This is a genomic window from Curvibacter gracilis ATCC BAA-807 (assembly GCF_000518645.1).
Lineage (GTDB): Bacteria > Pseudomonadota > Gammaproteobacteria > Burkholderiales > Burkholderiaceae_C > Curvibacter > Curvibacter gracilis.
In genome coordinates, this window is the sequence record NZ_KI912466.1 from 478,686 (window position 1) to 592,562 (window position 113,877).

The window sequence follows — 113,877 nt, forward strand, 5'->3', positions numbered from 1 at the left end:
CAGGCGCAGGCAGTTGGCCAGCAAAGGATGCATTTTAGAAACGTTCTTGATCAGCACGCCGAGGGACCGCATGCCTTCGAAGGTTTTGCCCGCGTCGGGCACCCGCACCAGGATCATGTTGGCATCGCTGTCCCAGGCCCGCACGCCGGGCAAGGCACGCAAGGCCGACAGCAACAGGCCGCGCTCGCGGCGCAACGTGGCCGCCTGCTCGGCAAAGACCTCGGCATGCTCCAGCGCGAACAGGGCGCACTCGCAGTTGAGCACGCTGATGTTGTAGGGCGGCCGAACCTTGTCGATTTCCGCGATCAGCTCGGAGCGCCCCAGCATGTAACCCAGGCGGATGCCGGCCAGCCCGAACTTGCTCAGGGTGCGCATCAGCAGCACGTGGGCGTTGGCCTCGGGGTGGGCCACGATCTCGCTGAGCCAGCTGTGGCTGGCAAACGGTTGGTAGGCCTCGTCCATGACCACCAGGCCGCCCTGCTCACCCACCGCAGCAATCAGCCGACGGATGGTTTCAGCGCTCCAGAGGTTGGCCGTGGGGTTGTTGGGGTAGGCCAGGTAGGTGATGGCCGGTCGGTGCTCGGCAATGGCTGCCAGCATGGCGGCTTCATCGAGTTCGAAATCGGCCGTCAGCGGCACGCCGACAAAACGCAGGCCCTGCAACTGGGCGCTCATGGCGTACATGACGAAGCCCGGCAAGGGCGCCAGGATGGTCGCCCCCGGCACGTCACAGGCCAGCGCCAGCAGTGAGATCAGTTCGTCCGAGCCGTTGCCCAGCATCAGGGCGTGCCCCTCGGGCAGGCCCACGTGGCGGGCCAGCGCGTCCTTGAGGTCGTTCACGCGCTCGCCCGGGTACCGGTTGATGGCCAGGCTGCCCAGGCGCTGCCCCAGGGCGGCCTGCAGCGGCGCGGGCAGGCTGAAGGGGTTCTCCATGGCATCCAGCTTGAGCTGACCGCGCGCGTCCTGCACCGCATAGGCATGCATGGACTGCACGTCCTGACGGATGTTGGACAGGGCGCGAACGAGGGTGGGCGTGGTGGCAGTCATGGGGTCAGGCTCGGGGGGTTTTGAGGCGCATCTCGGCGGCCTGGGCGTGGGCCTGCAGACCTTCGCCATAGGCCAGCTCGGCCGCGATCAGGCCCAGGGTCTGGGCACCGGCTTCGCTCACCTCGATCAGGCTGCTGCGCTTCTGGAAGTCATACACGCCCAGCGGCGAGCTGAAGCGTGCCGTGCCACTGGTGGGCAGCACGTGGTTCGGCCCGGCGCAGTAGTCGCCCAGCGACTCGCTGGTGAAGGCGCCCAGGAAGATCGCACCAGCATGCTTGAGCAAGGGCTCCCAGCGGTGCGGGTCGTTGCTGGAGACCTCCAGGTGCTCGGGCGCGATGCGGTTGCTGATGGCGCAGGCCTCTTCCATGCTGCGGGTCTGGATCAGGGCGCCCCGGTCGCTCAGCGACTTGGCAATGATCGCGGCCCGCGGCATGGTGGGCAGCAGGCGATCGATCTCGCGCTGCACCGCCTCGATGTAGGAGGCGTCAGGGCACAGCAGGATGCCTTGCGCCAACTCGTCGTGCTCGGCCTGGCTGAACAGGTCCATCGCCACCCAGTCGGCCGGCGTGCTGCCGTCGGCCAGCACCAGGATCTCGCTGGGACCGGCAATCATGTCGATGCCCACGGTGCCGAACACCCGCTTCTTGGCGCTGGCCACATAGGCATTGCCCGGGCCGGTGATCTTGTCGACCTTGGGCACCGTGGCCGTGCCGTAGGCCAGGGCTGCCACAGCCTGGGCGCCCCCGATGGTGAAGGCCCGGCTCACGCCGGCCACATAGGCGGCCGCCAGCACCAGGGGGTTCTTCTCGCCCTTGGGCGTGGGCACCACCATGATGATCTCGCCCACCCCGGCCACATGGGCCGGGATCGCATTCATCAACACGCTGGACGGGTAGGCGGCCTTGCCGCCGGGCACATAGATGCCCACGCGGTCCAGCGGCGTGACCTTCTGGCCCAGCAGGGTGCCATCCTCGTCACGGTAGCTCCAGCTCTCGCCCGAGGCCTTCTTCTGCGCCTCGTGGTAGCTGCGCACGCGACGTGCCGCCTGCTCCAGCGCCTGGCGCTGGACTTCGGGCAGGCCGTCGAAAGCGGCCTTCAGTTCAGCCTGGGTCAGCTCCAGGGCGGCCATGCTCGCCACACTCAGGCCGTCAAAGCGCTGGGTGTACTCGATCACGGCGGCATCCCCGCGCTGCTGCACGTCGGCCAGGATGTCGGCCACGCGCTGCTCGATGGCCGCGTCGGTGTCGGCAGACCAGTGCAAGCGGGCCTTGAAGTCGGCCTCGAAGGTGGCCGATTCGGTCGACAGGCGAAGGGGGGCGGCTTGCAGGGTCATGGCGAGGGGCTCCGGGACGAGGGGTTCTTCTTCAAGGGGTCAGTCGGCTTTCACGGCGCCGGCAAAGGCGTCGATGATGCGGCGGATGGGGGCTTGCTTGAGCTTGAGCGCGGCCTGGTTCACCACCAGACGCGAGCTGATGTCCATGATGCGCTCCACCTCCACCAGGTGGTTGGCCTTGAGCGTGCTGCCGGTGGACACCAGGTCGACGATGGCGTCGGCCAGGCCCGTTAGCGGTGCCAGCTCCATGCTGCCGTAGAGCTTGATCAGATCGACGTGCACGCCCTTGGTGGCAAAGAAATCACGGGCGATCGAGGTGTACTTGGTGGCCACACGCAGGCGCGAGCCCTGCTTGACGACGCCCGCGTAATCGAAATCGGCCCGCACGGCCACACTCATGCGGCAGCGCGCGATGCGCAGGTCCAGCGGCTGGTACAGGCCCTGGCCGCCATGCTCGATGAGGGTGTCCTTGCCGGTCACGCCCAGGTCGGCGCCACCGTACTCCACATAGGTGGGCACATCGGTGGCGCGCACCAGCACCACACGCACATCGGGCTGGTTGGTGGGCAAGATGAGCTTGCGCGATTTTTCGGGGTCTTCAGTGACCTCGATGCCGGCGGCTGCCAGCAGCGGCAGGGTTTCGTCAAAGATGCGGCCTTTGGAGAGGGCGAGCGTAATCATGTGTCTGGTCTTTCCCGGGGTCAGCGGATTCGTTCGATGTCGGCACCCAGGCCGCGCAATTTTTCTTCCATGCGATCGTAGCCACGGTCCAGGTGGTAGATGCGGTCCACCACGGTCTCGCCTTCGGCCACCAGGCCGGCGATCACCAGGCTGGCCGAGGCGCGCAGGTCGGTGGCCATGACCTGGGCGCCGGACAGGCGCGGCACGCCCTCGATGATCGCCAGCTTGCCATCGGTCTGGATGCGGGCGCCCAGGCGGACCAGTTCGTCCACGTGCATGAAGCGGTTCTCAAAAATCGTCTCGGTCACCGTCGACACACCGCCCGAGACGCAGTTGAGCGCCATGAACTGGGCCTGCATGTCGGTCGGAAAGCCTGGGTATTCGGTGGTGCGAAAGCTCTGCGCCTTGCAGTAGCTGGCGGCCGGTCCGGGGGCCTGGATGCGGATGCCACCCTCGTGTGCCGTGACCGTGGCCCCGGCCTGGATCAGCTTCTCGATCACTGCCTCGAGGTGTTCGGCCCGGCCATGGCGCAGGAACACGTCGCCGCCCGTGGCCGCCACGGCGCACAAAAACGTACCGGCCTCGATGCGATCGGCCACCACCGCATGGCGTGCGCCGTGCAGGCGCGGCACGCCCTGGATGGTGATGCGGCTGCTGCCGTGGCCTTCGATGCGGGCGCCCATGGCGATCAGCATCTCGGCCAGGTCCTGGATTTCGGGCTCCTGGGCGGCGTTTTCAAGCACCGTCTCCCCGTCGGCCAGGCTGGCGGCCATGAGGAAGTTCTCGGTGCCGGTGACGGTCACCATGTCGGTGGTGATGCGAGCGCCCTTCAGCCGGGTCTGCCCCGCAGGCAGGCTGGCCACCATGTAGCCATGCTCGACCTGGATCTCGGCCCCCATGGCCTGCAGGCCCTTGATGTGCTGGTCCACCGGGCGCGAACCAATCGCGCAGCCGCCGGGCAAGGACACCCGGGCACGACCGAAACGGGCAAGCAAAGGGCCCAGTGCCAGCACCGAGGCTCGCATGGTCTTGACTAGTTCGTAAGGTGCCTCGGGCAGCGTGAGGGCGGAGGCATCCAGGCGCACGGTGCCCTCCTCGCCCTGCTCGGCCTGCACCCCCATGTGGCGGATCAGCTTGAGCATGGTGGCCACGTCCTGCAGGCGGGGCACGTTGTCCAGGGTGACAGGCTCCTCGGTCAGCAGGGCGGCACACAGCTCGGGCAGAGCCGCGTTCTTGGCGCCGGATACAAGGGCTTCACCATTCAGGGAACGGCCGCCACGGATGAGGAGTTTGTCCATCAGGGATTGAAAGGGTCAGAAGGCGTGAAGGTCGCTCCGGGGTGCCGGTGGCGGCAGCCGAGGCTCAACGCGGCTGGGCAGCCCACTCCGCGGGCGTGAAGGTCTTCATCGACAAGGCATGGACCTCATCAGTGCGTATTTTCTCACCGAGCGTGGCATACACCCGCTGATGGCGCTGGATCGCGCGCTTGCCCTCGAATTCGGCCGACACGATGGTGGCATACCAATGGCGGCCATCGCCCTCGACAACGAGGTGTTCACAGTTCAGGCCGGCGGCAATGAGGGTTTGAAGATCGTCAGAAGTCATGGTGCGGGGCAAATGGGTTGGAGACAACGACCCGGACGGCCCGAAGGCGCGGGTCGCCGGAACGCGGTTCAGCTGCGAATCTTGTAACCAGTGCGCAACAGGTGCAGCGCAATGCCACAAACGACCAGCCAAGCACTGCCCACCAGGGCCAGGCTGAGCCAGGGCGACACATCACTGACCCCGAAGAAGCCGTAACGGAAGCCGTCGATCATGTAGAAAAACGGGTTCAGGTGGCTGACCTGCTGCCAGAACGGCGGCAGCGAATGGATCGAATAGAACACGCCCGACAAAAAGGTCATGGGCATGATCACGAAGTTCTGGAAGGCCGCCATCTGATCGAACTTTTCGGCCCACAGGCCGGCGATCAGGCCCAGCGCACCCAGCATCGAGGCGCCAAGCGCCGCAAACACGAGGATCCAGCCCGGCGCCACAAAGCCCGGCACGGCAAACAGCGAGGTCACCACGAGCACGCCCAGCCCCACCACCAGGCCACGCACCATCGAGGAGCCGACATAAGCCACGAACCAGGCCCGGTGCGACAGCGGCGTGAGCAGCAGAAACACCAGGTTGCCCATGATCTTGCTCTGGATCAGCGAGGAAGAGCTGTTGGCAAAGGCATTCTGCAGCACGCTCATCATCACCAGCCCCGGGATCAGGAAGGCGGTGTACGACACCCCTTCATGCACCTGGACGCGCTCGTCGAGCACGTGCCCAAACACCATCAGGTACAGCACCGCCGTGAGCACCGGGGCGGCCACGGTCTGGAAACTGACCTTCCAGAAACGCAGCACTTCCTTGTAAAGCAGGGTTTGCCAGCCGTTCATGCTGCCACCTCTTGCCCGGCCTGGCGGCTGCCCGCCATGACGCTGATGAACACATCCTCCAGGTCGGCCTTGCGCACCTCGATGTCTTCGACCACGAGGCCCGACTCACGCACCAGGGCCAGGCTGCGTTCGATGTCGGCCGCATCGTGCACGGCCAGTTGGACGATGCGCCCGGTGACCCGGGCCTGCGCCTGCAAGGAGGCCGGCAGCTCGCCATCCACCTTGAAGCGCAGCACATTGCCCGAAGCACGGCTCAGCAGCTCCGAGGTGCGCTCCAGCGCCACCACCTGCCCCTGCTTGAGCATGGCCAGGCGTCCGCACAAGGCTTCAGCCTCGTCGAGGTAATGGGTGGTCAGCAGCACGGTGTGGCCCTGTTTGTTGAGACGGGCGATGAACTGCCACAGGGTCTGGCGCAATTCGACGTCGACCCCGGCCGTGGGCTCGTCGAGCACGATGATGGGGGGGCGGTGCACCAGAGCCTGGGCCACCAGCACACGGCGCTTCATGCCGCCTGAGAGTTGGCGCATGTTGGACTTGGCCTTGTCGGCCAACCCCAGGCTCTCCAGCAGCTCATCGATCCAGGCGTCGTTGTTCTTCACACCGAAATAGCCCGACTGGATCTTCAGCGACTCACGCACCGAGAAGAACGGATCAAACACCAGCTCCTGGGGCACGATGCCCAGGCGGCGCCGGGCTTCGGCGTAGTCGGCCTGCACGTCCGCCCCCTGTACCAGCACCCGGCCCGAGCTGGCACGCGCCAAGCCCGCCAGAATGCTGATCAAGGTGGTCTTGCCCGCGCCGTTGGGGCCGAGCAGGCCGAAGAATTCCCCTTCTTCGATGTCGAAGCTGACATCGTTCAAGGCCTGGAAGGGCCCGCGGGGGGTGGAGAAGGTCTTGGAGACCGATTGGAATGAGACTGCAGGCATGGAGACTTGGGATTTTAAGCCCTGGGCTCACAATGCCTTTTGGAGAGACCTGCGACCCCGACAGGACGCAGGGTCATGCCAGACCGGAATCAGGCTGCAGGCAGCAGCTCGCTGACGCCGTAAAGCTGGGCCAGGGTGGCCAGCCGGGGGTGCAATCCCTGCACCGCAAAGGTCTTGCCCAGGGCCAGCGCCTCGCGCCGGCAACCCAGCAGCACCGCCAACGCCGATGAATCGAACACCGTGGTGGCCGAGGCATCGGCCACCACCTGGGGCTCCGCATGCCGGCGCAAGGTCTGCACCAGCATGCCCAGGCAAGCGCCGGCCTGGGCGTGGGTCAATTCGGCAGGCAGGACCAGCACGATCAGCCCTTCTTGGCGTTGTTGGCCTTGTTGCGCTCGGTCAGCGTGGCGATCAGGCCGTCAATGCCCTTGGCATTGATTTCCTGGGCAAACTGACTGCGGTAGGTCTCGACCAGCCACACACCCATGACGTTGAGGTTGTAGATCTTCCAGCCAGCGCCCACGCCCGGGGTCTTCTCGAGGCGGTAATCAAGCTGGATCGGATCCCCCTTGCCACGCACCTCGCTGCGCACGACCACATCGGTGTCGTCAGCAGCAGCGCGCAGCGGCTTGATGGAGATGGTCTGGTCCGACACCTGGGCCAGCGCGCCCGAATAGGTGCGCACCAGCAGGGTCTTGAATTCTTCCTGCAGACGGGCCTTCTGATCGGCCGTGGCCTGGCGCCAGGCCGGCCCCACCGCAGCGGCCGTCATGCGCGGGAAGTTCACGTTGGGCATGATCTTGGTGTCGACCAGCGCGATCAGCTTGCCCGTGTCGCCGCCCTGGATGGCCTTGTCGGTCTTGATGGTGTCGAGCACGTCGGTGGACAGCTGCTTGATCAGCGCATCGGGCGCCTCGTCGGCCGCCAAGGCCGTCAGGGGAAGCGCGAGAGACAGGGCGCTGGCCGCAGCCATCAGCCATGCGCCAAGAGTACGTCGTTGCATAGAAATCCTTTCAAAGCGGCATCAGCCACGGGGTGATAACGGTTCAGACCTGGCGGCGGACGACAGACGGCCTGCTCGCCAGGTCAACCTCACGGAAGCGGTTCGGGCGGCAGCGCGCCATCGTCCTCGTCGGGACGGCCCCGGCCATGCAGGCGCTCGTTGTCGCGCAATTGCAGGTAGACGTCACGGGTGAAGGAATATTTGTCCAGCGCCGCTTCGTCGAGCACGCGGCTGGCCCCGAGCAGGTTGGAGCGGATCGACACCACACGCATGGCATACAGCGAGTTGCGGGTCGGCACGTGATCGATGTGGGTCACGACGTCGCCCTTCCAGATGATGGGTAGGGCCACGGTGTCACGCAGCGTGGACGGCCCCAGGATGGGCAGCACGATGTAGGGGCCGGTCGGCACACCGTAGCGCGCCAAGGTCTGACCGAAATCCTGCTTGTGCTGCTCGATCTGCATCTCGCTGGCGATGTCCAGCGTGCCACCCAGGCCGAAAATCGTGTTGAAGCCGAAACGCAAGGCCGTATCGGCCGAGCCTTTCAGGTCGAGCTGCAGCACGTTGTTGACGAAGGACCAGACCTCGCCGAGGTTGGAGAAGAAATTGTTCACGCCGGTGCGCACCAGCGAGGGCGTCACCTCGCGGTAGGCGGTGGCCACGGGCTTGAACACCGCACCATCCACCGCATCATTGAAGCGGGACATGTCGCGGTTGAAGGGCTCCAGCGGATCGCGCGGGTTTTTACCCGGGCCGGCAGCACAGCCGGCCAGCACAGCCAAGACCACCGCGGCCATGGCCAGGCGCAGCCATCCTCCGGCGCGGCTCAGATTCATGTTATTTCGATCGTCACTCATTTTTACTTTTTAGCTCCGTTGGCCGGGGTCGTGGGACCGTCTGCAGCCTTGCTGTACAGGAACTGGCTGATCAGGTTCTCCAGGACCACGGCCGATTGCGTTGTTCCGATCTTGTCGCCGGGGGCCAGGTTCTTCTCGTCGGCGCCCGCCTCGATACCGATGTATTGCTCACCCAGCAGGCCCGCCGTCAGGATCTTCAGCGAGCTGTCCTTGGGGAAGGCGTAGCGGTTTTCCAGGGCCAGGGCGACCTGGGCCTGGAAGGACTTGTCGTCGAAAACGATCGACTCCACACGCCCGACCACCACCCCGGCACTCTTGACCGCCGCCTTGGGCTTGAGCCCGCCGATATTGTCGAACTTCGCAGTGACCCTGTAGGTGGACTGGAAATTCAGGCTCAGCAGATTGGCCGACTGCAGGGCGAGAAACACCACTGCACCCAGACCCAGAAGCACAAACAGACCGACCCAGATATCATTTTTGGAGCGTTGCACAACACTCTCCTTTGCTACATCGAGGGACAGCCTGTCGGCCATCCCGGTTGAATCTCAAACACTGAACATCAGCGCGGTCAGGATGAAGTCCAGACCCAGCACGGCCAGCGACGCCACGACCACGGTGCGGGTGGTGGCGCGCGACACCCCTTCGGGTGTGGGCATGGCCTCAAAGCCTTGCAGCAAGGCCGTGAAGGTCACGGTGAAGCCGAACACCACGCTCTTGATCACGCCATTGCCCACATCGGACCACACATCGACCCCGCCCTGCATCTGGCTCCAGAACGAACCCGAGTCGACACCGATCAGGGGCACGGCAATCACCCACCCACCGATCACGCCCACCGCGCTGAACACGGCCGTGAGCAAGGGCAAGGTGATGACGCCCGCCCAGAAACGGGGCGCCAGGATGCGGCGCACCGGATCGACCGCCATCATCTCCATGGCACTGAGCTGCTCGCCCGCCTTCATCAGGCCGATCTCCGCCGTGAGCGAGGTGCCCGCGCGGCCCGCAAACAGCAAGGCGGTGACCACCGGGCCCAGCTCACGCACCAGAGAGAGCGTGACCAGTTGGCCCAAGGCTTCGGACGAACCATAGCGCTGCAGGATGTTGAAGCCCTGCAGCCCCAGCACAAAGCCGATGAACAGGCCCGAGACCGCGATGATGGCCAGCGAATAGTTGCCCAGGAAATGGATCTGGTCACGCACCAGGCTGAAGCGGCGCATGCAGGCACCGAAATCGAGCACCAGGCGGGCAAACAGACGGGCGCCGTGGCCGATCCCGGCCAGTTGCCGGCGCGTGGCCAGCCCGACATCGGAAGGATTGAACCAGCTCATGCCCTGCCCTCCTGGCCGGGGCCAAAGTCATCGGCCACGCTGGGGCCCGGGTAATGGAAGCGCACCGGGCCCTCGGGCAGGGCGTTGACGAACTGGTGCACCAGCGGATCCTCGCTGTGCCGCACCTCGTCGGGCGTGCCCTGGGCCACGATGCGGCCATTGGCCAGCACGATCACCTTGTCGGCGATGTGAAAGGTTTCGTCGAGGTCGTGCGAGACGATGATGCTGGTCAGGCCCATGGCGTCGTTGAGCTCGCGGATCAAACGCGCCGCCGTGCCCAGCGAGATCGGGTCCAAGCCCGCAAAGGGCTCGTCATACATGACCAGTTCGGGGTCGAGCACGATGGCCCGCGCCAGCGCCACGCGCCGGGCCATGCCGCCCGAGACTTCGCTGGGCATCAGGTCGCGGGCTCCGCGCAGGCCCACGGCATTGAGCTTCATCAGCACGATGTCGCGGATCAGGGCTTCGGGCATGTCGGTGTGCTCACGCAGCGGAAAGGCCACGTTGTCGAACACGCTGGAGTCGGTGAACAGCGCCCCGAACTGGAACAGCATGCCCATGCGGCGACGCACCTTGTACAGGCCCGCCAGATCCAGCTGGGCCACGTTCTGCCCATCGAAGCTCACCTCGCCTGCCTGAGGGCGTACCTGGCCGCCGATCAGGCGCAGCACGGTGGTCTTGCCACCACCGGAGGCGCCCATCAAGGCCGTGACCTTGCCGCGCGGAATCGTCAGCGAAACGCCGTCCAGGATGACCCGCTCCCCATACCCGAAGGTCAGGTCGCGCAATTCGACTAAAGAAGGGGTAGGTGTGGAAGACATGAAGCAAAAACGCCGGACGGTGCCCGGCTGTTCTGAATCATAAAGGATCCGGGTGAACACTTGGTCAAGCCCGGATTGACCCTCAGATACAACAACGCTCCCACCAGGGGAGCGTTGTTGTGCTACCCCGGTGCGACGGGGCCAGGCAAGGCCGGCGTTCAGCGCGGCAGATCGCTGAAGCCCATCAGGAACTCGTCCACGGCGCGGGCGGCCTGACGGCCTTCGCGGATGGCCCAGACCACCAGCGACTGGCCGCGTCGCATGTCGCCTGCGGCGAAGACCTTGGCCACGTTGGTGGCGTATCCACCGGTGAACTCGGTGCTGGCCTTGGCATTGCCACGGGCGTCCTTGTCGACACCGAAGCCGTCCAGGATGGTGGCCACCGGGTTCACAAAACCCATGGCGAGCAGCACCAGATCGGCCTTGTACTCTTTCTCGGTGCCCGGGATCTCGACCAGCTTGCCGTCCTTGAATTCGACATGCACGGTCTTCAGGCCGGTGACCTTGCCCTTTTCGCCGATGAACTCCTTGGTGGAGATGGCGAACTCGCGGGTGCAGCCTTCGTCGTGGCTGGAGCTGGTGCGCAGCTTCAGCGGCCAGTAAGGCCAGGTCAGCGGACGGTTTTCCACTTCGGGCGGCTGGGGCATGACCTCGAACTGGGTCACACTGGCCGCGCCATGGCGGTTGCTGGTGCCCACGCAGTCGCTGCCGGTGTCGCCGCCACCGATCACGATGACATGCTTGCCATCGGCGCGCAGCTGGCCCTTGAGCTTGTCGCCGGCATTGACCTTGTTCTGCTGGGGCAGGAATTCCATCGCGAAATGGATACCGTCCAGATCGCGGCCCGGCACCGGCAGATCGCGCGACTGCTCAGAGCCGCCCGTCAACAGCACGGCGTCGAAGTCTTTCTTGAGTTGCTCGGGGCTGATGGTTTCCTTGGCCCAATTGGTGACCTTGGAGCCTTCGGGCATCTTGCCCACCAGCACGCTGGTGCGGATGGTCACGCCTTCGGCCTCCAGCTGCTTGGCGCGGCGGTCGATGTGCGACTTCTCCATCTTGAAGTCAGGGATGCCGTAGCGCAGCAGGCCACCGATGCGGTCGTTCTTCTCGAACAGGGTCACGTCGTGACCGGCGCGGGCCAACTGCTGGGCCGCGGCCATGCCGGCCGGGCCGGAGCCCACGACCGCCACTTTCTTACCGGTCTTGTGCTTGGCCGGACGCGGCTGCACCCAACCCTCGGCCCAGGCGCGGTCGATGATCGCGTGCTCGATCGACTTGATGCCCACGGCGTCGTCGTTCACGTTCAGCGTGCAGGCCGCCTCGCAGGGGGCGGGGCAGATGCGGCCGGTGAACTCGGGGAAGTTGTTGGTGCTGTGCAGCACTTCGATGGCGTTTTGCCAATCGCCGCGGTACACGAGGTCGTTGAAGTCCGGAATGATGTTGTTGACCGGACAGCCGTTGTTGCAGAAGGGCGTGCCGCAATCCATGCAGCGCGCGCCTTGCACCTTGGCTTGCGACTCGTCCAGGCCGACGACGAATTCCTTGTAATGCTTCAGGCGCTCGGCAACGGGCTTGTAGCCCTCTTCGATGCGCTCAAATTCCATGAAGCCAGTGACTTTTCCCATGATGTCTGAGTCCTTGATTCGTTTGGTCGGTCGGATTACTTGGCTGCGGCGGCTTCTTTGGCCGAAGCCTTGGCCTTACCGGTGGCGGCAACCGCCTGCTTCTTGGCGTTGATCTCGCCCAGGGCGCGCTTGTATTCGGTCGGGAACACCTTCACGAACTTGGCGCGTGCTTCAGCCCAGTTGTCCAGCAGTTCGCGGGCGCGCTTGCTGCCGGTCCAACGGTGGTGGTCTTCCAGCAGCTTCTTGAGCTGGGCTTCGTCGGTCTGGTCGCGGTGCCAGATGGCGCGGTCGATGCTGGCCTCTTGCTCGGCCGCCGGCAACACCTTCTCGAGGGTCACCATGGCGGTGTTGCAACGGCTGGCAAAGCTGGCGTCGTCGTCATAGACGTAGGCGATGCCGCCGCTCATGCCGGCGGCAAAGTTGCGGCCGGTCTTGCCCAGCACGGCCACGGTGCCGCCGGTCATGTATTCGCAACCGTGGTCACCGGTGCCTTCAACCACCGCCGTGGCGCCCGACAGACGCACGGCAAAGCGCTCGCCGCCCACACCACTGAAGAAGGCCTCACCGCTGGTGGCACCGTACATGACGGTGTTGCCGACGATGATGTTGCGCGACGATTCACCGCGGAAGTCGATGCTGGGTCGCACCACCACGCGGCCACCCGACAAGCCCTTGCCGGTGTAGTCGTTGGCGTCACCGATCAGGTACATGGTGATGCCGCGGGCCAGGAAGGCGCCGAAGGACTGACCACCCGTGCCTTCGAGCTGGATGCGGATGGTGTCGTCCGGCAGACCCTCGGGGTGCACCTTGGTCAGGGCCCCCGACAGCATGGCGCCGACCGAGCGGTTCACGTTGCGGGCCACTTCGATGAACTGGACCTTCTCGCCCTTGTCGATGGCGGCGCGCGACTTGGCGATCAGCACGTTGTCGAGCGCCTTGTCCAGGCCGTGGTCCTGGTTTTCGATGTGGAAGCGCGACACTTCCGGACCCACCTGGGGCACGGCGAACAGGCGGCTGAAATCCAGACCCTGGGCCTTCCAGTGCTCGATGCCCTTCTTCATGTCGAGCAGATCGACACGGCCGACCATGTCGTCAAACTTGCGGATGCCCAGCTGGGCCATGATCTGACGCACTTCCTCGGCGATGAAGAAGAAGTAGTTCACCACGTGCTCGGGCTTGCCCGAGAACTTGGCACGCAGCACCGGGTCTTGCGTGGCCACGCCCACCGGGCAGGTGTTCAGGTGGCACTTGCGCATCATGATGCAGCCCTCGACCACCAGCGGTGCGGTGGCGAAGCCGAACTCGTCGGCGCCCAGCAGTGCGCCGATGGCGACGTCACGGCCGGTCTTCATCTGGCCGTCGGCCTGCACGCGGATGCGGCTGCGCAGGCGGTTCAGCACCAGGGTCTGCTGGGTTTCGGCCAGGCCGATTTCCCACGGGCCGCCGGCGTGCTTGATCGACGACCAGGGCGAGGCACCGGTGCCGCCGTCATGGCCGGCGATCACCACGTGGTCGCTCTTGCACTTGGCCACGCCTGCGGCGATGGTGCCCACACCCACTTCGGACACCAGCTTGACGCTGATGCTGGAGTGCGGCGCCACGTTCTTCAGGTCGTGGATCAGCTGGGCCAAATCTTCGATCGAGTAGATGTCGTGGTGCGGCGGGGGCGAGATCAGGCCCACACCGGGCACCGAGTAACGCAGCTTGCCGATGTACTCGGACACCTTGCCACCGGGCAGCTGACCGCCTTCACCGGGCTTGGCACCCTGGGCCATCTTGATCTGGATCTGGTCGGCCGACGACAGGTATTCGGCGGTGACACCGAAGCGGCCCGAGGCCACCTGCTTGATCTTGGAGCGCAGCGAGTCGCCCGGCTGCAGCGGCAGATCGACCTCGACCTGCGATTCGCCGATCACGCTCTTGAGCGTGGCGCCCTGGGCAATCGGGATGCCCTTGAGTTCCTGGCGGTAGCGGGCCGGGTCCTCACCGCCTTCACCGGTGTTGCTCTTGCCGCCGATGCGGTTCATGGCCACGGCCAGGGTGGCGTGGGCTTCGGTGGAGATCGAACCCAGCGACATGGCGCCGGTGGCGAAGCGCTTGACGATTTCCTTGGCCGGCTCGACCTCTTCCAGCGGAATGGCCTTGCTCGGATCGACCTTGAACTCGAACAGGCCGCGCAGGGTCATGTGGCGACGCGACTGGTCGTTGATGAGCTGGGCGTATTCCTTGTAGGTGTTCCAGTTGTTGGCGCGGGTGCTGTGCTGCAGCTTGGCAATCGCGTCAGGGGTCCACATGTGCTCTTCACCACGGGCACGCCAGGCGTACTCGCCGCCGGCGTCCAGCATGGTGGCCAGCACGGGGTCGTCACCGAAGGCGGCCTTGTGCATGCGGATGGCTTCTTCGGCGATTTCGAACACGCCGATGCCTTCGACGCGGGTGGCCGTGCCGGTGAAGTACTTGTTGATGGTCTCGCTGTTCAGGCCGATGGCCTCGAACAACTGGGCACCGCAGTAGCTCATGTACGTGCTCACGCCCATCTTGGACATGATCTTGGACAGGCCCTTGCCGATCGCCTTGATGTAGTTGTAGATCGCCTTGTCGGCCGACAGGTCGCCCGGCAGATCCTTGTGGATGGCCTGCAGGGTTTCCATGGCCAGGTAGGGGTGCACGGCTTCGGCGCCGTAGCCCGCGAGCACGGCGAAGTGGTGCACTTCGCGGGCGGTGCCGGTCTCCACCACCAGGCCGGCGGTGGTGCGCAGGCCCTCGCGCACCAGGTGCTGGTGGATGGCCGACAGGGCCAGCAGCGCGGGGATGGCCACCTGGGTGGCGCTGATGGCGCGGTCGCTGATGATCAGGATGTTGTGGCCGCTCTTGATGGCGTCCACCGCTTCGGCGCACAGCGAGGCCAGCTTGGCTTCCACGCCTTCACGGCCCCACACCACGGGGTAGGTGATGTCGAGGGTGTAGCTGCGGAACTTGCCCTGGGTGGTCTTCTCGATGCTGCGCAGCTTGGCCATGTCGGCAAAGTCGAGCACCGGCTGGCTCACTTCAAGGCGCATCGGCGGGTTGACCTGGTTGATGTCCAGCAGGTTGGGCTTGGGGCCGATGAAGGACACCAGCGACATCACGATGGCTTCGCGGATCGGGTCGATCGGCGGGTTGGTCACCTGCGCGAACAACTGCTTGAAGTAGTTGTACAGCGGCTTGTTCTTGCTCGACAGCACGGCCAGCGGGCTGTCATTGCCCATCGAGCCGATGCCCTCTTCGCCATTGGTGGCCATCGGGCTCATCAGGAACTTGATGTCTTCCTGGGTGGTGCCGAAGGCTTGCTGGCGGTCCAGCAGGTCGGCGCTGAAGGTTTCAACGCCGGCGGCCTGAGGCTCGGTCGATTCGGCAGAGCCCTGGGTGGCGGATTCGCCCGCCACCGGCGCGGCCACGTCGTCGAGGCGGATGCGCAGGTTCTCGATCCACTGCTTGTAGGGCTTGCTGTTGGCCAGACCGGCCTTGAGCTCTTCGTCGTCGATCATGCGGCCTTGTTCCAGATCGATCAGGAACATCTTGCCGGGCTGCAGACGCCACTTGCGCACGATCTTGTTCTCGGGCACGGGCAGCACGCCCGACTCGGAACCCATGATCACGAAGTCGTCATCGGTGATGCAGTAGCGCGAGGGGCGCAGGCCGTTGCGGTCCAGGGTGGCGCCGATCTGGCGTCCATCGGTGAACACGATGGAGGCCGGGCCGTCCCAGGGCTCGAGCATGGCAGCGTGGTACTCATAGAAGGCCTTGCGGCGCTCGTCCATGGTGGTGTGCTGCTCCCAGGGCTCGGGGATCATCATCATCACGGCCTGGCTGATCGGGTAGCCCGACATGGTCAGCAGTTCCAGGCAGTTGTCGAAGGTGGCGGTGTCGGACTGGCTGGCAAAGCTGATGGGGTACAGCTTTTGCAGGTCGGCGCCCAGCACCGGCGAGGACATCACGCCTTCGCGGGCCTTCATCCAGTTGTAGTTGCCCTTGACGGTGTTGATTTCACCGTTGTGCGCCACATAGCGGTACGGGTGGGCCAGCGGCCACTCGGGGAAGGTGTTGGTGGAGAAGCGTTGGTGCACCAGGCCCAGGGCCGAGACGCAGCGCTCGTCCTGCAGGTCCATGTAGTAGGTGCCCACCTGGTCGGCCAGCAGCAGGCCCTTGTAGACCACGGTGCGGCTGGACATGCTGGGAACGTAGTATTCCTTGCTGTGCTTGAGACCCAGGGCCTGGATGTTGGCGCTGGCGGTCTTGCGGATCACGTACAGCTTGCGCTCCAGGGCGTCCTGCACGATCACGTCGTTGCCGCGGCCGATGAAGACCTGGCGCAGCACGGGTTCTTTTTCGCGCACGGCGGGCGACATCGGCATGTCGCGGTTCACCGGCACATCGCGCCAGCCCAGCAACACCTGACCTTCGGCCTTGATGGCGCGCTCCATCTCCTGCTCGCAGGCCAGGCGGGAAGCGTGTTCCTTGGGCAGGAAGATCATGCCCACGCCGTATTCACCGGGCGGCGGCAGGGCCACGCCTTGCTTGGCCATTTCTTCGCGGTACAGGGCGTCTGGCAGCTGGATCAGGATGCCGGCGCCGTCGCCCATCAGCTTGTCGGCCCCCACGGCACCCCGGTGGTCGAGGTTCTCGAGGATTTTCAGACCCTGCTGAACGATGGCGTGGCTCTTGACGCCTTTGATATGGGCCACGAAACCGACGCCACAAGCGTCATGCTCGTTGGTCGCCGAATAGAGACCGTGTTGTTGGAGATGCTGAATCTCTGCAGCCTTCGTCATGGCATGTCCTGATCTGGGGGGCCAGTCGCTGGGCCTGCCTGCAAAGGCAGGGCCGGCGCGACCCGGGTTACACGATATTTCGCGGGGAAGCGAAGGATAGTGCAGTGCAATAAAAATGCCAAGAAAATTAAATTGGGGTCAGATACCAATTTAAAAATCAGACATTTCCCAATCAATTAATTGGGGACAGATTGAATACGTCAGGGCGCCGTCTTGCGCGGCCCCGGCGGGCGCCCTGCCGGCACCCGGGTCAGGCGACGCTCCGCCTGGGGCTGCAGCTTCTGAACAAAGGCCGCATCACCCAACACCCAACCATGCTGGGTGGCCTGGCCCAAAGCCTGCAGATCGGCTGCTGAAACCCCTTCAGCCACCTTGCCGGCATAGGCCGCCTCACGCGCAAAAGGTGTGTTGCCCAGTTGCCAGTAGACAGGATGGGCCACCAGGCGGCGATCGGCCTGGCGCCCAATGTGGTGCTGGTGGCTGGACCAGTCGTAGGCCTGGGGCTCGGCGACCAGGCCTTCGCGCACCGGCATGGTGTCCATGCTCACCATGCAGGGGATCAGGTAGCGCTCGGGTTGCAGCACGGTGGAACGGTAGCGCCCTTCCCACAGCGTGCCGCTGCGCCCATGGCGCAGGTTGAACTGGCGGGTGTATTTGCGCCCCACCGCCTGCATGAAGCGCGACAGGCTGTCGGCGGCGGCCGGGGTCAGCAGCAACTGCACGCCCTGCGGCAACAGCACCCAGGCATGCAGCGCCACCCCGCACTCGGGGGGCATAGGTGTTGAGCGCCTCCAGCCACTCACGTCGGTCCACGTCGTCGACAAACACCGCCTGGCCATTGTTGCCACGCAGCAGCACATGGTGCGGCAGGCCCGGGATGGACAGGCGAGGCAGGCGGGCCATGAGGGGGGCTCGCGCCGCTCAGGCGGGCAAGGGGTAACGGCTGGCCTGCAGGGCCTCCAGGCCGAACTCGGCCAGCAAGGCCTGCAGACGCTCGGCCGCGCTGCGCTTCTTCTGGCCGGTGTAGCGGGCCAGGATCAGCTCGTTCTTCATGCTGTGCTCCCAGCCCACCAGTTCAGTGACAGTGACCTGGTAGCCACAGGCCTCCAGGTACAGACAGCGCAACACATTGGTGATCTGGCTGCCCATTTCACGGGTGTGCAACGGGTGCCGCCACAGCTCGGCCAGTGGGGTGCGCGACAGGGACAAGGCCTTGCTCTCGCGCAGGCAACTGGCCACCTCGGCCTGGCAACAGGGCACCAGCACCATGAAGCGGGCCTTTTTCTGCAGCCCGAAGGCGATGGCGTCGTCGGTGGCCGTGTCGCAGGCATGCAAGGCGGTGACCACATCGATCTGCTCGGGCAGGCGCTGGTCGGTGGTGGCCTCGGCCACAGTGGTGTTGACGAAGGCCATGCGATCAAAACCCAGGCGCTGCGCCAGGTCCTGCGAGCGCTGCACCAGCTCGGCCCGGGTTTCCACCCCATAGATGTGCCCGCGCCCCAGCGCTTTGAAGTACAGGTCGTAGATGATGAAGCCCAGGTAGGACTTGCCGGCGCCGTGGTCCGCCAGCGTGGGGCCTTGCTCGGACGCGGGCAGCTCTTGCAGTAGCTTCTCGATGAACTGGAACAGGTGGTAGACCTGCTTGAGCTTGCGGCGCGAGTCCTGGTTCAGTCGCCCCTCACGGGTGAGGATGTGGAGCTCCTTGAGCAGCTCGATCGACTGCCCGGGCTTGAGCTCGGCCGCCAGCGCGGCATCGGCGTCCACCACCGGCTTGCCCCCCTTTTTCGGGCGGGAGGCGTTGGCGTTCGGGGGTTTTTGGGTCATGGGGTTTCCGGGCTGGCGCCCACATTCAGGGCGGCCCAGCCGTCGTGGCCGAGTTTTTCCAGGGTTTCAATGTTGCGTTCGTAAATCATTTCCGCCTCGGGGAAGACGGCCACCGCGCGGTCAATGCTGGCTTCACGCAACAGGTGCAAGGTGGGGTACGGCCCGCGGTTGGTGCAGTTGCTGATGTCGTCCGCCTGGGTGCCGGCAAACTGGAACAGCGGGTGGAAGCTGGCCACCTGCAGGATGCCATCAAGCTCCAGCGACTCCAGCACCTCGTCGGCCAGGGCACAAAAGTCGTTGAAATCGAGAAAATCGGCCAGTGCATTGGGCATGACCAGCAAGGTGGTGTCGCGCAGCTCGGGGTCGGCGTCGGCCAGGGCCTGCAGCTCGGTGGCCACCGTGGCCAGCAAGGCCTGCGCATCGGTGCTGAAGTCGACCACGTAGTGCACCTGGTTCTTCACATGCACCGATTTGGCAAACGGGCACAGGTTCAGGCCGATGACGGCCCGCTCCAGCCAGCGCCGGGTATCAGCCACCACCTGTTCACGGCGGGTTTCAAGGGAATTCATAAAAAGGCTCCGGCCTGGCCGACGATGAGGCGGGCCAGTTCGTCCAGCAGGACGCTGTTGATGCGTTGCACCGGGTGGCGCACCTGCGCCACCTCGAAGCCACGCAGGTTGGCGGCGCGGAAATGGACCTCGCCCGCCTCATGATCGGCCGTGGCGCGCACGCTGCCAAAGGCCTGGGTCTGGTAATCGAAACGCAGTGCCAGCAGGCTGCTCTTCTCGGGGTGGCGCACTTCGTGCCGCTCATGCCGGATCTGGCCCAGCGAGAGCCGGTGGGTGACCCGCTCCAGATCGGGTGGAAAGTTGACGCTGACCGAGGTGGCCAGGGGCTTGCCCTCGCGCGGGTTGATGATCCAGCCCAGGGACACGTGGTCGTACACCTCGCGGTTCATCCAGAACTTCTTGCGCGCATCGGAGCGGAAATCCATCAGGCACATCTCGGGCCAGGCCTGACGGTTGTCCAGCGACAGCGTGGGGCCCGGCGGCACGATCACATTGAGCTGCCGCGCCAATTCATTGAAGTAGCGCCAGATGGTCTCGCAGGCCTGCTCGGTTTGCGCGATGCGGCCGGCCAGATCCTGCTGCTGGGTGCTGCGCTGGCTTTGCAGGGCGTTGGCCTGGGATTTGAGTTGGTCGAGAAAACTCACCGTTTCACCGTGATAGGGCAGAGCCGACCATTTTAGGGTGCCGGCCCGCATGCAGGCGGCAATCCCGACTTCAGCGGCGCGGCCGCAAGCGACCCAGGCCCTGGGCCAGCGCGATACCGGCCAGCGAGCACAGGCCGGTGATCACCCAGGTCCACTGCCAGCCGCCCACCCGGGCCGCCAGCAGCCCGACCAGCGGGGGCGACAAAAACTGCCCCAGCGAGGAGCACTGCTGCATCCAGCCGACGGTGGTGGAGATCGTGTCGTCGTCGGGGGCATGGCGCACGGCCTGCGCAAACAAAGTGCCCGGGATGATGCCGCCGACCATCGAGAAGCACAGCACAGCCCCCATGCGCGCCGCCAAGCCCAGAGGCCAGACATCCTGGAACGCCAGCCAGGCCCCCAAGGCCATCACCGCGTAACCGAAGCTGAGCAGGCACGCCGGCGCCACGCCCCGGGCCTGCAGAGGCCCCGAGGCCAGGTTGCCCAGCATGTTGACCGCGGCCAGACCCGCCGTGACCCAAGCCACCGCCGACGGCGACCAACCCGCCTGATGCACGATGGAGGGCAGAAAACCGATCACGGCCAGCCATTGCCCCGAATACACCGCAAAAGCCCCCGCCACCAGCCAGGGCCCGGCACTGGTCCAGGTGCGGCGCAGGCGCGCGGCCAGTGCGGGCCATTTCAGGCCGGCACCCGCCAAGGGGTCTCGCGGGACCACAGCGAGCACCCACCCGGCCATGGCGCCGGTACAGGCTGCCGCCAGCCACCACCAGGCGGCCCAGCCCAGCGCCGGAATCAGCGCCGGCCCGAGCAACAAGGCCATGGCCGTGGCCCAGGGCATGTACGTCCCCCACACCCCCAACATCAAAGGCATGCGAGCCGGCTGCACCAGGCGCCGCACCAGAGCGGCGGCAGGCATGGTGGCCATCAGAAAACCAAAGCCCTCCAGCGCCCGCAAAGCCAGCAAGGCCTCGAAACCCGGGCCCAAAGGTCCCAGGGCGCTGGCCAGCGTGAGCACCAGCAGACCGGTCAGCATGCAGCGGCGCAGGCCCCATCCATCGGCAAACACCCCCATCACGGCGCCCAGCAGCATGCCCGCCCCCTGCACGGTGGACAGCAGCCAGCCCGCCTGGGCCAAGGACAGGCCCAGCGATTCGCGCAAGGTGGGCAAGGCCGGGGCCAGCTTGGCGACGTGCAGCGCCGCCGCCACGCCGGCCAGAATCACCACCCCAGCAGGCCCGGGCAGCCAAGACCGTGGCGCACTCATGAAAGCAGACGCTGGCCGGTCAGGCGTTCGTGCTCACGCAAGGCAAATCGGTCCGTCATGCCGGCGATGAAGTCGGCCACGGCCCGCGGCACGTCGGGGCGGCGGGCAAAGCGCTCGCGCATCTCGGCCGGGCGGGCCAGGTAGATGTCGAAGAGCTCGCGCACCACCTGCCGGGCCCGGCCCGTGGTCTCCATCACACTGGGGTGGCGGTACAGGTTCTTGAACAGAAACTGCTTGAGCTGGGTGGATTCGGCCCGCATGGCCGGTGTGAAGCACAGCAAGGGTGGCAGGTGCCGGACCGCATCGACGCTGGCCGGTGCGCTGTGGGCCAGGGCCGCACGGGTGGCGTCGATCACGTCATACACCTGCTGGCTCAGCATGCGCCGGATGGCCTCGTACAGCAGACGCCGCCCCGCCCCGGGCTCGGCCAGGGCCGGGAACTCGTCCAGCGTCTGCTGGCGGAAGCGCTCGAACAGCGGCACCGCCTGCAATTGATCGAGGGTGATCAGGCCCGAGCGCACGCCATCGTCGATGTCATGGGCGTTGTAGGCGATCTCGTCGGCCAGGTTGCACAACTGGGCTTCCAGGCTGGGCTGGGTGCGCTCCAGAAAGCGGTGCCCCACCCCTCCGGGCTCGCGCTGCTCGAGCTTGCGCGCATTGGCGGCCGAGCAATGCTTGAGAATGCCCTCACGGGTTTCGAAGCTGAGGTTCAGGCCGTTGTAGCGCGGGTAACGCTCTTCCAGCTCATCGACCACGCGCAGGCTCTGTAGGTTGTGCTCGAAGCCGGCCTCGGAATCCGGCCCGCCCTGGGCCCGCACGCACTCATCGAGCGCATCCTGCCCGGCGTGACCGAAGGGGGTGTGACCCAGGTCATGGGCCAGGGCGATCGCCTCCACCAGGTCTTCGTTCAGGCCCAGAGAACGCGCCACCGAACGCCCCAACTGGGCCACCTCCAGTGAGTGCGTCATGCGGGTGCGGAACAGGTCACCTTCGTGATTCAGAAACACCTGGGTCTTATAGACCAGGCGGCGAAAGGCGGTGGAGTGGACGATGCGGTCCCGGTCGCGCTGGAACTCAGAACGCGTCGGCGCCGGCACCTCGGGGTGCAGGCGCCCCCGGCTCTGGCTGGGGTGACAGGCAAACGGTGCCAGATAGGGTGCCAGGGCCTGATCCCCAGGCGCTGGCAGGCTCAGGGGCAGGGCCGACATGGCTCAGGCCACCGCGCAGCTGGCGTCGATCACTTCGCGCACCAGGGCGTCGGGGGCACCGCGCACCGTGGCCTGGCCTGGGCCGTCGATCAGCACGAACTTGATCTCTCCAGCCTCGGCCTTCTTGTCGACCCGCATCAGGGCCAGGTAACGCCCGGCGTTGTCGGCCACGTCCAGCACCGGCGCCACCACGGGCAGGCCGGCGGCGGCAATCAAGGTGGTCAGGCGGGCCACCCAGGCCGCATCCACCAGGCCCAGGCGTTGCGACAGGCGCGCCGCCATGACCATGCCGCAACCCACGGCCTCGCCGTGCAGCCATTCGCCATAACCCAGCCCCGCCTCGATCGCATGGCCAAAGGTGTGGCCGAAGTTGAGGATGGCGCGCAGGCCCGATTCGCGCTCGTCCACGCCCACCACATGGGCCTTGATCTCGCAGCTGCGGCGCACGGCATGGGCCAGCAGATCCACCTCGCGGCGGCGCAGGCCCGCCATGTGGGCCTCGATCCAGTCCAGGAAGGCGGTGTCGGCAATCGGGCCGTACTTGATGATCTCAGCCAGGCCGGCGCTGAGCTCACGCTCAGGCAATGTGGCCAGGGTGCCCAGGTCACAGATCACGCGCTGGGGCTGGTAGAACGCGCCGATCATGTTCTTGCCCAGGGGGTGGTTGATGGCGGTCTTTCCGCCCACGGATGAATCGACCTGCGCCAGCAAGGTGGTCGGCACCTGCACAAAGGGCACGCCGCGCATGTAGGCCGCTGCAGCAAAACCGGTCATGTCGCCCACCACGCCGCCGCCCAGTGCGTAGACCACCGTCTTGCGGTCGCAACCGTGGCCCAACAGGGCGTCGAAGACCAGGTTCAGGGTTTCCCAGGTCTTGAAGGCCTCACCATCGGGCAGCACCACCTCGTGCAGCTGGGCATGGCGCCCGGCCAAGGCCTGCTTCAGCTGGGCCAGGTACAGCGGCGCCACCGTGGTGTTGGTGACGATCAGGGCCGAGGTGCTGGCCGGCAGGCCTTCATAGGCATCCGCCTGGCCCAGCAGGCCGGAGCCGATCAGGATGTCGTAGCTGCGATCGCCCAGCTCAATCGAAATACGGGCGGCAGGTGCGGGCTGAGACGTCATCGGAATCCATCCAGGAAAAGTCGGTGAGAAGGCGATCAAAAAGGCCGAGAAACAGAGGCGGTCGGACGGCAACAAGCACGTTGAGCCCCCGCGCAGGCGGATGAACCATCCGCCATCCAGCCTCAGAGTTTAGGCGCTGCGGCGGAAACCCCAGGGGATGCGAGGTCGAGCTGCATCGAAATCATGTTGACCAAGGCGGCCACGCTGGGTCGCCCGGTCTCCACCACAAAGCCGGCCGCTTCGCGGTAAAGCGGGTCGCGCTCGGCATACAGCTCTTTGAGCTTGCGCAGCGGATCGGCCACCTGCAGCAGGGGGCGGGTGGTATCGTGGCGCAGGCGGCGGTAGATGTCTTCGGGGCTGGCGCGCAGGTAGATCACACAAGGCGCGGCACGCAGCAGCTCACGGTTGGCCGGGCGCAGCACGATGCCGCCCCCCGTCGAGACCACCCCATGCTCATTGGACAGGCACTCAGCCAGGGCCTGCTGCTCGCGCTCGCGAAAGGCCGCTTCGCCCTGGGCTTCGAAATACTCGCGGATCGAACACCCCAGCCGCGCCTCCAGCAAATGATCGGTGTCGAAAAAGGACACCCCCAGCCGCCGCGCCAGTTGGCGCCCGACAGTTGATTTGCCGGAGCCCGGCATGCCGATCAGGACACAAAGCATGAGTTTCGAAGTTGGCCCGGGCCCGCACCAGCGCAAGCCGCAAAAATGAAAACGCCTGGCAACCGAGGTTGCCAGGCGGTTGGATGCGCTGAGTTTAGACGGTTGGGAAACTCACACTGGTAACCACACCAGCTGGCGTCGTCACCGTCACCTTCAAAGAGCAGCCTGTTGCACCTGAAGTGGGAAGGGTCAAAGCAAAGGTGTAGGTCACCGTGAGATCTATGGCATAGATGGTGTCCAGCGTCTTCGCCAAAGAAAGAGACACGCCTGGTACCTTGGTAACAGTGTCAGGACAGGTCAATGCCGCACTCAATGCGCTACCAGAAGGCATCGCATTGCCTTTGTCATCCGAAACACGGATCACCATCTTGCTCGCGTCGCCGTACGTCGACGTCGATCCGCTGGTATTTGTCGCCGTCAGTTTCGCAACGTTGCCTGCCCAGTTCATGGCCACCCCCAAACGCACCCGAGTGGAGCTGCTCCAGACCCCATCACATGTATTGGCAATCTGGTAAGGCATCGGCGTTAAATTTGTCACAGCACAGGCCGACGTGCCAGTCATACCCCCAGCAATGGGTTGATCGGTTGCTGAGTTGTAAACGTAGTCTGATGGCTTCACACCAGAAACGATCGTCTTGGGCAGGAATGCCTGGCCCATGTCATAGAAAGCTTCGCCGCTGTCGTATTGGTTGTTGCCGTTGGCGTCCACAAAGTCCTCTTCGCCATCGAGATAGGCCAACACGGTGAAAAAGCCGTTGTCTGGCCTGGAGGCCCCCGACGTCCAAACAGCGGAACACTGTGATGCATTATTGACGATGGCGATCGTGCAGGTGCCTTGTACCTGACCATGCGAGGCAATCAGGTTCACGGTAGTACCTGCAGGGATCGGGTTACCCATGCGATCAGACAGTAGCACGGTCAAGGTCGCCTGGACACCTTGAATGATGGACGTACCACCTGCAGACGCTTCCACGCTCAAGACAGACGACGCAATCGAAGAACGCAACTGCGTTGGTCGACCATTGGTCACCGCCAACCCATAGGACGATGCCGAGATCAGGCTGTTCGACGCCAGGGTTGCAGTGACCAGAATGGGTGTTGGCAAAGTCCCAGACACCACACTGATGCTGACCTGCCCACCTTGGTCGGTGACCAGGGTTTGCGCACTGTTGGTGCTGATCCCGTTCACCAGGAAGGTGACACCCGCACTTATGGATTGCGCATTCAAGCTCAGCAGCAGAGATTGACCCGAAATACCGACACCCTGGCTGTTGCTCAGCTGGAAGGTCGCCGTCAGAAGCTTGTTGCCATTGCTGGCATTGCTCACCACGATGATGCCCGGGGTCGGGTTGGCCGTGGTGGCAGTCTGGGGAACAAAAGCCAAGGACGCGGCCACACTGGCCGACGCAACCTGGTAAGACACAGCCGACGAGGTGTAAGAGGTGCCATTGACAACCCCCGCCACCTGCACGCTGCCCGCGCCAGTCTTGGTTAGTGGCACGATCTGCACGGTGGCCACGCCGTTCGAGTCGGTCAGGGCGCTGGCGGGTGAAATAGTGGCCAGCGTGGAGTCGGTGGTGAACGTCACCACCAGATTGGAAATCGGGGCGCTGGTGGCATCGAGCACCGTGACCTTAGCCCTGTAGCTGCTGCCGGTGACAAAGGTGCGCGGCGTCGAAAGCGCCACGCCGGACGAGTCCGTCAGCGTCAAAGACAGCGTGGGTATGCCGGTCGCAGCCGACGGTGTGACCTGGTAGGTCGCCGCGGTTCCCGTGATGGTGCTTGCAGTCGTGGCGCCAGAGGCGGTGTAGGACATCGAGGCCCCTACCGAGCCCGCACCCGCCACCGACAAAGGCGTCATCTTGACACTGGCGACGCCGGTCGCATCCGTCAAGGCCGAGGTGGCCGCCAAGGTCACCAGGGTCGCATCGGTGCTGAAAGTGATCACCTGGTTGGCAATCGGCTTGCCCGAGGCATCCAGTGCCGTGGCCTGCGCAAAGTAGTACTGTCCAGCTTTGATGGTGTGCGGCGTGGCCAGCGCCACGCCAGACGAATCCGTGAGTGTGACCACCAAGGTGGCCGTGGTGGTCGAACCCGACGAACCACTGCTGGACGTGCCAGCACTGCCTCCGCCGCCGCCGCAAGCGGCCAGCAAGGACGCTGCCAGCAGCACAAAAAGATATTTCAAATATTTCACAAACATACCTCCATCCCCAAATCAACGGTTTGTCGCACGATCAGACACCATCTTCGGGGTGATGAACACCAGCATTTCCTGCTTATTGACGGACTTGGATTTGGTCTTGAACAGATTCCCCATCACCGGGATGTCTCCCAGCACCGGCACCTTGGCCTCACTGTCCGATTCGGTCAGTTCAAAAATGCCGCCAATGACCACCGTGCCGCCATTCTCAACCAGCACCTGGGTCTTGATGTGCTTGGTGTTGATGGCAATGCCTTGCGCCGTGGTCTCGCCCTTGCTGTCCTTGTTGATGTCGAGCTCGAGAATGATGTTGCCTTCGGGCGTGATCTGTGGGGTCACTTCCAGCTTGAGGTTGGCCTTGCGGAAGGCCACCGAGGTGGCGCCGCTGGAGGTCGCCTGTTGGTACGGGAATTCCGTCCCCTGCTCGATCAAAGCCTTGGTCTGATCGGCCGTGATCACGCGCGGGCTGGACACCACCTTGCCCTTGCCATCGGCCTCCAGGGCAGAGATTTCCAGGTTCAGGAACCGATTGGCCGCCGAGTTGAAGATCGACAGGGCAAAGGACGAAGCGCTGTAACCCCCCTGGCCGGCAGCTGGCAGGTTGACAAAGCTGGTATTGGTCGTGGTCATGACGTTCGAGCTTTCCGTGGTGGTGGACGACACCGCGTCGTACGACCCCCCAATGGCTACCCGATTGCCATTGCCGATCGAATAACCGGCATCGCCACCTCGCACGCCGCGCAAGTCGCTGCCACCCAAGCGCACGCCCAGAGAGCGGCCAAAGGTGTCGGACGCCTCAACGATGCGCGCTTCAATCAGCACCTGCCGCACCGGGATGTCCAGCTTGGACAACAGCTCCTGCACTTCATTGAGCTTCTTGGCAGTGTCGGTCACAAACAGTTGGTTGGTGCGCGGCTCAGCAATGACACTCCCGCGCTCGGACAGGAAACGGGTCACGCCGCCAACGGCGCCAGCCCCCACGGCCGTACCTCGCAACTGCACCACCATGTCGGCGGCGCGCGCGTAATTGAGCTGGAAAGACTGGGTGCGAAGTGGTTCCAGTCGCTCGATGGCCTGCAGCGCTTCCAGATCCTTCTTGGTGCGGGCATCGAGTTCATCCCGCGGCGCAATCCACAGCACATTGCCGGCCTTGCGCATGCCCAGCCCCTTGGAGTCCATGATGATCTGCAGCGCCTGATCCCATGGCACGTCCTTGAGACGCAAGGTCAGATTGCCCGACACGGTGTCGGAGGTGACGATGTTGAAGTTGGTGAAGTCGGCAATCACCTGCAGCAAGGAGCGGACATCGATGCTCTGGAAGTTGAGCGACAGTTTTTCGCCCGAGTAGACGGGCCCTTGCAGCAACTTGCTGGTGTCCACCTTCTTGAGACGCACCTCGACCACAAACTGGTCGTCGCTCTGATAAGCCGAATGCTCCCAATCGCCCTTGGGTTCGATCAGCACGCGCACGCGGTCGCCCACCTGGGTAGAGGTGATCAACTGCACTGGCGTGCCAAAGTCTGAAACGTCGATGCGCCGACGCAGGCCCTCGGGCAGTGAGGACTTCTGGAACTCAACCACCAGACCCTGGCCTTGAACCTTGAGGTCCACGCCTGTCTGGTTGTTGGGCAGACTCACCACCACGCGACCGGCACTGTCGGTGCCGCGGCGGAAGTCGATGTCTTTGAGTGGCAGCACGTCGTCATTGCGCGATTCGGCAAAGGCCGAAGAGACCGCGGCACTGGTGGTCGCATTGGCCACCACAGGCTCAAAGGTCACCAGCACCGACTTGCCCACCACCTGAGTGCTGTAGGCCTGATAGCGCTTCAGATTCAAGACCATGCGGGTGCGATCCGAGGCCTGGATCACGTTGACGGATTTGACGTTGCCCTGGGTGAACTCGACCACATTCTTCTGCAATGCACTCCCGACCACCGGCAGGTCGAGCGCGACACGGGCCGGCGACTGGATGCCAAACCCGTTCAGACGGAAATTCACGGTTTCAGAAAAATCAAACCGGACCACTTCCGCCCCTGAATGGGAAGAGACCGATATCGCCTTCAGGGTCTGAGTCTCCTGGGCCCTCACACCACCGACCGAGGCCACCAGGCCCAGAGAGAAAATCAGCCGAAGCGCCAACTTTATAAATTGATTCATTTTCATTTCCCCCGCTCCTGCAATTGCAGAGAGGCCGGTCGCTCGATCCAGTCACCCGAGGAGTCTTGAACCACCTCGCGCAGTTGAACTTCGGTCTCGGTGATTTTCATGATTCGGCCAAAATTCTGCCCCAGATAATTGCCGACCTTGACTTGGTATAGAAGATTGTCGATGCGCAGCAGTGCCACGGGCACGCCCCCTTTTTGCATGCTGCCCACCATGGCCATGGAATCCAGCGGCATCGCCTCCAACGGCTCCTTGCGCCTGGCCATTTCCGGCGCAATGATGGCCATATTGCCCGGCGAGGCTGAGTCACGCTTCAGTGCCTGGGTCAGTTTCTGGACATTGAACGGGTCCATGGCGTCCGCTCCCAGGTACTCCTGGGGAATGAATTTCTTCGGCTCGGAAATCGGCGTCACCTTGGGCCGGCTCTGGGCTCTTTGTTCTGCCATCCAGGTGCTGATTTCAGACTCGTTGGAGCCGCAGGCCGTCAAACCGACGGCCGCCAACATCAGCATGGGCCAGAGAGGTTGCAGGGAGCGGTTCATTTGCCCCCCTTGGCCTGGCGCTGGCTGGCCACTTCGTCCGGGTCCAGGTACCGGAACGTCCGGGCTGTGGCATCCATCACCAGGGCACCGTCCCTGCCAGGACTCAGTGTGAGGTTGTTCAGGGTGACGATGCGGGACAGGTGGGCCACATCCGACGCAAAGAAACCGATGTCATGGTATTTGCCCGTGACACGGATCGCGATCGGCAACTCGGCGTAGTACTCCTTCACCGCCATCTGGCCCGGGCGGAACAATTCGAACTGCAGGCTGCGCCCCAGCCCTGCCTGGTTGATATCCGACAACAAGGCCGACATCTCAGCCTTGCCGGGCAATTGCTTTTCCAATTGATTCACATACTGGAGAACCTGCTCCCGTTGCTTCTTCAGGGCATCCAGATTCACCGCCTTGGTCAGCTTGGCGCTGAAATCGGTTTTCAGTTTCTCCTCAGTCAAAACCTCTTGTTCAAGCTCAGCCTGGAAATCGGTCAACCACGCAAACCAGGCCACCACCACCACTGCGGCAGCCGCCAAAACAAAGGTCAGGTAACGCGGAAAGGCAGGCCAGGCCGAAGGGTCTTTGGGATCGAGGTCGGAAAACTGCGATTTGGCCTGCTCAAACAGTGCAGGAAAATCGATTGAGAGCTTGGTGTTGATCGCCATGGTGAGACTCACTTCTTTGCCGCCGCTTCCGCGGCCTTCTCAACATCAGAGGCACGCAGCAACTGGAATCTCATACCGAAATTGGCCACCCGGCGTTGGTCCCGAGGGCTCAGATTCACGGTCCCGGCCTGGATTTCCAGCAATTCAGGGCGAGCAAACCAAGTCGACCCCGAAGAGAAGTTTTTCAGCACTTCCGAGACCCGCTGATTGGATTGGGCCACCCCCTGAATCAGAATCGTCTGACCCTCCTGCCGCATGCTCGTCACATAAACCCCGTCAGGCAATTGTTTGACCAACTCATTCATGAGGTAGGTTTGGGCGTTGCGATCAGACTGCAGATCTTCCACGGCCTTCTGGCGCGCTTTCAAAGAGGCGATCTCGGCTTCAATATTCGAGATTTCCTTGATCTGAACCTCGAGGCCCTTGATCTCGGCCTTCAAGGTTTCGTTGCGCTCTCGCTGGTCGGTCAGGCTGGACTGGTAGACCAGATACACCATCGCCACGACCAAGGCCCCCAGCAACATCGAACCCACCAAGGCCACTTTGAAGGCCTCTTTGCGCTTGAGGCGAGCCTCTTCGCGGTGGGGCAGCAGGTTGATCAGGATCATGTCAAGAACCTCCGCATGGCCAGGCCGCATGCGGTGAGGTAGGCTGGAGCCTCACGCGCCATCTTCTTCAGGCGCACGGAATCCTGGATCTGCATGCCCTCGAAGGGATTGACCAGGCTGCAGGCGAAGGAGGTCTGCTGCGTCACAGCCTCTGCCAGGCCTGGCAGGGCCGCAGAACCACCCGCCAGCAGGATGTGATCCACGCGGTTGAAGGGGGTGCTGGTGAAGAAGAACTGGAGCGCACGACCGATTTCCTGCGCCACGCTCTCCACAAAGGGCCGCAGCACCGAGGACGCGTAATCGTCTGGCAATTCACCGGAGCGCTTTTTGGACTCCGCCTCTTCAGGCGAGAAACCGTACTGGCGCACGATCAACTGGGTCAGTTGCGCACCACCAAAAGCCTGATCGCGCTCGTACAGGACCTCGCTGTCCTTGAGCACCTGCAGGCTGGTGGTCATCGAACCGACCTCGAACAAAGCCACCATAAGGCCAGCGCCATGTCCAGGCAATTGCTCAATCAGACGGCCAGCCGCGAGGCGTGAAGCGAAGGACTCAACATCCAGCACGACCGGCTTGAGTCCGGCGGCTTCCGCCAGACCCTGGCGATCCTGCACCTTCTCCTTGCGCGATGCGGCAATCAAGACGTCGACATCGCCCTGCGAACTGAGGCTGGGGCCAATGACACAGAAATCGAGGCTGACCTCGTCAAGCGAAAACGGAATGTATTGATTGGCTTCGGATTCGACCTGAACTTCCAGTTCCTGGTCTGAGAGACCGCCCGGCAGGACGATGCGCTTGGTGATCACCGCCGAGGCGGGCAAGGCCATGGCCACATTCTTGGTGCGACTGCCGCAACGTTTGACCAGACGTTTCACGGCATCCGCCACCTCATCGAACTTTTCGATGTTGCCGTCGATGATCCAGCCCTTCTCCAGCGGCTCCATCATGCAGCGTTCGAGAACGTACTCTCCGGACTTTTCACGACCCAACTCGACCAGTTTGACGCTGGACGAACTGATGTCAATGCCGAGCAGGGGCGCCACCTGCCGGCCAAACAATGATCCTAAAGAGATCAAGATGGTCCCCCGTTACACGCCCGGACGGACGTTTCGACTTCATACTTTGCATGAATGCTAGCAGCAAGGGTGTTGTCGGACCAAGGAATTCCACCCGAGTGCGTTCACCTCTCGTTGTCAAAAGCAGACGATTTGTGACTATTTTGCAATAAGTTACACAGACCGCCGAACTGGCGCACCAGAGCATCGACCCCCACGGAAGCCCGATTTCTATAATCCGCAATTCACTTCGCATTCGACCATGGCACGCTCCACCCCCCAGAACCCTCAGGAGTCCCCTCGCTCCGGCTCGCCAGGGAGAACTCATTGGGCGGTCCGCGTGCTGCTGTGGCTGGCCGGGCTGGCGCTGGCTGGGGTGCTGAGCGTGCTGATGCTGGTGGCGGTGGCCCTGGCGGTGGCCTACCCCAACCTGCCCGACATCTCCGACCTGTCAGACTACCAGCCCAAGCTCCCCTTGCGGGTCTATTCGGCGGACGGTGCCCTGTTGGGCGAGTTCGGCGAAGAGCGTCGCAACCTGACGCCCATCAAAGACATCCCCAAAATCATGAAAGACGCCGTGCTGGCGGTCGAGGACGCACGCTTCTATCAGCACGGCGGGGTGGACTACATCGGCATGTTCCGCGCCGGTCTGGCCAACCTGGGCCGGGTCAAAAGCCAGGGGGCCTCGACCATCACGATGCAGGTGGCGCGCAATGTCTACCTGTCCTCCGAGAAGACCTTCACCCGCAAGATCTACGAAATCCTGCTCACCTTCAAGCTTGAGCACATGCTGAGCAAGGATCAGATCCTCGAGATCTACATGAACCAGATCTTCCTGGGCAACCGCGCCTACGGCTTCTCGGCTGCAGCCGACACCTATTTCGGCAAGCCCTTGAAAGACATCACGGTGGCCGAGGCCGCGATGCTGGCCGGCCTGCCCAAGGCCCCCTCGGCCTACAACCCGATCAGCAACCCCAAACGGGCCCGCATCCGGCAGCAATACATCATCGACCGGATGGAAGAGAACGGCTTCATCACCAAAGCCCAGGCCGACGACGCCCGCAACGAGGCCTTGCGCATCAAGTTCGGCCCCGACAGCTCGCGCATCCACGCCGAGTACGTGGCCGAAACCGTGCGCCAGCTGGTGCTCACGCAATACGGAGCCGAGGCCTACACGCGGGGCCTGAACGTCTACACCTCGATCAATGCAGCCGACCAGGACACGGCCTACCGCGCGCTGCGCAAGGGCATCATGGACTACGAGCGGCGTCAGGTGTACCGGGGCCCCGAGCGCTTCATCAACCTGCCCGGCAACCCCAAAGAGCTGGACGAGGCCATCGACGACGCCTTCTCCGACCACCCTGACAACGGCGATGTGATGGCCGCCGTGGTGTTGGATGCCAACCCCAAGAAAATCACCGCGGTACGCCCCAACGGCGACAGTGTCGAAATCACCGGTGATGGCTTGAAACCCGCGCAATCGGGCCTGTCTGACAAAGCCCCTCCCAACATCCGGCTGCGCCGAGGCGCTGTGATCCGTGTGGTGAAGACGCCCAAGGACACCTGGGAGATCACCCAGTTGCCCGAGGTGGAAGGCGCTTTTGTGGCCGTGGACCCGCGCAGCGGGGCCATCAAGGCCCTGGTCGGCGGCTTCGATTTCGACAAGAACAAGTTCAACCATGTGACCCAGGCCTGGCGCCAGCCAGGCTCGAGCTTCAAGCCCTTCATCTATTCGGCCGCGCTCGAAAAGGGTTTTGGACCGGCCACCGTGGTGAACGACGCGCCGCTGTTCTTTGATGCCGGCACCACCGGCGGCCAGCCCTGGGAACCGAAGAACTACGACGGCACCTTCGAAGGCCCGATGACCCTGCGCCGGGGTCTGGCCAAGTCCAAGAACATGATTTCGATCCGGGTGTTGCAATCGATCGGCGCGCGCTACGCCCAGGACTGGATCACCCACTTCGGCTTTGAAGCCGAAAAGCACCCGCCCTACCTGACCATGGCGCTGGGCGCGGGCTCGGTCACGCCGATGCAGATGGTGATGGCGTACTCGGTGTTCGCCAACGGGGGCTACCGGGTCAACCCCTGGGTGATCGATCACATCACCGACCAGAAGGGCAAGCTGCTGGTGCAGAGCAAGACGCCCGCGCTGGACGAAAACCCGCGCGCCATCTCCCCGCGCAATGCCTTCATGATGGACAGCCTGCTGCAAGAAGTAGCCCGCTCGGGCACGGCGGCCAAGGCCCAGGCCACCCTGAAGCGCCCCGACATCTACGGCAAGACCGGCACCACCAACGACTCGATGGACGCCTGGTTTGCCGGCTTTCAACCCACGCTGGCGGCGGTGACCTGGATCGGCTACGACACCCCGCGCAAGCTGGGGGATCGAGAAACCGGGGGCGGCCTGAGCCTGCCGGTGTGGATCACCTTCATGGAACGCGCGCTCAAGGGCGTGCCGGTCAGCGAGCCCAGCGCCCCTGAAGGCGTGGTCAACGTGGGGGGTGAATGGTATTTTGAAGAGTTCGCCCGCGGCAACAGCGTGAGCAGCCTGGGCCTGGACGACAAGGGCGGCAGCGCCGGGGTGGCACCGCCTGCGGCAGCCACCGGGGGCGCCCACCCACCGGCACCGGCAGACGAGCGCTCGCGCATCCTTGATCTGTTCAGGAACTAAGGCCCTCACGGTCGCGCACTTCGTGTCACTCCCTGCCCCCCAGGGGGGCCCAGCCCGCCTTCGGGCGGCCGGGCGGCGGGCTGACCGCTTCGTTGCAGGTCTGTGGCATCAAGAAGGGGGCCTGATGGCCCCCTCACTTCGTGTCTTTGACTGGTGCGGCCGCGGACGCAGACGCTCTTTGCCCTGTCCAGCTCTGCGCAGGCAGGCCTGGAGCCGCTGGGCTCAGCCCCCAAGGGAGCCCAGGCCGCCTTGGGGCGGCGCGGTGGCGGGCTGATCTGAAGGCGGAACCCTGCAGCGCCGGCCTCAGGGTGCGGGGAACGCCAGGTTCTGCCCGGTCTGGGCCGTGGCGTCCAGGCTCAGTTGCTCAAAGAATGAGCCCGTGCCCTTGGTGTCTCGCCACACCCCATCCACCCAACGGTAGTGATAGCCGCCGCTGCGCGTGGCCAGCCAGACCTCATGCAAGGGCTTTTGCAGGTTGATCACGATCTGGCTGCGGTTGGGAAAGGCCAGCGTGATCATGCCGCCGCTGCGCTGGGCGTCGATATCGGCATCGGTGCTGTCGTTGAGGGCATCGCAACGGAGTTCCACCGCCTTGAGCAGGGTTTCGGCACGGTCCATGAATTCAAGGTCGGTCATTACAATTCGCTGATGTTGAGTCGAATCCAAATTCTAGTCAGGCTGATTGCCCTTGTCGCTGCGGGCGCTTTGTGCGGCTGCGGCCAGCGCGGCCCGTTGTACCTGCCGCAAGACCCGGCTGCCGCCCAGCGGGCCACCCTGCCCCAGGTGCTGACCCCCGACTCGCTGCGCGCCACGACGGATCGCAAGCAGCCCGCGGACGCCACGCCGACCTCCCCGGCCACCCCCCTCACGCCCACCACCACCACACCATGACCCAAGCCCAGTTGCCCGGCCAGCCCCATATTTCGTACCGTGACCAGATCCTGACCGTCGAAGGCGTGGCCAGCCCCGAGCTCGCCCAGCGCTTCGGCACCCCTCTGTTTGTCTACTCCAAGGCCTCCATGCTGGCGGCACTGGCCGCCTACCAGCGCGGCTTTGCCGGTCGCAAGGCGCAGATCTGCTACGCCATGAAGGCCAACTCGTCGCTGGCCATCCTGCAACTCTTTGCCCAGGCCGGCTGCGGTTTCGACATCGTCTCGGGCGGCGAACTGGCCCGGGTGCAGGCCGCGGGCGCCGATGTGTCCAAAGTGATCTTCTCGGGCGTCGGCAAGACCCGCGCCGAAATGCGCCTGGCCCTGCAGGCCGGCATCGGCTGCTTCAACGTCGAAAGCGAGGCCGAACTCGAAGTGCTGAACGCGGTGGCCCTTGAACTGGGCACCACCGCGCCGGTGAGCATCCGCGTCAACCCCAATGTCGACGCCAAGACCCACCCCTACATCTCCACCGGCCTCAAGGGCAACAAGTTCGGCGTGGCGCACGATCGCGCCCTGGCCACCTACCAGCGCGCGGCCAGCCTGCCCGGCCTGAAGGTGGTGGGCATCGACTGCCACATCGGCTCGCAGATCACCCAGGTCGACCCCTACCTGGATGCCATGGACCGTGTGCTTGATCTGGTCGAAGCGATCGAGCGGGCCGGCATTCCCATCCACCACATCGACTTCGGTGGTGGCCTGGGCATCAACTACAACGGCGACACGCCGCCCGAGGCCGATGCCCTGTGGGCCCAATTGCTGGCCAAGCTCGATGCGCGCGGCTTTGGCCAGCGCCAGCTGATGATCGAGCCCGGCCGCTCCCTGGTGGGCAACGCCGGTCTGTGCCTGACCGAAGTGCTCTACCTGAAGCCTGGCGAGCAGAAGAACTTCTGCATCGTCGATGCGGCCATGAACGACCTGCCCCGCCCGGCCATGTACGAGGCCTACCACGCCATCGTGCCCGTCCAGGCTGACGACAGCGCCACCACCACCCCTTACGACGTGGTGGGACCGGTGTGTGAAAGCGGCGACTGGCTTGGCCGTGACCGCACGCTGGCAGTGGCCCAGGGCGACCTGCTGGCGGTGCTGTCCACCGGCGCGTACTGCATGAGCATGTCCAGCAACTACAACACCCGTGGGCGCCTGGCCGAGGTGCTGGTGGACGGCGACCAAGCCCACCTGATCCGCCGGCGTGAGACCGCTGCCGACACCTTCGCGCTGGAAAACCTGCTCCCAAATGGCTGATTTACGCAGATCAAAGGCATTGATGTGCATCAAATCACAGAAATGCCTTTTCCGTACAGTGCAGCTTCCGGCCGTGTCGATGGCCGCAGGGAACAAGCATGCCTTTGGAACTTTACCGTGACGCGGATCACGCCTGCCTGATGTTCACCGACCTCATCGAGGAAGGGGGTCAGGCGGTGCAGGCGAACCAGTTCCTGATCGTGGACGATGGCACGGGCGCCATCATCGACCCAGGTGGCAACCTGGCGTTCAACGAGCTGTTCCTGGGCATGTCCAAGCACTTCCCTCCCAGCAAGCTCAGCTACCTGCTGGCCTCGCACGCCGACCCCGACATCATTGCCTCGCTGGACCGCTGGATGACCTCCACCCGCGCCAAGCTGGTGATCTCGCGCATCTGGGAGCGTTTTGCGCCCCACTTTGCCAAAGTGGGCAAGACTGAAGACCGCGTGATCGGCGTGCCTGACGGCGGCGGCAAGCTGCGCATCGGGCGCCATGAAATGTGGCTGCTGCCCGCGCACTTCATGCATTCCGAGGGCAACTTCCAGTTCTACGACCCGGTCAGCCGCATCCTGTTCACCGGCGATCTGGGCGTGTCACTGACCACCGGCCAGCAGGCCCAGAAGTTCGTCACCGACCTGACGGACCACATCCCCTTGATGGAGGGCTTTCACCGGCGGTACATGGTCTCCAACAAGATCCTGCGTCTGTGGGTGCGCATGGCGCGCCAGCTCGACATCAGCATGCTGGTGCCCCAGCATGGCGCCCCCATCGTGGGCCAGGTGGCGATCAACCAGTTCTTTGACTGGCTGGAGAACCTGATGTGCGGCATCGACCTGTTTGATGACCGCGCCTACCAGTTGCCGACGCTGCAGATCGACCCGCTGCGCGGCGCCCAACCGGCCCTGCGGGCCGTGGGCGGGCATTGATCAGGGACCCGGGCTAAGCAGCACGCCCCACCCGGCGACGCTTGAGCCAGGCCTGCTGCAGGCGCCAGCCCAGCAGCGCTGAAATCACCGCGGCATAGACCGCCACCTCGGCAAAGTTGTGCTTGCCGGCCCGCATCCAGAAGAAATGCAGCAGGCCCAGCAAGGCCACGGCGTACACCAACCGGTGCAGCGCCTGCCAGCGCCGCCCTCCCAGCGCCTTGATGGCGGCATTGAACGAACTCAGGGCCAGGGGCAGCATCAACACACAGGCCGTGAAGCCCACCAGGATGAAGGGCCGCTTCAGGATGTCCCGCCCGATGTCGCCCCACTCCAGGCCCATGTCGAACAGGCTGTAGCAGGCCAGGTGCACCAGGGCGTAGAAAAAGGCGAACAGGCCCAGCAGGCGACGAAAGCGGGCCAGCGCCGGCAAACGCCCGATCACCCGCAGCGGCGTCACCGCCAGCACCCCGCACAGCAGGCGCAGGGTCCAGTCGCCCGTGGCGCGGATCAGGGCCTCGGCCGGGTTGGCACCCAGGCCATCGGTGGCGGTCAGCGCCACCAGCCAGGCCAGGGGCAGCAACAACAGCACCCAGGCCACAGGCTTGGCCCAGGCCGACAGCAAGGCCGCCGACAGGCTGGCACGCACACCGGCCGGCCCGGCAGCCCGGCCGGTCGGAGCAGAGGAGGCAGAACGCATGGCGGCAGCGCTCAGTAGAACTTCTTCAGGTCCATGCCGGCATACAGGGACGCCACCTGGGCCTCGTAGCCATTGAACTTGAGGGTCTTGCGCTTCTTGGCAAACAAGCCGTCCTCACCGATGCGGCGCTCGGTGGCCTGGCTCCAGCGCGGGTGGTCCACCTCGGGGTTCACATTGGAGTAGAAGCCGTACTCGTTGGCTGCGGCCTTGTTCCAGGCCGTGCCCGGTTCCTTGTCGGTGAAGCGGATGCGCACCAGGCTCTTGGCGCTCTTGAAACCGTATTTCCAGGGCACCACCAGGCGCACCGGGGCCCCGTTCTGCTTGGGCAACACCTCACCGTACATGCCGAACGACAGCAGGGTCAGCGGGTGCATGGCTTCGTCCATGCGCAAGCCTTCGACATACGGCCAGTCCAGGATGCGCGAGCCCACGAAGGGCATGGTCTTGGGATCGGCCAGGGTATGGAACTCCACGTACTTGGCGCTGCCCAGGGGCTCCACGCGGCGGATCAGCTCGGCCAGCGAATAACCCACCCAGGGGATCACCATCGACCAGCCCTCCACACAGCGCAGGCGGTAGATGCGCTCTTCCTGGGCGCTGAGCTTGATCAGGTCTTCCAGGTTGATGGGGCCCGGCTTCTTGACGAGGCCGTCGATCTCCACCCGCCAGGGCGAGGTCACCAGGGTGTGGGCATTGCGCGCCGGGTCGGCCTTGTCGGTGCCGAACTCGTAGTAGTTGTTGTAGCCGCTGGCGTCCTTGTAATCGGTCACCTTGTCCATCGTCATGGCACCGGCCACGGCCGACTTGGCGCCCGCCAGTGCCGGCAGCTTGCCCGGGTGGGCGTAGGGCGCGGCCTGGGCCAGCGCGTCGCGGGCGGCCCAACTGCCCAGGGCGGTGCCGGCGCCGGCCAGGGCCAGTTGCCGCAGCCACTGACGGCGACCGGCATAGACGGAAGCGGGGGTGATTTCGCTGGCGACCGGGTGTTGGAAACCGTCGTCGCGCGTCTTGATCAGCATGGAAGCTCCTTGAAGTTATGCGTTGGTCGGAGTACGAGCCGCATTCTTTCAAGGATTCGCGAAATTCACCGAAAGTTCACAATGTCCCGTAACTGTGAAGGCCACTGAGGAACATGTTGACACCCAGGAAGGCGAAGGTGGTCACCACCAGCCCGCCCAGGGCCCACCAGGCCGACAGCGTGCCGCGCAGCCCCTTCATGAGCCGCATGTGCAGCCAGGCCGCGTAGTTCAGCCAGACGATCAGGGCCCAGGTTTCCTTCGGGTCCCAGCTCCAGTAGCCGCCCCAGGCCTCGGCGGCCCACAAGGCGCCCAGCACGGTGGCGATGGTGAAGAAGGCAAAGCCCACGGCGATCGCCTTGTACATCACGTCGTCCAGCACCTCCAGCGGCGGCAGACGGCGCGCAATGCGCTCGCGGGCGAACAGAATGCCCGCCACCACCAGCGCCGAGATCGCAAAGTACACCACCCAGTAGCTGCCGCCGGCCTCATTCGTGCTGCGGCGGAACACCATGGGCTCGAAGCACAGAACAATGCCCAGCAGCCACAGCGGGGTCAGCTTGTACCAGCGCTTCTCGCCCGCCTGCTGCTTGATCAGGTAGGCAAAGGCCACCATGGCCGACAAGGCAAAGGTGCCGTAGCCGATGAAATTGGCCGGCACATGCAGTTTCATCCACCAGCTTTTCAGGGCCGGCACCAGGGGCTGGATCTCATGCGCCTCGCGCACCACCGTGTACCACAGCAGAAAACCCACGGCCGCGCTCACCACCAGCATCACAAAAGCACCCAGGGCCCGGGTCTTGTACTGGGCCTCGAAGTAGAGGTAGAACACCGTGGTGATCCAGCAGAACAGCACGAACACCTCGTACAGATTGCTGACCGGGATGTGCCCGATGTCAGCCCCCAGCAGGTAGCTTTCATACCAGCGCACCATGGTGCCCGTCAGGGCCATCACCACCGACGCCCAGGCCAGGCGCGAGCCCGTCAGCTCCATGGTGGCCCCATGCGGGCCACCGACCAGGCCCAGCCAGTAAAAGATGGTGCTCATGAAGACCAGCATGCTCATCCACAGGATGGCCGACTGGCTTGACAGGAAGTACTTGAGCCAGAACACCGTGTCCGCCCGCGCCAGCGTGGGCGCCTCGCCACTCGCGTGGTAGGACGAGATGGCCAGCAGGCTCAAGCCCGCCACGCCCACCATCAACACGGCCAGCGGACGCCAGAACCAGCCCAGCCAGATCGCGGCCGGCACGGCGGCGATCAGGATGCCGGTTTCATAGACATCCATGGCCTGCCCGTACATCGACAGGGTGGCGCCCCCGGCGGCCAGCACCAGGGCGGCAAACAGCCAGTCCAGCCAGGATCGGCGTGAAAAAAACCCTTCGCTCAGGGTGATGCTCGTCGTGGGACGGGTCGCGGTGTTCATGGGGTCGACTCCGGGGTTCAGTTCGGGGCGGGTCCCTCGGCAGCGTCACGCGACGCGGGTGCCAGGCCCAGCAGCTTGATTTTCAGGTGTTCGAATTCACGGTCGCCATCCATGGTCTTGCGGTTGCTGGACAAGGCCATCGTGGCACGGGTGCCGCCAGACTCGGGGCGCACCCAGATCCAGACACGGCGTTCGCGCACGTACAGCATGGCAAAGACCCCCAGAATCAGCAAGGCGCAGCCCAGATAGACCACCGTCTTGCCAGGGGCACGCGCCACCTGGAACACGCTGGCCTGCACCTGGGTGAAGTCTTTCAACACAAAGGTCAGCGGCACCGGGTAGGCCTGCACGTCGCTGAGCGACAGCACGGCCTGGGTCATGAAGGCCTGGGTCTTGGCCTCGTTGGGCCAGGGTTTCAGGCCGGCCTGCTCGCGGCTCAGTTGCTCCAGCTGGAACAGCACCCCGTTGAGGATGCGGATCAGCACCTCGCCCGCGCGGGGGCGCTCGGCCTCGGGCACATTGGACTCGATGAAATCGGCCACCGCCTGCAAACCACCCGCGGGGCGATCCGAACCCTTGGCCGCGGCCGGGTTGCCGGCAAACAGATCCAGGGCCCGGCTGGCCGAGGCCTGCAGCTGGCGGGCCAGCTCCGGTTTGCTGGGGTCGATGGCCAGGGCCACATAGCGGGCCACGGCCTGCTCGCGCAGTTTGGGCTGGCCCAGGGCCTTGCGCAGGCGCAAAAAGCTGTCCATGCCACCTTGGTCATCCACCGGCACCCGCAGGTAGCGGAACGGTTCGGCTGGCGTCTCGCGCATGCCCAGCAGCATCACCGGCGCGCCACCGTCGCCCATGTCGACCGGCAGCATGTAATTGTGGAACTCGCGGGCCTGGCCGGCCGCGTCACGCAGCTTGTAGGTGATGCTGGGGCCCACGTTGCGCAGCTCCTTCTTGGTCATCACCTTGTTGGCCGCCCCCAGACGGGCCTCCACCGAGTCGCGCAGATCAACCTTGCGCACATCCACGCCCGAACCTGAAGGCCCGCCCTGGCCGGCAAAGTTTTCCACGTTGATCACGCGCAGCGCGCTGAACTCGAGGTTGAACTTCTCGCCGGTCTGGCTGCGGGTCAGGCCGGTGCTGCCGCCGATCACGCCCTCGACCTCGAAGCGCGCGCCGTCTGAGTCCAGCGGCAAGGCCTGCAGGCGCACCTTGGAGCCGCCGTCGTCAAAGCTCGATTGGTAGATCTCGATGCCGTGGTAGTTGACGGGGTGGTTCACCTCCACCCGCGCCTCGGTCAGCGCACCGGTGGCCTTGTCGTGGATCACGATCTCGCTGGCAAACAGCTTGGGCATGCCGGTGGAGTAGTGCTCGACGATGAATTTCTTGAGCTCCACCGCAAACGGCAGCTCCTGCAGCAGCACGCCATCCGACTGGTTCAGGATGGCGGTGCTCGACTGCGTGCCCTCGGCCACCATCAGGTTGCCGCGGAAGGTGGGGTTGTTTTCGCTCAGGCGGTGACGGGCGGGCACGTCGGCAATCAGGCCGGCACCGGCGTAAGGCGCCTTGCCGTTGAACCACATCTGGGCGCGCACGATCAGGTCGCCGTCCAGCAAGCCGCCCAGGCAGATCAGCACGATGGCCGAGTGCGCGGCGATGTAGCCCAGCTTGTTGGCCGCCCCCGCCTTGGCCGCCACCATCCAGCCGGTGCCGGGGCCTGCAGCGGTGTCACGCGGTTGCAGGCGCACCTTCCAGCCGCCCTGCACCAGGCCCTCGCCCAGGCGCCGGGCCAGCCCCTCGGGGGCTTCAGAGAAATCGGCCTCGGCATGCTGGCCGAAGGCGCGCAGGCTCTGCTCGCGGATGTTTTCCTTGAAGGTCTTCAGGTCGACCAGGATCTTGGGGGTGTTGCGGGCGATGCACAGCGAGGTGCTGACCACCAGAAAGCCCAGGATCAGCAAAAACCACCAGGCGCTGTACACCGAGTAGAGGTGCAGCTCGCCAAACAACTGGGCCCAGAAGGGGCCGAACTGGTTCACATAGTTGACCGCCGGCTGGTTCTGCTGCAGCACGGTGCCGATGACCGAAGCAATGCAGATGACGGTCAACAGCGAGATGGCAAAGCGCATCGACGACAGCAGGTCCACCAGCACCTTGAGGCGCTCGGGGCGGCTGCGCGGGGGCTGCGCCTGCGGGCCGGTTTCAGCAAGGGGAAGAGACATGGTGTCGCCAGGGCCTGATGCAAACAAAAAGGGCGGGCCGCAGATGAGGCCCGCCCTGCTGAGGGAGAGAAAACGGGCAGAGGTTCCGTGAACCTCAGCCCGAGGATCAATGCAGGCCGGCGATGTAGTCGGCCACGGCCTTGATTTCGCGGTCGTTGAGCTTGGCAGCCACACCCGTCATCTGGATGCTGTTCTTGCGCACACCGTCGCGGAAGGCGGTCAGCTGGGCTGCGGTGTATTCGGCCTGCTGGCCTGCCAGGCGCGGGTACTGGGCCGGGATGCCGGCGCCGTTCGGGCTGTGGCAGCCGGCGCAGGCAGCGATCTGACGGTCGGCGATGCCGCCGCGGTAGATGCGCTCACCCAGGGTGACCAGGTCTTTTTCCTTGGCAAAGCCGGGCTTGGCCTTGTTCTTGGAGACCCAGGCGGCGATGTTCTTCATGTCGTCGTCGCTGAGCGCAGCGACCATGCCGCTCATGACGGCGTTGGCACGCTGACCGGACTTGAACTCACGCAGTTGCTTGACCAGGTAGTCGGGGTGCTGTTGCGCCAGCTTCGGGTAGGCCGGGGTGCCCGAGTTGCCATCAGCCCCGTGGCAGGCGGCGCAGGTGGCAAAGCTTGCCTCGCCCTTGACCAGATCAGGCTTGGCCGCTGCAGCGGGTTTTTCTTCAGCAGCACAGGCCGAAAAAGCGGAGGCGGCCAGCACGGCGGCGCTGAGCAAAGTAGCGATCAACTTCATATCGTGGCTCAATGATGTTAGGGGCGCAAAACCACTCGATTCTACAATGAGGCTTCAGGAATACTTCCATTTTGATGACAAACCGCTCCACATCCGCCCCGGCCAAGGCCGCCCGTCCCTCTGCGCCGACCCCCTCCACCGAGGCCAAGGCGGCCCTGGGCTGGATGCACACGGCCCGCTTTCTGACCACCGCTGCCCAATTGCACCACCTGCCGCCGCTGCAGGTGCCTGAAATCGCTTTCGTGGGCCGCTCCAACGCCGGCAAGTCCACCTGCATCAACACCTTGACGCAGCAAAAGCAACTGGCCTTCGCCTCCAAGAAGCCTGGCCGCACCCAGCACATCAACCTGTTCTCCCTCGGGCGCCAGGGTGAGACCGATGCCGTGCTGGCCGACCTGCCCGGCTACGGCTACGCCGCCGTGCCCAAGGACGACAAGATCCGCTGGCAGCGCGTGATGGCCAACTACCTGGTCAGCCGCGAGAACCTCAAGGGCATCGTGATGATGTGCGACCCGCGCCTGGGCCTGACCGAGCTGGACGAAACCCTGCTCGAAGTCATCCGCCCGCGCGTCGAAGAGGGCCTGAAATTCCTGGTGCTGCTGACCAAGGCCGACAAGCTGACCCGCTCCGAAGGCGCCAAGGCGCTGTCGATTGCGCGACTGAACGCGGGCGGCGGCGAGGTGAAACTCTTCTCCGCGCTCAAGCGCATCGGCATCGAAGACACCGCACACCTGCTGTGGCAGTGGACCCACCCCCCGGTGGCCGCCACTGATCTGGCAGACGCCACGCCCGAACCTGCCGCCGAGCCCCCAGCCGACACCCCGCCCGCCGAGCCCGAAGTGGACTGAGCACCGGGCCAGGCCAGGGGCCCCCATCGCCCCAGGAGCCTTCGCCCATGATCGACACCTTTGAACACGCCCTGCCGCATGGCATCACCCTGAGCTGCCGGGCTGCCGGCCCGGTCGGCGCGCCCGTGCTGCTGTTTCTGCACGGATTCCCTGAAGCCGCCTTTGTCTGGGACCCGCTGCTGCTGCACTTCTCACGCCCCGAGAACGGCGGCTGGCGCTGCGTGGCACCCAACCTGCGCGGCTACGAACAGTCCAGCCGCCCGCCCGAAGTCGAAGCCTACAAGGCCCGCCTGCTGGTGCAGGATCTGCAGGCGCTGATCGCCCTCGAATCACCCAAGGCGCCGCTCGGCGCCCTGGTGGCCCACGACTGGGGCGGCGCCGTGGCCTGGAGCCTGGCCAACCAGCACCCCGAACTGATGCAGCGCCTGGTGATCATCAACTCGCCCCACCCCGGCGCCTTTGTGCGCGAGCTGCGCCACAACCCGGCCCAGCTGGCGGCCAGCGCCTACATGAACTTTCTGATCCAGCCCGGGGCCGAAGAGCGCCTGGCCGAAGATGACTTCGCGCGCCTGTGGGGCTTCTTTCAGCGCTTTGGCGCCCAGGGCGAACCGACCTGGCTCAGTGAAGACGTCAAGAACCAGTACCGCACGGTGTGGCGCACCAGCCTGCGCGGCGGCTGCAACTACTACCGGGCCTCACCGCTGCGCCCAGGCGATGCCCACCACCCCGGTGCCGCCGCCCTGGAGCTGCCCGACAGCATGCTGCAGGTGAGCTGCCCCACCCAGGTGCTGTGGGGCCTGGGCGACCACGCCCTGCTGCCCGGCCTGCTCGACGGCCTGGACGCCTGGGTGCCTCGGCTGCAGGTGCGCCGGCATGACACCGCCAGCCACTGGATCGTGCACGAAGACCCGGCCTGGGTCATGCAGCAGATCCAGGGCTTTCTCGCCGCCCCAATTCAGCCGTAGACCGACGGTTCGCCCGGTGGGCGGGTCTTGAAGCGCTTGTGCACCCAGTAATACTGGTCGGGCATGGTGTCGATCCAGCCCTGCAGGCGCTGGTTCATGAGGGCCGTGTCGGCCTCCACATCCTCGGTCGGGAAGTTCTGCCAGGCCGGCATCACCTCCACCTCGTAGCCCTCGGGCGTGATGCGCGACACCACCGGCACCACCTTGGCCCGCCCCAAACGGGCAAAGCGCGACAGGCTGGGCACCGTGGCCGCTAGGTGCCCGTAAAACGGCACGAAGATCGACTCTTCGGGGCCGAAATTCATGTCGGGCAGCAGGTACAGGGCCCCGCCCTTGCGCAGCGTGTTGATGATGGGCTTGACGCCATCGAAGCGACTCAGCATGGTCACCTCGCCGAAACGTGAGCGCCCGGCCTTCATCCAGGCGTCCACCGCCGGGCTGGGCTGGGGCGTGAAGATCGAGGTGAACACCCGGTCCACGTTCATCGACAGCGCCATGCCGCCGGCTTCCAGACCGAAGAAATGGGGCGAAAAGATGATCGTGGGCGTGTCGCCCTCGAACTCCTGCCACGGCCCCACCAGGCGGATGCGACGCGCCAGCACCTCGCGCGGCGCGTGCCAGAGCCAGCCCCGGTCCAGCCACGACTGCGCAAAGTGGATGAAGGCCTGCCGCGTCCAGGCCTTGCGCTGGGCCAGCGGCACCTCCGGGAAGCACAGCTTCAGGTTCACCGCCACCACGTGCCGCCGCGGCACGGCCAGCCCATAGAGCACCCAGCCCAAAGCCACGCCCAGGCCCCGCACCCAGGACAGGGGCAGGTGGGCCATCAGCCGCATGAATGCAATTCCGAACCGACTCCACATGCTCAAGACTCTCCGCGCGGCTGCTTGTAGCGCGCATAACCCCAAAGGTACTGGGCCGGGCAGGCCCGGATCATCTGCTCCATCTCGGCATTGATCTGGGTCACCGCCTGCGTCATGTCAGCCGCCAGCGGCGTCTGCATCTCGTGCACATGGATGCGCACCCCCCGCCCCCACGACAGGCGCTCGCTCCAGGCCAGCAGCACGGTGGCCCCGGTCTGCTGCACCAGGCGCACGGCCAGGGTCATGGTGTAGGCGGGCTGGCCAAAGAACGACGCCCACACCCCCATGCCCTCGGGCGGCACCTGGTCGGGCAGCAGGCCCACGGCCCGCCCCTGGCGCAGCGCCTTGATCAGTTGCCGCACGCCGGCCAAGGTGGTGGGCACGGCCTGCAGCCCCGGTCGCTCACGCACCGAGGCCATGGTGTGGGCCAGCCAGGCCTGCCGCGCCGGCCGGTACAGGATGGTCATGGGGCCGTAGCGCTCGGCATAGTCGCGCGCCAGGGCCTGCGGCGACAACTCGAAGCAGCCCATGTGCGGCGTCAAAAACACCACCCCGCGCCCGGAGGCCAGGGCCCGTTCGATGCAACCGTTGTCCGCCCACACCGAGGGCAGGGGCCGCCCCAGCCACAGGCGCGGCAGCTCGGCGACCATGCGCCCACCATGACCCACCGCCGCGACCACATCGCGCAGGCTCACGCCTGCCAGGGCGGCATTGGCGAGAAAGCGCCGGCGGTAGGAGGGCGAAGCCAGGAAGGCCAGCCAACCCAGCAGCCAGCCCATGACCTGGAGCAACCCCAGGGGAAACAGGGCAAAGACCCTGAACAACGAGAGCATGAGATGGGTAGAATAAACGGGTCGCTGAGTTAAATGAGCAACTTGCAGGGCGACGTTAAACACAACTGCTAAAGCGTTCGCCAAAGCTCCCGAGTCCGAGGCAACGCCCCCAGAACTTGAAACGTGGAGTTTATTCAAATGGCGAACGATTTTCTTTTCACCTCAGAATCCGTCTCTGAAGGTCACCCCGACAAGGTGGCCGACCAGATCTCCGACGCGATCCTCGATGCCATCTTCAAGCAAGACCCGCGCAGCCGCGTGGCCGCCGAAACCCTGACCAACACCGGTCTGGTCGTGCTGGCGGGTGAAATCACCACCAACGCGCACGTCGACTACATCCAGGTGGCGCGCGACACCATCAAGCGCATCGGCTACGACAACACCGAGTACGGCATCGACTACAAGGGCTGCGCCGTGCTGGTGGCCTACGACAAGCAGAGCAACGACATCGCCCAGGGCGTGGACCAGGCCAGCGACGACCACCTGAACACCGGCGCCGGTGACCAGGGCCTGATGTTCGGCTACGCCTGCGACGAAACGCCCGAGCTGATGCCCGCCCCCATCTACTACGCCCACCGCCTGGTCGAGCGCCAGGCCCAGCTGCGCAAGGACGGCCGCCTTCCCTTCCTGCGCCCCGACGCCAAGAGCCAGGTCACGATGCGCTATGTGGACGGCAAGCCGCACAGCATCGACACCGTGGTGCTGTCCACCCAGCACAGCCCCGACCAGAGCGAAACCGCCAAGAAGATGAAGGCCAGCTTCACCGAAGCCATCATCGAAGAGATCATCAAGCCCGTGCTGCCCAAAGAGTGGCTGCAGGACACCAAGTACCTGATCAACCCCACCGGCCGCTTTGTGATTGGCGGCCCGCAAGGGGATTGCGGCCTGACCGGGCGCAAGATCATCGTCGACACCTACGGCGGCGCCTGCCCGCACGGCGGTGGCGCCTTCTCGGGCAAGGACCCGACCAAGGTCGATCGCTCGGCCGCCTACGCCGCCCGCTACGTGGCCAAGAACATCGTGGCCGCCGGCCTGGCCCGCCAGTGCCAGATCCAGGTCGCCTACGCCATCGGCGTGGCCCGCCCCATGAACGTGACCGTGTACACCGAAGGCACCGGCGTCATCCCTGACGACCAGATCGCCCGCCTGGTGCAAGAGCACTTCGACCTGCGCCCCAAGGGCATCATCCAGATGCTCGACCTGCTGCGCCCCATCTACGAAAAAACCGCCGCCTACGGCCACTTCGGCCGAGAAGAACCCGAGTTCACGTGGGAAAGAACGGACAAGGCTGCAGCGCTGCGTGCAGCGGCTGGCCTGTAAGGCCAGCATTTGCCGCAGGCAAATCTGTAGCCTTGCGGCGCAGGCTCATGTCGGCTTTGCCGACGTGAAGGCGCGAAGCGGCTGTGCCGAAGCCATAAAGCTGCCGCCCTGCGGGCGGCAGCCGGGCTGTCAACCCGCCGCGCGCAAGCGCGGCATCCGTTCTCGGGCGAAGCCCCTACCGCCCCTGCAATGTGAGCACAGCCCCTCTGAAGACCCATCGTCACACAATGGGTACAAAGCCATTCGTAACCCTACGTATCCCTCGACAAGCCAGCCGTGAGACAATTCGCGCCGCTTTGGCGCAGCCGGTCGGCTGCAATCGACCGGGCCAGGGGTTACCGGCCAACGCCAGCCGCCCCAATCACCCAAGGCAATCCTGACCCGGCCTGCCGCGCCCGACGGCGTCCACCCCCAGCCCGCCCCTTCCGAACTGTTTTCCTGCCGTGCCTGCCGCCCCCTCTTCAGCCCAGCCCCCCGGCCAGCACAGCACGCGCCTGCTCATCGTGGCCTATTGCCTGGTGTGGGCCCTGGTGCATTGGTTCGCCTACCCGAACCTCGACCCCTACAACGACATGCTGGAGAACTTTGCCTGGGGGCAGACCTTCGAGTGGGGCACCTTCAAGCACCCGCCTTTCTTTGTCTGGGCGGTCGAACTCTGGTTTGCGGCCATGCCGCGCAGCGCGCTGTCGTACAAGCTGCTGTCGTATGTGAACGTGGCCATCGGCCTGTGGGGGGTGGCGCATCTGGCGCGACTGCTGGGCTTGCGCAAGATGGCCCCCAGCGCCGTGCTGCTGCTGATGTGGACCCTGCCCTACACCACGCTGGCGGCCAAATTCAATGCCAACGCCATCCTGTTGTCAGTCTGGCCCTGGACGGCGGTGGCCTGGCTGGCCAGCCTGCGCCAGAGCGGGCGCCCCGGCCTCACCGCCTCGGTCTGGCTGGGCTTTCTGGGTGCGGTGTGCATGCTCAGCAAGTACTACAGCGGCGTGTTCCTGTTCTCGCTGTTCGTCACCGCCCTGCTGAGGCATGACATGCGCCGCTGGTTCAGCAGCCTGCGCCCCTATGTGGCCCTGCTCAGCCTGACGGTGTTCCTGCTGCCCCATGCCTGGTGGTTGTGGCAGCACGACTACCCCACCCTGCGCTATGCCGCCGACCAGGGGGGCGGCCATGTGGAGTGGCACTTCCTGCTGCATTTCGCCATCACCCCGCTGCTGTTCGTGCTGCTGGCCTGGCTGCCCTGCGTGCTGGTGTTCGCCTGGCAGGCCAGCCCGGCCGGCCCCGGCCGCTGGCTCAAGCTGCTGCGCCTGATCCCGCGCCTGGCGTGGCGAAGCTGGCTGCCCCTGCACTGGCAGGACACCGTGTTCTGGCTGGCGGCCCTGCCCGGCGCCGTGACCTTGCTGGCCGGCATCGCGGGCATGGCCGAGCTGTCCAGCCCCTGGGCCATCCCCATCATCTATGCCTTCCCGCTCCTGTGGCTGCGCAACCTGGAGCAGGCCACCACCCCGACCACCGCCACCGGGTCGGACACGGACACCCCCACCACACGCAGCCTGCAGGCCCTGCAGGGCTCGGCCTGGCCTGTGCTGGCCGGCGTGCTGCTGGTCGGCGTGGTGCTGGCCGTGACCCAGGCCAGCCAGGGCAAGCGCAGCTATTACGAGGCCAATGAAGTGGCGGCCGAACGCATGGTGCAGGGCTGGCAGCAACGCCACCCCGACCTGCCCCTGGGCTGGACCGGCGGCGAATGGGCCGAGAACGCCATGGTGGCCTTCTTTGTGTCCGACCAGGTGCGCGCCCTGCCCGGCATGCCCGACGAGTGGCCCACCACCCTGGCCCCCCACCCCGGCTGGGAGCAGCAAGGCGGCCTGATGATCTGCCCGCGCGGCCCCATGAAAAAGGCCCAGGTCTACGAGGCCAGCAACTGCGAGGTCGAAGTGCAGGAATGGCTGGAGAAGACCGGCCGCCCGATCCGGCCGCTGTGGGTGACGGCGGCCCGCTCGGGCTGGCGCTTCCCGCACCCGATGGAGTTCGCCTGGGTGGTCTACGACGTGCTGCCCACGCCCTGATCGCCTGCGGGCAACGGATCTTCCGGCAGGTGCATCAAGGGTTGCCCGGCCCGCACCCGCAGGCCCGTGGCCACGCCCTCGACCAGGCGGAAGCCCTTCGGGGCGAACACGATGATGGTCGAGCCGTGCTGGAACCAGCCCAGCTCCTGCCCCTTGTCCACCGGCGCATCGCAAGGCAGTTCGTGCGGGCCTGGGTAGCGGCCATGCAGGAGCAGGTCCAGTGCGTGCAGGCGCAGGCTGGCCACCAGGATGGCCGCCACCGGCACCAGGGCCAGCGGGTGCCCGCCCCGCTCCAGCCGAAGATGCAGGGCCGCGCGCTCGTTGCGGCAGAACAGGCGCTCCACCCGCTTGAGCGCGATCGGGTTCACGTTCCAGGTGTCCCCCGTCAGGTGCGTCACGTGCTGCAGACGGGCGTCGTGCGGCGCATGGAAGCGGTGGTACATGGCCGAGGTCAGGCGCAGCGTCACATAGCAGCCATCGCGGAAGGCCTCGGCGCGGGCCGGGTCGCCGAACAGGTCTTCCAGTCGGTACGGAAAGCCCTTGGCCTGCCACACCTGCAGCCCGGCCACCTCGCCACAGGCGCCCACGATGCCGTCGCAGGGGCTGGCCAGCACCTCGGGGTCGGGATCGAAGGGGCGCGCCCCGGGTTTCAGCTCGCGGGTGAAGCAGTCGTGCAGGCTGTCAAAGCGCGGCTTGCGCGCCTCGCTCAGGTCCAGCTCGGTGAACAGGCGCCACACCGCGATCGAGGCGTCGCGCACCAGAGGCTGGCGGATCTGGCTGAACCAGCCCATGAAGCGCGTCAGCGCGATGCGCGGCACGCGGTTGGTGAGCAGAAAGTTCAGGTCTTCCTGCTGCAGCAGGCGATCACGCAGGTTGTGGAGTTTCATCAAGATGTCAATCAGTCAAGTTACAGATGAGGCATCGCGCTTTCGCGATTTGGAAAATCCGGACCTCTTCAAATGGACGAAACACTGGCTTTCTGGGCCCTGGGCGGCGCGGCCTTTGCCGCCACCCTGCCCCGGCTGATCCGCCGACTGGAACTGTCGCGGGCCAAGCACCCCTCGCTCACCGGCCATTCGCGCATGGCCAAACGGGTGGCCTCGTGGCTGCCCGGCTACGCCTACGGCGAGGAGCGCTTCTTCAACTCCGACGGCGCGCCGGCCGAGGTGGCCGCGCAGCGGCGCCAGGCCCTGCAGCAGCTGGGCAGCACGCTGGTGGCCCGCTGCCCGCGCACACTGGACCTCACCGCCAGCGCCCGCGACGGCCTGCCCGACCTGCAGTTCACCGGCGCCTACCGCGTGCCTTTCCAGTACAGCCCGCTGCTGCGCCAGCATGTGCAGGTGGGGGCCTTCATGGAAGCCTCCGAAGGCGTCACCCTGACCGACCTGGATGGCAACAGCTACTACGACCTGACCGGCTCCTACGGCGTCAATGTGTTCGGCGTCGACGTGTACCGCCAGTGCATTGCCGAGGGCAGTGCCCGGGCCCAGGCCCTGGGCCCGGTGCTGGGCAGCCTGCACCCCAGCGTGGCCGCCAACGTGGCGCGGCTGCAGCGCATCTCGGGCCTGGACCAGGTGTCCTTCCACATGTCGGGCACCGAAGCCGTGATGCAGGCCGTGCGCCTGGCCCGCTACCACACCGGCCGGCGCCACTTGGTGCGCTTTTGCGGCGCCTACCATGGCTGGTGGGAAGACGTGCAGCCCGGCCCCGGCAACCCCCTGCCCCCGCGCGAGACCTACACCCTGCGCGACATGCACGAGAACAGCCTGCAGGTGCTGCGCAAACGCCGCGACATCGCCTGCGTGCTGGTCAACCCGCTGCAGGCCCTGCACCCCAACAAGGCGGCGCCGGGCGACTCGTCGTTGGTGGACAGCTCGCGCAGCGCCGGCTACGACCGCGCCGCCTACACCGAGTGGCTCCAGCAGCTGCGCGAGGTCTGCACCGAGCGCGGCATCGTGCTGATCTTCGACGAGGTGTTCCTGGGCTTTCGCCTGGCCCCGGGCGGCGCCCAGGAATACTTCGGTGTCAAGGCCGACATGGTCACCTACGGCAAGACCCTGGGCGGCGGCCTGCCGGTGGGCGTGGTCTGCGGCAAGCGTGAGCTGATGAAGCGCTACCGCGAAGACCGGCCGGCCGACCTGTGCTTTGCCCGCGGCACCTTCAACTCGCACCCCTATGTGATGGGCGCCATGGCGGCCTTCCTGGATTACCTGGAAACCCCCGAGGCCCAACTCATGTACGTGGAGCTGGACGCCACCCAGAACCGCCGCGCCGCGCAGCTCAACCAGCGGCTGCAGGCCATCGGCGCCCCGGTGCAGGTGGCCAACATGTCCTCGGTGTGGACCGTGAGCTACACCCGCCCCTCGCGCTACAACTGGATGCTGCAGTTCTACCTGCGTGAGCAAGGCCTGGCCCTGAGCTGGGTCGGCACCGGCCGGCTGATCTTCAGCCTGAACTACACCGAAGCCGATTTTGAAGAGGTCTGCCGCCGCTTTGTGGCCGCCTGCCAGGCCATGGAGGCCGGTGGCTGGTGGTGGCAGGACGCCGCGCAGACCAACAAGTCGATCAAGCGCGGCATCTTCAGGGAGATGCTGGCGCATCGTCGCGGCTGAGGCCAAAGCGGCAGATCACACTGAGGCCGTGGCCTCAGTGCTGCTTGCGGGCGTGGGCCATCGGGTCCAGCAGCTCGCCGCGCAGCAGGTACAAAGGCGCCTTGTGGTACAGGTACACGTCATGGAAGGGGTCGGTCAGGATCTTGGTCATCCACACCAGGCCGGTCTGCACGTCCTTCAAGAAGAACAGGTGCACGGTGCGGAACAGCAGGCCGCCCACCCCCACCACCAGCCAGGCCCAGCCCACCTGGTGCCAGAAGGCCGAGAACGATTCAGCCGGCGCGATCAGCCCGCCCAGGCTGGGGCTCAACCACAGCGCCACGGGGGCGGCCACCCACAGGGCCATCAGCACCACCTTGCGGCGCAGGTTGTAGCCCACCTTGATCTCTTCCTTGTGCTCATGCGTGGCCTGGTTCACCTCGTCATAGCCGCGCGGCTCGAAAAAGAAATGACCCGACTGGCGCGACACCATGGACACGCCCCAGGCCAGCAGGGCGGCGCCCGCCGGGTCGCTGAACAGCAGTCCATAGGCCACCAGAAAACTCAAAGCGCTGATCAGGTGCAGGGTCTGGTTGATGCGGCTGTGGTGGTAGTAGCGGTGGTCGTCCCAGCGCTGCGTTTTCAAGGCACTCAGAAAATCTTTCACCTTCGATCCTTTGACGTGTGAGCAGGCCCGGAGGGCCGGTGGGTGGTTTTTTGTGACGGCCCTCAGGCGGGCGCGTGACCGGATGGTGACCAGCGAATATGAAAGTCCGGTGACGCACTTCCTGAACGCAGGGCTGTCACACAACGGTTGCAATCGGGCCCCACCATCAGCGCATGAACGCCCCGGCTGAACACCCCATCGTGGTGGACGAATTCCCTGCCCTGCGGCGCTCGCTGCGGGTCTCGATCGTCACCGAAACCTACCCGCCCGAAGTCAACGGAGTGGCCCGTACCCTGGCCTGCGTGGTCGAGGGACTGCGCGAGCGCAACCACGAGATCCAGCTGATCCGCCCCAACCAGTCCAAGGCCGAGACCCGGGGCGAGCAGGCCAGCGACGACGTGCTGTTCCACGAAGTGCTGATGCGGGGCCTGCCCATTCCGCGCTACCCGCACCTGCGCATGGGCCTGACCTCCAAGAAGACGCTGGTCAGCCTGTGGGCGCGGCGGCGGCCCGATGTGGTGCACATCGCCACCGAAGGCCCCATGGGCTGGTCGGCCCTGCAGGCGGCCGTGCAGCTCAAGCTGCCGGTGTGCTCGGACTTCCGCACCAACTTCCACGCCTACAGCAAGCACTACGGCATGGGCTGGCTGCACAAGCCCATCATGGCCTACCTGCGCAAGTTCCATAACCTCACGGCCTGCACCATGACCCCCGACGAGGGCCTGCGCCAGGAGCTGAGCGACTACGGCTTCCACAACGTCGAGGTGGTGTCGCGCGGCGTGGACACCCGCCTGTTCGACCCGGCGCGGCGCAGCGCCGCCCTGCGCCAGAGCTGGGGCGTGGCCCCCGACGACCTGGTGGTGCTGCACGTGGGGCGCCTCGCGCCCGAGAAGAACCTGGGCACCCTGACCATGGCCTTCGAGGCCATCCGCCGCGTGCAGCCCCGCGCACGCCTGGTGCTGGTGGGCGACGGCCCCTCGCGCAAGGAGCTGCAGGCCCGCTGCCCCGATGCGGTCTTTGCCGGCATGCGCCATGGCGAAGACCTGGCCGCCCATTACGCCAGCGGCGACCTGTTCGTGTTCCCCAGCGTCACCGAGACCTTTGGCAACGTCACCCTCGAGGCCCTGGCCAGCGGCCTGCCGGTGCTGGCCTACGACTACGCCGCCGCCAGCCAGTTGGTGCAGACCGGGCGCCACGGCGCGCTCGCGCCCTTCGGCAACATGAATGATTTCGTGCAACTGGGCGCCCGGCTGGCCGCCGACCCGACGGCCCTGCAGAAGATGGGACAGCAGGCCCGTGAGGCCGCCTGCCAGGCCAGCTGGGAGCGCATCATCAGCCGCATCGAGGGCCTCTACCACGCCCTGACCGAAGGGCGCCCCCTGCCCCAGCCGGAACCGGCACCGACCAGGCCGCGTCTGGCTGTCTGACCCCCTCTTGCCGCCGCCTCTTGCCGCCGCCTCTTGCCGCCGCCTCTTGCCGCCCCCTGCGGCCGCCCCCTCTGGCCGGAAGAACTTCAGCCGGCAGGCAGGGTCAGCACGCGGTGCCGGCAGCGCCACCACAACACGGCCATGCTGGCCGCGATCAGCAGCCCGAACACCCCCATCAGCGGCACCACCGGCAACTCCAGCGCCAGCAGGCCCGCATAGCCCGCCAGCATCACCAGGATGCTCAGGTTCTCGTTGTAGCCCTGCACGGCAATGGATCGCCCGGCCGTCAGCAGCTGGTGCCCGCGGTGCTGCAACAGCGCATTCATGGGCACCACCAGCACGCCCCCCACCAAGCCCACCAGCGCCAGCAGGGGCAGGGCCACGGCAAAGCGCTGCGTCAGCGACACGGCGGTGATCAGCAAGCCCAGCAAGACCCCGGCCGGCAACACCCGCACCGCCTGGTGCAGGGCCACCCGGTGGCCGGCCAGGCCGGCGCCCAGCACCACGCCCACCGCCACCATGGCCTGCAGGTAGGCCGCCTGGTCCAACGGCAGGCGCAGCGACTCCTGGGCCCAGCGCAGCACCGCAAACTGCAGCGTGGCGCCCACGCCCCAGAACAGCGTCGTCACCCCCAGCGACAGGCCGCCCTCGGCATCGCGCCACAGCAGCCGGTTGCTGGCGTTGAAGTCGCGCAGCAGGGCCAGGGGGTGGATCTCGCGTCGGGCGTAACGGGCCCCGCTGTCCGGCACGCCCAGTTGCAGCAGCGCCGCCACGCCATACACACAAAGCAGCAGGCCCAGCGAGCCGGCCAGGGCCGAATCCAGCGGCAGCCCCCAGGCCAGCAAGCCCTGCCGGGCCTGGCTGGCCAGCGCCGAGCCACACACCAGGGCACTCACCAGAAAGCCCCCCGTGACGGCCCCCAGCAAGGCAGCACAGACGATGGAGATCTCGATCCAGCTGTTGGCCACCACCAGTTGCCGCGCCGGCACCATCTCGGTCACCAGCCCGTACTTGGCCGGGGCATAGCCCGCCGCGCCCAGGCCGACCACCGCATAGGCCAGCACCGGGTGCACGCCCACCAGCAGGCCCAGCACGCCCAACACCTTGATGGCGTTCATCCAGGCCATCAGCCGGGCCTTGGGCATGGCGTCGGCCAACGGCCCTGCCACCGGCGCCAGCACCACATACGACAGCGTGAACGCGAACTTCAGCAAAGGCGCCCACCAGCCCGGCACGCCCTGCTCCTGCAGCAGGGCCATGGTGACGATCAGCAAGGCGTTGTCGGCCAGGGCAGAGGTGAACTGGGCCGCAATCAACAAGGAGAAACCGGTGGGCATGCGCGTGGGCCTGAAAGGCCGTCGTGACGGCCTGATGGAATGAATCCCCCATTGGGACCGGAGGCCATGACGCCGCCATGACGCGGTCATGACGCCTGCATGAACCCGCCATGACGCAGCGCGTCAACGCGTCAATGCACCAACCATGGGCAACCGCAGGATTGACGCACCACCAAAGGGCGCTCGCGCACCAAAGTGCGCCTCCCGAAGGCGGCGCGATGCCCATCCCTGGGGCGGCCGCCGCCCGCGGCGGCACGGATCCTGCTGTGCCAAGCGCTGCTGTAGCTTGAGACCGATGTCAGACCCGATTCAAAAGAGCGGCCACCTTGCCCACCCGGTGATGCCGCCGCCCACCCCCTCCCGCACCCAGGTGCCCACCTTGGCTCGCACCTCTGCGCGGACCTCTGCGCGCCCTTCGGCGCGGGCCTTCGCGCGCACGCCCCCCGCCCTGGAGGCCGCAGCGGGCTTTGGCCAGTGGGCCCATGCCGAGGGCTGGCTGAGCCTGTCGCCCCAGGCGGCCGCCTTCTTCGATGCCCAGGGTCGGCTCGAAGGCCCGCTCGACGACGGCCTGACCCATGTGGTGATGGACGACCTGGTGCGCCTGCTGCCCCGCCTCATGGCCCGCGCCGGCCAGCCCTGGCAACAGGACCTGCGCGTGATCAGCCGCACCCAGGGCCTGCGCTGGCTGCGCATGACGGCCTTGCCGGCCGACCCCGAACAGCCCGATCTGCAGCAAGGCATCGTGCAGGATGTGACCGAACTCAAGCACGCCCAGATGCGCGAGCGCCTGGGCTTCGAGCTGACCGAGTTCCTGGTCGGCTCGCACTCGCTGGGCAGCGCCATCCTCAATGTGATCCAGGGGGTGTGCAACAGCCTGGGCTGGGATTGGGGTGCCTACTGGGCCCTGGAAACCGACCCGGCCGGCCAACCCCAGCTGGCCTGCCACCAGTTCTGGCACCCCAGCGAACACGACATGAGCGCCTTCAGCCAGGCCAGCCAGCAGCTGCGGCTGCGCCCCGGCGAGGGCCTGGTGGGCCGGGTGTGGCAAAGCGGCGCCGCCACCTGGGTGGAGGACATGGCCACCGACCCGGGCTTTGTGCGCCGCGCCAGCGCCCGCGCCAGCCACCTGCGCTCGGGCTACATCTTTCCGGTCACCTTCCAGAGCGGCGACGGCTCGGACCACCGCCCCGGCGTGCTGGAGTTCTACAGCAGCCTGGCACGCCAGCCCGATGCCCAGCTGCCCCAGCTCTCGGGCACCATCGGCGCCCTGCTGGCCCAGACCGCGCAGAAGCTGGAGCAACAGGCCACGGTGCTGCACCTGTCCCAGGTCGACGGCCTGACCGGGCTGGCCAACCGGCGCCACTTCTACGAAGTGCTGGGCGCCACCTGCCGCCAGGCCGAAGCCCTGGGCCACAAATTCGGCCTGATGTTCATCGACCTGGACCGTTTCAAACCCATCAACGACGCCTTCGGGCACGACGCCGGCAACACCGTGCTGCGCGAGTTCGCACAACGCCTGCAGGCCCTGGCGCCGCCCGGGGCCACCGCCGGCCGCCTGGGCGGTGATGAATTTGCCCTGCTGCTGCCCGGGGCCGACCTGCAGGCCTTTGCCGAGACGGCAGAGCGGGTGCGACTGGCGGCCCGGCGCCCCATGCTGCACGAAGGCGTGGAACTGAGCCTGAGCGCCAGCGTGGGCATCAGCCTGTTCCCGGAGAACGGACGCACCCCGCCCGAGCTGCTGCGCAGCGCCGACGATGCCATGTACCGCATCAAGCAGAACGGGCGCGACGGCAGCGACTTCTTCTCGCAGACCAACCCGCACGCCCTGGCCGAGCAGCAAAACACCCTGATGCAGCGCCTGAAGATGGCACAGGACCTGCACCTGGCCCTGCAACGCCAGGAGCTGTTCCTGCACCACCAGCCCATCTTCGACCAGACCAGCGGCCGGCTGCACGGCACCGAGGCCCTGGTGCGCTGGCGCAGGCCCGATGGGCAACTGGTGCCGCCCGATGTGTTCATCCCGCTGGCCGAAGAGGCGCACCTGATCGTGCAGATCGGCCAATGGGTGGCCGCCCAGGCCTGTGCCGACCTGGCCACCCTGGAGGCCGCCGGGCTCCAAGGGCTGCGGGTGCATGTGAACATGGCCTCGCCCGAATTCCACCGCGATACCCTGCCCGACGAATTGCTGGCCCTCACGCGTCGGCACGGCCTGGCACCGGCCCAGCTCTCGCTGGAGCTGACCGAAACCCTGGTGATGGAGCAGCCCGCGCAGGTCACGGCCGTGATGGGCCGGCTGCGCGCGGCCGGCTTCGAGATCAGCCTGGATGATTTCGGCCAGGGGCACTCGGCGCTGTCGCTGCTCAAGCAACTGCCGCTGAACACCCTGAAAGTCGACCGCTGCTTTGTGCGCGGGCTGGGCGAAGACGTCAGCGACGAAGCCATTGTGCGCACCATCCTCGACCTGGGCCGCCACCTGGGCCTGCGCGTGATCGTGGAAGGCGTGGAGACCGCCGCCCAGCTCAAGCGCGTGCGCGCCTGCGGCGGCCAGTTCGTGCAGGGCTACCTGCTGGCGCGGCCGATGCCGCTGGGCGAGCTGCTGCAGCGCTTCACGACACCGGCCTGAAGCTACATCGTCAGGCCGCCGCTGCGCACGATCTGGCGCTCCACCGAGCGCAGCAACACCGGCACGGCCGGCACCGCCAGGGTCAGCCGGCTCTTGGCGCGGGTGATGCCGGTGTAGAGCAGCTCGCGCGTGAGCACGGCCACGGGCTGCTCGGGCAGCACCAGGCAGACATGCTCGAACTCCGAGCCCTGCGATTTGTGCACGGTCATGGCGAACACGCTCTCCACCGCATCCAGGCGCGAGGGCTGCACCCAGTGCACGCCACCCGCCCCATCGGGGAAGGCCACCCGCAAGCCCTTGGCATGCGGCAGGCACAGGCCGATGTCGCCGTTCATGAGCTTGAGGGCGTAGTCGTTGCGCGTGGCCATCACCGGCCGCCCCGGGTACCAGCCCTCGGGCGGAAAACCCAGCGCCAGCGCGATGCGCCGGTTCAGCGCCTGCACCCCCCAGGCCCCCTCGCGCACCGCACACAGCACCTGAAAGCGCGCCAGCGCGGCCAGGGCCTGCAAGGCCTGGGCATCGCTGCTGCCGCCGGCACCGATCCGGGCCAGGGCCTCCAGCCCCGGTTGCCAGCCCTGGCGCCACAGCGCGGCCAGGGCCGGGTCGCCCCCGGGGCGCGGCTGCAGGCGCTGCACCGAGGCGGTGCTGCGGCCCGCCACCGGGGCCTGCTGCCAGAGCTGGCGCACCGCGCCCACATCGCCCGCATTCACCGCCCGCGCCCATTGGCCGATGGGGCTGTCACCGGCAAAGCGGCGGCTGTGCCGCAGCATCACCGTCTGCTGGGCCAGCACGCCACCGTCGCCCTGCCAAGGGCGGAGGTCCACCTGGGCCACCTCGGCCAGCCAGGCCACGGTGGCCGCGCTGTAGCGGCCGGCCTGGGCGCCGTGGCACAGCTGGCCCATCACCGCACCAGCCTCGACCGAGGCCAGCTGGTCTTTGTCGCCCAGCAGGATCACGCTGGCGTGCAGGGGCACGGCGCGCAGCAGGCGGGCCATCATCTCCAGGTCGATCATCGAGGCCTCGTCCACCACCACCAGGTCCAGCGCCAGCGCGGGCAGCGGGGCCGCAGCGCCGCCGCCGGGGCGCACCTGCAGCAGCTTGTGCAGGGTGGCGGCATGGGCCGGGATGTCGGCACGCAGGGCCTCGGGCAGCGAGTTGAGGGCCGAGGCGATCGATTCGCCCAGGCGCGCTGCCGCCTTGCCGGTGGGCGCGGCCAGCGCCACGCGCAAGGGCCGGCCCTGCTGGGCCCGCGCATGCGACTGCAGCAAGGCCAGCAGGCGCACCACGGTGGTGGTCTTGCCGGTGCCGGGCCCGCCGGTGACCAGGGTCAGGCGCTGACGCGCGGCCAGGGCACAGGCCACTTTCTGCCAATCGGGCCCGGGCACCGCCGGGTCGGGCGGAAACAGCTGGGTCAAGGCCTGGGCCAGGCCTTCAGGGGCCTTGGGCGGCAGGGCCAGGCGCGCCTCGATGCTGTGGCGGATGGCCTGCTCGGCCGCCCAGTTGCGGCGCAGGTACAGGCGCTCGCCCTCGCGCACCAGGGGGCTGCCGGGGCCGTGCACCCAGGGCAGGTGCTCGGCACCAGCGGCCAGGTCGGGCGGCAGGGCTTGCAGGGCCGGCTCCTCCCAGCCCAGGGTGGCGCCGGGCTCGCGCTGCAGCGCGGCCAGGTCGAGACAGGCGTGACCACGGCCGTATTGGTGGCTCACCAGGGCGGCCAACCAGGCGTGGCGCGGGTCATCGCTGGGCTGGGCCTGCTGCACAAAGGCGGCCAGGGCCCGATCCAGCCGGTTCAGCGGCGTGGCTTCGGCGGCATCGACCGTGCGGGCCAGAAGAGAGGTCGTCATGCGGGCTGCTCCGAGAGCTGGGTGCCGGGCGCGGGCGCGGCAAAGGCCCGGTCCAGCGACTCGATGAGTTCGTGCGGCGGCCGTTCGAAGAACACGCCTTGGCCGGGCTGGTCGATGCCGCGCGCAAACAGGTAGAGCGCACCGCCCAGGTGGCGCTGCGGGCTGTAACCGGGCAGGCGCCACTTGAGCAGGCGGTGCAGCGCCAGCAGGTACAGGCAGTACTGCACGTCGTAGCGGTGGGCCAGCACCGCCTGGGCCAGGGTGGCCGGAGCGTAGTCGGGCAGGCGGTTCGACTTGTAGTCGAGCACGTGGTAGCGGCCCTGGTGCTCGAGCACCAGATCCATGAAGCCGGTGAGCATGCCTTCGAGCTGGCGCGGCTGCAGGGCGGGCCGCGGCTGCCCCGGCAGCACCTGGGCGCTGATCAAGGCATCGAGCGCCTGCGCCGACAGCGAGCGCACCGGCAGGCTGAAGGCCATTTCGGCCCAGTACTGCGCCGGCGCCAGGGCCCCCAGCACCAGAGGCTTGGCGTTGCCCGGCCAGTGCAGCTCGGCGCGGGCCAGTTGCTGCACCCAGGGCGCCAGCGCGGCGGCCTGGGTGTCGTCGAGCTTCAGGGCCAGGGCCTGGCGGGCCAGCAGGGCGGCCCACTCCCGCTCGAGCTCAGCAGCCTGCGCCCCCTCCTCGCCGGCCTGGGCGATGGGCCAGCCGCGCTGGGCCTGCCACTCCAGCAGGTCGTGCAGCAAGGTGCCGTAGCGGCTGCCGGCCGGGAAGTCATCCCAGGCCCCGGGCAGGGCCGCCTGGCCACTGTCGGCGGCCGCCAGTTCGGGGCTGAGCAGGGGCAGGCTGTCGGCCTGGGCGTCTTCCAGACGCGCGTCGCGCTCGGACGGGGGCACGGCCGATTCGGCGCTCAGCGGCATCAGCTCACGGGTCAGGGCGCTGAAGCTGGCCGTCCACCAGCCGCTGCGCAGGGCTCGGCGGGCCTGCAGCGCGGGCTGGCGCGTCGGCTCGGCGGCTGCCGGGGTGTAGACCTGGCCGTCGGGCGCCGGGGCCGGCAGTACCGCGATGTCGGGGCACAGGCCCCAAGCCTGCAGGGCGGGGCCCAGGTCGTCCGGGCCCTGGCGCCCCAGCAGGCGCGACAGCGCGCTGCGCAGGCGCGGGTTCTTGCCGTCCAGGTCGCCCTTCACCGGGGTCACGCCCAGCCACAAGGCCTGCTCGGCACGGGTCAGGGCCACGTAGAGCAGGCGCACGTCTTCGGCCAGGCGCAGGGCGTCGTCCTCGTCGTCACCTTGCTTGTCTTCGCGGAAACCCGCCGCGAAGGGCAGGAACACCAGCGGGTACTGCAGGCCCTTGGATTTGTGCATGGTGACCACCTGCACCAGGTGGGCATCGCTTTCGAGCCGGGTCTGGGCGGCTTCACCACTGGCGCGCGGGTCGCGCAGCTGGGCCTCCAGGTGGCGGATCAGGGCGCCCTCGCCTTGCAGGCCCTGGCTGGCCTGCTGCAGCAGGTCGCCCAGGTGCAGCAGGTTGGTCAGGCGGCGCTCGCCCTGCGGGCCTTCCGGTGAGGCCTCGGCCAGGGTCGGGTCCATGAGGCGGCGCGGCACCTGCAGCTCGTGCAGGCAGCGGTGCAGCAGCGGCAGCACGCCCTGCTGCTGCCACACCTTCTGCCAGGCGTGCAGTTGGTCGATCAGCGCGTCCCAGGCGTCTTCGTCGTGCAGCAAGGCCTCCAGGGCCGCCCAGGACAGGCCCCAGAGCCGGGTCAGCAAGGCGGCCTTGACCGCGCTGACCGAGCGCGGCTGGGCCACCGCGCGCAGGATGCGCCACAGCTCGTGCGCCTCGGGCGTGGCGTAGACGCTGTCGCGGTCGGACAGGTAGACGCTGCGCACGCCACGCCGCGCCAGCTCGGCGCGGATGGCCTGCGCCTCGTGGCCGCTGCGCACCAGCACCGCCATGTCGCCCGGCTGGGCCACGCCCTGCTGCAGCAGGCGCACCATCTGGCTGGCAAACAGGGCCGCCATGTCGCTCAGCAGGGCCGACTTGGTGGCCGGCTCGGCGCGCTGCTGCCACCACACGGTGAGGGCCGGCTGGGCCTGCCCGCCGCGTTGCAGGGGCTGCACCTGGGGGTTGCGCGCCTCCACGCAGTCGAAGGGCACGGCGCCAAAGGGCGCCTGCAGGCGCGAGAAGATGTGGTTGACCGCCGCCACCACGCCCCGGGTGGAGCGGAAGTTGCCCGACAGGGTGTGGATGGCCTGGGCCTGGGCGCGGGCCTGCAGGTAGGTGGCCAGGTCGGCCCCGCGGAAGCTGTAGATGGCCTGCTTGGGGTCGCCGATCATGACCAGGCCGGTGCCCAGCGCCCGGGCCTCGGGGCCCTGGTAGATGCGCGCCAGCGCGCCGTACTGCCAGGGGTCGGTGTCCTGGAACTCGTCCACCAGGGCCACCGGGAACTGCTGCCGGATGGCGGCGGCCAGGCGGCCGTCGGGGGCCTGCAACGCGTGGTACAGGCGCTGCAGCAGGTCGGAGAAATCAAACTGCGCCTGCTGCGCCTTGGCGGCCTGGTAGGCGGCACCGATCTCGCGTGCGGCATGGGCCAGCCAGTCGGGGCCGATGTCGGGCTCGGCCTGCAGGTGCCCGCACAGGGCGTCGATGTCGGCCAGGGCCGCGTGCGCCTCGGCCTGGGCCCAGCCCTTGTCCATCAGGCGCGGCAGCGCAAAGCGCTCCAGCACCTCGAGCTTGATACTTTCGCCCTGCACCCAGGCCGCCATCTGGGCCAGCCAGCCGGCCAGCCAATCGGGGCGGTAGTTCTTGAGCTGCTTGGCTGCGGCGGCATCGCTCACGGCCTGCACCAGCTCGGGCGTCCAGCCTGCGCGGGCGCGGGCCTCCAGGGGTTCGCGCCGGGCTTGCCACTCGGCCCAGCGGGCCACCAGGGCATCGGGCTCGGGGCCGGCATACGCGGCCACGCCAGGGGCCCGTTCGGCCAGTGACCACAGCGGCTGCAGGCGCTCCAGCAAGGCCTGGGGCGTGCCGCCCAGCGGGGCGATGGCACCGATCTGGCTCAGGGCCAGCGGGTAGCACCAGCGCCGCCAGTAGTCTTGCGCGGCGGCCAGGCGCAGGGCGTCGCCGTCTTCCACCCGCTGCTGCTCGAACAGGCTGGCGCTGTCGAAGGCATGCTGGCGCAGCATGCGGCTGCTCCAGCCGTGGATGGTGAAGATGGCGGCGTCGTCCATCCACTGGGCCGCGATGTCCAGCCGGGCCGCGCAGGCCGGCCAGTCGGTCTCGGGCACCTGCTCGCGCAGGCTGAGCAGAAAGGCGTCGGCCTCGGCCCGGCCGAGATCGGTGTCGGCAAAGCAGCGCGCCGCCTGGGCCAGACGCTCGCGCACCCGGCCGCGCAGCTCGGCGGTGGCGGCGTCGGTGAAGGTCATCACCAGGATCTGCGGCGGGAACAGCGCCCGCTCAGGCGTCAGCCCGGCCTCGGTGTGGCCCAGCACCAGGCGCACGTACAGGGCGGCCACGGTCCAGGTCTTGCCGGTGCCGGCCGAGGCCTCGATCACCTGCAGGCCCTGCAGCGGCATGCTCAGCGGGTCCAGGCGCTGCAGCTCGGGGGCCGGGTTCATGTCGATGGCCGTGCTCATTCGGCGTCTCCGATCGGGCCCAGGTGCAGGTGGCGGGCCAGTTCGCCGTACAGGGCCTCGGCCCAGCGCGGCAGCTCGGCCTGCAGTTCGGCATAGCCCTGGAAGCAGCGTTGCAGGTAGGGCGAGCGCGCGGCCTCGCCCGCGCGCTGGTAGTCGCCCTCGTAGGCGGCGCGGGCCAGCTCGTGGGCCTGGGCCTCGTCCTTGCCACGGCGCAGGGCCTGGTCATAGGCCCAGGCGCTGAGGGCCGCCACCGGCAGGGGCTGGGCCCAGGCGGCGCGGTAGACCTGCACCAGGCCGCTCAAGATCTCGATGGCCCGCGCGGGGGCCAGCGGGCGCAACACGATCTGTCCGTCCAGCCCCAGCACGGTGCTGGTGAGCGCCAGGCCCTGGGCGCAGCCGGCCAGGTGGTTGACCCAGACCGCCGCCACCACCTCCACCCGGGCGCCCTGCTCCTTGCCCTTGCCTTGCAGCACCGCGCCCGGGCGCTGCACCCGCTGCAGACAGGGGCCGCGCCACAGGCTGTCGTCCCCCGCTGCCGGGGCCGGAGCGTCCGCCGACCCGAACAGGCCGCCGAGCGAATCCTGCAGGCGCAGGCCATCCACCACCAGGTCGATGGGCTGCGCGGGCAGGGCCTGGGGGTAGCGCTCGGCCCAGGGCGCCAGGCGCTCCTGCACCACGGCGACGCGGCCCTGCAGCTCGTGCAAGTCGCGCTGGCCGAAGGCGGCCAGCGGCAGCAGGCCGCGCAGGGGCAGCTCGGCCAGGGCCTGCCCAGGGTCGGCCGCCTCCAGCACCGACTGGCCGGCCAGGTACTTGTCCAGCCCATCGAGGGCAAAGGGCTCGGTGTCTTCGCCGGCCTCGTCCAGCTCGCTCAGCACCACGCCCAGGCGGGCCTTGAAGAACACCTCGACCGGCTGGCGCAGCAACTGGCGCAGCGCGTGCAGGCTCAAGGGCTCGGGCACGGGCACCGGTGAGGCTTGGGGCGGCAGCGCGGCCTGGGCCACCGCCGTGCTCTGATGCGCCTGGTGCGCCTGGGCCCAGTCGCTGTCATAGGTGCGAAAGCCCGAGCCGGCGCGAAAGTAGGCCTCGGAAAACGGCTGCAAGGGCTGCTGCCGCACAGGCCGCGCGGGGCGCCAGCCACTGTGCAGGTGCTCAATCAGCTGTGCCACCAGCACAGAAGGCGGTCGCTCGGCGTTGTCGGTGGCGCGGTGGCCCTGCCAGCTCAGGTAGAGGCGGTCGCGGGCCGACAGCAAGGCCTCCAGGAACAGGTAGCGGTCGTCTTCTCGCCGCGAGCGGTCACCGGCGCGCCAGCTGCTGGCCATCAGGTCGAAGTCGCGCGGGGCGGTCTGGCGCGGGTAGTCGCCATCGTTCATGCCCAGCAGACACACCGCCCTGAAGGGGATGGAGCGCATGGGCATCAGGGTGCCGAACTGCACGCCGCCGCCCAGAAAGCGCTGTTGCAGGCCGCTGTCCTGCAGCTGGGCCAGCCAGTGCTCGCGCGCCACCTCCAGCGGCAGCGGGCTGTCCAGGCCGGCTTGCTCGCAGGCCTGCAGCCAGGCGTCCAGTGGCGCCAGCAAGGCCTCGATCTGGCGCGTCTCCAGTTCGTCGGCGGCCTCGAAGAAGCGCTCGACCACGCCGCGGAACACCTGGCCCCATTCGGCAGGGGGGCGCTCACGCTCCAGCGCCTCCAGCGTTTCGGTGACGGCATCGACCCAGTCGAGCAAGGCATTGGCCACGCTGGCATCCAGCCCGCTGAGCGCGGGCTGGGCCAGGGTGTCGGCCCAGACCTGGCCGTCGCCCTGAGCCCCCCCCTCGCCCAGGGCGTAGCCCAGCAGCAGGCGCCGCAAGCCGAAAGCCCAGGTGTTGTGCCCGGCGCCGGCCACCCCGGCCGGCAGGCCCCAGCGGCGGCGGTGCGCTTCGTCCAGGCCCCAGCGCACGCCGGCCTGCTGCAGCCAGCCGTGCAGCTCGTCCACCTCGACCTCGCCCAGGCCGAAGCGCTGGCGCAGCGCCCGCACCTCGAACAGGCCCAGCCAGTCCGACAGGGTGAGGCGCGACTGCGGCAGCGACAGCAGGGCCTGCAGCGCCTGCACGATGGGCGACTGGCGCGGCGAGCGGTCGGCCACCGAGTAGGGGATGTGGCGCGGCTGGCCCGCGGCAAAGCGGCCGAACACGGCCTGGATGTGGGGCGCGAAGACGGCGATGTCGGGCACCATGACCATCACGTCACGCGGGCGCAGGGCCGGGTCGGCATCGAACCAGGCCAGCAACTGATCGTGCAGCACCTCGACCTCGCGCTGCGCCGAGTGGCAGGTGACCAGGGTGATCGAATCGTCGTCGGGCAGCAGCGGCCAGGGCTCCGTGGGTGTCTGCAGGTGCAGCATGCCCGACTGGAGTTGGGCCAGCTGGCTGGGCTGGGCCAGACCGGCCAGCGGGTCGACAAAGGCATCGACGCGCACAAAGCGGTGGCGGTAGCCCTCCACGTTGTCGAACTCGTCGAGCATGTGCAGGTAGTCGCGCCCCTGCTTGCCCCAGGAGGCCAGCAGCGGGTGACCCGGGCGCGCGGCCTGGGCGGCCTCCAGCTGGGCCGGCTTGACGCGCTGGCGCCGCCGCAGCACCTGGCGCAGCTGGGCGTGGCCCTCGACCAGATCGCCCCAGTAGTACTGACTGGGGTTGTGCACCAGCATCAGCACCTGGCTCAGCTGGCCCAGCGCGGCCAGGGCTTCGACCGCCTGGTGCGACATCGACGAGATGCCGAACACCACGATGCGCTCGGGCAGGCCGGCCGGGCGTTCGCCGCCCGCGGCCAGCTGCTGCAGCCGCGCCATGAAGCGGGCGTGCACGGCGGCCCGCGAGGCCTCGGCCAGGGCCTCGCCGACATCGGTGCGCAGGTCGCGCCACAGGGCCGGCTGCCAGGCCTGGGCCGGGTCCAGCGGCAGGTCGGGGCCTTGCGGCTGGCTCAGCACATCGCGGCCCTGGGCCCAGGCGGCCAGCCAGTCGGCGCGGTAGCTCTGGTAGCCATCGAACACATCGGCCAGTTGCAGGGCCAGCTGGTAGAGCTTGCGGGCGTCCGGGGCCTCGCTGAGGTAGCGCTGCAGCGGCTGGTACACCGGGCGCTGCTCGATCAGCGCCGGCAGCAGGCGCATCAGGCGCCACACCAGGCTGGACTTGTCGAAGGGCATGTGGGTGGGCACCTGGTCCGTGCCCAGCACCTGGCGGTACACCTGCCACAGAAAGCCGCTGGGCAGCTCCATGCGGGTGGCGGCAAAAATACCCAGGGCCGTGTCGTCGGCCAGCGACACCTCCAGCCAGTGCTTCATGCCGGCGCTCTGCACCAGCAGCACCTCGGGCGCCAACGGCGCCAGCGGCTGGGCGCGCAGAAACTGCACCAGCAGATCGCGCAGGTCTTCCAGGCGATTGCCGTGCAGCACCATGAAGCCGGGCGGGTGCGAAGGCCGGGTAAGGGTCGACATGAGCAGAGACGGCGCAGTGGAGGAAAAACCAGGGTCCGCCGCGGCGCGGGCCACGGCGCCGGCAGTATGACATGCAGAACTCAGGCGACCGGAGTTGGGGACGCCGCCGGTGGCCGGGACGGCAACAGCAGCAGGGCCAGCAGCGCGAGAGAGCCCAGAGAACCGGACAGGACGAGCGCCCAGGAGACCCCGTTTTCCAGCACCAGCCCGAACACCCAAGGCGCCCCGGCCTGGGCAAAACGCCCCGGGATCATCAGCAGGCCCTGCCTGTGCCCATAGCCCTGCGCGCCAAAAAGTGCCAGCGGCAAGGTGCCCTTGGCAATCGTGAGAACACCATTGCCGACCCCGTGCAACAGACCAAAGACCACGGCCAGCGAAGGCCCCCCGAGCAAGAGCAGCAAGACGCCCAGCGGGTGGCACGCACAGGCCAGGCGGGCCGACGTGAGCGCGGACACCTTGCGCAGCAGACCGAACTCCGCCAGCCGCGCTGCGACCTGGGCCGGACCGATCAGGCTGCCCACCAGGATGGCCGTGCCAAGCGAAGCCCCGGCGGCTTGAATCAGCCGTGGCAGATGGGTCGCCATCGCGGTGGACGTGAAGCCGATCACCGCAAAAGCCAAGGAGAGCAGGAACACCATGGCACGGCTGGGGGAGGCGGCCCCAGGTTCTGCCTGAGCCCCGTTGGACGGGGCCTGCATGGAGGCAGGGCCGGCCTGGCGGGGAAGTGAAACATGCAGCGGAAGCCCGATCAGCAGGTGCGCGGCGGCCCAGATGAAGCAGGCGTGACGCCAACCAAGATGAAGCTCCAGGTAGGCCGACAGCGGCCATCCCACGGTGCTGGCAAACCCCGCCATCAAGGTGATGCCCGTGATGCCCGCCCGGGCCTGGACAGCATCCAGGCGCACCATGGTGGCAAAAGCAGCCTCATAGAGGCCGGCCCCCATGCCCAAACCCAGCACCAACCATGCACCGAACAGGCCCACCCAACCCTGTGCAGCCCCCAGCATGGCCAGGCCGGCGGCAAACACGAGGCTGCTCAGTGTCAGCACCGGACGCCCGCCGAGGCGATCGATGGCCCGGCCGGCCCGCGCACCGATCAAGGCAGCCGCCACCATGGCCAGGCTGAACGCGGCATGGACCGTGACCACCGACACGCCGAGTTCACGGGCCATCGGCTGCGCGAGAATGGCCGGCAGGTAGTAGGTGGAGGCCCAGGCCAGCGTCTGGGCGGCGCCCAGCGTGACAACAGTGACGGCGTGAGGTCGCATCAGCCTTGGGCCGGTGGCCGATCAGCGCTTGTGGTCCACCCGCCGGGCCAGCCATTCGCCAGCGAACTGGATGAGCGAAACCAGGGCCACCAGGACCACGATCACCTCGAACATCACGCGCGTCTCGTAGCGCTCGTAGCCATAGCGGATGGCCAGATCGCCCAGGCCCCCGGCCCCGACGGCACCAGCCATGGCCGATGCGTTGATCATCGCGATGACGCTCACCGTCATGCCCCCGATGATGCCGGGCAAGGCCTCCGGCAGCAGCACATGGCGCACGATGTGCCAGCGCCGACAACCCATGGCCCGGGCGGCCTCGATCAGCCCGGGGTCCACATCGTTGAGACTGACCTGGGCGATGCGTGCATAAAACGGAATCAGGTTGATGGACAGCGGCACCACGGCGGCCCAGGTGCCCAGGGTGGTGCCCACCAGAAAGCGGGTGACGGGCAGCAAGGCCACCAGCAGGATGATGAAGGGAATGGCGCGGAACACATTGATCGTGATCGACAGCGCCTTGTTGAAGCGCGGGCGCGGGTACAGGCTTTTGGCGGCGGTGACGGTCAACACCACCGCCAGCAACAGTCCGGTCACGATGGCGATCACGGCCGACACGCTCACCATGAGCAGGGTCTCCAGGAAGGCCTGGACGTATTTGTCAATCAGTGGCGTGGACATAACCCAGGATCTCAAGGCGATCGGCCCCCAGGGCCGAGCGCGCGTTGTCGATGTGAAAGCCGCCGGCCGGCACGGACAGCAGCAGCCGGCCCTGCGCATGGCCCCGGATGCGATCCAGCCCCCCATGCAGCAAGGTGGCCCCGGGCCCCAGGGCCGCCAGAGCCTGCAAGGGCAAACCTTGTGGCCGGGACTCGCCAGCGCAGGCCAGGCTGAGCACAACCTGGCCCGGGCGCCCCTGCAGGTCGGGCACCAGGGTGGCGACCAGGTCGGTGGGCAGCTCGTGCTGCAGGGGCCGCAGCAAGGCACGGGTGGCATCGGCCTGGGGTTGCCCGAAGACGCGCCAGACCTCGCCGAGCTCGACCAGGCGCCCTTGGTCCAGCACCAGCACGCGGTCGCAGACCTCCCGTATCACGGCCATGTCGTGGGTGATCAGCACCACCGTGAGGCCCAGGCTGCGGTTGATGTCGGACAGCAGGGCCAGGATGGATTGGGTGGTCTCGGGGTCGAGTGCCGAGGTGGCCTCGTCGCACAACAGCACCTCGGGCTGATGGACCAGGGCCCGGGCGATGCCCACGCGCTGCTTCTGCCCGCCGGAGAGCTTGGCCGGGTAGGTGTCGGCCTTGTCGCGCAGACCCACCAGATCCAGCAGGGCATCGACACGCTGGGCGGCCTCGGTGGGCTTGACGCCGGCCACCTTGAGCGGAAGGGCCACGTTCTCGCGCACGGTCTTGGCCGACAGCAGGTTGAAGTGCTGAAAAATCATGCCGATGCGCCGGCGCAGCGCCACCAGGCCGTCCTCGTCGAGGAGATTCACCTCCACGCCATCCACGCTGACCCGGCCGCCCGTGGGCTCCTCCAGTCGGTTGATGGTGCGCAACAGGGTGGATTTGCCCGCGCCGCTGCGGCCGATGATGCCGAACACCTCGCCGCGCCGGATGTCGAACGACAGGGCCTCGAGGGCGGTCACCGGCCCCCCTGGCCCCGGGTATTGCTTGCGGACACGGTCAAAGACAATGTGCGGGCCGGTCTCGGCCAGCCCGCCTTTCAAAGGTTCAGTCATGCGGGGATGAGGTAGGAGGCTTGCCTCAGAACGCCGGGATGACCGAGCCCTCGTACTTCTTGAGGATGAACTGGCGCACCTCCTCCGACTGGTAGGACTTGACCAGGGGCGCCACCCAGGGCTTGGTCTTGTCCTGCTCGCGCACCACGATGATGTTGACGTAGGGGTTGTTGTCGCGCTTCTCGACCGCCAGGCCGTCGCGCGTGGCGATCAGCCCGGCCTGGTAGGCGAAGGTGTTGACGATGGCCGAGGCATCGAGGTCGTCCAGCGATCGGGCCAGCACCACCGAGGCGGCCTCGACCAGTTGCACCTTCTTTTTGTAGCCGGTGATGTCGGCGAGGCTGGCCGTGCCGAGCGCCGGGTTGAAGCCGTCGCGCAGGGTGAGCACGCCCTGGTCACGCAGCACCACCAGCGCGCGGGTCTGGTTGCTCGGGTCGTTCGGGATGCCCAGGCGGGCGCCCTCGGGCAGATCCTTGAAGGCTTTGAACTTCTTCGAATAGAAGGCGATTGGCGAGATGTAGGTGTCGCCCACCGAGGCCAGCTTGTAGCCTCGCTGCTGGATCTGATCGCGCAGGAAAGGCACGTGCTGGAAGGAGTTGGCCTCCAGGTCGCCGTTGTTGAGCGCTTCGTTCGGGCTGGCCGTGCCGGTGATGACGATGGGCTTGACGTTCAGGCCGTTTTTCTTGGCCACCTGGGTGACAACCTCCCAGATTTCCTCGTCCACGCCCCCCCGCACGCCCACGCGCAGGGTCTGACTGGGTTGCTGCGCCCAGGCGGCGGCGGTGGTGGCCAGGAGGGCGGCGGCGATGGCGCGCAGAGCGGTGCGTTTTTGCATGTGGGATCCAGTGAGTAGCGTTGACACGATGGCCCGCAGTCTAGGGAGGCCGGAGGCGCAAGGCTGCGAAGTTTTTGGAGTAAGCAAATGCCTTTCGCGGCGCCACGGCAGGCCCGCGGCCCAAAGACGTTTTGTGCGCGTGCTTCGGAGAAAAACGTCGTATGCATCGCCCGGACAGATCCCCACAATCTGCGCCATCGGACGCCTTGAGCCACAGGCCTGGCCACTTCTGGACAACACCCCCATGCCCCACACCACCGCACCCGCCACCCCCTTGCCTGTTCTGGAGCTGCAGCAGTTCATCGCCGGCGACGCACAGCAGCGGGCGAAGTTTGTGCAGACGCTGCGCGATGTGGCGCATGGGGTGGGCTTTTTCTACCTGCGCGGCTACGGTGCGGCGCCAGGGCAGGAACAAGCGCTTTTTGACGCCACCCGCGCTTTCTTCGCGCTACCGCCCGAACGCAAGCAGGCGCTGGCCATGGTGCACTCACCGCATTTCCGCGGTTACACCGGCCCGGGCCTGGAGATCACCCGCGGTGAGCGCGATTGGCGCGAGCAGATCGACATCGGGGCCGAGTACCCGGCCATCACCCAAGGGCCGGGGGTGCCGGCCTGGACCCGCCTGCAAGGCCCCAACCAGTGGCCCGCCGAGTTGCCGCAGGTGCGGGACCAGGTGGTGGCCTGGCAACAGACGCTGACCACGGCAGGCCGGCAGTTGCTGCGAGCCCTGGCCTTGGCCCTGGGTCAGCCCGAGGACCGATTCGACGCCGCCTTTGCAAGCACCCCGGTGCAGCACGTCAAGCTCATCCGCTACCCCGGTCAGGCCGCGGATGCGTCGCAGCAGGGCGTGGGTGCCCACAAGGATTCAGGCTGCCTCACGCTGCTGCTGCAGCACCAGGAGGCCGGCCTGCAGGTGCTGGACCGTCAAGCGCCGGGTGAGGTCTGGATCGATGTGCCGCCCCTCGAAGGCACGGTGGTGATCAACCTCGGTGAGGTGCTGGAGGTGCTGTCCGGCGGCTACCTGAGGGCCAACATCCATCGCGTGGTCAGCCCGCCGCAAAGTCGCGAGCGGTTGTCGATTGCGTTTTTTCTCAGCCCACGGCTGGATGCCGAACTGCCCCCGCTGGCACTGCCGCCCGAGCTGGCAGCCCGCGCACGGGGGGTGGATCGGGACCCACGCAACCCGCTGATCGCGCACACCGGTCGCAACCTGTTGAAGGGTCGCCTGAGGTCGCACCCTGACGTGGCCGAGCGCCACTACGCGGATGTGCTGGCGGCCGAGGGCCTTCAGCCAGGCGCGCCGGCCCAGGCCTACGCCTGAGGCGCGGCGAGCGGCGACTGGCGAAGCCGGTTCAGGATCAGGCCCCCGGGGCCATCAGCCAATCTGCCGCCACCCGGGGCGAGCGGAAATCCTCCAGCGCGCGCACCGGCACCTGCGGGTGCTGACGGGACCACATGGCGCTCAGCGCGCGGCCGGGGCCGATCTCGATCACGCGATCGACCTGGCGCTCGGCCAGGGTTTCCAGACAGGACGACCATTGCACCGTGTGGTCGATCTGCTGGCTCAGGGCGGGCCGCATCTGCTCGACCCGGCGCAAGGCAGCGCCGCTGGCGTTGGCCGCCACCGCGCAGCGCAGGGGCTGCCAGGTGATGCCGGCCAGGGTGTGGGCGAAGGACTCGGCGGCCGCGCGCAGGGCCGACGAGTGCGAGGCGATGCGGATGGGCAGGGGCTTGCAGTGCCCCCCTGCGGCCGCCAGCAAGGCCTCGGCCTGCTGCAGCAGCGCCACGCTGCCGGCCAGGATGAGGTGGTCCGGGCCGATGCGGATGGCGACCTCGAGGGGCCAGCCCGCCAGCTGGCGGGCAAGGCTGTCCTGGTGCAGGCCCGACACCGACAACAGCCCGCCGGGCACGCTGCCGGCGGCGGCGTCCATGGCCTGGGCCCGTTGCGCGGCCAGGGCCACGGCGACGGCCGGGTCGAAAGCGCCTGCACAGGCCACGGCCGCCAGCTCGCCGACGCTGTAGCCGGCCACGATGGCCGGCCCCTCGGCCAGGTGGGCCGACACCGCCCCCCAGGCGGCCAGCGACACGCCGGTGATCAGCACCTGCGCAAAGCGGTTGCGCGACAGCTCATCGGGATCACCCAGCCGGGCCCGCCAGTCGGTGCCCAGGTGCTGGGCCAGGGCCTGCAACGGACCGGCCGCCGAGGTGTCGGCCTCCAGCCAGGGCAGCATGTCGGGGTGCTGGCTGCCCTGGCCCGGAAACAGAATGGCGTAGCTCATGACCAGGCTTCCAGCACCGGGGATCGCGCCGGGTCAGCCAGCGGGCAGCCTGTCACGGCATCCAGCCAGCAGGCCGCGCCCAGCAGGTCGGCCGCGCCGCCGGGCGAGAGGCGGCGCGCCACGAACTGGGCGTGGATGGCCCGCGCACGCTCGGGCCAATCGGCCCCCTGGGCGCCGCCTTGGTTCAGAAAGCCGCGGGCCTGCTGGCGCGCGAAGTGCAGGCCCTCGATACCACCACGGTGAACCAGGTTGGTGTCGTCCAGCACCGCCAGGGTGGCGAACAAGGCCTGCACCCGGGCCCGGCGGTCGGGCCAGCCCGCACGGCGGGCCTGGCGCAGCGCCGGCAGGCAGACCTCGAACAGCACAGGAAAGCCCAGCGCGGCCTCGTCGCCCGCGCTGCGCAGCCCGTGTGCGCGGGCGGCGCGCTGGCCGTTCGAGGCCGGGGGGCGGCGGCGCACCTGGGCGGCGCGCTCGCTCAAGGCCGGGCCCCAGCGGCGGCACAGGGTGGCACGCAGGCCCTCGGCGTGCAGGGGCAGGCCCTGGGCCACGCGCCAGCCCGCGCTGGCGCACAACAGGCCCAGGCAGAACACGGCGCCGCGGTGGGTGTTGATGCCGCCGGTGGCGCGCAGCATGCGGGCCTCGGCCTGCAGGCCCAGGGCTTGCAGTTCATCGAAGGCCGCCTGGCGGGCACCGGCGCGCACCATGTGGGCGAAATAGTGGCGCAAGGCAAACAGGCTGCGCACGAAATGGCCCGCGTCCATGTCGTGGTGGCTGCCGGTGTCGCGCAGCGAAACCAGACCGGGCTTGGGCTCGAGCACCAGCTCGGCGTACAGGGCGCGCACGGCTTCGCGGGCCAGGCGAAACGCGGCTGCCTCGATGGACTGGGGGGGCTGGCAGGTCGAGGGCATGGCGTCAGGCCGGCAAGGCTTCTGCCCTGGGCTGGAGCGCGTCGAGGCCGATCAGGGCGATGCCATCGAGCCGTTTGGCCAGCACCTGGGGCACCTGCCCTTCCAACAGCTGGGCCATTTCGCGCCAGGCGACGGCATGCCCCGCCGGGAACACCAGCTCGCCATCGATGCGGCAGGGCAGGCTTTGGCTTGCCAGCAGGCGCACCACCGCTTGCGCGGCCGACAGATCGGGCACCGCCAGGCGCAGGTCCAGGTCGGATTCCTCGCGCACATAGCGCAGGCCGGTCAGGCATTGCCAGCCGAAGGAGCCATAGACCTGCACCGCGCCCACGGCGTGACCCAACAGCTCGCCCAGCGCAAAGTCCAGGGCCTGCGCCCGGCGCCGCCAGCGCTGCCGCACGGTGGCATCCGACAGCCTGGGAAAGCGGCCGCTGTAGGCGAGCTGGCTCAGCGGCAGCGCAAATGCCAGGCGGCGGCGCTCCCATTTGGCGGGTGCGGGCAGGCCCAGGGTGACGGCATCCTGCAAGGGGACACAGGGCTGCCGGCTCACCACCAGGGGCAGGCGCTGCGCGTGCCAGTGCCGGACGACGGCCTGGGCCACGGGGTCTGGCAAGGCCTGGGCGTGCAGCGTGGCCCAGCCCTCGGGCGTGGGCCAGACCAGGCTGTTGCGTTCGAGTTGCAGCATGACCGGCTCCTCGGGGGGGTCAGGCCTGGGCAGGATGCTCAGCCACACGCTGGGCCACCTCGGCCGCCAGCCGGCGGCCGCCGCGCTCGGCCCCATCGCGGGCGCGCTCATCGGTGGTGGGGGCCTGGGCCAGTGCCTCGCGCAGCTGGGCGGCCAGATCGCCGCGCCACAAGGCCCGCACGCCGCCCATGGCCACATAGTTCTCCACCCCCGGGGCGAACACCGGGTTGGACTCGGCGAGTGCGGCCAGGCGGGCTTCGTCGATCTTGGTCACCCGGGCCATGGCGGGCAGGCGCATGACGCGGATCTCGGCCTCCGGCAGGGCGTAGCAGGCGTCGGCAATCAGGCCCGAGGTGATGAAGCCGCCCGACAGCGCCTGGTCATACACCAGGCCGATCACGCGGTGGCCGCGCTGGCGGGCCAGTTCGATGCACAGGCCCAGGTGGGCCATGTAGCGGTTGATGCCCAGCAGCTCGTCGCGCCGGCGCAGGCGCTGGCCTTGGGTGTCGACCAGCAGCAGGATGGGGCGGCCGGGGTGGTCGCGCACCGTGTCGAGCACCGCACGGGCCTGGGCCAGGGCCAGCTCGATGCCGATGGCGGCGTGGTCGGTGGTGCCCACCACGGCCAGGGTCCGGCCATCGAGCTGGGCGGTGCCGCGCAGCAGTTCGCCTTCGCGGCTGACCTGATGGTGTTCACCGAACAGGCTTGGAAGCAAATCGGTCCAGATCATGGCTGGGCTCCTTCTTGGACAGCGTGTTTGAGCGAGCGCACATCGGCCGCGTCGAGGTTGACCACCGACGGCGCGTCGGGGATGCCCAGGTGGCGCCAGATGTCCACGGCGTCGGCACAGTCGCCATGGTCGGCCAGCCGTGCGGCCAGCAAGGCGTGCTCCTGCTCCAAGGCCTCCAGGGTCAGGGGGCGGGCCTGGCCCAACAGCTGCAGCGCAGCCTCGCGGAAGGCGCCCAGCTGGTCGTCCACCAGCACGTCGCAGTCGCCCATCAGGTAGCGGTGTTTGCCCCCGGTGGTGCGCCACACCAGGGCCCGGTCCTTGGCATCAAACTCTTCGACGCCGTGCGAGGACTCGATGACCTCGGGGCCTGACATGGACAGGCGCGCCGCGTCGCTCATGACCACGTGGTCGGCGCAGCGGGCCACCAGGCCCATGCCCCCAAAGCAGCCGTTGGCGCCCCCGATCAGCATCAGCGTGGGGATGCCCGCCGCCCGGGTGGCCAGCAGGGCGCGCATGACCTCGGACACCGCGATCAGGCCGGCATTGGCCTCGTGCAGGCGCACGCCGCCCGATTCGGCCAGCACCAGCACGGCGGCCGGCCGCAGGCGCAGCGCGCGCTGGAACAGGCCCACGAGCTTGGCGCCATGCACCTCGCCCACGCCCCCGCCCATGAATTCGCCCTCCTGGGCGGCCACGAGCACGGGCTGGCCGCCCAGCCGGCCCTCGCCCACGACCACGCCGTCGTCAAAGGACGAGGGCACGCCGAGCTGGCTCAGGTGCGGGCTCATGACGCGGGCCGAGGGGCCGAGGATCTCGGTGAAGGAGCCCGCGTCCAGCAGTTGCAGCACGCGCTCGCGCGCAGTGGATTCGGCGAAGCTCGCCTGCAGGGGGTTGGCAAGGCTCATGGCTGGGCGCTCCGCATCTGGGCCACGGCCTGGTCCAGCCGCAGGTTGACCACGGCGGGCGTGGCCCCCATGTCGTTGATGGAAATGAGCACGCCGCCCAGGGGGTGGCGGGCATGGAAGTCTTCGGCCACGGCACGCCAGATCGGGGCGAAGCCGCGGGCCGAGGTGCTGACCTCAAGGCGGCATTCGCCGCCGGCGCTGGTGCTGTCGCTGGTACGGGTGCCGTCGGCCAGCGGCTCGATCAGCACTTCGAGGTTGCCCGAGCCGACCACGCCGACCAGCACCGGCGCGAAGCGGCCGGCCGGCTGGGTGCCGGTGAATGAGAAATGGAGGGTTTCAAGCCCGTGGGGAATGCTCATGGTGTTGGCCTTGTTCGCTGTGGGTTTCGCCGTAGATTGCGCATCACCAGTTGCGGAAGCGCCTGGGCGGTTGGTAGAGGCCACCCGAGGCCCGCACCAGGTCGCGCATGGAGCGCGCCGCCAGCAGGTTGCGGGTGGCATCGCGCTGGTCGATGCCCAGGTCCTGGGCGCGGCGGATCACGCCGCGGTCGCGCAGGTTCTCGACCATGCGGCGGTCGCGCCCCAGGCCGATGGGGGTGTAGCCGGCCACGCCGCGGATGGCCTGCTCGCGCTCCTCGTCGCTGCGGCACAGCAGCAGGTTGGCAATGCCTTCTTCGGTGAGGATGTGGGTCACGTCGTCGCCGTAGATCATCACCGGCGGGATCTCCATGCCGGCCTGTTCGGCCAGCTGCCAGGCGTCGAGCTTTTCCACAAAGGCCGGCTGCATGTGTTCGCGAAAGGTCTCGACGATCTGCACCACCAGCTTCTGGCCACGCGGCATGGCGGCCACGCCGCCGCGCCCCTGGCGGGCCTGGGCACCGGCCTTGAGCCAGGCCGGCGACACATGGCGGCGGCCCCGGGCGTCGGCGCCCATGTTGGGGGCACCGCCAAAGCCCGAGATGCGGCCCAGGGTGGCGGTGGAGCTGTGGCCGTTGAGGTCGATCTGCAGCGTGCTGCCGATGAACATGTCGCAGGCGTAGTGGCCGGCCGCCTGGCTGAAGGCCCGGTTGCTGCGCATGCTGCCGTCCGGCCCGGTGAAGAACACATCGGAGCGGGCGCGGATGTAGTCCTCCATGCCCAGCTCGGAGCCGAAGGAGTGCACGCTCTTGACCCAGCCCGCTTCGATGGCCGGGATCAGGGCCGGGTGCGGGTTCAGTGCCCAGTGGCTGCAGATCTTGCCCTTGAGGCCCAGCGACTCGCCATAGGTGGGCAGCAGCAGCTCGATGGCCGCGGTGTCGAAGCCGATGCCGTGGTTGAGGCGCTGCACCCCGTATTCGGCATACAGGCCCTTGATGGCCATCATGGCCATCAACACCTGGATCTCGCTGATCTGCGCCGGGTCGCGGGTGAACAGCGGCTCGATGAAGTTGGGCTTGGGGGCCAGCACCACGAAGTCGACCCAGTCGCCCGGGATGTCGACCCGGGGCACGGCATCGACCAGCTCATTGACCTGGGCGATCACGATGCCGCTGCGAAAGGCGGTGGCCTCGACGATGGCGGGCGTGTCTTCGGTGTTGGGCCCGGTGTAGAGGTTGCCCTGGGCATCAGCGGCCTGGGCACACACCAGCGAGACGCGCGGCGTGAGGTCGACAAAGTAGCGCGCAAACAGCTCCAGGTAGGTGTGGATGGCGCCGATGCGCAGTTGCCCCGCCGACACCATCTTGGCCAGGCGGGCGGCCTGCTGGCCGGAGAAGGAGAAATCGAGCCGCGAGGCAATGCCGTTCTCGAACAGGTCCAGGTGCTCAGGCAGGGCCAGCACCGACTGCACCATGTGCAGGTCGTGCACCCGGGCCGGGTCGAGTTGGGTCAGCGCGCGGGCCAGAAAGTCGGCCTGCTTCTGGTTGTTGCCCTCCAGGCAGACCCGGTCACCGGGCTCGATGACCGCATGCAGCAGGGTGCCGATGGCCTGGGCCGCCACGGTCTTGCCCTGCAGCCGGGGGCCGAGGGCCTCGGCCGCCCGGACCTGCCGCGCCCGGCGGTTGCTTTGTTGGGTGTTCCAGTTCTTTTGTTCCATGGCAATGGCTCAGCCCACGAGGGCTTTGGTGGCAAAAAACAGCAGCGAGGGCCCCAGCAGGCAGCCCAGGCCGGTGTGAAAGGTGGCGACCAGCGCGCCATAGGGCACCAGCTTGCGATCGGTGGCGGCCAGCCCGGCGGAGACGCCGCTGACCGTGCCCGCCAGGCCACCGAAGACCATGGCGGAGCGCGGTGTCTTGAGGCGCAGGAAGCGCGCCGCCACGGGGGTGCCGACCATCACGAGGATGGCTTTCACGAGGCCGGTGGCGATGCTCAGGGCCATCACATCGGGGCTGGCGCCGATGGCCGCCCCGGTGACCGGGCCGACGATGTAGGTCACGGCGCCGGCGCCGATGGTGGTCATGCTCACGGCATCCGAGTAGCCAAAGCCCCAGGCGATGGCGGCCCCGACGATGAAGGGCAGCACGGTGCCCAGCAGCAGGGCCACCACGCCGATCAGGCCGGCCTTGCGCGCCTCCAGCGGCTGCACTTCAAAAGCCGTGGCGACGATGGCGAAGTCGCGCAGCATGGCGCCGCCCATGAGGCCGATGCCACCGAACAAGGACATGTCGGCCAGCCCCTTGTGGCCGCCCGTCTGGGTGCCGCCCCAGTAGGCCAGCGCCAGGCCGATGACGATGGCGATGGCCGAGCCGTGCACCCGGCCGAAGGTCAGGTGCTTGGAGATCTGCCCGGCCAGCAGGACGATCAGGCCGACCACGGCAAAGGCGGTGACCAGACCATTGTGAAGCGCTGCTTTTTCAAGAATGTCGAGCATGGTGTCACTCCTCGGCGGCCACGAGCGGGTTGTTCAGCTGGGCCGCATCGGGCGCCTGCGGGCTGAGCACCTCGGCCCGGTTGATCAGGGCGATCACCATGGCACACACGGCCACCGCCGCCACGGCCGACAGCAGCGCCACGGGCCCGCCACGCAGCGCCGAGACCATGTCCTGTTGTGCCGCCATGGCCACCACCACCGGGATGTACATGGCGCCCCAGTATTCGACGCCGAGCTCGGTGAGCTTGGGCAGCTTGTTGTTCTGCAGCATGTAGAGCCGGGCCGCCATGAGCAGCAGCATGGCGATGCCCACCCCGCCGACATTGGTCTTGACCCCGAGCAGCTGCCCGAGCAGGTCACCGATGAAGATGCCCAGCAAGTGGCAGGCCGCCAGCAGCGCTGTTCCGTAGATGATCATGTCTGTCTCCGTTTTTGTGATGTGCAAGGGTGAATCCCTTGGCGTGCATCGTAGGAAGGCAGACCGGCTGGATCAATTAACCTGGGCAGCGAACGTTTTCACGGTGCGCAACGGTTGCGGCGTGAGCGGGGTGGCCCCGTGTCGGAGCCGATGGCCGGGCGAATCGGCCCGCTGCGCTCAGCGCAGCGCGGCCTTGGCGCCGCGGCACACGGCCAGCAGGGTGAGCAGGTTGGGATCGCGCTCGCGGGTGCGCAGGAAGTTGAGCGCGATGGTCTGGCGCATCAGGAACCGGGGCTGCAGCGGAATGAAGCGCACCTTGTCAGGAAACACATCGCGCACCCGGCCGGGCAGCAGCGTGCAGCCCAGCCCGCCGCTGACCAGGTTCATGAGCGAGAAGATGTCGCCGGTCTGCATGACCACGTTCGGCGTGAAGCCGGCCACGCTGAACGACTGCACAAAGCCGTTGTAGGTGGCAAAGCCCTCCCCCAGGCTGACAAAGCGCTCGGCGGCACACAGGCTCAGGTCCACCTCGTCCAGCGCTTCGTAGCGCGAGCCCACGGGGGCCGCGAAATAGATTTCGTCTTCGAACAAAGGCTCGGACTCGATGTCGGGCGAGGCCGCCGGCATGGCCATCAAGGCCGCATCGATGGCGCCGTCGCGCAGCTTCTGCTGCAGGTCGTCGTTGGAGCCGAGCACCAGTTCGGCCATCAGCTCGGCCCGGCGCACCTTGAGCGCGATGATCACCTCGGGCACGGTCTTGACGGTGAGCGAGTAGAGCGAACCGATGCGGATGCGGCTGGCCGAGTAGCCGGCCACGTTGCGGGTGGTGTTGATGCCCTCGTTCATGCGCCGCAGCACATCGCGCGCCACCTCGGCCAGGGCGTAGGCGGCTTCGGTGGGGTGCAGGTTGCGGCCTTCGAGGCGGAACAGGCTGCAGCGCAGGCCCTCCTCCAGCGAATGCAGCGCACGGTGCACGCTGACCGTGCTCACATCGAGCAACTCGGCCGCGCGCGTGAGGTTGCCGGTCTCCATGAAAGCCAGCAGGATTTCAAGCTTGCGAAAGGTGATTTCCTCATCAACATGGAGACGCATGGGGGCCTGGCGGTTCGTCGTGGATCGCGCAATGGTAGTGCCTGGGCCGGGGCCCCCACCCCTGCGGGCGCCGGGCCCGGCTCATCGCTGAGCCTGGTCCATGCAGGACTGCACCCAGGTCTGCAACTGCTCCAGGCTCGGTGGCGCGGGGCCGAACAGGACCCGGAAGATGATGGGCGCCACCACGCCGTCCATCAGGGCTTGAGCGGTGGGCAGCACCTGACCCGACGACCTACCGCGCTGCAGGATCACGTCCAACTGGCCTTGCAGGTAGGCCGCGCACTGGCTGGGAGGGGCCGGCACGGTGCGCGACTGGCCTGCCAGAACATCCCGCATCAGGGCCCGACCGGGCTCGGAACTCATCTCTTCGAGGTACTGCTCGGCCCAGGCCAGCAGATCACCCTGCACGCTGCCCGTCTGGGCCGGCTCGGCATCGGCACGCCAGCGGTCCAGCGCCACATCGGCCAGCAGATCAGCCAGTTCGCCCCAGCGGCGGTAGAGGGTGGACGGGGTGACGCCGGCGCGCGCGGCGATCAGCGGCACGGTCAGCGACGCGCGCCCTTGTTCGGCGATCAGGTCGCGCACGGCCTGGTGCACGGCCGCTTGCACACGGGCACTGCGTCCACCAGGGCGAAGACCGGCTTTGGGGTTCATGGCGCGATGCTAAAGCAAAAAATATGCGTTAGTGCTCTAATGCTTTAACGCAAAAAATTTGCTTTAGAAGACTGCCATGGCCGCCCTCCCCCATCCCCCCGCCGCAGCCCGCCACTGGAGCCCCCGAGCCGCCTTGTGGCTGCTGGCCTCCATCGTCGTGAGCTTTCTGGCCGCCTCCAGCGCCCCCTCGCCTCTGTACGCGCTGTACCGCGAGGCCTGGGGGTTTTCGGCCCTGACGCTGACCCTGGTCTTTGCCAGCTATGCCCTGGCCTTGCTGGGCGCCTTGCTGGTGCTGGGCAGCTGGTCGGACTACCGTGGTCGGCGCAGCGTGCTGATCGGGGCCCTGGTGCTGGAGATGGGCGCCACCGTGCTGTTCTGGTGCGCCGACTCGGTGCCCTGGCTGCTGGCCGCCCGCGTCTTGCAAGGGCTGGCCACGGGCATCGCCACCAGCACGCTGAGCGCCGCCTTGATCGACCTGGACCGCGACCGCGGTGCCTTGCTCAACAGCGTGGCGCCCATGGTCGGCATGGCCCTGGGCTCCCTGGGCAGCAGTGTGCTGGTGCAGTTCGCGCCCGCACCGACCCAGTTGGTGTTCGAGTGCCTGCTGGTGCTGTTTGCCCTGCAGACCGGGGCCGCACTGGCCCTGTCTGAAACCGTGACGCGCCGGCACATGCCCTGGCGCACGCTGTGGCCCCGGATCGCCCTGCCCGCGCAAGCGCGCCCGACCCTGCTGCGCATCCTGCCGGTCAACACCGCCCAATGGGCCCTGGGCGGCTTCTACCTGTCGCTGGGCCCCAGCCTGGCCCGCCTGGTGACCGGCAGCCAACAACCCATCGTGGGGGGCGCGCTGATCACCTGCCTGGTACTGACCGGCGCCGTGGCCATCCTGCTGGTGCGCCAGCGGCCGGCGCACACCGCCCTGCTGGGCGGGACCCTGGCCCTGGGCCTGGGGCTGGCCATCACCCTGATCGGCATGGTGCTGCCCAGCGGCGCGGCCTTGTTTGGCGGCACCGTGGTGGCCGGCCTGGGTTTTGGGGCCGCCTTCAATGGCTCGGTGCGCAGCCTGGTGAGCCTGGCGCAGCCCGAAGAGCGCGGCGCGCTGATGGCCGGCTTTTTCTCGCTGAGCTACCTGGCCTTCAGCGTGCCCGCCGTGCTGGCGGGCCTGGCCGTGGGCGTGTTCGGACTGGCCGCTGCGGCGCTCGGGTTTGGGCTGGCGCTGCTGGCCCTGTGCCTGGTCGCGGGGGGGCTGATGCTCAGGGCTTGAGCGGGGCGAGAACAGGCCAGAGAGAACAGGGTTCGACAAGCCGCAAGACAGCGCCGTGCGTGCGCCCTCTTGAAAGCCACCCAAAAGCCCTTATGATTAGCACTCGAAGCGGTCGAGTGCTAACAGCTGAGTGTTGACAGCACCGGCCGCTCGCTGAGTTGATGGTGCCCGTCGTGGGCGGTGCACCGGTCGATTGTGAAACCCCTTTTTGCTCTCAGGAGATGCAATGAACCTTCGTCCTCTGCACGATCGCGTGATCGTCAAGCGCCTGGAAAACGAAACCAAGACTGCCTCCGGCATCGTGATCCCCGACAACGCCGCTGAAAAGCCTGATCAAGGCGAAGTGCTGGCCGTCGGCCCCGGCAAGAAGAACGACAAGGGTGAACTGGGCGCCATGTCCGTCAAGGTTGGCGACCGCGTCTTGTTCGGCAAGTACAGCGGCCAGACCGTCAAGGTCGGCGGCGATGAGCTGCTGGTCATGAAGGAAGAAGACCTTTTCGCCGTCGTCGAAAAGTAATTCGCCTCACCCCCGCTCAATTTATTTACTGAATTCGGAGAAATCAACATGGCAGCAAAAGACGTCGTCTTCGGCGGTGAAGCCCGCGCTCGCATGGTCGAGGGTGTGAACATCCTGGCCAACGCAGTCAAAGTGACCCTGGGCCCCAAGGGCCGCAACGTGGTGCTGGAACGCTCGTTCGGCGCCCCGACCGTGACCAAGGACGGTGTGTCCGTGGCCAAGGAAATCGAACTCAAGGACAAGCTGCAGAACATGGGCGCCCAGCTCGTGAAGGAAGTGGCCTCCAAGACCAGCGACAACGCTGGTGACGGCACCACCACCGCCACCGTGCTGGCCCAAGCCATCGTTCGCGAAGGCTCCAAGTACGTGGCCGCCGGCCTGAACCCGATGGACCTGAAGCGCGGTATCGACAAGGCTGTTTCGGCCCTGGTCGACGAGCTGAAGAAGGCCACCAAGGCCACCACCACCTCCAAGGAAATCGCTCAAGTCGGCTCGATCTCGGCCAACAGCGATGCTTCCATCGGCCAGATCATCGCTGACGCGATGGACAAGGTCGGCAAGGAAGGCGTGATCACCGTGGAAGACGGCAAGTCGCTGAACAATGAACTCGACGTCGTTGAAGGCATGCAGTTCGACCGCGGCTACCTGTCGCCCTACTTCATCAACAACCCGGAAAAGCAAGCCGCTTTGCTGGACAACCCCTTCGTGCTGCTGTTCGACAAGAAGATCAGCAACATCCGCGACCTGCTGCCGACCCTGGAGCAAGTGGCCAAGTCGGGCCGTCCGCTGCTGATCATCGCTGAAGAAGTCGATGGCGAAGCCCTGGCCACCCTGGTGGTGAACACCATCCGCGGCATCCTGAAGGTCGTGGCTGTGAAGGCTCCTGGCTTCGGCGACCGTCGCAAGGCCATGCTGGAAGACATCGCCATCCTGACCGGTGGCAAGGTCATCGCTGAAGAAGTCGGCCTGTCGCTCGAAAAGGTGACCCTGGCTGACCTGGGCCAAGCCAAGCGCATCGAAGTGGGCAAGGAAAACACCACCATCATCGACGGCGCCGGCGCTGCTGCTGACATCGAAGCCCGCGTGAAGCAAATCCGCGTGCAGATCGAAGAAGCCACCAGCGACTACGATCGCGAAAAGCTGCAAGAGCGCGTGGCCAAGCTGGCCGGCGGTGTGGCCGTGATCAAGGTGGGTGCTGCCACCGAAGTCGAAATGAAGGAAAAGAAGGCCCGCGTTGAAGACGCCCTGCACGCCACCCGCGCTGCTGTGGAAGAAGGCATCGTGGCCGGTGGTGGCGTGGCTCTGCTGCGCGCCAAGCAAGCGGCTGGCGAGATCAAGGGCGACAACGCCGATCAAGACGCCGGCATCAAGCTGATCCTGAAGGCCATCGAAGCCCCCCTGCGCGAAATCGTGTACAACGCCGGCGGCGAGCCGAGCGTGGTGGTGAACGCCGTGCTGAATGGCAAGGGCAACTACGGCTTCAACGCTGCCAACGACACCTATGGCGACATGATCGAAATGGGTATCCTGGACCCGACCAAGGTGACCCGCACCGCGCTGCAAAACGCCGCATCGGTGGCTTCGCTGCTGTTGACCACCGAGTGCATGGTGGCCGAAGCTCCGAAGGACGAGTCCGCAGCTCCGGCCATGCCGGGCGGCATGGGTGGCATGGGCGACATGGGCATGTAATGCCTGCCTGAGCCTTCCAGCTCCAAACAAAAAGGGCCGCAGCGATGCGGCCCTTTTTTTGTGCCTGATCGGAATGGCTCCCCCGATCGGGCTACCCCATCGCCCCGCCCCAGCTATGCGACCGACTGCACCAGCTCGATCGGCAGGCCGTCGGGGTCGGCAAAAAAGGTGAAGGTGGCGCCGGTCACCTCATCGGTGCGCAGCGGCTCGACGGCCACGCCCTGCGCCTGCAGGTGCGCCACCCAGGCCGGCAGGTCGGCCACGCGCAAGGCGAGGTGGCGCAGGCCGCAGGCCTCGGGCCGAGAAGGCCGCGCAGGTGGAGACGGGAACGAAAACAGCTCCAGCTGGCTGCCGTCGGGCAGGGCCAGATCGATCTTGTGCGACTGGCGTTCGGCCCGGTACTGCTCATGCAGCACGGGCAGGCCCAGCACGCGGGTGTAGAAGTCGCGTGAGCGCGCCACGTCGCGGCAGATCAGCGCGACGTGGTGCAGGCCCAGCAGAGGCGGAGCGCTCGGGGCGGTCGATGCGGGCGGGATGGTCGGCATCTCAGGCCCGGCGCATCTCGCTGGCGCCATCGAACCAGTGGGCATGGCCGGGGGCGACCGAGATGCCGACGCGGTCTCCCGGTCGCACCGGGGTCTGGGCGCCGGTGCGCAAGGTCAGCGTGCCTGAGGAGGTGTCGACCACCACATAGGTGTCGGGGCCGGTGGGTTCGACCACGCTGACCTCGCCGCGCCAGGGGGAGGCGTCGTCCAGCAGCAGGTGCTCGGGCCGCACGCCCAGCAGCAGCTCCTGCCCTGGCTGAGGGGCCTCGGCCGGGCCCGCCAGGGGCACCGACATGTCCAGCATCTCGAAGCTTGCGCCGTGGTGCCGACCGCGCACCAGGTTCATGGTCGGCGAGCCGATGAAGGTGGCCACATAGGTGTTGGCGGGGTGGTTGTAGATCTCGTCGGGAGTGCCCAGCTGCTGCACCACGCCGCCCTTCATCACGGCGATGCGCGAGCCCAGGGTCATGGCCTCGACCTGATCGTGGGTGACGTAGACGCTGGTGATGCCGCTGGTCTGGTGCAGGCGCTTGATCTCGGCGCGCATTTCCACACGCAGCTTGGCGTCCAGGTTGGACAGGGGTTCGTCAAACAGAAACAGCTGCGGCTGCCGGGCCAGGGCCCGGCCCATGGCCACGCGCTGGCGCTGCCCGCCCGAGAGCTGGCTGGGCCGGCGGTCCAGCAGGTGCTCGATCTGCAGCATGGCCGCCACCTGGGCGATGCGGGCCTGGCGCTCGGCCTTGGGGATCTTGCGCATCTCCAGGGCAAAGCCGATGTTGTCGGCCACGCTGAGCGTGGGGTAGAGCGCGTAGCTCTGGAACACCATGGCGATGTCGCGGTCGCGCGGCGGCATGCCCACCACGTTGCGATCGCCGATGCGGATCTCGCCTTCGCTGGGGTCGTCCAGCCCGGCAATGATGTTGAGCAGGGTGGATTTGCCACAGCCCGAGGGGCCCACCAGGATCAGGAACTCACCGGGCTCGACGTGGATGTCGATGCGCTTGAGCACCTCGACACTGTTGTCGCCCCGGCCGTAGCGTTTGTTGATGCCCGAAATTTGCAACGATGAAGCCATTTGCCTTACCTCTCAACCCTTGACCGCGCCGGCCGTGAGCCCGCGCACAAAAAATTTACCCGCCAACACGTAGATGGCCATGGTCGGCAGGCCCGCGATGATGGCGGCCGCCATGTCCACGTTGTAGGCCTTGACGCTGCTGGACGTGTTGGCCAGGTTGTTCAGGCCCACCGTGATGGGCTTGGAATCGGTGCCCGAGAACGTGACGCCGAACAGAAAATCGTTCCAGATGTTGGTGAACTGCCAGATCAGCGTGACCATCACGATGGGGGTGGACAGCGGCAGCACGATGCGCCAGAAGATCTGCCAGAAGCTGGCCCCATCGATGCGCGCCGCGTTGACCAGCTCGGCCGGGATGGCGCTGTAGTAGTTGCGGAAGAACAGCGTGGTGCCGGCCAACCCGGCCAGGCAGTGCACCAGGATCAGGCCCCCGATCGAGCTGGAGATGCCCAGCCAGCCCAGCACCTGGCTCATGGGCAGCAGCACCACCTGGAAGGGCATGAACACACCGAACAGCAAGAGGCCGAACAAGGTGTCGCTGCCGCGGAACTTCCACAGGCTCAGCACATAGCCGTTCAGGGCGCCCCACACGGTGGAGATCATCACGGCGGGCACGGCCATGCTGACCGAGTTCCAGAAGAAGGGCCGCAAGCCATTGCAGTCGACCCCGGTGCAGGCCTGCGACCAGGCCACGGACCAGGCCTCCCAGTTCAGCACCTGGGGCCAGGCCAGCAGGTCACCGGCCCGGATCTCCTCGGCCGTCTTGAGCGAGGTCACCAGCATGGCGTAGAGCGGCAACAGAAAGAACACGGCGGCGGCCAGCAGGGTCAGGTAGACCAGCAGCCGCCCCAGCAGGGGTTTAACGCTCATGGGGTTTGCTCCGCAATTCGCTGTAGAGGTAGGGAACCACCAGGGCGGCCACGGTGGCCAGCATCATGGTGGCGCTGGCGGCGCCCAGGCCGATCTGGCCGCGCGAGAACGACATGGTGTACATGAAGGTGGCCGGCACATCGCTGGCGTAACCAGGCCCGCCGGCGGTCAGGGCCATCACCAGGTCAAAGCTCTTGATGGCCAGGTGCGACAACACCATCAAGGTGCTGAAGAACACCGGGCGCAGCGCCGGCAGCACGATGCGCCAGTAGATGCGGGGCAGCGAGGCGCCGTCCACCTGGGCGGCCTTGATGATGCTGTCGTCCACGCCCCGCAGACCGGCCAGGAACAAGGCCATGGCAAAGCCCGCGCTCTGCCAGATGCCGGCGATCACCACGCAGTAGATGGCCCGGTCGGTGCTGACCAGCCAGTCGAAGGTGAAATGCTCGAAGCCCCAGCCGCGCACCAGCTGCTGCAGGCCCTGCTCGGGATTGAGCAGCCATTTCCAGGCCGTGCCCGTGACGATGAAGGACAGCGCCATGGGGTAGAGGTAGATGGTGCGCAAGGCGCCCTCGGCACGGATCTTCTGGTCCAGCAGCACGGCCAGCAGCACGCCGATGGCCAGCGAGCCCAGCACATAGCCGCCGCCGAAGATGGCCAGGTTCTGCAGCGCCAGCCACCAGCGGTCCATGGCCCAGAGCTTGTCGTACTGCATCAGGCCCACCCACTCATAGTTGGGCAGCATGCGTGACGCCGACAGGCTGAGCAGGCCGTTCCAGACCATCAGGCCGTAGATGAAGGCAAAGCCCAGCACGAAGGCGGGGGCCACCACCAGACGGGGCAGCCAGTTTTCAAAGGAATTTTTCATGACTCACGGGGCATCGACATGCCAAAGGCCCTTCAAGCAAAAAAGGCGGGAGCACCAGGCGCTCCCGCATCAAAAGGCGGATCACGCCTTGGAGAACCAACCCGCAGGCCGGGGGGCCGCCACGCAGCGCCCCCCCGGCAGACCCACTTACCACCAGTACTCGACCTGCGCCCCCACCGTGGTGGCACTGCTGCGGCCACCGGCGCCGAAGGTGGCGGCATTGGCGGCACCGGCGGCGGTGTTCCAGTTGAAGCGGCTCAGGTAGACGCGGAACTCAGGACGGGTCCAGAACTTGTTGTCGGGCGAGAAGGCCACGGCCAGGGTGCCCTTGTTCAGGTGCTGGGTGGCCTGGCCATCGATGGCGCGCGAGGTGATGCCCACATCGAGCAGCACTTTCACGTTGCGTGCCACGCCGTAGGACATGCGGCCACCGATCGAGGTGTCCTTGTACTTGGCGGCGTTGTCCGGCTCAACCGTCTGGTAGCTGGCCAGGGCCTGGCCGCCGAAGGCGCCCAGCTGCCAGTCGATCACCTCGGCAATGCGGGTCTGCTTGGCGCCGGCCTGGGCCACGCCGGCGTTGTCCAGGCCGTAGAACTTGCCGTCCAGGCCCGCGTGGCCCGTGGAGGTCTGCACGAACAGCGAGTTGTTCATGCCTGGCAGCAGAAAGTCGGCCTGGTTGTGCAGCAGGCCCAGGGCGTTGCCGTTCTGGCCAATGCCGAAGCGCCCATTGATGGTGGCGCCGGTGAGGGTCAGGCGCCCACCGGGGTTGACCGGCAGATCACGCAGCTGGAAGTTGGCGCGGCGGGCGTTGTTGCTGCTGGCGTTGCTGTTGTCCGACGAACCCTGGGTGTAGACCGCCAGGTTGAGGCGGGCCTTGGAGCCGATGCGGATGCCATCGACACCGGCGCCGTAGTTGTCGCCGTCCTGCATCAGCCAGTTGTCCAGGATGTGGATGTCCTGGATACGGTGGTAGCGCTGACCGGCCCACAGGGTCAGGTCGGGGGCGAACTCCAGGCCGGTGATGTCGGCATACACCTGGGCCGTGCCGGTGTTGCCGTTGTAGACCTTGGGCATGTAGTAGGTGCCCCACTTCAGGCCGCCGCCCAGGTCCCACTTCTTGCCGATGCCGAACTCGATGTAGTTGTCGCCTTCGTTGCCGAGGCGGTAATGCTGCAGGTCGCCACCGAGCTGGTACTGGCCTTTTTGCTGGTTGCCCGAGGCCGAGTAGAAGCCGCCACGGCCGTAACCGAACAGCTGCACGCCGTTGTCGTCCAGGGTCTTCTTGACCACGGCCTCGATCTGCTGGGTGGTGGCTTCCGACAACGGGGCCGGGTCGGCCGCCTGGGCGCTCACGCTGCAGGCCAACAGGGCCACAGGGGCCAATTGCCACAGACGGGCGGAATGCAGGGAAGAGGAATGCTTGCTCATGTCTAGGTCTCCGATTTCAAGAGGTGTTCTGGCCATGCCCGGGCATGGCTTCGCCCGACCGGCTGGCCTTTGCAAAGGCCGCCGGGTGTGTCGGGCAACAAGGGGGGAAAGTAGGTGGGGCGAGAGACGCCCCGGGCGCTTATCGCGTCTTGGCAGCCTGGGCGATCTTCTTCATCGCATCGGCCACGCTGATCTTGTCGTCATTCCAGAATTGGCTGACCACGTCCTTGATGGCGCCTTCGGCGGCCGGGGCCACCGCCATGCCGTGCGCGATGCTGGGCACCAGGCCGCCGGTCTTGGCCGATTCGACAAAGTCTTTCGACGACAGCTTGGCGCAGTCGTCAAACTTGTCCATCTTCATGCCCAGGCGCACCGGGATCGAGCCCTTGTTGAGGTTGAACACCTCCTGGAACTCGGGGCTCATGATGGCTGCGGCCAGGTCGCTCTGGGCCTTCTGGGCACTGGCGTCCTTGAGCTTGAACAGGATGAACGAGTCGACGTTGAAGGTGAAGCTGCTGGCCGTGCCCGGGGCGGCGGCGCACATGAAGTCCTTGCCGGGCACCTTGCCCGCGGCCACGAACTCGCCCTTGGCCCAGTCGCCCATCAGCTGAAAGCCGGCCTTGCCCTGGATCAGCATGGCGGTGGCCAGGTTCCAGTCGCGCCCCGGCGAGCCCGGGTCGATGTACGACTTGACGCGGCGGAAGGTTTCGAGCGACTTCTTCATGGTGTCGCTGCCCAGGGCTTTGTCATCGAGCTTGACCAGCGCGTCCTGGTAGAACTTGGCGCCACCCACGCCCAGCACCACCGACTCGAAGGTGGTGAAGTCCTGCCAGTTCTGGCCGCCGTGGGCCACCGGGATCAGGCCGGCGGCTTTCAGCTTGTCGGCCGCGGCAAAAAACTCGTCCCAGGTCTTGGGCATGGCGGCCACGCCGGCCTTCTTGAGGGCGTCGGAGCTGGCCCACAGCCAGTTCACGCGGTGCACATTGACCGGTGCGGCCACGTAGCTGCCCTTGTACTTCATCACGTCGGCGACGACCTTGGGCAGGGATTCGTCCCACTTCTCGGCCTTGGCCACGCCGTCCATGTTGGCCAGCACGCCTTCGGAGGCCCATTCCTGGATGGCCGGGCCCTTGACCTGGGCGGCCGAGGGTGGGTTGCCCGACACGACACGGCTCTTGAGCACGGTCATGGCGCTGTCGCCACCGCCACCGGCCACGGCAAAGTCACGCCAGGTGTGGCCCTTGGCCTGCATCATCTTCTTGAGTTCGGCGGCCGATTTGGCTTCGCCACCGGAGGTCCAGTAATGCAGGACTTCCACCTCACCGGCCTGTACCGTCAGCGCGGCTCCGGCAGCCACCGCCAGCGCGGCCAGTTTTGACAACTTGAACATGCCCTCATCTCCTACTTGTAGTGTTGAATCATCGCTCACACGTGGGCGTGTCACTCGCCGCATCGCGTTCATTAATTTAATTAAAATAATGAATACCCCCATCAGGACTTACCCCTAAGCAGCGCAGCTCAGGCGCCAGCAACACCCCAGGAGACCTGCGACAGACCGGGAAAGCGCCCGCTTCAAGGCAGCGCCTTTGTTATGCTCAAACGATGATCACGATCCTGATCGTTGAAGACGACGAACTCCTGCTCGATGCCCTGACGGGGCAACTCCTGCAATTGGGCTATGCGGTGCGCAGCGCGGGCAGTGTGGCGGAGGCCCAGGCCGTGCTCGGGCGCGAGGGCATCGACGGCATGATTCTCGATCTGGGCCTGCCCGGCCAAGACGGACTGACCCTGCTGCCCTGGGCGCGCAAGAAGCTGAGCGGCCTGCCGGTGCTGATCCTGACCGCGCGTGATGGCCTGGACGACCGCGTGCAGGGCCTGAACGCCGGGGCCGATGACTACATGACCAAGCCCTTCAACATGGTCGAGTTGCAGGCCCGACTGCAAGCCATGTTGCGCCGCGCCCGGCTGCCAGCCTTCTCGCAGGCCGCGGCGGGCGCCACCGGCCACTGGAGCACCGTGGGGCCGCTGCGCATCGACCCGCAGACCCGCGAGGCCACCCTGGCCGACGAAGCCCTGGAGCTGACCCAGCGCGAGTGGGAGCTGCTGGAGCTGCTGGTCAACCGCTGCGGCGAGGTGGTGACCCGCGACGATGTGCTGGCCGCCTGGCGCGCCGTACCGCCCGAGCCGGGTCAGGCCGCCGCGCCCCTGAACTCGAATGCCCTCGAGGTGTATGTGCACCGGCTGCGCAAGAAGCTGGACCCGTCCAACCTGAACATCCGCAACATCCGGGGCCTGGGCTACATGCTTGAAAAGCCCTCGGCCTGAGCCGCAGCCTGCCATGGCGCGCCCGCCCCCCCTGCCCGGGGTCTCCCTCAAACGCCAGCTGCTGCTGTGGCTGCTGCTGCCGCAACTGGTGCTGTGGCTGACCGGGGGCGTGCTGGCCTGGCGCGTGGCCCTGGAAAACGGCGAACGCGGCATCGATCAAAGCCTCACCCAGTCGGTCAAGGCCCTGGCGCGCCAGATCAAGCCGATCGGCGACGGGCTGCTGGTGGACTTTCCGAAGGCAGCCCAGGACATCCTGGAGCAGGACCCGGCCGACCGCATCAGCTACATGGTGTCCTCGCCGCCGGGGCGCTTCCTGCTGGGCAATGCCCAGCTGCCACCGCCCCCGGCCGACAAGGCCCAGGCCGAGCCCGGCGAAGCCGTGCTCTACGCCGGGGTGGTGGACGAGCGCCCGGTGCGCGTGGTGTCGCTGGAGGTGGACTACGGCTCGCCAGGCAGCAAGCAGCGCCTGCGCGTGCAGGTGGCCCAGAGCCTGACGGTGCGCGAGCGCATTGCCCACGAGCTGCTGGAGAAGATCCTGCTGCCCATGGGCCTGATGGGGCTGGTGCTGAGTGCGCTGGTGTATGCCGGCGTGCTGCGCGGCCTGCGACCACTGAAGCGGCTGGAGGCGGAGATCGAACTGATCGGCGCCAGCCCGCAACCCGGCCATGCGCCCCTGCCCAGCGGGGCCCTGAGCACGGCCCCCCAGGAGGTGCATTCGCTGGCCAGCACCATCAACCGCCTGCTGGCGGCGGTGGCCAAGGGCCAGGTCAAAGAGAAACAGTTCCTCAACGATGCCGCCCACCAGCTGCGCACGCCCCTGGCCGGCCTGATCGGGCAGACCGATCTGGCCCTGCACGAGATGCAGGACTCGCCCGCCCGCGAGCGCCTGATCAAGGTGCGTGCCGCCGCCCAGCGCAGCGCACACCTGGTGCACCAGTTGCTGCAACTGGCCCGCTCGGAGACCACGGTGGAACTGCAGCCGCTGGACCTGCCCGGCCTGGCCCGCGAAGTGGCCCGCGACTGGACGAGCCGGGCCCTAGCCGCCGGTGTGGACCTGGGTTACGAGGGCGAGGAGCACTTGAAGCTGCAGGGCAACGCCTTGCTGCTGCGCGAGGCCTTGAGCAACCTGCTGGACAACGCCCTGCATTACGCCGGGCCGGGCAGCATGGTGACGGTGCGGGTGCGGCCCCTGAGCGCCACCCAGGTCGAACTGTCGGTCGAGGACAACGGGCCCGGTGTGCCGGAAGAGCAACTTCCCCATCTGTTCCAGCGCTTCTGGCGCGGCAGCGAGAAGGCCGGCGGTTGCGGCCTGGGCTTGGCCATCGTCGAAGAGATTGCCCAGCGCCACCGCGGCCAGGCCTTTGCCCAGGCGCTGCAGCCGCACGGGCTGCAGGTGGGCCTGCGCCTGCCGCTGGACCAGGGCCTGCCGTCAGGCCCTTGAGGTTCAGAAGCGCGGCCTGAACTGGCGCAGCAGGCCGGCGGTGGAGGCATCGAGCCCACGCACATCGCCCGTGGCCAGCCGGGGCTGGATGTCTTGCGCCAGTTGCTTGCCCAGCTCGACACCCCATTGGTCAAAGCTGTTGATGCCCCAGACCGAGCCGCTGACAAAGACGCGGTGCTCGTAGAGGGCCACCAGCGCGCCCAGGGTGGTCGGGTCCATGCGCTCCAGCACAAAGAAGGTGCTGGGCCGGTTGCCCGGGAAGTGCCGGTGCCCGCCCGCATCGCTGCGCCCCTGCAACAGGGCCTGGGCCTGGGCCAGGGCATTGGCCACCAACTGGGCATGGTGGCCCGGCAGGTCGTGTGCCGGCTCGCGCACGGCAATGAACTCGACGGGCACGATGTCGGTGCCCTGGTGGATCATCTGAAAAAAGGCGTGCTGGCCATTGGTGCCGGGCTCGCCCCACACCACGGGCGAGGTGCTGTAGCCCAGGGCGCGGCCTTGCAGGTCAACCCGCTTGCCATTGCTTTCCATCTCGAGTTGCTGAAGGTAGGCAGGCAGGCGACGCAGCCCATGGTGGTAAGGCGCCACGCTGCGGCTGGCAAAGCCGTGGAAGTTGCGGTACCAGACATCGAGCAGGCCCAGGCGCACCGGCAGGTTGCGCTCGAGTGGGGTGTGCGCAAAGTGCAGGTCCATGGCGTGGGCGCCCCCCAGCAGGGCCCGGAAGCCCTCGGCCCCGATGGCGATGGCCAGAGGGAGGCCGATGGCCGACCACATCGAATACCGCCCGCCCACCCAATCGCGAAAACCGAAGGTGGTGCGGATGCCGAAGGCCTGAGCGGCCTCCAGGTTGGTGGTGAGGGCCACGAAGTGGCGCGCCAGGTCGGCCCCGCCCTGCTCCAGGAACCAACGCCGCGCGCTGTGCGCGTTGGTCATGGTCTCGCGGGTGGTGAAGGTCTTGGAGGCCACCAGGAACAGGGTGTGGGCGGGCTTGATCTGCTCCAGCACCTCGCCCAATTCATCGCCATCGACATTGGAGACAAAGTGAAAACGTTTGCCCGGCAACGCGTGCGCCTGCAAAGCCACCACGGCCATCTGCGGCCCCAGGTCGGAGCCGCCGATGCCGATGTTGACGATGTCGGTGATCTGCGCATCGGCGCGCACACGCTCGGCAAAGGTCAGCATGTCGCGCAGCGTGGCATTGACGTCGGGCATGGCGGCATCGGCCACGGCACCACGGAACACAGGCAACGAGCCCCCCTGGCCATCGCTGCAGGGCTGGTTGCGCAGCAGGTGGTGCATGACCGCCCGGCCCTCGGTGCTGTTGACGGGCTCACCCGCCAGCATCGCGTCGCGATGTGCCTCCAGCCCGGTCTCGCGGGCCAGTTGCATCAGCAAGGCCTCGGCCTGGGCGTCGATGCGGTTCTTCGAGAGATCGGCAAACACATGCGGAGCGCTCTGGCTGAAGCGCGAGAAGCGGTCCGGATCGCGCTCGAAATCGGCTCGGACATCGAAGTGGCGCCCGTGCTGATCGAAGTGCGACAGCAGTTGGGTCCAGGCAGGGGTCTCGTCGCAGCGAAGTCGCTGTTTCATACAGTCCTTGAGTGGGTCGGGTCAAACATCCGGCCGCCCGGCAGCAGGCCGGGACAGGCCACGCGGCTTACACCTCGAGCATCAGCTTTTCCAGCTTGATGGCATCAGCGGCAAAGGCCCGGATGCCTTCTGCCAGCTTTTCGGTGGCCATGGCATCTTCGTTGAGGGCAAAACGGAAACCCGCTTCATCGTACTGAATCGGGTTCAGCGGCAGCGATTTGGCCGCTTCGGCGTCCAGCGCGCGGACGAGCGGTGCCTCACTGGCCGCCAGTTGGGCCAGCAGGTCTGGGGCGATGGTCAGCAGGTCGCAACCGGCCAAAGCGGTGATCTGGCCCAGGTTGCGGAAGCTGGCCCCCATCACCTCGGTGGCGATGCCGAAATGCTTGTAGTACTCGTAAATCTTGCGCACCGACTGCACGCCCGGGTCGTTGGCACCCGAAGAAGCGGCTTCGTCCCACTGGGCGCCGGCCGACTTCTTGTACCAGTCGTAGATGCGGCCCACGAAGGGGGAGATCAACTTCACACGGGCCTGGCCGCAGGCCACGGCCTGGCAGAACGAGAACAGGAGCGTGAGGTTGGTGTGAATGCCCTTGCGCTCCAGCTGGGCGGCGGCCTGGATGCCTTCCCAGGTGGCGGCGATCTTGATCAGCACGCGGTCGGTGGGCAGGCCAGCAGCCTGGTAGAGCTCGATGATGCGTTCGGCGCGGGCCACGGTGGCTTCGGTGTCAAAGCTCAGGCGGGCATCGACTTCGGTGGAGACCCGCCCGGGGATCAAGGCCAGGATCTCGCGGCCGAAGGCCACCAGCAGGCGGTCCATGATCTCGTCCAGGGGGCGGTCACGGAAATGCTGCACGGTCTGGGCCAGCAGCGGCTGATATTCGGGCTTTTGCACCGCCTTGAGGATCAGCGAAGGGTTGGTCGTGGCATCCTGCGGACGGAAAGCGCCCAGTTGCTTGAAGTCGCCGGTATCAGCCACCACGGTGGTGAACTGGCGAAGTGCGTCGAGTTGGTTCATGACATCCTGAAAAAAATGACTTGTTCATGCCCGCAAAGCCGAAATGGTAACTTGATTACATCGACTTCTCAATACAAAATACAAGAACTGCAAATTTCCTGGTGTTTTTTGGGAAAACCAAGAAACTCAGTTACGAAACCAAATTACATTACCGAGCCATGCAAAGCACCCCTGACATTGTGAAGCCTGCGAGCTTCGACCTGATCCTGTTTGGCGGCACCGGCGACCTGGCCTGGCGCAAGCTGATGCCCGCCCTGTTCCAGGCCTTCCGGCATGGCTCACTGCCGGAGGGTGGACGGATCATCGGCGTGGCACGTGACAAGCTCACGGACGAACAATATCGCAGTCTGATCGAGACTCGCTTTCGCGAAGTTGACGGCCCCAAGCAACCCAATGCCGAAGAGTTCGCGCGGTTTGCCGCCCTGCTGCACTACGTGCGCATGGACCTGTCCCAGCCCGAGGACTACCAGACGCTGGCCAGCACCCTGGCCGAGCGCGATGCCGCCACCGTGGTGATGTATGTGGCCACGGCCCCCGCCCTGTTCACCACCGTGGTCGAGCAACTGGCCGCCGCCGGCCTGAACACCCCGCGCACCCGGGTGGTGCTCGAAAAGCCGCTGGGCCACGACCTGGCCTCGAACCGCGCCATCAACGCTGCGGTGGGGCGTGCCTTCGGCGAACGGCAGATCTTCCGCATCGACCACTACCTGGGCAAGCCTGCGGTGCAGAACCTGTTCGCGCTGCGTTTTGGCAACGCCTTGTTCGAGCCGCTGTGGCGACGCGAGAACATCGCCAACATCCAGATCACCATTGCCGAAGACCTGGGGGTGGAAAAGCGCGGTCAGTTCTACGACAGCACCGGCGCGCTGCGCGACATGGTGCAGAACCACGCCTTGCAACTGCTGTGCGCCATCGCCATGGAACCCCCGATCAACGCCCATGCCGATGCCATCCGCGACGAGAAGCTGAAAGTGCTGCGCTCGCTCAAGGCCTGGACACCCGAGACCCTGACGCAGCACGTGATCCGGGGTCAGTACAGCGCCGGATCGCGCCACGGCAAGGCGGTGCCGGGCTACCTGGACGAAGCAGGCGTGCCGGGTGACAGCAGCACCGAAACCTACGTGGCCTTGCGCACCGAGATCGAGAACTGGCGCTGGGCCGGCGTGCCTTTCTACATCCGCACCGGCAAGCGGCTGGCGGCGCGCGAGGCCCACATCACGGTCAACTTCCGGCCCACACCGCACCCCATCTTCAAGGCGCCCATCGGTGCGGCCAACAAGCTGGTGATCAACCTGCAGCCCCGTGACGGGCTGGAACTACACCTGCTGGCCGAGGGGCGCACGCAGCGCAATGCCACCGCCTCCAGCACCGGGGCCACACAGACGCTGGCACCGGTGCAACTCGACCTGGACTTCGACAAGCGCTTCGGCAGCGAGCGGGTGGGGGCTTACGAGCGCCTGCTGCTCGACGTGATTGACGGCCGGCTGAACCTGTTCGTGCGCAGCGACGAGCAGGAAGAGGCCTGGCAGTGGGTGCAACCGATCCTGGAACACTGGCAGGCCGGCCAGATGCCGCCGCGCCCCTATGCAGCCGGCACCTGGGGCCCGAGCGCCGCCAGCGCCATGATCGCGCGCGATGGCCATTGCTGGAGCGAAGAGGCCTGAGCGCCCGCGATCCAACGCAAAAGCCAGCCCAGGCATGGATGGAAGGCGGATTCTTGTTGTACCCTGAATGGTTGACGGCATGAATCCGCTATTTTTTTGCTCCTTGAAAGTCCACCGCCATGCTAGACCGCATCAAAGCCTCCATGTCCTCTCTGGCGCCGGCAGAGCAGCGGGTGGCCCAGTTGGTTCTGAGCGACCCCCGGGCCTTCGCCAACCTGCCGGTCAGTGAGTTGTCGTACCGGGCCCACGTCAGCAAGCCGACGGTGGTGCGCTTTTGCCGCAGCATGGGCTACGACGGCCTGTCGGATTTCAAGCTCAAACTGGCGGGCAGTGTGAGCGAGGGTGTGCCCTTCATCCACCGCAGCGTGGACGCCGACGACAAGACCAGCGACGTGCTGGTGAAGGTGATCGACAACACCGTGGCGGCTTTCCTGAAGTACCGCAACGACGCCAGCACCACTGCGCTGGAGCGCGCCGCCGAGGCGATTGCCGGCACGTACAAGACGGGGCGCCGCATCGAGTTCTTCGGCGTGGGCAACTCGGGCATCGTGGCGCAGGACGCACAGCACAAATTCTTCCGCCTGGGCATCACCTCGATCGCCTACAGCGACGGCCACATGCAGGTGATGAGCGCCTCGCTGCTGGGCCCGGGCGACTGTGTGGTGATCATCTCCAACTCGGGCCGCACCCGTGACCTGATGGATGCCGCCGACATCGCCCGCAAGAACGGCGCCACCACCATCGTGATCACGGCCAGCGGCTCGCCACTGGCTTCGGCCGGGCACATCCACCTGGCCGCCGACCACCCCGAGGGCTATGACCGCTACAGCCCCATGGTGTCGCGCCTGCTGCACCTGATGATCATCGACGTGGTGGCCACCTGCGTGGCCCTGCGCATCGGCAGCCCCTTGCAGCCCCTGCTCAAGGAAATGAAGAACAACCTGCGCAACAAGCGTTACGCCTGAGCGTGGATTCCCGCAAAGCGGTCTGAGGCCGTCACACGGTCTTCAAGCTGCAGGCATAAACTGGGGCCGCTGGAGGTCCCTCCGGCTCAACGGAGTGTGTGGCGTGGACAAGAATTTTCTTCGGTGCATCGGGTCGGAAGCGATCCTGGGGTTCAGACAGAAGTCGATCCTGATGTGGGGTTTGGCCGCACTGGTCAGCGCACTGACCATGGCACTGAGCGGCTGCAGCCTGGCACCGACGCAGTCCGGCCACGAGCACGACTACTCGGCCGAAGCGGTGACCCAATCGCCCTGGGCCCAGGCCTCGCAGCCCGAGGGGCTGGCCCCCCTGCCCTGGCGCAACCACCACTTCCCGGGCAAGCAGATCACCCATTTCCAGTACCAGCGCCTGGACGGTCGCGATGCGGTGGAAGCCCAGGCCGATGCCTCGGCCAGCCTGCTGCGCCAGGTGCTGCGGGTGGAGCCAGAGCGCTTGGGGTCCTTGAAGTTCTCCTGGAAGGTGCCGGCCTTGATCACCGACGCCGACATGACCCAGCGCGATGCTGACGACTCGCCGGTGCGCGTGATGCTGGCCTTTGACGGTGACCGCAGCAAGCTGTCCACGCGCAACGCCATGATGTCCGAACTGGCGCGCGCACTGACGGGCGAGGACCTGCCCTACGCCACCCTGATCTACGTGTGGAGCAACAAGCTGCCCCAGGACAGCACCCTGCACAGCCCGCGCTCGGACCGCATCCGCAAGATCGTGCTCGAATCCGGCCCGGAGCATCTGGGCCAATGGCTGGACTACGAACGCGATATCCGGGCCGACTACCTGCGCTGCTTTGGCGAGGCACCGGGCCCCCTGATCGGGGTGGCCATCATGACCGACACCGACAACACCCGCTCGCACAGCCAGGCCTGGTATGGGCCGGTGCACCTGCAGTTGAAGCCCTCCGCCAAACCCTGAAAATAACCGCTACTGAACATTTCGTTCAGTGAGCGCTCCATGGCCCAGGGGGCGGCATCATAAAGGGCAACAGGGGCCGCCTTGCGTGATGGGATTCCCTGTATCGGCACAGGAATTGCTCTGCTAGCATGTTCATTCAATACTTGCTGGTTGTTACCAATTCCTGATGTTCGCCTTCATTCTGCGTCGACTGGCCCAGGCCGTGCTGGTGATGATCACCGTGGCCTTGATCGCCTTCATGCTGTTCCAGTTCGTCGGGGATCCGGTGGTGTTCCTGCTGGGGCAGGACGCCACGCCTGACCAGATTCGGGAGTTGCGCACAGCTCTGGGGCTGGACCAATCCTTTGTGGTGCAGTTCTGGCGCTTTCTGCTCAACGCGGCCCAGGGCGAGTTCGGCCTGAGCCTGCGCCAGGGCGCCAAGGTATCGCGTCTGATCGGGGAGCGCTTTCCGGCCACGCTGGAGCTGGCGATGGTGGCCGCGGTGCTGGCGGTGGCGGTGGGGGTGCCGATGGGCGTCTATGCGGCCCTGCGCCGAGGCAGCTTCGGCAGCCAGTTGCTGATGACGGTGTCGCTGCTGGGGGTGTCACTGCCCACCTTCCTGATCGGCATCCTGCTGATCCTGGGGTTTTCGGTGGGGCTGGGCTGGTTTCCGAGTTTCGGGCGCGGTGAGACCGTGAGCCTGGGCTGGTGGAGCACCGGCCTGCTGACGGCCGATGGCTGGCACCATCTGGTGCTGCCTTCGATCACGCTGGCGATCTTCCAGCTGACCCTGATCATGCGCCTGGTGCGGGCCGAGATGCTGGAGGTGCTGCGCACCGACTACATCAAGTTTGCGCGCGCCCGCGGCCTGTCCAACCGCACCATCCACTTCGGCCATGCGCTGAAGAACACCCTGGTGCCGGTGATCACCATCACGGGCCTGCAACTGGGCTCGCTGATTGCTTTTTCCATCATCACCGAGACGGTGTTCCAGTGGCCCGGCATGGGCTTGCTGTTCATCCAGGCCGTGACGTTTGCCGACATCCCGGTGATGGCCGCCTACCTGTGCCTGATCGCCCTGATCTTTGTGGTGATCAACCTGGTGGTGGACCTGTTGTACTTTCTGGTTGATCCGCGTCTGCGGACCGGCCGGTCCGGAGGTCATTGATGAAAACCGACACCGGCGCACCGCGCCTGCGTGCCACCGGCCGTGCGTTTGAGCACATTGCCCGCTTCCACCCTGAGCTGACGGCTTTTCGCCGTGACTTGCACGCCCACCCCGAACTGGGTTTTGAAGAGGTCTACACCAGCGCCCGTGTGCGCGAGGCCCTGAAGCTGTGCGGCGTTGACGAGATCCATGAAGGCCTGGGCAAGACCGGCGTGGTGGCCGTGATCCATGGCCAGCGCCGCGACAGCGGCCGTTTGATGGGCTTGCGTGCCGACATGGACGCGCTGCCCATGGCCGAGCACAACGACTTTGCCTGGCGCTCCACCAAAAGCGGCCTGATGCACGGTTGCGGGCATGACGGCCACACGGCCATGCTGATCGGTGCGGCCCGCTACCTGGCCGAGACCCGGCGCTTCAATGGCACGGCCGTGCTGATCTTCCAGCCCGGTGAAGAGGGCTACGCAGGCGCCAAGGCCATGATCGACGACGGCCTGTTCGAGCGTTTCCCGGTCGAATCGGTGTACGGCATGCACAACTGGCCCGGCATGGCGGCAGGCACCATCGGCATCAACCCCGGCCCCATGATGGCGGCGGCAGACCGCATCACCATCGAGGTCAACGGCCGGGGCGGCCACGGGGCGCACGCCTACCAGACCATCGACCCGGTGCTGGTGGCCGGCCACATCATCACCTCGGTGCAAAGCATCGTGTCGCGCAATGTGCGCGGCATCGACAGCGCGGTGATCAGCCTGTGCGCGCTGCAGGCCGGCGACCTGGGTGCGATGAGCGTGATCCCCTCCAAAGCCACGCTGGTGGGCACGGTGCGCACCTTCTCGCCCGAGGTGCAGGACCTGGTGGAACGCCGACTGAACGAGCTGTGCAGCGGCATCGCCATGGGCTTTGGCGCCACGGCCAGCGTGAACTACGAACGCATCTACCCCGCCACCATCAACAGCGAGGCCGAGGCCCGCTTTGCCGGCGACGTGGCCCAGCACCTGGTCGGCAAGGACCATGTGGTGCGCGACCTGGAGCCGAGCATGGGGGCCGAAGACTTCTCCTTCATGCTGCAGGTCAAGCCTGGGGCCTACTTTCGCATCGGGCAGGGCACCTCGCACAGCAGCGGCTACCTGCACAACAACCGCTACGACTTCAATGACGAGATCCTGCCGCTGGGCTCGGCCCTGCATGCCGGCCTGATCGAACACGGCATGCCGCTGGCCGCCGCCGATTGATGCCTGCCCCCTGATTTCACCCCCCGCAACTGCGTTCAAAGACTCTCTATCCGAGGAGCTTCCCGATGAAATTCAATCTTCAAGTCCTGTCGCTGGCCGCCGCCCTGGCCCTGGGGGCCAGTTCCGTGGCCGCCCAGAGCGTGACCATCCGGGTCGCCAACCAGGGGGATTCGCTGTCGATGGACCCGCACTCGCTCAACGAGTCGCTGCAGTTGAGCGTGACCGGCAACGTCTACGAGCCCCTGGTGGGCCGCAACAAGGACCTGAGCCTGGCGCCGATGCTGGCCACGGCCTGGAAGCAGACCTCGCCCACCGTGTGGCGCTTTGAACTGCGCCAGGGCGTGCAGTTTCATGATGGCTCGCCCTTCACGGCGGACGACGTGCTGTTCTCGTTCAAGCGCACCCAGATGGAGGGCTCGGACATGAAGAGCTATACCAACGACTTCAAGGAAGTGCGCAAGATCAACGACCATGTGGTCGAGATCGAGACCAAGACGCCCTTCCCCATCCTGCCCGACGTGGTGTCGCTGGTCTACATCATGAGCAAGAAGTGGTGTGAGGCCAACCAGGCCGTGGGCCCGGTGGATCGCCGCAAGGGCATCGAGAACGCGGCCTCGTTCCGCGCCAACGGCACGGGCCCGTGGCGCCTGCGCGAGCGCCAACCCAATGTGCGTACCACCTTCTCGCGCAACGGCAGCTACTGGGGCAAGAACGAGAGCAACGCCACCGACATCATCTACACCCCCATCGGCAACGATGCCACGCGCGTGGCAGCCCTGCTGTCGGGCGAGGTCGATGTGATGGAACCCGTGCCGGTGCAGGACATCGAGCGCGTGAACAGCAGCCCCAACACCCGCGCCATCACCGGCCCCGAACTGCGCACCATCTTCCTGGGCATGGACCAGAAGCGCGACGAACTGCTGTACACCAACATCAAGGGCAAGAATCCCTTCAAGGACAAGCGGGTGCGCCAGGCCTTCTACCAGGCCATCGACATCGACGGCATCAAGAAGACGGTGATGCGCGGCGCCTCCAACCCTTCGGCCTTGCTGGTGGGCCCCGGCATCAATGGCTTCCAGCCCGACATGAAGCGCCTGCCCTACGACGTGGAGGCCGCCAAGAAGCTGATGGCCGAAGCCGGCTACGCGAGCGGGTTTGAAGTGTCGATGAACTGCCCCAATGACCGGTATGTGAACGACGCCCGCATCTGCCAGGCCGTGGCGGCCAACCTGGCCCGCATCAATGTGAAGATCAACCTGCAGGCCGAGACCAAGGGCACCTACTTCCCGAAGATTCTGCGCCGCGACACCTCTTTCTACATGCTGGGCTGGACACCCTCCACCTACGACTCGCACAACGCACTCAATGCGCTGGTGGCCTGCGTGGACGACAAGGGCGCCGGCCAGTTCAACCTGGGGGCGTATTGCAACCCCAAGGTCGATGAACTGACCAAGAAGATCCAGGCCGAGACCGACAAGACCAAGCGCAACGCCATGATCCGCGAGGCCTTTGAGCTCCACAACGCCGACGTGGGCCACATCCCGCTGCACCAGCAATCGCTGGCCTGGGGCGTGAGCAAGAAGGTGCAACTGGTGCAGCTGGCCGACAACTTCATGCCCTTCAAGTGGATGAGCATTGCCAAGTAAGCGGACTGTCCACCGGTCTTCAGTACCCACCCAGCCCTTTGCACGGGCTGGGGCTCAGAGCGTCAGAACATGAAAAATCCCCTGGCACGCTGGCTTGACAGCGACGTTGGCCACAGCTTCCGGAGTTCTCCGGTGGCCATGGTGGCGGCGCTGATCGCCTTTGTCTGCGTCTTTTGTGCCGCCTTTGCCGGCTGGGTGTCGCCGCACAACCCCTTTGACCTGAGCGCGCTTGAACTCAGCGACGCCCGGCTCCCACCGAGCTGGCGACCCGATGGCGTCTCCAAGTACCTGCTGGGCACCGACGACCAGGGGCGGGACATCCTGTCAGCCGTCATCTATGGCGCCCGGATCTCCTTGGTGGTGGGCATCGCCTCGGTGCTGCTGTCGATGGCGCTGGGCGTGGCCCTGGGGCTGTTGTCGGGCTTTCGCGGTGGATGGATCGACGCCTTGCTGATGCGCTTGTGCGATGTGATGCTGTCGTTCCCCCCCATCCTCGTGGCCCTGCTGATCGCCGGTGTGGGCCGGGCACTGTTCCCCAACGCCCACGAGTCGTTGGCTTTCGGGGTGCTGATCCTGTCGATCTCGCTCACGGGCTGGGTGCAGTACGCCCGCACGGTGCGCGGCTCGACCCTGGTCGAACGCAACAAGGAGTACGTGCAGGCGGCCCGGGTGACGGGCGTGTCCCCCTGGCGCATCATGGTGCGCCATGTGCTGCCCAACGTGCTGGGCCCGGTGCTGGTGCTGGCCACCATCCAGGTGGCCACCGCCATCATCACGGAAGCCACGCTGTCGTTTCTCGGGGTGGGTGCTCCGCCCACCTCGCCCTCGCTGGGCACCTTGATCCGCGTCGGCAACGACTATCTTTTCTCTGGTGAATGGTGGATCACCGTCTTTCCCGGTCTGATGCTGGTGCTGATCGCACTGAGCGTGAACCTGTTGGGCGACTGGTTGCGCGACGCGCTGAACCCGCGTCTGCGATGAGCTGGCCAAGGCCGAGGCAAACATGAGTCTTCTACAAGTCAAAGACCTGGTGGTGGAATTCCCCGGGCGGCGCGGCACCTTGCGCGCACTGGACCACGTGTCTTTCGAGATCGCCCCCGGCGAAATTCTGGGCGTGGTGGGCGAATCCGGGGCCGGCAAGTCATTGACCGGCGCCTCCATCATCGGCCTGCTGGAGCCGCCGGGGCGCATTGCATCGGGCCAGATCATCCTGCAGGGCGAGCGCATCGACAACCTCAACTTCGACCAGATGCGCAGCATCCGGGGGCGGCGCATCGGGGCCATCTTCCAGGACCCGCTGACCTCGCTGAACCCGCTCTACACCGTGGGGCACCAGCTGATCGAGACCATCCAGGCCCACCTGCCGGTCAGCCACTCAGAGGCCCGCAAGCGCGCCATCGATCTGCTCAAGGACACGGGCATTCCGGCGGCCGAACAGCGCATCGAACACTACCCCCATCAGTTCAGCGGTGGCATGCGGCAACGCGTGGTGATCGCCCTGGCCTTGGCGGCGCAACCGCAGTTGATCGTGGCCGACGAGCCCACCACCGCGCTGGATGTGTCGATCCAGGCCCAGATCATCACCCTGCTCAAAAACATCTGCCACGACCGCGGTGCCGCCGTGATGCTGATCACCCATGACATGGGCGTGATCGCAGAAACCTGCGATCGGGTGGCCGTGATGTATGCCGGCCGCATTGTCGAGACTGGCCCCGTGCACCAGGTCATCAACCACCCGAACCACCCCTACACCGCGGGCCTGATGGCCTCGATCCCGGACATGGCCGTGGACCGTGAGCGTCTGAATCAGATCGACGGGGCGATGCCCCGGCTGAACGCCATTCCCACCGGCTGCGCCTTCAACCCGCGCTGCCCCCAGGTGATGGCCCGCTGCCACACCGAACGCCCCGAACTGATGGCGACCTCAGGCACCCAGGCCGCCTGCTGGCTGCACGCACCGCAAGCACCCCACGGAGACCTGGCATGAGCAGCCCCATCCCCCACACGCCAGGCACCCCGGCACCGCTGGTGCAGGCCCATGACCTTGCCAAGACTTTTGATGTTTCTCCGCCTTGGCTGAATCGGGTGCTGGAAGGCAAACCCAGGCAGTTGCTGAACGCGGTCGACGGCGTGAGCTTTGACATCGAGCGCGGACGCACCCTGGCCCTGGTCGGTGAATCAGGATGCGGCAAGAGCACCGTGGCGCGCCTTTTGGTGGGGTTGTACGAACCCACCCGGGGGCACATGACTTTCGACGGGCAGGATGCCCACGCCGAGTTCAAGAAGCCCTCGGGGCGCACGCTGCGCCGGCGCATCCAGATGATTTTTCAGGATCCGTACGCCAGCCTCAACCCACGCTGGACGGTCGAGGCCATCATCGGTGAGCCCCTGCGGGAACACGGACTGGTCACCGATGCCGCCGAACTGAGAGAGCGCGTGGGCGGCTTGCTGAAGTCCGTCGGGCTCAGCGCCCTGGACATGCCCAAATACCCACACCAGTTCTCCGGCGGGCAACGTCAACGGATCTCGATCGCCCGCGCCCTGGCCACCGAGCCCGAGTTCCTGGTGTGCGACGAGCCAACATCAGCCCTCGACGTGAGCGTGCAGGCCCAGGTGCTGAACATCATGAAAGACCTGCAGCGTGAGCGCGGGCTGACCTACCTGTTCATCTCCCACAACCTCGCCGTGGTGCGCCATGTCAGCGACGAAGTGGGTGTCATGTACCTGGGGCGTCTGGTGGAACGGGCCGACAAGCACACCTTGTTTGCTGCGCCGCGCCACCCCTACACCCGCATGCTGCTCGATGCCATCCCCGAGATGCGGCAAACCGGGCGGGCCCGCACCCCTGTGCAGGGTGAGGTCCCCAACCCGCTCAACCCACCGGGTGGCTGCACTTTTCACCCCCGCTGTCCGCATGCCAACGATCGCTGCAAGAGCGAACGGCCGGTTTGGCAAGCCGAGGGCGAAGGCCACTGGGTGGCATGCCATGCTGTGGCCGAAAACCGGCTCTAAAAACCCCAATCGATCACTGCGGCCGATGACGTGAGGCCGGCAGGCTTTATTGACCTTCATGGCAACAGGGGAGGCATAGCTCCGCCTCGATGGCCATCAATCTGGCACAGATCCAAACCATCAGCTGACGAGCCCGTGGGAGCAAGGCATCCAACGCGCTTGGAGCAAAGGCATCTGCCTCGATCCAATCACCCGATATCGGGCTCCGACAATAAAAAAACCCCGCTGCGTTTCCGCAGCGGGGTTGATCTCTGATCAGAAGCTGGCTTACGCCAGCATCCAATTAGAAGGAGGTACGCAGACCAACGCTGAAGCCGGTCGACGATTGGTTGGCGTTGACGGCGCCAGTCACAGCACCCAGCGAGCCGGAGCTGAACGAAGCGGCGGTCGAAGCAGCACCACCGGAGTTGCCCACGCGAGCAACGATACCGTACACGGCAGTGCGCTTGCTCAGGTTGTAGGTGTAGCCGAAGGACCACTTGTCAGACTTGGCGGAGTCCAGCTTGATAGCGCTGTACTGAGCCAGCACGTTGCCAGCGCCGACAGGAGCGTTCACACCCAGCGACCAGCCCTTGACGGACTTGTTGATGCCCAGAGCAGTGATGTCGTTGTACTTCTGGTTGGACAGGGTACCCAGGACCTTGGCAACGCCGAAGTCATAAGAAGCGCCCAGGTTGGTGTCGGTGTAATCGCCGTGGGAGACAGCAGTACCAGCCAGGGTGGTGGATTGGGTACCAGCGGCGAAGGTGGTCTTGCCGTAGGCGCCAGCGACGTCGATCGGGCCTTGGGTGTAACCAACGCGGAAGCCAACGTAACGGCCGTTGTCTTGGGTGTTGACGGCGCCAGCGTAGCCAGTCGAAGTTTCGGTGCTAGCGCGGTTGCCGAAGGCGTAGGTGCCTTGGCCGTAGAAGCCGCCCAGGTTGCCCGGCAGGAAGTAGCCGATGCCGTTCGAAGCACGAACGCCAGTGCCCGAGCTCAGGGTGTAGTTGGCCAGAACGGCGCCAACGCTGTTTGCACCGAAGGCGTCAAACACGGCGTAGTTCCAGAACGAAGGAACGTAGTCGCGGCCAACGCGCAGTTCGCCGAAGTTGCCCGACAGGCTGACGGTCGAACGACGGTTGAAGGTCAGGCCACCAGCAGCAGTGGTGGTGGATTGGTTGTTAGCAGTGGTGCCCGAAGAACCGATGCCGGTCGAAGGGTTCAGAGCAGCTTCCAGGTGGAAGGAAGCAGCCAGGCCGCCGCCGAGGTCTTCGGTGCCCTTGAAGCCCAGACGGCTGGAGCTGTTAGCCGAGGGGGAGATGCCGGAGATGCGGCCAGCTTGGGTCTTGACGTTTTCGTAGCCCAGGTCCAGAACGCCGAACAGGGTCACAGAAGATTGAGCCATAGCGGCGCCGGAAGCAGCCAGCACTGCCATTGCAATCAGGGATTTTTTCATTGCGAGTTTCTCCAAGGTTAAACATAGGGCGCCGGTTCGAAGAACCGCAGGGTGCTGCCACAACTGCGATCCGCCGGTTCCCCGGGCCAACCTCCTTGATGGAAGTTCTCGCTATTGCAACAGACGTGCGGCATCCGCGCAAAGGAAATAACCCCCAAACCGGCCCAGTCCGGCGATTTCGTTGCACCTGTGCAACAAAACGGCGAAGCCCATTCCTGCTCAGGATCAAACACCGGGATGACTCAAAAGACTAAACTCCGGGCCCGAATTGCCGACAACTCTGGGACGTCCTGACACCTCAGGGCGACACTATCCATGGATCGCTTCCTCAGCACCGCAGACGCGGTATTGCGCACGCTGTATGCCAAGCATCACAGCGCCACCCCCCATCCGGCCCGTGCGGAGGACCGCAGCCCCGAGCGCCCGGAAGACAAGGCCCTGTCAGCGGCCCTGATGCGGGTGAACCATGTCGGAGAAGTCTGCGCCCAGGCCCTCTACACCGCCCAGGCGGCCTCCACGCGCAATCCGGCCCTGAAGGCCCATTTCGAGCGCGCGGCCCATGAAGAGACCGACCACCTGGCCTGGACTCGGCAGCGCCTGGACGAGCTGGGCGACCGCGTGAGCATCCTGAACCCCTTGTGGTACGCCGGTGCATTCACCCTGGGCCTGGTGGCAGGGCGCATCAGCGATGCAGTGAGCCTGGGGTTCGTCGTGGAAACCGAGAAACAGGTGGCCGAACACCTGCAAAGCCATCTGGACCGCCTGCCTGCTGATGACGAGGCATCGCGCGCCATCGTGGCCCAGATGAAGGTGGACGAAGAACGCCATGCCCACGAGGCCCAGATGGCGGGCGCGGTGGAGCTGCCCCCGCCAGCCAAGGCGCTGATGCGCCTGGCGGCCAAGGTGATGACCCGCACCGCCCACTACATCTGAGCGGCCGCGGCAAGCGGGCTCAGACCTCGACGAGGTCGAACCCGGTGGTGATTTCGGCGGTCTTGCCCAGCATGATGCTGGCCGAGCAGTATTTGTCGTGGCTCATGGCGATGGCCCGCTCGACCGCAGCTGCAGGAATGCCCCGACCGGTCACCGTGAACTGCATGTGGATCTTGGTGAAAACCTTGGGATCGGTGTCGGCGCGCTCGCTGCTGAGCTTGACCGAGCAACCCCGCACATCGTGGCGACCGCGCTTGAGGATCAGCACCACGTCATAGGCGGTGCACCCACCGGTGCCTGCCAACACCATTTCCATGGGGCGAGGCGCCAGGTTCTGCCCACCGTTCTCGGGCTTGGCCGCATCCGGCGCGCCATCCATGACCACGGCGTGGCCGCTGCCGGTTTCCGCCACAAAGCCCATGCCCGAACGCGTGCCTGCCGCGCCGGTCCAACTCACTGTGCATTCCATCAAGTCACCTCATAAATTCCGCTAATTACCCATCAATCTTGCTACTACTTTCGAGCAGGCAGCAAGTTGATACAAATTCCTTGTTGCATCGCAACAAATTATCGCTACACTTCCTACATCGCGTAACGAACTCTGTTCTTCACGCACCGATTGTCTCCTCCACCTCCTCCTTTGGTGGATTTAGCCCCGAGTCTCACGACTCGGGGCTTTTTTCTTGGTGCCCTATGATCTGGGCCCGCCCGGGGGCTTTCCTGACGTCAGATGCGGCCAGTCTGAGGCCCCGCGCGATCTACACTCTCAAGCGCCATGACCGTCAAAGCACTCAAACCGGCCGATTACCTCAAAAAAATTCTCACCGCCCGCGTCTATGACGTCGCCGTCGAGTCCGCGCTGGAGCCCGCGCGCAACCTCAGCAAGCGTTTGCACAACACCGTGCTGCTCAAGCGTGAAGACCAGCAACCGGTCTTCAGCTTCAAGCTGCGCGGGGCCTACAACAAGATGGCCCACCTCACGCCTGAGCAACTCAAGCGTGGGGTGATTTGCGCCTCCGCCGGCAACCATGCCCAAGGCGTGGCGATGAGCGCTCGCAAACTGGGCACCCGGGCCGTGATTGTGATGCCCACCACCACCCCCCAGCTCAAGATCGACGCGGTGCGCGGCCTGGGCGGCGAGGTGGTGCTGCACGGCGACAGCTACTCCGATGCCTATGGCCACTCCGTCGAACTCGAAAAAAAGCAGGGCCTGACTTTTGTCCACCCCTTCGACGACCCCGATGTGATCGCCGGCCAGGGCACCATCGCGATGGAAATACTGCGCCAGCTGCAAGGCCTGGGCTCGCGGCGCCTCGATGCGGTGTTCGTGGCCATCGGCGGCGGCGGCCTGATTTCGGGCGTGGCCAATTACATCAAGGCGGTTCGCCCGGAGATCAAGGTGATCGGCGTTCAGATGAACGATTCGGACGCCATGATGCAGTCGGTGAGCGCCAGGAAGCGTGTCACGCTGCCTGACGTGGGCCTGTTCTCGGACGGTACCGCCGTCAAGCTGGTGGGCGAGGAAACCTACCGCGTGGCCAAGAACCTGGTGGACGACTACATCGCCGTCGACACCGATGCCGTGTGCGCCGCCATCAAGGACATCTTTGTCGACACGCGCAGCATCGTCGAGCCGGCCGGCGCCCTGGCCGTGGCCGCCATCAAGCAGTACGTGGCCACCCACAAGACCAAGGGCGAGACCTATGCCGCCATCCTGTGCGGCGCCAACATGAACTTCGACCGCCTGCGCTTCGTGGCCGAGCGTGCCGAAGTGGGCGAGGAGCGCGAGGCCCTGTTTGCCGTCACCATCCCTGAAGAGCGTGGCAGCTTCCGCCGCTTCTGCGAAACCGTGGGCAACCTGCCCGGCGGCCCGCGCAATGTGACCGAATTCAACTACCGCATCAGCGACTCGGCCCGTGCCCACGTGTTTGTGGGGCTGACCACCACCGGCCCGGGCGAATCGACCAAGATCGCCAGGAACTTCAAGAAACAGGGCTTTGAAGCCCTGGACCTGACGCACGACGAACTGGCCAAGGAGCACATCCGCCACATGGTGGGCGGCCATTCGGCCCTGGCCCAGGACGAGCGCCTGCTGCGCTTTGTCTTCCCCGAGCGCCCAGGCGCCCTGCTGAAGTTCCTGAGCCTGATGAAGCCCAACTGGAACATCAGCCTGTTCCACTACCGCAACCAGGGCGCCGACTATGGCCGGATTCTCGTCGGCCTGCAGGTGCCTGCGGCCGATCACAAGGCCTTCGACCGCTTCCTGGCCAGCCTGGGCTACCCCTGCATCGAGGAAACCCAGAACCCGGTCTACCGCATGTTCCTGCAGCAATGAAGCGGCTGCCACGGCACCAGGCATGACGGGATTGCGCCACTGGCTGCTGGCCGTCCAGTTCTTCACCCGCATTCCGGTCACGGGGCGGCTGGCGGACTGGGTGGGCTACAGCCCGGCCATGCTGCGCGCCAGCGCGGCCCACTTCCCCTCCATCGGCTGGCTGGCCGCAGCCCTGGCCGCGGCCACTTGGTGGGCCCTGAGTGCCATCCTGGGCCCCCAAACAGGCACGCCCCTGGTGGCCGCCGTGGGGGCCACCCTGGCCACCATCCTGATGACCGGCGGCTTCCATGAAGACGGCCTGGCCGATGTGGCCGACGGCCTGGGCGGCAGCTACGACCGTGAGCGGGCACTGGACATCATGAAGGACTCGCGCGTCGGCGCCTTCGGCGCCATGGCGCTGCAGCTGGCCCTGCTGGCCAAGGTGGCCCTGCTGGCCTGGCTGGGACACAGCGGCCTGAACAACACCCTGGCCGCCCTGCTGCTGGGGCATGTGCTGTCGCGCTTCTGGCCCCTGATCCTGGTGCGCCAGTTGCCCCATGTGGGGGACACGGCCCGCTCCAAAAGCAAGCCGCTGGCCGACCAGATCAGCGCAGGCGCACTGACAGTGGCCGGGCTGTGGTGCCTGCCCCCCTTGGCGCTGTGCGCCTGGGCTTTCGGCCCAGCCTTCGTGGGCGCCGCCCTGCTGGGGAGCGCACTGGCACTGGGTTGGATGTGGCGCCTGTTTGCCCGTCGCCTGCAAGGCTTCACAGGCGACTGCCTGGGAGCCACCCAACAGGTGTGCGAACTGGCCTGCTACCTGGCCCTGGCCTGCACCCTGGCCCACCCAGGGCTGACATGAAGCTCTGGCTGGTGCGCCACGCCCGCCCCATGGCGGCAGAGTCGCTGTGCTACGGACGGCTGGAGATCGAGGTCGACCCTGCCCAGACCGCCGAACTGGCCACAACGCTCGCGCGCCAGCTGCCCGCAGGCGCTGATGTGCGCGTATCGCCGCGGCAAAGATGCGAAAAGCTGGCGCAACAATTGTGCAAAGCCAGGCCGGATCTGATAGCCCGCACCGATCCCGATCTGGCCGAAATGGATTTCGGCACCTGGGAAGGCCAGCGCTGGGACGCCCTGGGCGCCGCCGCGCTCGAGGCCTGGGTGCAGGACTTCGGCCGGTACCGACCGGGCGGCGGGGAAAGCGTGAACGAGGTGATGCGCCGGGTGGCCCAGGCGCTGCAACGCACCCGGACGGAGACGTCGTCTGCGGGCCATGCCGTCTGGCTCACCCATGCCGGGGTGATCCGGGCCGTGCACCTGCTGCGCCAGGGGGTTCAGACCCTGCACGAAGCGCGGGATTGGCCCAGCCACACCATCGGCTACGGCCAGATCGAATGCTTCGAACTGGACCCGCCCAGCCCGGGTCAGGATCAGGCGCCGGTCAAGGCTTCTTGAGCGTCGGCAGCTCCAGCGTCAGCGTGGGCGCGGCATCGCGCGAGGGGCCCAGCAAGGCACGGCGGCGATCCACCGCCAGCAACACCACGCCATCTTCCAGCGTGGCCCCCACCCGGTAGGGGTGGGCGGGCTTGCCGTCCACCGAGATCAGGGCGGCGCCCCATTGATGACCATCCGCCACCACACCGATCAGGCTCAGGCGACTGGCCAGCGCGGGCGCCCCGGGCAGCGCCGCCACAGGGCCCTGGGTGGCCCCCAGAAAACGGGCCACCGCGGCCGGGTCGGCCTCGAGCGTGGTGCCCGCGGCCACCTCGACCGAGGGCACCGGCGCCGGTTGAGCCAGCCTCAGGCCCCAGAACACGGCCGACGCCGCGGCCAGCGCCCAGACTGTAAAGGACGAGCCGCGGATCACCCAGCGCTGGGCCGGGGAC

General features: G+C 66.7%; 98 protein-coding genes and 2 pseudogenes (2 of these 100 running past the window's edge). 31 read left to right on the forward strand and 69 right to left on the reverse strand.

The genetic code is table 11. The features are described from left to right. The 29 genes and pseudogenes from hisC to L880_RS0127980 all read right to left on the reverse strand — a co-directional run. On the reverse strand, positions 1–1,047 hold the 5' portion of the coding sequence (gene hisC, locus L880_RS0127840) for a histidinol-phosphate transaminase (protein WP_027478379.1). Its footprint begins 60 nt before the window's first position; only the first 1,047 of its 1,107 coding nucleotides appear in the window; it begins with the start codon at positions 1,045–1,047; its stop codon lies off the left edge, out of view. Between the two features lie 4 nt (positions 1,048–1,051). Then, on the reverse strand, positions 1,052–2,380 hold the full coding sequence (gene hisD / locus L880_RS0127845) for a histidinol dehydrogenase (protein ID WP_027478380.1): 1,329 nt from the start codon (positions 2,378–2,380) through the stop codon (positions 1,052–1,054). Between the two features lie 39 nt (positions 2,381–2,419). Further along, the gene (hisG, locus tag L880_RS0127850) at positions 2,420–3,061 is read right to left on the reverse strand and encodes an ATP phosphoribosyltransferase (RefSeq protein ID WP_019576135.1); all 642 of its coding nucleotides are present in this window, start codon (positions 3,059–3,061) and stop codon (positions 2,420–2,422) included. Between the two features lie 20 nt (positions 3,062–3,081). Then, complete coding sequence (gene murA, locus L880_RS0127855; protein WP_027478381.1) at positions 3,082–4,359, reverse strand: UDP-N-acetylglucosamine 1-carboxyvinyltransferase; 1,278 nt, start codon at positions 4,357–4,359, stop codon at positions 3,082–3,084. 64 nt (positions 4,360–4,423) lie between these two features. After that, a complete protein-coding gene (locus L880_RS0127860; protein WP_019576137.1) occupies positions 4,424–4,666 on the reverse strand; it encodes a BolA family protein in 243 nt (80 codons plus the stop codon). Positions 4,667–4,734: 68 nt separating this feature from the next. Next, complete coding sequence (locus L880_RS0127865) at positions 4,735–5,490, reverse strand: ABC transporter permease (RefSeq protein ID WP_027478382.1); 756 nt, start codon at positions 5,488–5,490, stop codon at positions 4,735–4,737. Next, a complete protein-coding gene (locus L880_RS0127870) occupies positions 5,487–6,416 on the reverse strand; it encodes an ABC transporter ATP-binding protein (RefSeq protein WP_027478383.1) in 930 nt (309 codons plus the stop codon). Before L880_RS0127870 ends, L880_RS0127865 begins: the two co-directional genes overlap by 4 nt. An 89-nt stretch (positions 6,417–6,505) precedes the next feature. Further along, a complete protein-coding gene (locus L880_RS0127875) occupies positions 6,506–6,775 on the reverse strand; it encodes an STAS domain-containing protein (protein ID WP_019576140.1) in 270 nt (89 codons plus the stop codon). Between the two features lie 2 nt (positions 6,776–6,777). After that, positions 6,778–7,419, reverse strand: coding sequence for an MlaC/ttg2D family ABC transporter substrate-binding protein (locus tag L880_RS0127880; protein ID WP_027478384.1), 642 nt, complete (start codon positions 7,417–7,419; stop codon positions 6,778–6,780). Between the two features lie 89 nt (positions 7,420–7,508). After that, entirely contained in the window at positions 7,509–8,255 is a 747-nt protein-coding gene (locus tag L880_RS0127885; RefSeq protein WP_245615400.1) for an MlaA family lipoprotein, read from the reverse strand. Between the two features lie 23 nt (positions 8,256–8,278). After that, positions 8,279–8,767: an outer membrane lipid asymmetry maintenance protein MlaD gene (gene mlaD / locus L880_RS0127890; RefSeq protein ID WP_027478386.1), complete on the reverse strand. Its 489-nt coding sequence runs from the start codon at positions 8,765–8,767 to the stop codon at positions 8,279–8,281. A 54-nt stretch (positions 8,768–8,821) separates the two neighbouring features. Then, positions 8,822–9,604, reverse strand: a complete 783-nt coding sequence (gene mlaE, locus L880_RS0127895; protein WP_019576144.1) for a lipid asymmetry maintenance ABC transporter permease subunit MlaE — start codon at positions 9,602–9,604, stop codon at positions 8,822–8,824. Next, positions 9,601–10,425: an ABC transporter ATP-binding protein gene (locus L880_RS0127900; protein WP_027478387.1), complete on the reverse strand. Its 825-nt coding sequence runs from the start codon at positions 10,423–10,425 to the stop codon at positions 9,601–9,603. Before L880_RS0127900 ends, mlaE begins: the two co-directional genes overlap by 4 nt. Positions 10,426–10,583: 158 nt before the next feature. Beyond that, positions 10,584–12,050: a glutamate synthase subunit beta gene (locus L880_RS0127905; RefSeq protein WP_027478388.1), complete on the reverse strand. Its 1,467-nt coding sequence runs from the start codon at positions 12,048–12,050 to the stop codon at positions 10,584–10,586. Between the two features lie 35 nt (positions 12,051–12,085). Further along, positions 12,086–16,861 (reverse strand): glutamate synthase-related protein, encoded by a 4,776-nt coding sequence (locus tag L880_RS0127910; RefSeq protein ID WP_027478389.1) that lies wholly within the window; start codon positions 16,859–16,861, stop codon positions 12,086–12,088. Between the two features lie 200 nt (positions 16,862–17,061). Beyond that, positions 17,062–17,764 (reverse strand): annotated as a pseudogene (locus L880_RS33805) (transposase). A gap of 18 nt (positions 17,765–17,782) precedes the next feature. Beyond that, complete coding sequence (locus L880_RS0127920) at positions 17,783–18,685, reverse strand: class I SAM-dependent methyltransferase (RefSeq protein WP_157463083.1); 903 nt, start codon at positions 18,683–18,685, stop codon at positions 17,783–17,785. After that, positions 18,682–19,254: a DUF1415 domain-containing protein gene (locus tag L880_RS0127925; RefSeq protein WP_027478391.1), complete on the reverse strand. Its 573-nt coding sequence runs from the start codon at positions 19,252–19,254 to the stop codon at positions 18,682–18,684. The genes L880_RS0127920 and L880_RS0127925 overlap by 4 nt, the downstream gene beginning before the upstream one ends. Further along, on the reverse strand, positions 19,251–19,898 hold the full coding sequence (locus tag L880_RS0127930) for a hypothetical protein (RefSeq protein WP_027478392.1): 648 nt from the start codon (positions 19,896–19,898) through the stop codon (positions 19,251–19,253). The genes L880_RS0127925 and L880_RS0127930 overlap by 4 nt, the downstream gene beginning before the upstream one ends. A gap of 70 nt (positions 19,899–19,968) precedes the next feature. After that, positions 19,969–21,165 carry an MFS transporter gene (locus L880_RS0127935; RefSeq protein WP_027478393.1) on the reverse strand — a complete coding sequence of 399 codons (1,197 nt, stop codon included), beginning with the start codon at positions 21,163–21,165 and terminating at the stop codon, positions 19,969–19,971. Next, the gene (locus tag L880_RS0127940; RefSeq protein ID WP_051443637.1) at positions 21,162–22,373 is read right to left on the reverse strand and encodes a deoxyguanosinetriphosphate triphosphohydrolase; all 1,212 of its coding nucleotides are present in this window, start codon (positions 22,371–22,373) and stop codon (positions 21,162–21,164) included. Before L880_RS0127940 ends, L880_RS0127935 begins: the two co-directional genes overlap by 4 nt. Positions 22,374–22,376: 3 nt before the next feature. Then, positions 22,377–23,495 (reverse strand): 3-dehydroquinate synthase, encoded by a 1,119-nt coding sequence (gene aroB / locus L880_RS0127945; protein ID WP_027478395.1) that lies wholly within the window; start codon positions 23,493–23,495, stop codon positions 22,377–22,379. A 122-nt stretch (positions 23,496–23,617) separates the two neighbouring features. Beyond that, on the reverse strand, positions 23,618–24,157 hold the full coding sequence (locus tag L880_RS0127950) for a shikimate kinase (RefSeq protein ID WP_043330827.1): 540 nt from the start codon (positions 24,155–24,157) through the stop codon (positions 23,618–23,620). Between the two features lie 94 nt (positions 24,158–24,251). Then, on the reverse strand, positions 24,252–26,360 hold the full coding sequence (locus tag L880_RS0127955; protein ID WP_157463084.1) for an Ig-like domain-containing protein: 2,109 nt from the start codon (positions 26,358–26,360) through the stop codon (positions 24,252–24,254). 15 nt (positions 26,361–26,375) lie between these two features. After that, positions 26,376–28,523 carry a type IV pilus secretin PilQ gene (locus L880_RS0127960; protein WP_051443638.1) on the reverse strand — a complete coding sequence of 716 codons (2,148 nt, stop codon included), beginning with the start codon at positions 28,521–28,523 and terminating at the stop codon, positions 26,376–26,378. Further along, on the reverse strand, positions 28,520–29,065 hold the full coding sequence (locus L880_RS0127965; RefSeq protein WP_027478399.1) for a pilus assembly protein PilP: 546 nt from the start codon (positions 29,063–29,065) through the stop codon (positions 28,520–28,522). The genes L880_RS0127960 and L880_RS0127965 overlap by 4 nt, the downstream gene beginning before the upstream one ends. Further along, the gene (locus L880_RS0127970; protein WP_027478400.1) at positions 29,062–29,724 is read right to left on the reverse strand and encodes a type IV pilus inner membrane component PilO; all 663 of its coding nucleotides are present in this window, start codon (positions 29,722–29,724) and stop codon (positions 29,062–29,064) included. Before L880_RS0127970 ends, L880_RS0127965 begins: the two co-directional genes overlap by 4 nt. An 8-nt stretch (positions 29,725–29,732) precedes the next feature. Then, positions 29,733–30,332, reverse strand: coding sequence for a PilN domain-containing protein (locus L880_RS0127975; protein ID WP_027478401.1), 600 nt, complete (start codon positions 30,330–30,332; stop codon positions 29,733–29,735). Further along, complete coding sequence (locus tag L880_RS0127980) at positions 30,329–31,408, reverse strand: pilus assembly protein PilM (RefSeq protein WP_027478402.1); 1,080 nt, start codon at positions 31,406–31,408, stop codon at positions 30,329–30,331. Before L880_RS0127980 ends, L880_RS0127975 begins: the two co-directional genes overlap by 4 nt. Before the next feature lie 241 nt (positions 31,409–31,649). Here L880_RS0127980 and L880_RS0127985 point away from each other — a divergent pair, with 241 nt between their 5' ends. Next, positions 31,650–34,058: a penicillin-binding protein 1A gene (locus L880_RS0127985; protein WP_425389212.1), complete on the forward strand. Its 2,409-nt coding sequence runs from the start codon at positions 31,650–31,652 to the stop codon at positions 34,056–34,058. 303 nt (positions 34,059–34,361) lie between these two features. Here L880_RS0127985 and cyaY read toward each other — a convergent pair whose 3' ends face one another. Then, positions 34,362–34,694: an iron donor protein CyaY gene (cyaY, locus tag L880_RS0127990; protein ID WP_027478404.1), complete on the reverse strand. Its 333-nt coding sequence runs from the start codon at positions 34,692–34,694 to the stop codon at positions 34,362–34,364. A 12-nt stretch (positions 34,695–34,706) separates the two neighbouring features. Between cyaY and L880_RS36850 the strand changes: the two are divergent. The 4 genes and pseudogenes from L880_RS36850 to L880_RS0128005 all read left to right on the forward strand — a co-directional run. Then, a pseudogene (locus L880_RS36850) lies at positions 34,707–34,772 on the forward strand (hypothetical protein); the annotation flags it as partial. 18 nt (positions 34,773–34,790) lie between these two features. After that, on the forward strand, positions 34,791–34,949 hold the full coding sequence (locus L880_RS0127995; RefSeq protein ID WP_425389215.1) for a hypothetical protein: 159 nt from the start codon (positions 34,791–34,793) through the stop codon (positions 34,947–34,949). Beyond that, a complete protein-coding gene (gene lysA, locus L880_RS0128000; protein ID WP_027478406.1) occupies positions 34,946–36,232 on the forward strand; it encodes a diaminopimelate decarboxylase in 1,287 nt (428 codons plus the stop codon). The genes L880_RS0127995 and lysA overlap by 4 nt, the downstream gene beginning before the upstream one ends. 98 nt (positions 36,233–36,330) lie before the next feature. Next, positions 36,331–37,158 carry an oxygen-binding di-iron domain-containing protein gene (locus tag L880_RS0128005; RefSeq protein WP_027478407.1) on the forward strand — a complete coding sequence of 276 codons (828 nt, stop codon included), beginning with the start codon at positions 36,331–36,333 and terminating at the stop codon, positions 37,156–37,158. A 13-nt stretch (positions 37,159–37,171) separates the two neighbouring features. Here L880_RS0128005 and L880_RS0128010 read toward each other — a convergent pair whose 3' ends face one another. The 5 genes from L880_RS0128010 to L880_RS0128030 all read right to left on the reverse strand — a co-directional run bounded on the left by L880_RS0128010 (position 37,172) and on the right by L880_RS0128030 (position 43,243). Then, on the reverse strand, positions 37,172–37,792 hold the full coding sequence (locus tag L880_RS0128010) for a protein-methionine-sulfoxide reductase heme-binding subunit MsrQ (protein ID WP_027478408.1): 621 nt from the start codon (positions 37,790–37,792) through the stop codon (positions 37,172–37,174). 74 nt (positions 37,793–37,866) lie between these two features. After that, positions 37,867–38,871, reverse strand: coding sequence for a protein-methionine-sulfoxide reductase catalytic subunit MsrP (gene msrP, locus L880_RS0128015; protein WP_027478409.1), 1,005 nt, complete (start codon positions 38,869–38,871; stop codon positions 37,867–37,869). A gap of 76 nt (positions 38,872–38,947) precedes the next feature. After that, a complete protein-coding gene (gene ccsB / locus L880_RS0128020; RefSeq protein ID WP_027478410.1) occupies positions 38,948–40,294 on the reverse strand; it encodes a c-type cytochrome biogenesis protein CcsB in 1,347 nt (448 codons plus the stop codon). A 17-nt stretch (positions 40,295–40,311) separates the two neighbouring features. Beyond that, positions 40,312–42,507: a cytochrome c biogenesis protein ResB gene (locus L880_RS0128025; protein ID WP_027478411.1), complete on the reverse strand. Its 2,196-nt coding sequence runs from the start codon at positions 42,505–42,507 to the stop codon at positions 40,312–40,314. Positions 42,508–42,613: 106 nt separating this feature from the next. After that, positions 42,614–43,243 carry a c-type cytochrome gene (locus L880_RS0128030; RefSeq protein ID WP_027478412.1) on the reverse strand — a complete coding sequence of 210 codons (630 nt, stop codon included), beginning with the start codon at positions 43,241–43,243 and terminating at the stop codon, positions 42,614–42,616. 74 nt (positions 43,244–43,317) lie between these two features. Here L880_RS0128030 and yihA point away from each other — a divergent pair, with 74 nt between their 5' ends. Both yihA and L880_RS0128040 read left to right on the forward strand, forming a co-directional pair. After that, entirely contained in the window at positions 43,318–44,091 is a 774-nt protein-coding gene (gene yihA, locus L880_RS0128035) for a ribosome biogenesis GTP-binding protein YihA/YsxC (RefSeq protein WP_027478413.1), read from the forward strand. Between the two features lie 47 nt (positions 44,092–44,138). Beyond that, the gene (locus L880_RS0128040) at positions 44,139–45,056 is read left to right on the forward strand and encodes an alpha/beta fold hydrolase (RefSeq protein WP_027478414.1); all 918 of its coding nucleotides are present in this window, start codon (positions 44,139–44,141) and stop codon (positions 45,054–45,056) included. Here the strand turns inward: L880_RS0128040 and L880_RS0128045 are convergent. After that, entirely contained in the window at positions 45,047–45,916 is an 870-nt protein-coding gene (locus tag L880_RS0128045) for an LpxL/LpxP family acyltransferase (protein WP_027478415.1), read from the reverse strand. The two genes, L880_RS0128040 and L880_RS0128045, sit on opposite strands and share 10 nt — an antisense overlap. A gap of 2 nt (positions 45,917–45,918) precedes the next feature. Then, complete coding sequence (locus L880_RS0128050; protein ID WP_027478416.1) at positions 45,919–46,749, reverse strand: lysophospholipid acyltransferase family protein; 831 nt, start codon at positions 46,747–46,749, stop codon at positions 45,919–45,921. Between the two features lie 138 nt (positions 46,750–46,887). Between L880_RS0128050 and metK the strand changes: the two genes are divergently transcribed. Both metK and L880_RS0128060 read left to right on the forward strand, forming a co-directional pair. Further along, complete coding sequence (gene metK, locus L880_RS0128055) at positions 46,888–48,069, forward strand: methionine adenosyltransferase (RefSeq protein WP_019576176.1); 1,182 nt, start codon at positions 46,888–46,890, stop codon at positions 48,067–48,069. Positions 48,070–48,512: 443 nt separating this feature from the next. After that, positions 48,513–50,132, forward strand: a complete 1,620-nt coding sequence (locus L880_RS0128060; RefSeq protein WP_027478417.1) for a glycosyltransferase family 39 protein — start codon at positions 48,513–48,515, stop codon at positions 50,130–50,132. On the opposite strand, the gene asd is transcribed toward L880_RS0128060, so the two are convergent. Then, complete coding sequence (gene asd, locus L880_RS0128065; protein ID WP_027478418.1) at positions 50,108–51,019, reverse strand: archaetidylserine decarboxylase; 912 nt, start codon at positions 51,017–51,019, stop codon at positions 50,108–50,110. The genes L880_RS0128060 and asd overlap by 25 nt on opposite strands. Before the next feature lie 72 nt (positions 51,020–51,091). On the opposite strand from asd, the gene L880_RS0128070 reads away from it, so the two are divergent. Further along, on the forward strand, positions 51,092–52,744 hold the full coding sequence (locus L880_RS0128070) for an aminotransferase class III-fold pyridoxal phosphate-dependent enzyme (RefSeq protein ID WP_027478419.1): 1,653 nt from the start codon (positions 51,092–51,094) through the stop codon (positions 52,742–52,744). Between the two features lie 34 nt (positions 52,745–52,778). Here L880_RS0128070 and L880_RS0128075 read toward each other — a convergent pair whose 3' ends face one another. Beyond that, entirely contained in the window at positions 52,779–53,390 is a 612-nt protein-coding gene (locus L880_RS0128075) for a hypothetical protein (RefSeq protein ID WP_027478420.1), read from the reverse strand. Positions 53,391–53,563: 173 nt separating this feature from the next. On the opposite strand from L880_RS0128075, the gene L880_RS33810 reads away from it, so the two are divergent. Further along, a complete protein-coding gene (locus L880_RS33810; protein WP_051443639.1) occupies positions 53,564–54,817 on the forward strand; it encodes a glycosyltransferase family 4 protein in 1,254 nt (417 codons plus the stop codon). Positions 54,818–54,903: 86 nt separating this feature from the next. On the opposite strand, the gene lplT is transcribed toward L880_RS33810, so the two are convergent. Beyond that, positions 54,904–56,154 (reverse strand): lysophospholipid transporter LplT, encoded by a 1,251-nt coding sequence (gene lplT, locus L880_RS0128085; protein ID WP_027478421.1) that lies wholly within the window; start codon positions 56,152–56,154, stop codon positions 54,904–54,906. Between the two features lie 295 nt (positions 56,155–56,449). On the opposite strand from lplT, the gene L880_RS34625 reads away from it, so the two are divergent. Further along, on the forward strand, positions 56,450–58,777 hold the full coding sequence (locus L880_RS34625) for a putative bifunctional diguanylate cyclase/phosphodiesterase (RefSeq protein ID WP_051443640.1): 2,328 nt from the start codon (positions 56,450–56,452) through the stop codon (positions 58,775–58,777). 2 nt (positions 58,778–58,779) lie between these two features. Here L880_RS34625 and recD read toward each other — a convergent pair whose 3' ends face one another. The 7 genes from recD to L880_RS0128125 all read right to left on the reverse strand — a co-directional run bounded on the left by recD (position 58,780) and on the right by L880_RS0128125 (position 71,549). Continuing rightward, positions 58,780–60,618 (reverse strand): exodeoxyribonuclease V subunit alpha, encoded by a 1,839-nt coding sequence (recD, locus tag L880_RS0128095; RefSeq protein ID WP_027478422.1) that lies wholly within the window; start codon positions 60,616–60,618, stop codon positions 58,780–58,782. Further along, a complete protein-coding gene (gene recB, locus L880_RS33820; protein ID WP_051443641.1) occupies positions 60,615–64,241 on the reverse strand; it encodes an exodeoxyribonuclease V subunit beta in 3,627 nt (1,208 codons plus the stop codon). The genes recD and recB overlap by 4 nt, the downstream gene beginning before the upstream one ends. Beyond that, the gene (recC, locus tag L880_RS0128105) at positions 64,238–67,708 is read right to left on the reverse strand and encodes an exodeoxyribonuclease V subunit gamma (protein ID WP_027478423.1); all 3,471 of its coding nucleotides are present in this window, start codon (positions 67,706–67,708) and stop codon (positions 64,238–64,240) included. The genes recB and recC overlap by 4 nt, the downstream gene beginning before the upstream one ends. Before the next feature lie 80 nt (positions 67,709–67,788). Beyond that, positions 67,789–68,976 (reverse strand): MFS transporter, encoded by a 1,188-nt coding sequence (locus L880_RS0128110; protein WP_027478424.1) that lies wholly within the window; start codon positions 68,974–68,976, stop codon positions 67,789–67,791. 21 nt (positions 68,977–68,997) lie between these two features. Further along, complete coding sequence (locus tag L880_RS0128115) at positions 68,998–69,654, reverse strand: methionine ABC transporter permease (protein WP_027478425.1); 657 nt, start codon at positions 69,652–69,654, stop codon at positions 68,998–69,000. Then, positions 69,635–70,714: a methionine ABC transporter ATP-binding protein gene (locus L880_RS0128120; protein ID WP_051443643.1), complete on the reverse strand. Its 1,080-nt coding sequence runs from the start codon at positions 70,712–70,714 to the stop codon at positions 69,635–69,637. The genes L880_RS0128115 and L880_RS0128120 overlap by 20 nt, the downstream gene beginning before the upstream one ends. Positions 70,715–70,739: 25 nt before the next feature. Continuing rightward, the gene (locus L880_RS0128125; RefSeq protein WP_027478427.1) at positions 70,740–71,549 is read right to left on the reverse strand and encodes a MetQ/NlpA family ABC transporter substrate-binding protein; all 810 of its coding nucleotides are present in this window, start codon (positions 71,547–71,549) and stop codon (positions 70,740–70,742) included. 244 nt (positions 71,550–71,793) lie between these two features. Here L880_RS0128125 and L880_RS0128130 point away from each other — a divergent pair, with 244 nt between their 5' ends. After that, positions 71,794–72,870, forward strand: a complete 1,077-nt coding sequence (locus L880_RS0128130; RefSeq protein ID WP_027478428.1) for an isopenicillin N synthase family dioxygenase — start codon at positions 71,794–71,796, stop codon at positions 72,868–72,870. 37 nt (positions 72,871–72,907) lie between these two features. On the opposite strand, the gene L880_RS0128135 is transcribed toward L880_RS0128130, so the two are convergent. From L880_RS0128135 to L880_RS33830, 11 genes are all read right to left on the reverse strand, one after another. Further along, positions 72,908–73,828, reverse strand: a complete 921-nt coding sequence (locus tag L880_RS0128135) for an ACP S-malonyltransferase (RefSeq protein WP_027478429.1) — start codon at positions 73,826–73,828, stop codon at positions 72,908–72,910. Then, complete coding sequence (gene mdcB / locus L880_RS0128140; protein ID WP_027478430.1) at positions 73,825–74,736, reverse strand: triphosphoribosyl-dephospho-CoA synthase MdcB; 912 nt, start codon at positions 74,734–74,736, stop codon at positions 73,825–73,827. The genes L880_RS0128135 and mdcB overlap by 4 nt, the downstream gene beginning before the upstream one ends. 4 nt (positions 74,737–74,740) lie before the next feature. Next, a complete protein-coding gene (gene mdcG / locus L880_RS33825) occupies positions 74,741–75,421 on the reverse strand; it encodes a malonate decarboxylase holo-[acyl-carrier-protein] synthase (protein WP_043330833.1) in 681 nt (226 codons plus the stop codon). A 19-nt stretch (positions 75,422–75,440) separates the two neighbouring features. Beyond that, complete coding sequence (gene mdcE / locus L880_RS0128150; RefSeq protein ID WP_027478431.1) at positions 75,441–76,151, reverse strand: biotin-independent malonate decarboxylase subunit gamma; 711 nt, start codon at positions 76,149–76,151, stop codon at positions 75,441–75,443. Next, positions 76,148–77,056, reverse strand: coding sequence for a biotin-independent malonate decarboxylase subunit beta (locus L880_RS0128155; protein ID WP_043330835.1), 909 nt, complete (start codon positions 77,054–77,056; stop codon positions 76,148–76,150). The genes mdcE and L880_RS0128155 overlap by 4 nt, the downstream gene beginning before the upstream one ends. Beyond that, entirely contained in the window at positions 77,053–77,415 is a 363-nt protein-coding gene (gene mdcC / locus L880_RS0128160) for a malonate decarboxylase acyl carrier protein (RefSeq protein ID WP_027478433.1), read from the reverse strand. The genes L880_RS0128155 and mdcC overlap by 4 nt, the downstream gene beginning before the upstream one ends. A 43-nt stretch (positions 77,416–77,458) precedes the next feature. Continuing rightward, positions 77,459–79,129 (reverse strand): malonate decarboxylase subunit alpha, encoded by a 1,671-nt coding sequence (gene mdcA / locus L880_RS0128165; RefSeq protein ID WP_027478434.1) that lies wholly within the window; start codon positions 79,127–79,129, stop codon positions 77,459–77,461. Between the two features lie 9 nt (positions 79,130–79,138). Beyond that, positions 79,139–79,903, reverse strand: a complete 765-nt coding sequence (gene madM, locus L880_RS0128170; RefSeq protein WP_027478435.1) for a malonate transporter subunit MadM — start codon at positions 79,901–79,903, stop codon at positions 79,139–79,141. 4 nt (positions 79,904–79,907) lie between these two features. After that, a complete protein-coding gene (gene madL / locus L880_RS0128175; protein ID WP_027478436.1) occupies positions 79,908–80,321 on the reverse strand; it encodes a malonate transporter subunit MadL in 414 nt (137 codons plus the stop codon). A gap of 177 nt (positions 80,322–80,498) precedes the next feature. Next, positions 80,499–81,413: a LysR substrate-binding domain-containing protein gene (locus tag L880_RS0128180; RefSeq protein ID WP_027478437.1), complete on the reverse strand. Its 915-nt coding sequence runs from the start codon at positions 81,411–81,413 to the stop codon at positions 80,499–80,501. Between the two features lie 81 nt (positions 81,414–81,494). Continuing rightward, complete coding sequence (locus tag L880_RS33830) at positions 81,495–82,067, reverse strand: TetR/AcrR family transcriptional regulator (protein ID WP_043330836.1); 573 nt, start codon at positions 82,065–82,067, stop codon at positions 81,495–81,497. A gap of 76 nt (positions 82,068–82,143) precedes the next feature. Between L880_RS33830 and L880_RS0128190 the strand changes: the two genes are divergently transcribed. From L880_RS0128190 to groL, 3 genes are all read left to right on the forward strand, one after another. Further along, positions 82,144–83,331, forward strand: coding sequence for an MFS transporter (locus tag L880_RS0128190; protein WP_027478438.1), 1,188 nt, complete (start codon positions 82,144–82,146; stop codon positions 83,329–83,331). A 226-nt stretch (positions 83,332–83,557) separates the two neighbouring features. Then, positions 83,558–83,848, forward strand: a complete 291-nt coding sequence (locus L880_RS0128195; RefSeq protein WP_027478439.1) for a co-chaperone GroES — start codon at positions 83,558–83,560, stop codon at positions 83,846–83,848. Positions 83,849–83,896: 48 nt separating this feature from the next. Next, positions 83,897–85,537, forward strand: a complete 1,641-nt coding sequence (gene groL, locus L880_RS0128200) for a chaperonin GroEL (RefSeq protein WP_027478440.1) — start codon at positions 83,897–83,899, stop codon at positions 85,535–85,537. A 113-nt stretch (positions 85,538–85,650) separates the two neighbouring features. Here groL and gloA2 read toward each other — a convergent pair whose 3' ends face one another. The 6 genes from gloA2 to L880_RS0128230 form a co-directional block, all read right to left on the reverse strand. Continuing rightward, positions 85,651–86,082, reverse strand: a complete 432-nt coding sequence (gene gloA2, locus L880_RS0128205) for an SMU1112c/YaeR family gloxylase I-like metalloprotein (RefSeq protein WP_051443644.1) — start codon at positions 86,080–86,082, stop codon at positions 85,651–85,653. A 1-nt stretch (position 86,083) separates the two neighbouring features. Further along, entirely contained in the window at positions 86,084–87,157 is a 1,074-nt protein-coding gene (locus L880_RS0128210) for an ABC transporter ATP-binding protein (RefSeq protein WP_027478442.1), read from the reverse strand. Positions 87,158–87,169: 12 nt separating this feature from the next. Then, a complete protein-coding gene (locus L880_RS0128215; protein ID WP_027478443.1) occupies positions 87,170–88,027 on the reverse strand; it encodes a carbohydrate ABC transporter permease in 858 nt (285 codons plus the stop codon). Continuing rightward, positions 88,017–88,895, reverse strand: coding sequence for a carbohydrate ABC transporter permease (locus tag L880_RS0128220; RefSeq protein ID WP_019576484.1), 879 nt, complete (start codon positions 88,893–88,895; stop codon positions 88,017–88,019). Before L880_RS0128220 ends, L880_RS0128215 begins: the two co-directional genes overlap by 11 nt. A gap of 147 nt (positions 88,896–89,042) precedes the next feature. Beyond that, a complete protein-coding gene (locus tag L880_RS0128225) occupies positions 89,043–90,323 on the reverse strand; it encodes a carbohydrate porin (RefSeq protein ID WP_051443645.1) in 1,281 nt (426 codons plus the stop codon). A gap of 139 nt (positions 90,324–90,462) precedes the next feature. Beyond that, positions 90,463–91,713 carry an ABC transporter substrate-binding protein gene (locus L880_RS0128230; protein ID WP_027478445.1) on the reverse strand — a complete coding sequence of 417 codons (1,251 nt, stop codon included), beginning with the start codon at positions 91,711–91,713 and terminating at the stop codon, positions 90,463–90,465. Between the two features lie 212 nt (positions 91,714–91,925). On the opposite strand from L880_RS0128230, the gene L880_RS0128235 reads away from it, so the two are divergent. Both L880_RS0128235 and L880_RS0128240 read left to right on the forward strand, forming a co-directional pair. Continuing rightward, the gene (locus tag L880_RS0128235; protein ID WP_027478446.1) at positions 91,926–92,648 is read left to right on the forward strand and encodes a response regulator transcription factor; all 723 of its coding nucleotides are present in this window, start codon (positions 91,926–91,928) and stop codon (positions 92,646–92,648) included. Between the two features lie 13 nt (positions 92,649–92,661). Next, positions 92,662–94,089 carry a sensor histidine kinase gene (locus tag L880_RS0128240; protein WP_027478447.1) on the forward strand — a complete coding sequence of 476 codons (1,428 nt, stop codon included), beginning with the start codon at positions 92,662–92,664 and terminating at the stop codon, positions 94,087–94,089. Between the two features lie 3 nt (positions 94,090–94,092). Here the strand turns inward: L880_RS0128240 and pgi are convergent, their stop codons facing one another. Together pgi and tal are read right to left on the reverse strand one after the other, a co-directional pair. After that, positions 94,093–95,679 carry a glucose-6-phosphate isomerase gene (pgi, locus tag L880_RS0128245; protein ID WP_027478448.1) on the reverse strand — a complete coding sequence of 529 codons (1,587 nt, stop codon included), beginning with the start codon at positions 95,677–95,679 and terminating at the stop codon, positions 94,093–94,095. Positions 95,680–95,746: 67 nt separating this feature from the next. Beyond that, positions 95,747–96,694: a transaldolase gene (tal, locus tag L880_RS0128250; protein WP_027478449.1), complete on the reverse strand. Its 948-nt coding sequence runs from the start codon at positions 96,692–96,694 to the stop codon at positions 95,747–95,749. 158 nt (positions 96,695–96,852) lie between these two features. Here tal and zwf point away from each other — a divergent pair, with 158 nt between their 5' ends. The 9 genes from zwf to L880_RS0128295 all read left to right on the forward strand — a co-directional run bounded on the left by zwf (position 96,853) and on the right by L880_RS0128295 (position 107,309). Further along, positions 96,853–98,358, forward strand: a complete 1,506-nt coding sequence (gene zwf / locus L880_RS0128255; protein ID WP_027478450.1) for a glucose-6-phosphate dehydrogenase — start codon at positions 96,853–96,855, stop codon at positions 98,356–98,358. A 119-nt stretch (positions 98,359–98,477) separates the two neighbouring features. Further along, positions 98,478–99,323 (forward strand): MurR/RpiR family transcriptional regulator, encoded by an 846-nt coding sequence (locus L880_RS0128260; protein ID WP_019576476.1) that lies wholly within the window; start codon positions 98,478–98,480, stop codon positions 99,321–99,323. A gap of 172 nt (positions 99,324–99,495) precedes the next feature. Then, positions 99,496–100,272 (forward strand): DUF3047 domain-containing protein, encoded by a 777-nt coding sequence (locus L880_RS0128265; protein ID WP_027478451.1) that lies wholly within the window; start codon positions 99,496–99,498, stop codon positions 100,270–100,272. Positions 100,273–100,438: 166 nt separating this feature from the next. Next, positions 100,439–101,419 (forward strand): ABC transporter permease, encoded by a 981-nt coding sequence (locus L880_RS0128270; protein ID WP_027478452.1) that lies wholly within the window; start codon positions 100,439–100,441, stop codon positions 101,417–101,419. Then, positions 101,419–102,651, forward strand: coding sequence for a M20 aminoacylase family protein (locus L880_RS0128275; protein WP_027478453.1), 1,233 nt, complete (start codon positions 101,419–101,421; stop codon positions 102,649–102,651). The genes L880_RS0128270 and L880_RS0128275 overlap by 1 nt, the downstream gene beginning before the upstream one ends. 65 nt (positions 102,652–102,716) lie before the next feature. Further along, the gene (locus L880_RS0128280) at positions 102,717–104,297 is read left to right on the forward strand and encodes an ABC transporter substrate-binding protein (protein ID WP_027478454.1); all 1,581 of its coding nucleotides are present in this window, start codon (positions 102,717–102,719) and stop codon (positions 104,295–104,297) included. A 69-nt stretch (positions 104,298–104,366) separates the two neighbouring features. Beyond that, on the forward strand, positions 104,367–105,278 hold the full coding sequence (locus L880_RS0128285) for an ABC transporter permease (RefSeq protein WP_027478455.1): 912 nt from the start codon (positions 104,367–104,369) through the stop codon (positions 105,276–105,278). 22 nt (positions 105,279–105,300) lie between these two features. After that, positions 105,301–106,284: an ABC transporter ATP-binding protein gene (locus L880_RS0128290; protein WP_027478456.1), complete on the forward strand. Its 984-nt coding sequence runs from the start codon at positions 105,301–105,303 to the stop codon at positions 106,282–106,284. Continuing rightward, the gene (locus L880_RS0128295; protein ID WP_043330839.1) at positions 106,281–107,309 is read left to right on the forward strand and encodes an ABC transporter ATP-binding protein; all 1,029 of its coding nucleotides are present in this window, start codon (positions 106,281–106,283) and stop codon (positions 107,307–107,309) included. The genes L880_RS0128290 and L880_RS0128295 overlap by 4 nt, the downstream gene beginning before the upstream one ends. A 283-nt stretch (positions 107,310–107,592) precedes the next feature. On the opposite strand, the gene L880_RS0128300 is transcribed toward L880_RS0128295, so the two are convergent. Beyond that, positions 107,593–108,744 (reverse strand): porin, encoded by a 1,152-nt coding sequence (locus L880_RS0128300; RefSeq protein WP_027478458.1) that lies wholly within the window; start codon positions 108,742–108,744, stop codon positions 107,593–107,595. Between the two features lie 315 nt (positions 108,745–109,059). On the opposite strand from L880_RS0128300, the gene coq7 reads away from it, so the two are divergent. After that, a complete protein-coding gene (gene coq7, locus L880_RS0128305) occupies positions 109,060–109,677 on the forward strand; it encodes a 2-polyprenyl-3-methyl-6-methoxy-1,4-benzoquinone monooxygenase (RefSeq protein WP_027478459.1) in 618 nt (205 codons plus the stop codon). A 19-nt stretch (positions 109,678–109,696) separates the two neighbouring features. Here coq7 and L880_RS0128310 read toward each other — a convergent pair whose 3' ends face one another. After that, complete coding sequence (locus tag L880_RS0128310; RefSeq protein ID WP_019576466.1) at positions 109,697–110,146, reverse strand: OsmC family protein; 450 nt, start codon at positions 110,144–110,146, stop codon at positions 109,697–109,699. Positions 110,147–110,452: 306 nt separating this feature from the next. Here L880_RS0128310 and ilvA point away from each other — a divergent pair, with 306 nt between their 5' ends. The 3 genes from ilvA to L880_RS33835 are packed head-to-tail and all read left to right on the forward strand — an operon-like array spanning position 110,453 to position 113,446. Continuing rightward, positions 110,453–112,012: a threonine ammonia-lyase, biosynthetic gene (ilvA, locus tag L880_RS0128315; RefSeq protein ID WP_027478460.1), complete on the forward strand. Its 1,560-nt coding sequence runs from the start codon at positions 110,453–110,455 to the stop codon at positions 112,010–112,012. Positions 112,013–112,034: 22 nt separating this feature from the next. Next, positions 112,035–112,850 carry an adenosylcobinamide-GDP ribazoletransferase gene (locus L880_RS0128320; protein ID WP_027478461.1) on the forward strand — a complete coding sequence of 272 codons (816 nt, stop codon included), beginning with the start codon at positions 112,035–112,037 and terminating at the stop codon, positions 112,848–112,850. After that, positions 112,847–113,446 carry a histidine phosphatase family protein gene (locus L880_RS33835; RefSeq protein WP_043330841.1) on the forward strand — a complete coding sequence of 200 codons (600 nt, stop codon included), beginning with the start codon at positions 112,847–112,849 and terminating at the stop codon, positions 113,444–113,446. The genes L880_RS0128320 and L880_RS33835 overlap by 4 nt, the downstream gene beginning before the upstream one ends. Here the strand turns inward: L880_RS33835 and L880_RS0128330 are convergent. Next, on the reverse strand, positions 113,433–113,877 hold the 3' portion of the coding sequence (locus L880_RS0128330) for a type II secretion system protein N (protein ID WP_043330843.1). 20 nt of this gene lie beyond the right edge of the window; 445 of the gene's 465 nt are visible here — the last part of the coding sequence; its start codon lies off the right edge, out of view; its stop codon occupies positions 113,433–113,435. The two genes, L880_RS33835 and L880_RS0128330, sit on opposite strands and share 14 nt — an antisense overlap.

Excerpts from the sequence above, each read along its gene's own strand:
- hisD (WP_027478380.1), bottom strand. The coding sequence starts at position 2,380 with ATGACCCTGCAAGCCGCCCCCCTTCGCCTGTCGACCGAATCGGCCACC.
- hisG (WP_019576135.1), bottom strand. The coding sequence starts at position 3,061 with ATGATTACGCTCGCCCTCTCCAAAGGCCGCATCTTTGACGAAACCCTG.
- murA (WP_027478381.1), bottom strand. The coding sequence starts at position 4,359 with ATGGACAAACTCCTCATCCGTGGCGGCCGTTCCCTGAATGGTGAAGCC.
- L880_RS0127860 (WP_019576137.1), bottom strand. The coding sequence starts at position 4,666 with ATGACTTCTGACGATCTTCAAACCCTCATTGCCGCCGGCCTGAACTGT.
- L880_RS0127865 (WP_027478382.1), bottom strand. The coding sequence starts at position 5,490 with ATGAACGGCTGGCAAACCCTGCTTTACAAGGAAGTGCTGCGTTTCTGG.
- L880_RS0127870 (WP_027478383.1), bottom strand. The coding sequence starts at position 6,416 with ATGCCTGCAGTCTCATTCCAATCGGTCTCCAAGACCTTCTCCACCCCC.
- L880_RS0127880 (WP_027478384.1), bottom strand. The coding sequence starts at position 7,419 with ATGCAACGACGTACTCTTGGCGCATGGCTGATGGCTGCGGCCAGCGCC.
- L880_RS0127885 (WP_245615400.1), bottom strand. The coding sequence starts at position 8,255 with ATGAATCTGAGCCGCGCCGGAGGATGGCTGCGCCTGGCCATGGCCGCG.
- mlaE (WP_019576144.1), bottom strand. The coding sequence starts at position 9,604 with ATGAGCTGGTTCAATCCTTCCGATGTCGGGCTGGCCACGCGCCGGCAA.
- L880_RS0127900 (WP_027478387.1), bottom strand. The coding sequence starts at position 10,425 with ATGTCTTCCACACCTACCCCTTCTTTAGTCGAATTGCGCGACCTGACC.
- L880_RS0127905 (WP_027478388.1), bottom strand. The coding sequence starts at position 12,050 with ATGGGAAAAGTCACTGGCTTCATGGAATTTGAGCGCATCGAAGAGGGC.
- L880_RS0127910 (WP_027478389.1), bottom strand. The coding sequence starts at position 16,861 with ATGACGAAGGCTGCAGAGATTCAGCATCTCCAACAACACGGTCTCTAT.
- L880_RS0127920 (WP_157463083.1), bottom strand. The coding sequence starts at position 18,685 with ATGACCCAAAAACCCCCGAACGCCAACGCCTCCCGCCCGAAAAAGGGG.
- L880_RS0127925 (WP_027478391.1), bottom strand. The coding sequence starts at position 19,254 with ATGAATTCCCTTGAAACCCGCCGTGAACAGGTGGTGGCTGATACCCGG.
- L880_RS0127935 (WP_027478393.1), bottom strand. The coding sequence starts at position 21,165 with ATGAGTGCGCCACGGTCTTGGCTGCCCGGGCCTGCTGGGGTGGTGATT.
- L880_RS0127940 (WP_051443637.1), bottom strand. The coding sequence starts at position 22,373 with ATGTCGGCCCTGCCCCTGAGCCTGCCAGCGCCTGGGGATCAGGCCCTG.
- aroB (WP_027478395.1), bottom strand. The coding sequence starts at position 23,495 with ATGACGTCTCAGCCCGCACCTGCCGCCCGTATTTCGATTGAGCTGGGC.
- L880_RS0127950 (WP_043330827.1), bottom strand. The coding sequence starts at position 24,157 with ATGCTTTGTGTCCTGATCGGCATGCCGGGCTCCGGCAAATCAACTGTC.
- L880_RS0127955 (WP_157463084.1), bottom strand. The coding sequence starts at position 26,360 with ATGTTTGTGAAATATTTGAAATATCTTTTTGTGCTGCTGGCAGCGTCC.
- L880_RS0127960 (WP_051443638.1), bottom strand. The coding sequence starts at position 28,523 with ATGAAAATGAATCAATTTATAAAGTTGGCGCTTCGGCTGATTTTCTCT.
- L880_RS0127965 (WP_027478399.1), bottom strand. The coding sequence starts at position 29,065 with ATGAACCGCTCCCTGCAACCTCTCTGGCCCATGCTGATGTTGGCGGCC.
- L880_RS0127970 (WP_027478400.1), bottom strand. The coding sequence starts at position 29,724 with ATGGCGATCAACACCAAGCTCTCAATCGATTTTCCTGCACTGTTTGAG.
- L880_RS0127975 (WP_027478401.1), bottom strand. The coding sequence starts at position 30,332 with ATGATCCTGATCAACCTGCTGCCCCACCGCGAAGAGGCTCGCCTCAAG.
- L880_RS0127985 (WP_425389212.1), top strand. The coding sequence starts at position 31,650 with ATGGCACGCTCCACCCCCCAGAACCCTCAGGAGTCCCCTCGCTCCGGC.
- cyaY (WP_027478404.1), bottom strand. The coding sequence starts at position 34,694 with ATGACCGACCTTGAATTCATGGACCGTGCCGAAACCCTGCTCAAGGCG.
- lysA (WP_027478406.1), top strand. The coding sequence starts at position 34,946 with ATGACCCAAGCCCAGTTGCCCGGCCAGCCCCATATTTCGTACCGTGAC.
- L880_RS0128005 (WP_027478407.1), top strand. The coding sequence starts at position 36,331 with ATGCCTTTGGAACTTTACCGTGACGCGGATCACGCCTGCCTGATGTTC.
- msrP (WP_027478409.1), bottom strand. The coding sequence starts at position 38,871 with ATGCTGATCAAGACGCGCGACGACGGTTTCCAACACCCGGTCGCCAGC.
- ccsB (WP_027478410.1), bottom strand. The coding sequence starts at position 40,294 with ATGAACACCGCGACCCGTCCCACGACGAGCATCACCCTGAGCGAAGGG.
- L880_RS0128025 (WP_027478411.1), bottom strand. The coding sequence starts at position 42,507 with ATGTCTCTTCCCCTTGCTGAAACCGGCCCGCAGGCGCAGCCCCCGCGC.
- L880_RS0128030 (WP_027478412.1), bottom strand. The coding sequence starts at position 43,243 with ATGAAGTTGATCGCTACTTTGCTCAGCGCCGCCGTGCTGGCCGCCTCC.
- yihA (WP_027478413.1), top strand. The coding sequence starts at position 43,318 with ATGACAAACCGCTCCACATCCGCCCCGGCCAAGGCCGCCCGTCCCTCT.
- L880_RS0128040 (WP_027478414.1), top strand. The coding sequence starts at position 44,139 with ATGATCGACACCTTTGAACACGCCCTGCCGCATGGCATCACCCTGAGC.
- L880_RS0128045 (WP_027478415.1), bottom strand. The coding sequence starts at position 45,916 with ATGTGGAGTCGGTTCGGAATTGCATTCATGCGGCTGATGGCCCACCTG.
- L880_RS0128050 (WP_027478416.1), bottom strand. The coding sequence starts at position 46,749 with ATGCTCTCGTTGTTCAGGGTCTTTGCCCTGTTTCCCCTGGGGTTGCTC.
- metK (WP_019576176.1), top strand. The coding sequence starts at position 46,888 with ATGGCGAACGATTTTCTTTTCACCTCAGAATCCGTCTCTGAAGGTCAC.
- asd (WP_027478418.1), bottom strand. The coding sequence starts at position 51,019 with ATGAAACTCCACAACCTGCGTGATCGCCTGCTGCAGCAGGAAGACCTG.
- L880_RS0128070 (WP_027478419.1), top strand. The coding sequence starts at position 51,092 with ATGGACGAAACACTGGCTTTCTGGGCCCTGGGCGGCGCGGCCTTTGCC.
- L880_RS33810 (WP_051443639.1), top strand. The coding sequence starts at position 53,564 with ATGAACGCCCCGGCTGAACACCCCATCGTGGTGGACGAATTCCCTGCC.
- lplT (WP_027478421.1), bottom strand. The coding sequence starts at position 56,154 with ATGCCCACCGGTTTCTCCTTGTTGATTGCGGCCCAGTTCACCTCTGCC.
- L880_RS34625 (WP_051443640.1), top strand. The coding sequence starts at position 56,450 with ATGTCAGACCCGATTCAAAAGAGCGGCCACCTTGCCCACCCGGTGATG.
- recD (WP_027478422.1), bottom strand. The coding sequence starts at position 60,618 with ATGACGACCTCTCTTCTGGCCCGCACGGTCGATGCCGCCGAAGCCACG.
- recB (WP_051443641.1), bottom strand. The coding sequence starts at position 64,241 with ATGAGCACGGCCATCGACATGAACCCGGCCCCCGAGCTGCAGCGCCTG.
- recC (WP_027478423.1), bottom strand. The coding sequence starts at position 67,708 with ATGTCGACCCTTACCCGGCCTTCGCACCCGCCCGGCTTCATGGTGCTG.
- L880_RS0128110 (WP_027478424.1), bottom strand. The coding sequence starts at position 68,976 with ATGCGACCTCACGCCGTCACTGTTGTCACGCTGGGCGCCGCCCAGACG.
- L880_RS0128115 (WP_027478425.1), bottom strand. The coding sequence starts at position 69,654 with ATGTCCACGCCACTGATTGACAAATACGTCCAGGCCTTCCTGGAGACC.
- L880_RS0128120 (WP_051443643.1), bottom strand. The coding sequence starts at position 70,714 with ATGACTGAACCTTTGAAAGGCGGGCTGGCCGAGACCGGCCCGCACATT.
- L880_RS0128125 (WP_027478427.1), bottom strand. The coding sequence starts at position 71,549 with ATGCAAAAACGCACCGCTCTGCGCGCCATCGCCGCCGCCCTCCTGGCC.
- L880_RS0128130 (WP_027478428.1), top strand. The coding sequence starts at position 71,794 with ATGCCCCACACCACCGCACCCGCCACCCCCTTGCCTGTTCTGGAGCTG.
- L880_RS0128135 (WP_027478429.1), bottom strand. The coding sequence starts at position 73,828 with ATGAGCTACGCCATTCTGTTTCCGGGCCAGGGCAGCCAGCACCCCGAC.
- mdcB (WP_027478430.1), bottom strand. The coding sequence starts at position 74,736 with ATGCCCTCGACCTGCCAGCCCCCCCAGTCCATCGAGGCAGCCGCGTTT.
- mdcG (WP_043330833.1), bottom strand. The coding sequence starts at position 75,421 with ATGCTGCAACTCGAACGCAACAGCCTGGTCTGGCCCACGCCCGAGGGC.
- mdcE (WP_027478431.1), bottom strand. The coding sequence starts at position 76,151 with ATGATCTGGACCGATTTGCTTCCAAGCCTGTTCGGTGAACACCATCAG.
- L880_RS0128155 (WP_043330835.1), bottom strand. The coding sequence starts at position 77,056 with ATGAGCCTTGCCAACCCCCTGCAGGCGAGCTTCGCCGAATCCACTGCG.
- mdcC (WP_027478433.1), bottom strand. The coding sequence starts at position 77,415 with ATGAGCATTCCCCACGGGCTTGAAACCCTCCATTTCTCATTCACCGGC.
- mdcA (WP_027478434.1), bottom strand. The coding sequence starts at position 79,129 with ATGGAACAAAAGAACTGGAACACCCAACAAAGCAACCGCCGGGCGCGG.
- madM (WP_027478435.1), bottom strand. The coding sequence starts at position 79,903 with ATGCTCGACATTCTTGAAAAAGCAGCGCTTCACAATGGTCTGGTCACC.
- madL (WP_027478436.1), bottom strand. The coding sequence starts at position 80,321 with ATGATCATCTACGGAACAGCGCTGCTGGCGGCCTGCCACTTGCTGGGC.
- L880_RS0128180 (WP_027478437.1), bottom strand. The coding sequence starts at position 81,413 with ATGCGTCTCCATGTTGATGAGGAAATCACCTTTCGCAAGCTTGAAATC.
- L880_RS33830 (WP_043330836.1), bottom strand. The coding sequence starts at position 82,067 with ATGAACCCCAAAGCCGGTCTTCGCCCTGGTGGACGCAGTGCCCGTGTG.
- L880_RS0128190 (WP_027478438.1), top strand. The coding sequence starts at position 82,144 with ATGGCCGCCCTCCCCCATCCCCCCGCCGCAGCCCGCCACTGGAGCCCC.
- L880_RS0128195 (WP_027478439.1), top strand. The coding sequence starts at position 83,558 with ATGAACCTTCGTCCTCTGCACGATCGCGTGATCGTCAAGCGCCTGGAA.
- groL (WP_027478440.1), top strand. The coding sequence starts at position 83,897 with ATGGCAGCAAAAGACGTCGTCTTCGGCGGTGAAGCCCGCGCTCGCATG.
- gloA2 (WP_051443644.1), bottom strand. The coding sequence starts at position 86,082 with ATGCCGACCATCCCGCCCGCATCGACCGCCCCGAGCGCTCCGCCTCTG.
- L880_RS0128210 (WP_027478442.1), bottom strand. The coding sequence starts at position 87,157 with ATGGCTTCATCGTTGCAAATTTCGGGCATCAACAAACGCTACGGCCGG.
- L880_RS0128215 (WP_027478443.1), bottom strand. The coding sequence starts at position 88,027 with ATGAGCGTTAAACCCCTGCTGGGGCGGCTGCTGGTCTACCTGACCCTG.
- L880_RS0128220 (WP_019576484.1), bottom strand. The coding sequence starts at position 88,895 with ATGAAAAATTCCTTTGAAAACTGGCTGCCCCGTCTGGTGGTGGCCCCC.
- L880_RS0128225 (WP_051443645.1), bottom strand. The coding sequence starts at position 90,323 with ATGAGCAAGCATTCCTCTTCCCTGCATTCCGCCCGTCTGTGGCAATTG.
- L880_RS0128230 (WP_027478445.1), bottom strand. The coding sequence starts at position 91,713 with ATGTTCAAGTTGTCAAAACTGGCCGCGCTGGCGGTGGCTGCCGGAGCC.
- L880_RS0128235 (WP_027478446.1), top strand. The coding sequence starts at position 91,926 with ATGATCACGATCCTGATCGTTGAAGACGACGAACTCCTGCTCGATGCC.
- L880_RS0128240 (WP_027478447.1), top strand. The coding sequence starts at position 92,662 with ATGGCGCGCCCGCCCCCCCTGCCCGGGGTCTCCCTCAAACGCCAGCTG.
- pgi (WP_027478448.1), bottom strand. The coding sequence starts at position 95,679 with ATGAAACAGCGACTTCGCTGCGACGAGACCCCTGCCTGGACCCAACTG.
- tal (WP_027478449.1), bottom strand. The coding sequence starts at position 96,694 with ATGAACCAACTCGACGCACTTCGCCAGTTCACCACCGTGGTGGCTGAT.
- zwf (WP_027478450.1), top strand. The coding sequence starts at position 96,853 with ATGCAAAGCACCCCTGACATTGTGAAGCCTGCGAGCTTCGACCTGATC.
- L880_RS0128260 (WP_019576476.1), top strand. The coding sequence starts at position 98,478 with ATGCTAGACCGCATCAAAGCCTCCATGTCCTCTCTGGCGCCGGCAGAG.
- L880_RS0128265 (WP_027478451.1), top strand. The coding sequence starts at position 99,496 with ATGTGGGGTTTGGCCGCACTGGTCAGCGCACTGACCATGGCACTGAGC.
- L880_RS0128270 (WP_027478452.1), top strand. The coding sequence starts at position 100,439 with ATGTTCGCCTTCATTCTGCGTCGACTGGCCCAGGCCGTGCTGGTGATG.
- L880_RS0128275 (WP_027478453.1), top strand. The coding sequence starts at position 101,419 with ATGAAAACCGACACCGGCGCACCGCGCCTGCGTGCCACCGGCCGTGCG.
- L880_RS0128280 (WP_027478454.1), top strand. The coding sequence starts at position 102,717 with ATGAAATTCAATCTTCAAGTCCTGTCGCTGGCCGCCGCCCTGGCCCTG.
- L880_RS0128285 (WP_027478455.1), top strand. The coding sequence starts at position 104,367 with ATGAAAAATCCCCTGGCACGCTGGCTTGACAGCGACGTTGGCCACAGC.
- L880_RS0128290 (WP_027478456.1), top strand. The coding sequence starts at position 105,301 with ATGAGTCTTCTACAAGTCAAAGACCTGGTGGTGGAATTCCCCGGGCGG.
- L880_RS0128295 (WP_043330839.1), top strand. The coding sequence starts at position 106,281 with ATGAGCAGCCCCATCCCCCACACGCCAGGCACCCCGGCACCGCTGGTG.
- L880_RS0128300 (WP_027478458.1), bottom strand. The coding sequence starts at position 108,744 with ATGAAAAAATCCCTGATTGCAATGGCAGTGCTGGCTGCTTCCGGCGCC.
- coq7 (WP_027478459.1), top strand. The coding sequence starts at position 109,060 with ATGGATCGCTTCCTCAGCACCGCAGACGCGGTATTGCGCACGCTGTAT.
- L880_RS0128310 (WP_019576466.1), bottom strand. The coding sequence starts at position 110,146 with ATGGAATGCACAGTGAGTTGGACCGGCGCGGCAGGCACGCGTTCGGGC.
- ilvA (WP_027478460.1), top strand. The coding sequence starts at position 110,453 with ATGACCGTCAAAGCACTCAAACCGGCCGATTACCTCAAAAAAATTCTC.
- L880_RS0128320 (WP_027478461.1), top strand. The coding sequence starts at position 112,035 with ATGACGGGATTGCGCCACTGGCTGCTGGCCGTCCAGTTCTTCACCCGC.
- L880_RS33835 (WP_043330841.1), top strand. The coding sequence starts at position 112,847 with ATGAAGCTCTGGCTGGTGCGCCACGCCCGCCCCATGGCGGCAGAGTCG.